Source organism: Lysinibacillus sp. NPDC097868 (genome assembly GCF_044761135.1).
Classification (GTDB): domain Bacteria; phylum Bacillota; class Bacilli; order Bacillales_A; family Planococcaceae; genus Lysinibacillus.
In genome coordinates this window covers 57,672-173,014 of the sequence record NZ_JBIWBS010000001.1, presented here as the reverse complement: position 1 = coordinate 173,014, position 115,343 = coordinate 57,672, and the positions used below count along the sequence as shown (strand labels likewise).

Genomic DNA, 115,343 nt, shown 5'->3' with positions numbered 1-115,343 from the left:
AATTCATCGTCCTCAGAATAGACACTCCATTCTCCCTGTGCTAACGCAACTGAACGTTGCTCATTTGGTGCGAAAATGCCAAGAGATCCTACTGTTTCCGATAATTGTTGTTCCGCACTCCATAAAAATAAAGGGAACGAAGGATATAATGGCCAATCCGTATCTGCAATATCAGCTAGAACGATAATATCCCCTTGTGGTGATCGTTGAATAAACGGTTTATCACCTACTGTGGCAATTGTTTTATAGCCATCAAAAGAAGGATACAGAGCACTTACATAAATATCATTTAACTCACTAAATGCAAATAAAGCATCGCTCGTTGTTTTTACCTCACCATTGATTTCCTTTTTTTCAACATCATCACGTCCAATTAACACTAACGGTCTCTGTATTTTTTGAAGTAATGATGTTTGATTTGTTACGATGGTAGCATTTTGGTTATCCGCTAGTTGTAATGACGGCACAATCTTTACATTATCGTTAATAGATTGAAAGCCCTTTTGAATAAGTTGATGCATGTTTTGATCGACAACGATATTCGATGTAGCAGTTTGAAGTACAACCGATTGTGTATTATCCACTGCATAATCATCTTTCACATCAATCTTCGCTGTTATAGTATCCATTAAAGGTAAATCTTTAAATGTTTTAGTCGTAGCCTCATTCGCTGTTAAAGATATTTGCTCGTCTATTATCACTTCACCTTGATTATTTTGAAGTGTAATTGTCAGTTCATGCTCCTGGTCGGTATCGTTTTGTAGTTGCACTAACGCCATGGTAGATTTTCCATCTGTCGTTGCAGCAAAGCGTGTAATTGCAACATTTGCTAATCCCTTTTCTGAACCATAAACGAGCCATTTCACTGAATCTTTCTCCATTGGTAATTGTTTTTTATCGAGTGAATCTGTAAAGACATAAATCGATGTTTGCGAATCACCAACAAATGCTTGTGCAACGTCAAGTGCCTTATTCATTTGCGCAGTTTCATACGTTACATGTAAATCTTGTATCGCTTTTTCAATATTTTTCACATTCGTTTCCTGCTGTAGTACTGCTTGTGGCGTATTGCCAGATGTTATTAATGTGACAGGTCGTCCGTCAAGTTGGTCCACTAATGATTGCATTTCTTTTTTATGTGCATCAAATGTGGATTGCTCTTTACCGGCTAGCATTGTAGCAGATGTATCAACGATAAAAATCGTCTGCGCACCCGCAATAGTACTTTTTTTCACATACGGATTCATCAGTGCTAGCACTAATAGGAGCAATGCTAGCAATTGCAAATAGAGCAACGCATTTTTTTGTAAATGCTTTAAATATGGAGAAACCCGAGTTTCTTGCATAATTTCAGACCAAAATAGTGTTGAGGACACCGTTTGATCGGTATATTTTTTTCGAAAGAAATAATAAAGCAGGACAATGACCGGGATGATGGCCGTCCAGCTAAAAATAATTTGACTAAAGCCCAAAACGACTCACCTCACCTAATCCAATGTGCTTTTAATAATTGCTGAAAGATTGCATATTGCAAACCGTCCTCCACCTTGAGTTGCAGTTTACGCACGCCAAAGCGACGACAAATGGCTTCAAACTCCTCTTCGTGAAGGCGTCGTCTTGCCTCATACGTATTTAGTACTTTTGATGATATCGTGACATTTACATCACGCCCTGTTTCACGGTCGAGTAAACGCACATCTCCCGAATAATGGGGTGATAGCTCCTCCTCAGTAACGATTTGTAAAATGCGAACATCTCCTGCAAAACGGGGTAATCTTTTCAATAACTGTTCCCATTCCTCAATAGGTTCAAGCCCATCAGTCACGATGAATAGCACTGTGCTATCCTTTGGTAAAGCCTTTAATGCTCCCTGTGCAAAGCCTGCTGTATAAGTTGCTTTTTCAATATCTGTTACAACTTGCAAAAATGCACGACGATACATAGCACCTTTACGACGAAACGGTGGCTTCACGTCATCCTGCACATAAGCAAACGATAAACGGTCATCACGCCCAAGAACCATTAATCCAAGTGAAGCGACGATTTGCCGCGCAAACGTCCATTTTGCTTGATCGCCCATTGATTTTGTTGCATCTAATAAAATATGCACTCTCATTTCTTGCTCATCTAAAAAACGTTTAATAAAATATTTATCGGTTCTTGCATAGACGTTCCAATCTACTTGTCGCACATCATCACCTAAATGATATTCGCGGAAATCAGAGAAATCGAGGGATGCTCCGAAGCGCTGCGAACGGTGCGAGCCTTTATGCTGGCCACGCAATTTGGAGGCAGTCGCCACTTGGAAACGACTTATTTTCGCTAACCAATCTTCGGGCAATATGTTTTTTGTCATCGACTTACGCCTTGCTGTACTTTTTCTAAAATAACGTCTATCACATCATCTGCTGTTTTACCTGAAGCCTCCCCTTCATAATTCAGCAGCATTCGGTGACGTAATACGGGCTTCGCCACTGACTTAATATCTCCAACCGATACATGAAAGCGTCCACTCATTAAAGCTCTAGCTTTCGCTAACTTAATTAAGCTTTGCAAGCCACGAGGACCACTGCCATACAGTACATAGTGCCTTACTTCATCGATAGTATCTACGCTTTCAGGATGTGTTGCCACTACAAGATCTGCTGCAAACTCAAGCATCTCATCAGCAATCATCACTTCCTTAACCATTTGCTGTGCCCTAATCAGTCCATCTGTATCCAAAACTTTTTGTAAGCTTACTTCCTGCGCACCTGTTGTCCGCTTCATAATTTCCATAAGCTCACTTTTCTCTGGATAGGGAACGAGAATTTTACAAAGGAAACGGTCCATTTGCGCCTCAGGCAACGGATATGTACCTTCCATTTCAATTGGGTTTTGTGTAGCTAGGACGAAAAATGGTTTTGCCATTTTCTTCGTATCACCTAAAATCGTAACCGTTTTTTCTCCCATTGCTTCAAGCAAGGCACTTTGCGTTTTTGGTGTTGCACGGTTAATTTCATCTGCCAATACCATTTGACTAAAAATTGGTCCTGGCTGGAATGTAAACTGCTGTCTGCCATCTGCTGTGCGCTCAATCATGCTTGTTCCTGTAATATCAGCAGGCATTAAGTCCGGCGTGAATTGAATACGTGAAAAAGATAAATCGAGCACTTCAGAGATTGTTCGAATGAGCATCGTTTTCCCCAATCCAGGAAGCCCCTCTAACAGCGCATGACCGTCTGCAAGGACTGCATATAATGTGTAATCAATTGCTTCTTCTTGTCCAACAATAAAACGATGAATTTCATCTTTTACTTGTTGTAATTTCATACCCATTTCGACATACTGTTGTTCTGTAAATGCCATGTTTTCTCCTCCTACTGCTGCTCAATAGTCGTGAAATATGATTGCACGACTTGTTGTAAATCCTTCGGTAATTGTAAACGCTCAGAGCTTTCTAAATAGCTATCTTTATATGAGCCAATTACTTCTTCATACGGTTTGATAGTACCCTTCGTAATCGGACCATTTCCTTGTTGCTCAGATACATGCGAACCGTCGCCTAATTGCCCACCATCGACAGTCGTTTCGTTAGATCCACCAATTCTAGGTGTAGTTAATAAATTACGGCTGCCTTGACCGCGCCCCGCACCATTTCCTTGTCCTTGTCCTTGTCCTTGTCCTTGTCCTTGTCCTTGTCCTTGACCTTGGCCTTGACCTTGACCTTGACCCTGTCCTTGACCTTGGCCCTGTCCTTGACCTTGGCCCTGTCCTTGACCTTGCTGATTGCCTTGTGATTGCCCATTGCCTGTTGCTTGCTGGGAACCATTTTGGGAATTATTTTGTCCTTGCTGTCCCGATTGCCCTTTTTGACTGCTCGGCTGTGCGTTTCCTGAAGAATGTTGATTCGAGTTTGAATTGCTCTGCTGGTTATTATTTGTACTATTAGCACTGGCAATAGCATTTTGTAATGTATTGCTTGCTGGTTTCCCTAAATTGCTCATCGCAGTTTGCGTTGTATTTGCACTTTGTGTAAGCTGCTGCTGCGTCTGAGCAAGCTCTTTCAACTGTGCGATTTCCTCTTTTGATAAAGCATCATTGTTATTGTCTGCAGCGCCTTCTTTACTCACAGTTTGCTTATCTTTTAATTGCTGTTCTTTAAGAGCTAATTCCTTCTGTTTTTTCACAACTTCACGTAATGCTTCTTCTGCTGTTTGTGTTTCTTTTAATGTATTTTGTAACTCTTTTAACTGCTCTTTCACTTCTTTTGTCTCTGCTTTTTTCTCTAACTTGGCAACTTCTTTTTTAATGTCCTCAATAACAGCCTTTTCTTTTTCAACTTCAATCGCTTCAATTTGCGTTGCAGCTGGGAACATGTAAAGTACTGCTATTACGACAGCTGTCACAAAAAGGCCGACGAAAGCTTTAGTTCGAAACAAATTTTTCTTTCTAGCTTTAAATTCAGCAAATGCTTTTTCCGATTTCTGGACAGCTTTTGTAAGTAAAGATTGTACGAGTGGATCTTTGTCTTCTTTAAATGACAATGCTGTTACTAATTCATTATGAGGGAAGAAATGATCCAACGCATGCAATGCTTCCTTCTCTTTAACACGTCGCCACCATATTAAAACGACTGTAACAAGTATGCCAATAATAAATGTAGCAAAAGCAATCTGACGATAATATGGCCAAACAAACAATCTTGATACAAGGACGAGCAAAGCACTCGAAAGCAATGCTAAAAACAACCCGTACTGTGCAATTGGTAGACTTCTCTCAAATGTTAAACTGTTTTTTGCACGCTGAATAAATTTTCGTAATTGCTGTCGACGTTCCATGCTGTTTCCTCCTCATCGATTACTCTTCATATTGGCGCGTAATTTTTTAATCGCAATCGATAAACTTAACACGATAATTAAAATATAAATTACTAAATAGGTAATCCATAGTGGGAACTCAACTCCGCTAAGCTCTGTTAACGCGTCTCCCATAGATGGTGAAATAAGTGTAAGCATTAAAGCGCCCGGATTAATAGATGCCCAAAAGTATGTCATAAATGAAGCACTTGTTGCAATCGTATTCCCCATTTGATGGAATGCCATCGATAGGAAGAAGAAAAACGCCGTAATTCCACCTAAAAAAATGATTGAGCCGTACGTAGCTATCATTGCCACAATTGTTTTCTTTGTAATAGTTGAGAACATAACCCCAATGCTGCCAATTGCAACAACTGTTAATAAGTAAAATAAAAAGATTGAAATAAGTTGAGAAGGTGATACGCCACCAAATAAAAATACTAAACTATACAACGGTAGCCCGGCGATTAACATTAATACTAAAAACGCCACTGATGACAATAATTTACCAATGATAATTTGTGTTGAACTTTGTGTAGTTGTTAGTAAAATATTTAACGTTTGCTTTTCTCGTTCACTACTAATTGCCCCTGCAGTTAAACTCGGTGTAATGAAAAGAACGAGTGCCATTTGTAAAATTGTCAGTACAGCAAACATCATAAAGCTCGTATCCGGCCTAAAGAAACCTTTTCCAGTAAATCCAGTCGTTAGCAGTAAAAAGCCCGCGATAAAAATACAAATCACCGCTAGATAAAACATTAAACCTGAAAAGCTTTTAAAAGAACGGAAGCGTAACTTCAATTCTTTTACAAGTACAGGGTTATAAAACCTTTCCATCATTGATTGTCCGCTCCCTTCGTAATCGCCATAAAGACATCCTCTAAATCTTTTTCTTCTTCACTCAATGCATAAATTGGTAGATCCGCAAGCATCGCTTTTTTCAGCAACATAATTTGTTCACGGTCCGTTCCACGGTAATTAAAGGCTATTTCCAAACGATTGTCGATCACATCTATTGAAGAAACAAGTGGATCTTCCTCCAAAAATGCACGTACTTCGTTTAAATTATCCGAAACCTTTATAACAATGCGCTTTTCCCCTTGTAACTGAGCTTGTATAGTAGCAACATTGCCATGGGCAATCAGTTTACCATTATCAATAACGCCTATTTCATCGCACATTTCAGCTAGCTCTGGCAAAATATGCGATGAAATTAAAATGGTTTTCCCCATGGATTTTAAATTTCGTAAAATATCACGCATTTCTACTCGTGCACGTGGATCTAATCCTGAAGCAGGTTCATCCAAGATTAATACCTTTGGATCATGGATAAGGGCTCTTGCTAAACATAGACGCTGCTTCATTCCTCGTGATAGTAAATCGACATATTCAAAACGTTTATTTGTTAAATTAACAAGCTCTAATAACTGCGGTATCAGTACTTTACGGTCCTGCATTCCAATGCCATAGCTCGCACCATAAAAATCTAAATATTCATCTACCTTTAGTTGGTCGTATACACCGAAGAAATCTGGCATATAGCCAATTTGTTTACGAACTTCTTTTGGTTCCTTAATGACACTTTTTCCGTTGATCAATGCATCGCCTGAAGTTGGGGAAAGCAATGTTGCTAAAATCGAAAATGTTGTCGATTTCCCAGCACCATTGGCACCTACAAAACCAAATACTACCCCTTCCTCCAATGATAGATTTAAATGATCTAGTGCTATGAAGGAGCCATACTTTTTTGTTAAATCACGAATCTCAATCATTACTTCGCCACTCCTTTCAGCTCTATTTCAGGTAATTTTGTCTGCTCTCCAGTTTGATCTGGTCCAAATTTAATTTCCAAAAGCAGTTCACCCTTTTCATTGAAATACTGGGTAATATCATTGGTAAATACCTGCTTTGTATCAACTAATGGCTCATAGGCTTTCGTTGTATTATTCCAAATCGATAGCTGCATCCGCTTAACATCTTTATTAGAAATTGTGACCTCACTTAAAGATTGAACGAAGCTCATAAAATTGTCTGGCATCTCTATCGATAATTCGTATAAGCCGTCTGACAAGTACCAAGTATTTAACTGTTCATCTATCTTATCAAAGAAGGCATTTGATGATTGTGGGCTCAAATTATATGAAAAATTGTTGCGTTTCATCGTAAATGGACCTGACATTTCAACTTTTCCATCGAATGGCTGTACAAAATAAGAAATAGGTGACATCTTGACGCTTGTTTCAAGTTCTACGCCAACAATCGCTTGCTCTGCCCAAGCTGTAATGACTGGTTGTTTTTCATTTTCTACTAATAGAAGTGCTTGAGATTTCATACGCTCAATACGTAGTGGGTCAACCTCTTCCTTCGTCTTTGGAGTATCATAATTATAATTATTAAAGTTTGAAGGCTTTTGAAGAATCGTTGTTTTCATTTCTTTATCCACCGTTAGTGTGGCATTTGGTTCAATATCACCAAGCTTCACTTCTTTCGTGCCTGATATTACAGTGACATCCTTTAGAGCAAACGGGAAGTTATTTTTAACTGTTCCTGAAAGCTTTTCGTCTTTTAATGTAATATCAACATCCATTTTGCCAATATTTTGAGCTGCCGTTTTTCCTCCAAAAGATTGTACAGACCAATAGCTTAAATCACGTAATGTTAATGTCGAACCATTTGCGTGCTCCTTAATATACGATGATTCATGTAATGAACCCGTTGCACCGGAGAGATTATAGTTATTACGGAATGCTAGTGCAGTCGTAGTCTTATCTGCATTCACAACAAAATTACCACTTCGATTTGTTAAAATCGATTCAACATAATAGCCATTTACGCTACTATCTTCATTTACTTTAAAAAATGCCGATTGTTGTACTTGTGGCTGTACAATACGATCTTTTGCACCAAAAATAAATAGCGCAATCGATAGGACCACAGAAATAGCAGGAACCACCCACCAAGCATGCTCTCGTTTATCCATTTTCTTTAGAACGAAGTAAAGGAGTGGACCAATTACTAAAATATAAAGAATAATGACGATGAGCATATAACTAACAGACACTTCAAATGATGGGAATAACTCATTAATATTACCTAGCTCATAAGAAAGCTGATCCATCGTAGATTGACCTTGCATCGTTGTTTGTTGAGACATTGTTTGAATATCTAGCATTTTCGCCGTTAATGCCGCATAGCCATCCATAGATGCTAAAGGCTGATCTCCTAATGAAAACGTTGTTTGCACAATCTCTCCACTACCAACCTGTTTCTTTGCTGCTAGAATAATATTATTGTCCTTTAATACTGGGATACTTCCTTCGTTTTCTGTAGCTGTATATACAGGTATTGCTTGTGTGAAAATACCGCCTCCAGATAATTTTGTTAAGCTATCTGCTGAGACACTTATCATTTGTTGGGATAATGAAAGTGGTAAATAGTCTTTAAAAACGCCCGCTGTTGCATTGATTTGCTCAGCGCCTCCAAGTAATAATGTACCGCCATCTTGTACCCATTTTAATAATGCTTCCTGTTGTTTTGGTGATAAATCAGCAATGGCTACCTCATCTACTGCAATGATATTTGCCATCTCAAAGCCTTGCGCAACCTCAGGTAATGTAAAATCCTTAAGTTGATTTAAATTAAAAATTTCAACACTATTTGATGGTACAAATTGTGATAATCGTAAATATGCTGATAAACGGTCACTTTTATCTGTTAGCGTATAAATAAATGTTGAATTTGCTTCTAAAAAATTAGCCTGTAAACGTTTTGTTCCTTTATACGCAACCTTTTTCCCTTTTTCAATATCGCCCTCATAAAAGGCAAATAAATCGGCATCGGAATATCCGTAGTCAGCTACGCTGTCTAAATATAATGTAAATGTTTTTTCTTCACCAGCTGCAATATCTATTGGAACGACTAGTGCTGATGCAGCCTGATAAGAATTAAAGGCATTGATGGCCATATCTCCGGAAAAGTCAGCACCATTGTTTTTGACCGTTACTTGCAATGGTGTAACTGATTGATATTTAGCCTTTCCTGAAATCCCTGCTTTAGCTTGTACCTCTAAAGTAGGTGCCGCGCTCGCCTCGGAGACAGGCAGAGCATAACCTACAACAAGCATTAAGAGTAGTATTAGTACTGTAATATTTATTTTTTTCAAAAGCTCAACCCCTTTTTCTTACTTTTAGATGATTACATAATTATACGTTTTATCGGGCATTTTGTTCCATTTCTTATGATATCTTCATGAAAATTCATAAACTCTTAAGATTTAGGGAGAGATTTAAATAGAGGCTGGGTCTATTTTTTGCTACCCGTTGATGTCCGCTACGGCGGTTGCTTTCCGCGGGCACACCGTAAGCCGCAACTTTTATCTATGCCAAAAGAAAGAATATGAATGTTCTCCTTCATAGTAAGCACAGCAAAAAAAGTGTTAGATTGACTGCAATCAATCTAACACTTTTTGTCCTAGACCCTTTAAGCATTGGGTTCTTTACTTTGTATAGTCAAACAGACATCGCGCATGATCTTGCACGACTTCTACAAATGCCTCAACTTGTCGTAATTCGAAAGAAGACTCATAGCCAATTAACCATGTATCTCGCGTTAAACCGAATTCTTTTTCATCGTTTGTTAGTGCGATTTTATTGATATTATCATGCTCATTTAATGTGATTGACGGCAAAATAGCATAACCTATGCCATTTAACGCCATCTGCTTACAAATTTCAATTTGATCCACTAAAATTTGTCTTCTTGGATTTGAAGCAAAATGCTGTTGCCACCATTGCTGTATTTCCTGATAATAATTCGAATCACTTTTGAATTGTATAAATGGGCGATCAGTCGTTAACACATCTTCAATCGTTTTTAATTCTTGGTCGACTAAGTACAGTGTATCTCGGAAAAGATGAATCTTTTCTCCTTTCCAATCGACCTGACCACGCACAATTCCGACATGGGCCTCTCCTTCATATAAAGCTTTTACAATTTCTGAACTCCAGCCAGTCATAAGTGATATTTTAGCTTCTGGATATTTTGTCACAAAGTCCTTTAATATGTGGGGCAACCAGTTTTGCCCTACAATAGAAGCACAAGCAATTTTTAGTGTCCCATTAACTTTTGTCGTTAAGGATTGAATCATTTCAAAGATTTCTTCTTTTTTAGCGAGCATGTCTGTTGCATAGGCAATGACGTGCTCCCCAGCAGGTGTTGCTGTTAGTCCTTTTTGTGAGCGAATAAAAAGCTGTGCACCCCAATCTTTTTCAATCGATTGCAACCGTTGTGAAAGTGCAGGCTGCGATAAAAACAACCGCTCCGCTGCCTTACGCATATTGCGTTCCTCAGCTAAAACTTTCAAAATTTCCGCTTCTGTTGCCATCAATTACCTAAACCTCCAATACAAGTAAAGGGGGACCTCATGATTTTCATCTGAGCTCCCTCTTACACTACTTTTCTTTTTGATAGATATATTTTTTCAACTGCTTTAAAATAACGCGTCTTGTTAAAATCCCTGTAAATGTACCATCTTCATCTATAACACATAAAAATGCATGGTTAATAACCAAATCTAAAGCGCGTTGGAATGTATCCGTCATCTTTAATACGGCTATATTTTGCTCCATTATTGTATCAACTTTAATATCTGGTAATTTTTCATATTCAATATGTTCGAGACCTAGAATGGATTCGGTAATCATTTTCATGCTCAGTAAACCTTGAAGTCGATATTTCATATCTAATACAGGTATTGATGAGTACCCCGTACGTGTTAGAACAAGGAGTGCATGCTCTGCACTATTACCAATTTGTACATGCGCGACCTTTTCGGATGAAATAATAAAATCACTAATTGGCATTGCTAATAAGTCTTTGCTGTTAGTTGAAATCATGAAATTCTTCTCCTTTTCTGTCCTTGCTTTGCAGAACAGGATCCTTCTCTTTTATCATATCACAATGTTTCCGAATATGACCACGACAAGGTCAAGAAGAGTTTTTTATAAACAACGCATATTATGGGCATTTCCCATTAACACCTTCTTCTGTTCTAAGCATATTAGGAGGAATATTTTTATATTCTCCTCAATTAAATAGATAATGCATCTTCAATGTAATATCTATTTATGTATGTAATGCTAAAATATCTTTATGTAGTATGTAGTTTTTATATTAAAGTTCCTATTTACTCATCATTAAGTTTTTTTCTAAGTATAGAAAGGAGCACAAATCGTCCCTTGATTGGTTTTAGTACTCTTTCCATATACAAATTTCATCATCAGCTTTATACAATGTATTCGCATATGGAAAGGACATTTTAAACCCGTTATTTTAAATTATCAGAATTGTTTATGTGCCTGGCACTAAAAATAATAAAAAATATGATACCTGTTAGTATTTCAAGGGCACCACTTATGATTGGGACAAATCTGATACCTAAGCCCTCTATAATGATTCCTGTAAATAACGCACCAATTTGTATTGCAGCCAATGTAACGGTATTCCACAAGCCAAAGACTCTCCCCTGTAAATCTTCAGGAACCTGTGTCTGCATAATATATCTTTCAAATGGTGCTAATATAGCTGCGCCGATTGAAAATATAATTAGCGCAAGTATGCCTTGATATATACCATTAGTAAAACCGAATAGTATCCACCCTAATCCAATCAATCCATAAATAAAGCTATATTTAATTTTATTGCTGAGCATAAATTTTTTCTGAGCTATTTTATACCCAACAATAATTGCAATTAAACCTTCAGCGCAATACAAAATACTAATTCCATAATTTTGCATTTCATATATATTCGTTACATATTGCTGAAGCATTAAATTGAAGGTCCCAATAATTATTCCCATTGTTAACGCAGAAATTAATACAATCCCCACTAATTTATTTTGCTGAACAACTTTTAAACCCGTTATAAATTCTTCTTTAAAATTCTTTTCTGATTTTATTTTCTCACTATGCTTCCAGTTACATAAATAAATATTAACTGCTGATATTAAATATAGTAATGAGGCGATAATCCATGCTATCTCTAGAGGAAAAAACGAAATCACTAGTCCCCCGATTGAGGCACCTGTAAGTCTTATAACACTTGTAATGGTATAGCTTAAAGAGTTAGCAACAACTAAATCTTCTCCATTGACGATATTTTTCACTACTTTTTGAGAGGCAATAGAAGAGAATGAATTTGATATTCCGATTATGAATCGAATAACAAAAAATAAAATCCAAGATATTTTCATATCGAATTGTGGAATAAATATATAAACTAAAAATAACATTGCATTTAAAAAATCAGCAAATACTATTAACTTCCTAATATTCACCCTATCTACAAAAACCCCAGTAAATAAGCTAAATAAAATCGGTGCAAGTCCACTTATTGACCATAACAATCCTAACTGTATCCCATTTTGTGTTATTTTATCTAATAGCACAAGCATCCCTATAAACGAAATCCATGATCCTAATCCAGTAAAAATTGAGGACATTTGTAATCTTTTAAAATCCGGATACTTTCTCCATATATAAGAAATAGTATTCATTTTAATGTTAATCACCTATCTATACTAGTAGAGTTATAATAAATTTGATAAGGATTAAGTCGTATTAAATGTTCGAATTGTGTTTGTGGTTCTTTTTTCATAAAGTTATTAACAATGTAGTATCCCATCGAATAACCTAACCACAATGGGTATTCCAACGTATTACCGTACATAAATTTTTGAATCTCTTCCGCTTTTGTTAAAGAAAGCTTATGCTTAAAACGTTCTATATACTGATTTATTTCATTGTTACTTAAAGATGTTGCCCATTCCCCAACAAAGTCTTTACCAAGAGCATATTCTACAAATAATTCAGAACAGCCTTCATCTATCATGACATCTAGTAAAGTTTTAGGATCTTTCTTTTTGACGATTGTATTGCGAACAACATGCTGGTATTCATGGAAGGAAATACTTTGAATAAATTTTGAATCCACCCTTTTATCAACATTTAAATAGATAAAAATATTTGATGTCCCATCTGTATGTGCTAAAATTCCGTTCATTTTTTCTAAATAAAATACATCCGTCGTAATTAAAGGCAGAAGAAACACATTCGTAGGCACTTCCATTAATTTAATACTAGCTGATTTTATATAAGTCGCCACTTCATGTTCGATATCATGGTATAGGTTTTCCTTTTTTTCATGCATCATTTGACTAAAACCAGTTTGTATTAATTGATCGATATCTAAAGCTGAGCTAAATATAACAAGTTTTTCTTTTACCTGATTAATAGGTTTATCAATTAAATTAATTACATTAACTATAACTAATCACCTCATCTTGCTTTTATAATGTTGGTCCAATAAATGAATATAATCGTCCCCATCTACATTAAAATTACTGACAAGTATGTTTTTTAATTCAACTGTATTTGTATAGTCATATTGGACATCTTTAATTTTTTCGCCTTTATAAAACTCTTTATAGCTATTGTTAACTAGAAATAAAAAAGTATCTTTATCTTTCCATTTATTAATATATAAATTTTGAAGAAAGGTATTATTTTCATTCATAGAATTTTCCCATTCACGCCAAAAATCAGTAACACTTAGAAAACTTCCGCTCCACCTTTTTGCGGGTTCTCCGCCACACAGAAGGGTGCCGCTTTCATTTTCAGGCATATACCTCCATTCAACAGAATGCACATGATTTGTTACTATCCAATTTTCTCTTAATGGGAAAGGCTTAAATAATGGCGCCCAAAAACCAACATCAACGTAAAACTCTTCCGCATCGTAGCTGACCACTAAAGCAAAATGTAGTTCCTCTAATTTAATTATTTTCACTTCATAATTAAGTGAATGTAACAGATTATAAAGACCCCATGTGAGATGAAAGCAGGTCCCTCCATAACCATTTTGAGAAACAGATTGGATATATTGATTAACATCTGCATAATTCTCTTTTAAATTTTTTTTAGCGTTATAATCTTGAAATTTTCTAACTGTATCGAATGGTATGGCTAACTGATGATTTAAGATAATTCGTGAAAGTAAGTCAAAACGTGATAATTGTGAGAGCATAGATTCATCAATGCTTAATAATCTTAAATATTCTCTATATGCTATCATGTAAACTCCCCCTTTTGACCAATACAATATAAATATAGTGGTACTTCATCTAATGGTAGATTAAGTGCACTATGTAATTTGTCATCATAAAAGCCACCAATAGCACAACAACCTAAATCTGGATTATCCATAATAGCCCTAGAAATATTTTGACCTATGTGACCTGCTTCTAGAAGGGCGTATCTATACCCTCTTGCTCCGTATTTATTAATTATTTCTTCCATTCTTGCCGTCATTACTATGACGAATGGAGCGCTATAAACAAAGCTATTATTAATTGGTAGAAATGAATCAAACTCTATTGCATCTCGTATATAATTAAGTTTTGCTTCTGATCTCAGATAATGATATGTTCCTTTTAAATAATGGCTAGTAGATGTTAGCACATACATTTCAATTGGATACAATCCACCTGCTGAAGGGGTTAAAGATTTAATTTCTTCTCCCTTTTTCTCTAAAAAATAACTCTTTTTTAATATTTGTAAAAGTACATCCATTTTTAAATCCACTTTTTCATAACTTCGAAAGGAACTTGTTATCGTGCCGTTAACATTCGACACATCACAATAATTTTTATTACTAAGAGGATATTGTTTGCCGTCACTATCTATGTTAAAACTTTTCCCCGGAGCATTTAAAATTTGCGAAAGATAGTTTTTTGAATTATTATGATAAAACTCGTATACATATGAATCTTTCAAATAAAGCCCTCCTTATGGAAATGGGTGTGGTTCTGGATTTATTTTTCTCCCTAATTTAGAAGCCGTTTCTTGTAATCTTGGGCAATTGAGTAGTGGATCATTAATTGAAAGAAAACACAAAGTGGGTATTATCACTCTTACAACAGATAATCCCATTTGTTTAACATCTTCAGTTGTAATGTCACTATAATATATTTTATGACCTAGACGATTCATCCTTTCAACTGCGTCATTGAATTGCACACGACGGTCTTCTACAGCAATTTTAGGTAGAGAACTTGGAAGTAGCTGTAATAGAATTTCATCATTATTACCAGCTAAATAATATAGTGGATGATCATCTAAAGTAGATGTATGATCAAGCTTTTTAGGAATAGGCTCTTTATAGTGATTTATCAACTCATAATAAATCGAAAATCCTCCTAACCCTTCTTCAATTGACTTTCTAATAGCATGCAAGTATTCGAGTGAACTAGCACATCCTAAGTAAAACCCTGCACTGCCTTTAACTTTTACAACAGTTAAAATAGTAGGAACTTCTAAATCAGTGCTAATATCATACACCCTCAATTGTAGATTACTATTTTCTGCCAGCTCCAATAGTCTTTTTACATATTCGCTGTGAACCGTATTTATATCAATTTCTCCTCGCACGCAACCAAGTAACCAAAATTTCACAAATGCATCTCTTTCAATACATTCATTAAAACCACTTAAAATTGCTTTCTCTAAATTTTGGCCGCATGCTAATCCAGTAGAAATTAAATCTCGTAATGGCAAATTATTAGGAGGTGTAGTTAAAAAAATCAGTTCAAATGGGACTAATATTTTTTTATTATCTACTATATCCTTAGCCTCCACCCATGCTCTCGGTTCATTAACGTCGACTTCTTTGTACATTGTATTATCCTGATATTGGTCTTCTGTATATCGAGTAATGAGTGTAGGATTAAGTGCCTGATGACTAATATCTGCATATTTTCCGATATAAATATCTTCCATATTAAACTGATTAGCACAATACCTCTCAACACTCTCTCCAATTGCAGCAGACTTAGCATGCTCCCTACTTATTGAAAAGCCAGAGCCACTACTTAAATGATGATTATCACCATTAATTACTGCTAAATAGCGAAATAACCTAGGTGACCCTGGCAAAGGGTAAATTTCGTTTAATGTTGAAATAAAGCTTGCTCTTAAAGTATCCTCTATTATTATTTGATTACTCATAAACTAACCTCACCCCTACAAAACTCACAGTCAGGCATTTGGTATACAGGATATTTTTTAATTTCAAGTTCCTCAGCGTCAAAAACGATTTCAGTATTAAAGCATTGTGTTGGCGTTTTAGCTCTACAATACTTTAATAATTCCTTTTCAATAAAAGGCGCTAAAAAAGCATCTAAATTGCCTAAACTTTTATTTTTTATAGGCTCTTCCTCGGCTCTACTAAGACGCTTTTGGAAGCAATTGTAACAAGGGCCTCCATCAGGAAAGAAAATCGGTCCCATAAAAAGTTTAGAATAGCTAAAGGAATATTTTAACCATGGGACTTCAATAGCTCTTAAACGTTTATGTACCTGTGAAAAAAAACTACTACCATCATTATCAAGTGCTATTACAATGTCTGTGTTTTCTAATGAGATATTTTCTAAATTAGTAAAAGTTATAATTTGATTTAAAGTAGGAATGTCAAAAATTCGTTGTAACTTATCACTATTTAAACTTCCAGAAACTATGCTCACTTTCAACAATGGAGCATCATTAATCGAAACAATTCCAACTTTCTCTAAATCACTTATATTATTTAATAATTCATGTTCTTCCATATGGATTAATTCGCTTATTTTTGTCAAAGGAATTGTACCTGTTAAATAAGGAAATAGCTGATTAAAATTTGTTACACCTTCTCCATCTATCTCATAACCTACTCGATCATTAATAAATATTAGCTTTTCAGATAAACGTTGTAGTTCCCCGTTTGATTGAATATACATATTTATCACCTCAAAGTTACAAAAAAGTAGCAAATTAAAAATTCGCTACTTTTTTCAAATTTTTATATCTAGATGGTACAAAAAAATTGGCTCTTATTTTTTTAATGGACGAGCTTCACTTCCACCTCCACAACAGCAACCAGCTTGTAGTAATTGTTGTGAATCTTTTTTAGTTTTTGTGTTTAATGATTGAACATCTACACTTTTAATTGTTAATTTCATATTTAACACCTCCTTGTAAATAATTATACTAATTTTTAATATTTTTACAATAAGTTTATTTATTAAATTATAAAATTATTTATTTTAAATAAAGTTTTATAAATAAACTTATTAAAACGGTGTTATAATTAAATAAAAACAACTGGAGGCACCCTATGTGGACACAATATATGATTGAAACCCCTCGAGGAAACTTTGAGTATTTTAAAACGGGAAATGGTGAACCAATTTGTATAACGCATCAATATACAGAGTTTAATAGTAAGGGCAATATATTCGCAGCTCCATTTACTAAACACTATACTGTCTATTTAATTAATTTAAGGGGCTGTGGAAACTCTAGCGATACAACATCTACTGACGACTATAGTTTTATGAATAGTGTTAAAGATTTGGAGGCAATTAGAATTTCACTAGGCTTGTCACAGTGGAGCTTTGCTGGTCATTCTGCTGGAGGCATGTTGGGTTTAATTTACGCGATAGCAAATCCTAATTCTTTACAAAAAATTATAGTAGGTGGTTTGTCCGCATCTTCAAAATATATGTCTCATCCAGATAGCATCTATTGTAAAAATAATCCTAATAATTCAAGGTTATTAGAAATTTTAAACCTTCTTAAAGATCCTTCTAAAACTTTAGAAGAAAGAAGAGCGTTAAATAAAGAATGGAATCAAATGTCTATTTATAAAAAAGAAGATTACGATAACATAATGTCTCGACCTAATAGTGGAAAGGCAGTAAACAAAAGATTAGATTATTTTATATCTACTGAACTAAAAAACTATGATATTACTGATAGCTTAAAAGAAATAGAAATACCTTCTTTTATCTATTGCGGAAGGTTTGATACACAATGTCCTTTAGTTTTTTCTGAAGAAATCGCTATGGCAATTAACAATTCTAGCTTAACGATATTTGACAAAAGTAGTCATAATCCTTTTGTCGAAGAAGAAGAGGTATTTAATAATTTTGTTAAGTCGACTAAATAAAGAAAGAAGCTATTCCCCACATAGGAGGAATAGCTTCTTTTTCATCATAGGATTAGTGTTGACTTGGTAAATCAGGTATATCCAGAACTTCTATAATATTGACTACTTCAATATTTTTAGGACTGTCCACCATTGTTGTTGGTTTTGTTGTGGGTCCACTAATAAAAGTTACGAAAAGAGTAGATACTACTAAAAATTGCGTTATTATTTTCTTCATATATTACCCTCCTTTTGAAATATTATACATAAATATTTTGATTTTTTCAATAAGTATTTTTATAAAAATATTTACTTTATTAAAAAATTCCCGACAGCGGCCATGCAATCAGGAATCCCTTATTGTTATCGTTTTTCAGTAAAATAATCCAATTTTACTTTATCTATTACATCAAGGAATTCATAATTTCCCTCAATTTCGAAAATATGTTGCGCTTTCTCAAAATATTGTTCTGATTCCTTTACCCTATCTAAAATAACTAAATTCCTACCTATTTGGAAATAAAGCTCTCCCAATAAATACAGTGACTCTTCTGTAACGCATATTTTAATTGCCTTCTTACATTCTAAAATAGCTTCTTCTTCTCTTTTTAACGCAACTAAAGTTTTAGATAGACCATATAAAATTCTAATCTTCAGAACACCCTCTTTTAAATTACTTAAATCGTATTCTGATTTACATTTTTGGAAGACCTCTAAAGAATTTTCAAACTGCTGTACTTCAAAATAAATAATCGCAATACTATTATTAATACTAATAGTCTGCTCTGTATAATTTTCTTTACCGATTAATTTTAAAGCCGTATTTAATATATTTATAGCGTTAACACTATCTTTATTTAAATAAAAATCACATATGCCCTCATGCCATAGTAAAAACTGTTTATCTTCATTACTGCTAAAATTCGCCTTTTCTTTTTCCGTTTTTACTATATAATTAATAGCTTGATAATCTCGATTTCTAATTAGTTTTCTTATTAATTTTTTTGTTTCCTCATTATCATCATGATGTGTTTTCAATGAATTTTGTCCGAAGAAGTAGTTAATATCTAACTTTAATTTTTGAGCAATTTTAAATAACACTACACTAGATGGTACACTTTCACCTTTTTCAAAATTACTTATCATCGCTTGCGTACAAATTCCATCTGCTAACTCCGCTTGTGTAATTCCTTTATCCTTACGTGCTTCTTTTAATTTACTTGAAATAAGTTCTAACATAATTCTCCTTTTCTTCTACAGTATATAGTTCTTTTTTCTATGAGAGCCCACATGGTGCATATTTTTAAAGAAGTTTTATTGTTTATTACTATAAACTCCTTATCATTATAACTATTCTAATAATAAAAAAGTAATATGTCCATAACTCAATTAATGCTACTAAAATTATTAGGAGCAGAATCAAGGAGCGTTATTTAAAGTAAATGTAGATCCTTTCCAAATTTACTGTTGAAAAGAAAAAAGTGCTGTCACTCAAAAGGTTTGAGCTAAGCACCAATTAGAAGCTAAACTTCATAAATTAAAGTTAATAAAAAAACACCTTATAAATTCGTAATTTTACGGAAAAATAATATTTAACGCCTTAGCTTTAGACGAAATTTTTTAAAAAAAGAAGTATCACATTGACCAATGCAATTGTGATACTTCGTTTAAACCCGTTTAATATCCTATTTTACTCCAGTAGTAAAAAATCATAATCCCTAAAAAAAGTAAAAAAACAATATACACCCAAACGATTGGATTCAGCATTGTTGCAAATTCTTCGACTGTCCCAGAAATCGGCGTATCTTTTTCCGATTTCCGCTCTGAAGTCATCTTGGCAATTCGCATTGTCGACACAAAGGATATAACCGCAATGATTGTAATCGCAATAAGAGCTGGTATTAACCACATACCCATAGACAAAACTCCTTTCTTTGCCCTTAGTATGCATCAATACAGCTCATCATTATGCAATAATTTTTTCCGAGACTGCTCAAAAGCCTCACTGAAAAGCTGTGACATTGACAAGTTTATTTAACTGGATTCAACCGCATTCATTCTTTTACTGAAGCAAGTTAAAAAGGGGATTGATTGAGCCACTGTCCTCCATCCAATGTGACACATTCACCATTCATATAACTCGCTTTATCAGACATCATAAATGTTGCAAGATCAGCTATTTCCTCTGGTGTACCAATTCGTCCAAGTGGTACAGAATCAATTGTCATAGCAGCAGCTGCCTCTGATTCCCATAGTTTAGCCGCACCACCAGTACGTTCAATTGGGCCTGGTGCAATAGCATTTACACGAATTCCATAACGTTTCCCCCACTCGACCGCTAAAGTTCTTGTCATTGATAATACGCCTGCTTTTGCAGCAGATGAATGTATTACACCAGCGCCTGCATTCCAAGCATAGGTCGCCACCATATTGATAATCGACCCATTTATGTTGTTTTTAATCCAGTATTTCCCTACAGCCGACGAGCAATAGAACGTACCATTTAAGACAATATCAACAACTGACTTCCAACCATTTGGCGTCAAATCCTCTGCACGAACGATAAAATTACCAGCTGCATTATTCACTAGTCCATCAACTTGGCCAAATTTTTCAACAGCAAACGTAACCATTGCCTCTGCCTGCTCTGGTATCCGAACATCCATTTGGAATGTTTCAATTGTTTTTCCTGCTTCTAATATAAACTTTTTAGCATCTGCTAATCGCTCTTCATTACGGCCAACTATAACAACATTCGCGCCTTCTGAAACGAATTGCTTTGCCATATAAAGCCCCATACCACTTGAACCACCTGTAATAATAATTGTTTTCCCCTGCAACATTCTGCTTCCCCCTTCGTTTTCCGAAAATGAATACTCATTCATTTTATTTTACTATATTTTCTGGAAAATGTCATACAAATTCTACAAAATACTCTTTTTATAGAAGTGTATTCACTATCTTTTCATACTGTCGACCAAAGGCCTCAAGAAGTTTCCTCTTGAAGCCTTTGGTCATTACAGTTTATTCTTTTTTATGAATTTAAAATTAAAAATACTGAAGTCAAACTTGATTTTTTCTATGTTTGTTTGAGTGATTATTTAAGTACAATTATTATTTCTATTATTTTACAAAAGAAACCACTACTTTCAATATAATATGATTTTGAAAGTAATGGTTCCTTTTTAATTATTTATTCAGTGTAAGCCCATGAATTAGTTACTTCTTTAGTATTTGCTGTAAATCCTGTACGTACTACTCCTATACGAGCAATTCCCCATGAACCAACACCTAAGTCATAACTGAAAGTAACTTGTCCAGTAAATTGTGTATCTGTAACACTCTTAGTAGGTGTTCCAATTTTCTTAGTTATTACTTGGGGTAACCATTTACGAATTACAACTCCATCCATGCGATCAGCGCTTATAAATCTAGTTTTTGTGCTATTTACTGTAAATTCACCTGTTAATTCATATTTTATGAGATCTATCCCTAAAGCTGTTACTCTAAAATTTCTTCATAATCAACAATTCCATTCGTTTCTATTGGTTTATCTGATGAATTCCCTATAAATACAATAATTGCTACAAATATAGAAAAAATGTTTATACTTATTAAAACAATTACTGCTATCCATAATTTCCTGCTACTCTTTTGTTTAATAGGTTGCCTATTTTCAGCAGAAGGTGCACTATACAAGTGTTGAAACTCAGCTATAATTTCTTTCGCTAATTCATTTGCAGGGAGAAAATTTTCTAATACTTGATCTTCGGATTTACCATCCATTACTGATTGTAATAAATGATCTTTTACTTCCATTATATGATTATTTATATCTTTTTTTTGGTAATGCTTCCAACTCCATTTCTAGTTGACGTATATATTCATTTATCTTCTGATTATCCACGTCTAACCCAACCCCTTAATTTCTTCCAAATATTTTACTATTGATTCTAACTCCTTTAGTCTATTTTCCACTAATGCATTTCCTAAATCTGTAATATGGTAATACTTTCGAATTCTTCCCTCGTATTCTTCTGAAAATACATCAACATAATCATTCGCCGTCAAACGTTTTAGTATTGGATAAATGGAACCATCCGAAATAGAAAAACACTTGCTCTCCTTCAATTCTTTCGTCAATTCATAGCCGTACATCGTTTTTTTCTGTAGCAATATTAAAATGGCAATTTCAAATAAACCTTTAAGATATTGCGTATTATTATTGTTGTTGTCCATAAGATAATTTTATTTTACAAATTATATATGTGTCAATCACACATATTCTCGATTAATATATATAATTTTAGCTGATATTTAATTTTATGAAATATCAACTCATTTTTTTATCAACAACAATTTTTCAAATGAAAAGTGCCTTCCTCTATGGCTTAAAGGAAGGCACGTTGAGTCAATCTATTTAAAACTCATAATGATAAGCAACCTTGTACAGCTCCATTAACTCGTCCTGTGTTGGCACTTTCGGGTTATTTCCTGGGCTACCACTTGCAATTGCATCGGTTGCCATTTTTGGAATCGCCGCATAAAATGCATCCTCTTCAATACCCCATTGCTGTAAATTGCCGATATTCATCTTTTTACACAGTTCTTTAATTGAGTCAATTGCTAAATTAGCTCGCTCTTCTTGTGTTACATATTTCCCATCTTTATTAAAAAATTGTCCTATGTCTGCTAATCGTTCCACACATGCATCCTTTGTAAATTCTAATACCGCTGGTAGCAGCATCGCATTTGAAATACCATGAGGCACATGGAAAAGTGCACCTATAGGACGTGACATACCATGCACTAAAGCAACTGACGCATTGGAAAACGACAGTCCTGCTTGCATGGACCCTAGAGACATCGCCTCTCGCGCATCGATATCATCACCCTGCTCATAAACTTTTAACATATTATTAATAATTAAATCCATCGCCGATAACGCTAATACATTTGAATATGGATGTGCTAAACGTGATAAATAGCTTTCAATAGCGTGGCTTAACGCATCAATGCCAGTCGCCGCTGTGATGGCTGGTGGAGAAGTTATCGTTAACATTGGGTCAACAATTGCAACTGGTGGCATAAAAGCTGGTTGTTTTATCATCATTTTTACATCATTAGTCGTGTTGGTAATAACGGTAGCATCTGTTGCTTCTGAGCCTGTGCCTGCTGTAGTTGGGACTGCTATATGTGGAATGGGCGCTTGCTCAGCGATTTTCGCCATTTTCATGTAGTCACCAATGTATCCACCGTTTGTTGCTACAACAGCAATAGCTTTAGCTGTATCAATGCAACTTCCGCCACCTATAGAAATGATGACATCACATTGCTCTGACAGCAAAATTTCAAGACCTTCTGCTACATACGTATCCACTGGCTCCGTTGTTACCCCTAAATACGAAACCGCTGCCAAACCATTGACTGTCAATAATGACTTACACTGATTGACAAACCCTAAGCCCTCCATTATTGGATCGCTAACGATGAGAGCCTTCGTACCTAGTTTTTTAGCATATAGACCAACCTCTTCGAAAGCATCTCTTCCATATATAATCGTTCCTGGAGAATTTACAGTGAAGGTTGTTTTTGTTTGAATCATAACGCATCTCTCCTCCATTATTGAGCAGTATAACCGCCATCTAATACAATCGCCTGACCTGTTAAGCCTTTTGCTACATCACTAGCTAAATAGAGTGCAAGTCCTGTAATCTCCGAAACGTCTAGCAAGCGCTTTTGAGGGACAAGAGGATATAACACTTGCTCTAGTACTTCTTCTACTTGGATACCTCGTGTCTTCGCTAAATCTGTAAACTGATTACGGACTAATTCTGTATCCACATATCCTGGACAAATGGCATTTACAGTAATACCATCATTGGCCATTTCAAGTGCCGCGACTTTTGTTAACCCTATTAGCCCATGTTTCGCCGCATTGTATCCTGCTTTACCGGCAAAACCAATAACGCCGTTTATCGATGCCATATTAATAATGCGTCCAAATTTATTTTTCTTCATATGTGGTATTGCATATTTCATTGTGACAAATGGTGCAACAAGCATTACTTTTTGCATTTGTTCAAATATTTCAGTTGGAAAATCCTCGATGTAAGAAACATGTTGGAATCCTGCATTATTTATTAAAATATCAATTGTGTTAAATTTCTCAACTGTAAAAGCAATCGCTTCGCTAATTGCTTGTTCATCCGTAACATCACATGTATAAGCCGTTAATAGTGGATTTTGTTCTACCGCTTCAGCTAAACGTTGCTCATTCATATCCGAAATAACAACATTCGCCCCTTGCTCAGCAAAAGCTTGAGCAATTGACAGACCAATCCCACGCGCAGCTCCAGTAATAAATACTGTTTTGCCATCTATCACTTCGTTTCCCTCCTACATTCCAATTGAGAATAATATAATCGCAATAATTGTACCGATAATTGGGATAATTACTGTCAATGCACCGAAAGGCAAATAGGCATCCTTATGTTTCTCATTACATACAGAATTTATCGTCGTCACAACATAGCCGCCATGTGGCAATGAATCAAGTGAACCAGATGCAATCGCGATTGTTCGGTGTAATGCTTCCGTATTTACTCCCATGTCAATATAGTGAGGAGCTAGTAATGGCATCGCAATCGTTTGCCCGCCTGATGCTGACCCTGTTAAACCTGCAATAACAGCGATAGCAAGAGCACCGCCAATCAATGGATTTCCAGGAATATTGGTCATTAAATCTACAGTTGCAACGAATGATGGTGTAGCTTTTACAACACCCCCAAAGCCTACTACTGCAGCCGTATTTGCAATAGCGACAACAGCACCCATAGCCCCTGCTGCAAGTGTCGCACTAACAGATTTTGAATACTTATAACTTACTAAATATGCCATAATACAACCGCTCGTTAACGCAACGATTAAAGCCGATGTGCCGAGTGAGTCATGGAAAATAAACGAAATCAGTAAAACTACTAATAATGGCACCAAGCTTAAAATAGGGCTAGGAAGCTTACGCGTCTCGTCAACTACTGGATCCGTTGAACGTTCAATAAACACTTCACCCTTTTTCAATGCACGTTTAATCATCCAATTCAACCATAGCGCTCCACCCAGCGCCATAAATACTGCGACAACAATACTAACTTCCCATCCTGCATATGGTGTCGTATGTAAGTATTCAATCGGAATCCAGTTCTGAATCTCTGGTGACCCTGCTGATGTCATTGTAAAGGTCACAGATCCCAAACCAAGTGCCGCAGGAATAAAACGACGCGGGAAATTTGCTTGCTTAAATAAACTAATAGCCATTGGATAAACAGAGAAAGCAACAATAAATACCGAGACACCACCGTACGTTAAAACTGCTGCTGCAGCAACCACAGCGAACGTGGCATATTTCACGCCAATTTTTTCAACAATCCATTTGGAAACACTATCAGCTGCACCTGTATCTTCCATTACCTTTCCAAAGATTGCACCTGCCATGAACATTAAATACCAAGAACCAACGAAGCCAGTAAATCCATTCATATAACTCGTTAAGAAATTAGCTTGATTGTCATTTGCAGTTTGTGGGAAAAAAGCTAGACCATTCGTTACTGCCGCTATTAAAGCAGTTAATGGTGCTGAAATAAGTAAATTGACACCTCTCATTGTTAAATAGACTAAAAGTGCTAAACTCCCAAAAAGTCCAATATACGCTAACATCCACATCCCACCTATCTTTTTATAGAAAGTGCTATGTTACATCACATATTAATCGTACTTTTACGTTACAGATGAAGCTTTCCGCGGGCAAGCACTGAACCGATTCCCTCTCTATGCCTTTGTCTTGAGTTTTTCGTTGGCTTGTTCTTCCCGCTGGAGGCGCCACCTTCTGTTTATTGAAATGTTCGTTATTTTCTCTAAAAAAATATTTCTGAAATTAACCCAAGTGATACGACTCTTTCTAATCCATTAATCGTTATTACTTGGGAATGCAAATGTAGATGCCGATGAAGCATTACTTGTTATCCAGCGCTCAGAAATTGTTTTAGTCTTTGTAAAGAAACGTGCTTGATCCGGTCCAAACATATGCCCCTCACCAAAACGTGAGCCTTTAAATCCAGCAAAGTTATGGTAACCAACAGGAATTGGAATTGGTACATTCACACCTACCATTCCTACATCAATCTCTGTTGTAAATTTCCGAGCTGCAAGCCCATCATTTGTAAAGATCGTGACTCCATTTCCAAGCTCATGCTCGTTAATAAGCTCGATTGCCTCTTCTAACGAATCCACACGTACGACATTGCGTGCAGGTCCAAATACTTCTTGCTCATAAATTTCCATACCTGGTTTTACATGATCTAATAATGTAGGACCTACAAAGAATCCTTTTGATTCGTTTACAATAGCTAGCTCACGACCATCACAAACAATAGTTGCCCCTTCTGATTCTCCTTTATCAATTGCAGCAAGAATTGCTTCTTTTGATTGCTGTGAAATAACGGGACCAAAGTCTGTATCCTTATCTGTATAAGCGCCTACTTTTAATGCCATAATTTTTTCTTTTAATATCGCTACTAAACGATCTGCTGTTTCTTTACCAACAGGCATTATTGTAGAAATTGCCATACAACGCTGTGATGCTGCTCCATATGCTGCACCGATAAATGCATTTGCAACTTGCTCAAGGTCTGCATCCGGCATTACGACCATATTATTTTTACCTCCACCTAAAGCAGTGACACGTTTACCATATTTTGAACCCGTTTCATAAATGTATTTAGCAACCGGTGTTGAACCTACAAATGAAATCGCTTGCACAATTGGGTTTTCTAAAAGTTCATTTACTGCATCTTTATCGCCATTCACTACTGTCCAAACACCATCTGGCAACCCAGCCTTTTTCCATAGCTCACTCACATATAACGCTGTCATTGGTACTCTCTCCGATGCTTTTAATACAACGGCGTTCCCTACAGCAATAGCCATACTTGTTTGCGCTAACGGCACCATAATTGGAAAATTAAATGGAGAGATTGCCGCTACAACCCCTAAAGGATACTTTGCCGAATAGGCATTAATTTGTCCGCCAACATTTACAGAGTACTCTCCTTTTACTAGATGGGGAGCACCAATTGCTAAATCAACGGACTCTAGCCCTCGTGTAATTTCACCTCTTGCATCTTCAATCGTTTTACCACTTTCCGTACAAATAATTTGTAATAATTCTTCCATATTATCTGTCACTAAATTACGGAATTTTAATACGACTTCCGCACGTTTGGATACTGATGTATCACGCCATTTAGGAAATGCTGCCTGTGCTTTATTAATTGCCTCACGTGTCTCTTCTACTGTTGCTAGTGGAACTTTTGCGATAATTTCACCTGTTGTAGGATTATAAACCGAACCGTACCGACCACTTTGTCCCCTAATCATTTCTCCACCGATAAAATGCGTTAATGTTTTCACTTCTTGTGCTGTTGTCATAACTGTTTTCCTCCTTTAATGTTGTTTAATAATACATTTTTCCTTCAGACTTAAATAAGCTGCCGACATATCGTTTTCACCATAGCCCTCTGCTGAAATATCATTGTAAAGATTCACTAGCTGTTCGCCTATCCGAAGAGGGACACCTGCTTCATCAGCCATATTTTTAGCTAGCCTTAAATCTTTTAGTAATAGATTCGTAGAAAAACCAGGCTCATAATTTTCATTTTTCATATATTCTAAGTAATTACGTTCGTAAATACGACTTTGACCATAGCTATTACTTAATACTTCGTAAAGTGTATTAGCTGATATCCCCATATTTTCTCCAAGGACAATCGTTTCAGCTACCGCCTGCGTATAAAAACCAATCATTAAATTGTTGAGTAATTTAATACGTGTACCGATACTAGGTGATGTACCAAGATGATAGATATTTTTTCCAACTATTCCGAAAATTCCAGCTCCACTTTGATAATCTTTTTCTTCTCCACCTACCATAATTGTTAGAGTCGCATTTATTGCACCAATAACTCCACCACTTACCGGAGCCCCTAAATAACGTAAACCCAATGATTGCGCCTTCTTATGTAGCACATCATTTAGTTCAGGATTTACTGTACTAAAATCTATTAGCAGGCTTCCTTGCTTAGCATTTTGTAAAATCCCCTCTTCTGATGTAAAGATATGTTCAACTATTTGCGGGGTTGGTAAGCTTGTCATAATGACATCACTTTGCTTTACAAGTTCTAGTGCCGTTTTTACACCAATACCACCTTCTGCAATAAATTGCTCCATTGCTTTTGTATTCGTGTCAAAACCGAACACTTCATAACCTGCGCGAAGTAAGTTAATTGACATTGGTAAACCCATATTGCCTAGGCCAATAAAACCTAATTTCTCTTTCATTTGAGTCCCCCCATTTCCTGTGAATTGCGTTAATAAGCGCTGATACACTAGCAAACTTTACGTTTTTATCGTAACATTAATAACGAGATACTCTTAATGACCGCAGTCACTGACTTCGGTCACTTAAATCATAAACAAACTTAATATAGCGCGTCAATCAAAAAATTTTATATTTTCTGAATAAATTTCTTGGTTATTATTATAGGATATTTTAATTACGGAGGCAGAAGGGCATGAATTCGTTAACTACTCGCCAAAAAAAGGCATTAGAAACTCGAGAAAAACTACTCAAAACATCATTAGAATTATTTAATAAACATGGATATGAGCATGTGTCTGTTGAACAAATTACGAAAGCATGTAACGTATCAAAAGGGACATTCTATACACATTTCCCATCTAAATATGATGTTATTTTGGAAAAATTCGAGGAGCTTGATAGTTTTTATAGTACAGTCGAAAAAAATATAGATCAAACATTAGCGGCAAGTGACAAAATTCTTGCCCTTTATAAGGAGCAAATGTTGTATTTAACTAATGTTGTTGGAAAAGATTTATTGCGAACAGTATATTCTGCCGCAATGACCAATCAAGTTGAACAAAATCACTACTTAATCAGCCCTCAACGCAAAATCTTCCAAATTATCAATACTTATATTGACGAGGGAGTTCAGCAAGGAGAGTTTGTTAACGATTTACAACCAATACAAATGCAACAAATTATCCAGCGTTGCATGCGAGCGAATGTTTATGATTGGTTAATTCATAACGAAGAATTTGATTTAGTTTCAGAAATGGCACACTTCACAGCAGTTGTTCTAAATGGCATGAAGGCACATCCTACAAAATAACAAAAATTATAAAAAGAGCACCTCGATATTCTCGAGGTGCTCAGTGTATTGACAGAAGGCATCTAGTTCATGCTCACTATTTTTTAATTAGTTGATTGGAGCGGAGAGTGGGCGACTCCTGCGGGAACAGCACAAAACGTAAGACGCAACAAAACGCGCGTTAGCGAGGGTTGCGGCTTACGTTGTGCCCGCGGAAAGCACCCGCCCGTAGCGGAAATCAACGGCAATATGATATCAATTATCCGACAAAATATTGTGCAACAATCGTTTCTACAGGCAAAGGTTTATTGTATAAATAGCCCTGCCCTTTTTGGCAACGATGACGTTTCAAAAATGCTACTTGTGATGGCTCTTCAATGCCTTCAGCAATTACTTCGAGTCCTAAATTATGGGACATCGAAATAATTGCTTTAATAATCGCCTCATTTTTATCATCTTTTTCAATATCGGCGATAAATGATTGGTCAATTTTTATAATATCGATTGGATAGCGTTTCAAATAGCTAAGTGATGAATACCCAGTGCCAAAATCATCTACCGAAACATAAACCCCTAGCTGCTTCAGTTCTGTTAAAATTGAATATGTTTCATGGACATTGGTCATTGAGCTTTCAGTAATTTCTACTTCAATTAATTGCGGGGCGACATTATATTTTTTCAATGTTGCTTTAATCTTCCGCGCGAAGTTTTCTTTTCTAAATTGTTTTGGAGATATATTGATAGCGATTCTGACGGGTCGATAGCCCTTCAAATTCCATTCCTTTTGATAGCGACAAACCTCATTAATAATCCAATCACCAATTTCAACAATTAAGCCTGTCGCCTCGGCAATAGGTATAAATTGCGCTGGGGATACAAAACCAAATTTACGATTATTCCATCGCAATAACGCTTCAAAGCTATTAATGCTATTATCATTTAAATTCATTTGTGGCTGTAGATGTATACTTAGCTCATTAAACTCAATGGCACGCCGTAAATGGGCCTCCATCAATGCCTCATTTGGAAAGACATTAGTCATATCATCGCGATAATAGCGGTAATGTGAACGTCCGTGCTCCTTAGCTGAAAATAGAGCTTGATCGGCCTTTCTCACAAGTGTTTCTATATCCTTACCGTCAGCGGGACTTAAGGAAATACCAATTGAAACACTGATAAAATACTCCTGCTCATCAATCATAAAGGGCTGTTTCAACGAGTCTAATATTGAATTAGCTAATTGCTCTATTTTATCGATTGTTGCATCCTTTAAAAGAAAAATAAATTCGTCGCTATTATAACGATAAATTGAGCATGTTGAGTAACAAAGTTCACGAAGTCTATGACTAAACATCCGCATTAGTTCATCCCCCTTGCTCTCACCAAGGGACTCATTAAATTTTTTAAAGCGATCTATGTCTACTAAAATAATTGTTGCCTGCTGATTTTCACTTTGTTTATCGCTCAAATGCTGTTGCCAATGCTCTTTAAACGCTCTACGATTCCAAATACCTGTCAATTCATCTTTTAAGGCTAAATAATAAAAGGCACTGTGATCACTCTTAAACGATTTCGGGTCTTTTACAAAAAAATGTACCCCTATTATTTCTCCATTAAAATAAGTTGGATGTATACGCAAATAAAATGGCTCGCTACTTAGTAAATTGCGCTTAAATAAACATTTAGGAATATCCAATGTAGCGCCTTCAATCGTTTTAGCAAATAATAATTGTACCTCGTTTACATAGTTGCACTCCAATAATGAAAAAATATCAAGCCCTATTAGACTGTGATGTTCCCTCGACAATACAGACGTAGCAGCAACGTTTTGATGAATAATACGACCTTGTAAATCAGTCGTTAGCACAGGACACACATGTTGTTCAACGAATTGCAAATAAGGCTTCGTATCATTCTGTTCCTCACGCAAAATAACAGCTATAAGTGATGCTTCCAATTGCTGTACACTTACAGCAAACGATTTTTGCATTTGCTCAGTCTCTGAATAAAGCTCGATCTTACGTGCAATGTTAAATTCTTGTTGTACAATTTTCAATAATTGCTGCCAACATTGCTTGGTAAAGAATCGGTCTGCTTTAGTTGCTTTCACATCTTGCAACACTATAGATAATGGGAGTTTATCGTTATAGTAAACAATTTCAAATTCCCCATTATCGGCTTTTTTCAAGCATATAACTGCATCAAACGGATTAAGCAGTGCCATCTGTCGATAGTTTGCGAATTGCGCTACATTTTCTCTATATTTTTTCATTATATCCCTCTCTAGGTAGCGTGTTTACTCTAAGTCGTCTAGTACGCTCGTTATTTATTCTTCATCTAGCGTAGGCTTTAGAGCATCCTTTAAGAAAATTTCCTGACTATTAATAGGGTCTTCGCTTCGATCAAATTCTTTATAATGATATTTTCCATTGGAATCTTGAATACGAGCCTTTGCTGTATCCTCAAGTTGTTTGTTCATAATATCCATAATACGGGCTTTTGCTTCAATTGAATAGACAGGGAAAAGAATTTCAACTCGTTTTATCATATTTCTTGTCATCATATCGGCGGAGGATAAGTAAACTTTGTTTTCACCATTATGATGGAACCAATAAATACGTGAATGTTCAAGGAATCGACCAACGATACTTGTGACGGTGATATTGTCACTAATACCCGGTATACCTGGACGTATGCAGCAAATTCCGCGAATAATAAGCTCTACTTTTACACCAGCAATAGAGGCTTCGTAAAGTTTCATCATTAAGTCCTTATCCGTTAATGAATTCATTTTAGCTCGAATAAACCCATTACCGTATTTCTTATGACAGCTAATTTCTTCATCCATTAAGCGGATAAATTCGTCACGAATATCAAATGGTGCAACGACCAAATGATTAAAAGTAGGTTTTTCCGTATAGCCACTTAAATAATTAAAGAAGTTTGTTGCATCAATACCAAATTCCTTATCAGATGTTATGATGCCCATGTCCGTATAAATTTTGGCAGTTGCATCATTATAATTTCCTGTTCCGAGATGTACAAAACGTTCAATTTTCCCATTTCGGCGACTCACGACTAACGTTATTTTAGAGTGTGTTTTTAAATTATTCATACCGTATATAACAAGACAACCTGCTTGTTCCAGTTGCTTCGCCCAATGTACATTATTTTCTTCATCAAAACGGGCTTTTAGCTCTACTAAAACAGTCACTTGCTTGCCATTTTCAGCCGCTAGTTTTAATGCTTGTATGATTGGGGAATTGCCACTAACTCGATACAATGTTTGCTTTATTGCTAATACATTTGGATTTACAGCAGCCTCTGAAATAAAGTCTACAATCGGTGCAAATGACTCATAAGGATGATGGAAAAAAATGTCTTGTAGTAACGCTTTTTCAAAAATATTTTCATCCGATTGTAAATCTAAAGGTGGCTGTGGGATAAAGCTTTCATACTCTAAATGTTCTCGTCCTACAGAAATACCTTTCACAAACGAGAACATAAATGTTAAATCTAATGGGCCATCAATATGAAAAACATCGGTCTCCTCGATTTCAAATTCTTCTAGTAAATAAGCAAGGACTTCTTCATTCATTTCTCCGACACGTACTTCTAGACGACTACCGACTCCCCATTTGCGTTTTTTTAGTTCTTTTTCAATTTCAACGAGTAAATCGCGTGCGCCTTCTTCGTGAATCGTTAAATCCGCATTACGTGTTAGACGGAATGCCTGTGCAGATTTAACACTGTACCCATAGAAAAGCTTTTCAATATGAGCAACAATAACATCCTCCAGTAGTACGATTACAGTTTCACCTTCAGCACAAGGTACTTTAATATAGCGATCCAAAACAGATGGCACTTGTACTATCGCAACCCTTTCACGGCTTTCAAAATCTGTTTCATCTTGTTCTAATAGTACAAGTAAATTTAAAGTTTTCCCTAGCAATGTTGGAAATGGTCGATAAGCATCTACTGCTACAGGTGTTAGTACAGGGAAGATTGTCTCAGCAAACATTTCATTTATAAATGCTTTTTGCTTACTATTTAAATCCTTCATGTCCGCAATATGTACATTATGCTGTGGCAATAAATCATAAATTAAATGTCTATATACTTCCGTTTGTCGACGTACTAAAGCTTGCGTACGCTCTGCAATTTTTGCTAATTGCTCTTTCGGTGTTAAGCCTGATTTATTTTCAGCTTTATGAAAACCAGCACGTACTTGATCCTGAAGTCCTGCTACGCGCACCATAAAAAATTCATCTAAATTGGAGCTAAATATCGCTAAAAACTTCAAACGTTCTAGCAGAGGATTATTGACATCCTCTGCTTCTTCTAAAACACGCTCATTAAATGCCAACCAGCTTAATTCGCGATTATTATAATATTGAGGCTTTGCAATTTCTTCGAGTAAACGGCTATGTGCTTCTGAAAAATCTTCTTCATGTAAGCGATTATTCGTTACTTCCGTTGTCATCTTGGTTCCACCCTTCTTCAATAAAATTTACTTTAATTGGTGTTTTTAGAGCACGTTCTAGATGCTTTTTATGCCGATTAGCTTGATATTTTTCGGCAGCCGCATTTTTTTTAACGTAGATGTTTAGCTGGACAAAATTGTCCTTAGGTTGCATTTCAATAGCATGTACAATATTTCTTTTCGATACATTTAACGCATAGACGAATTTTAATAATGCACCAAAATCACGCATTTTACGATGTTCTTCACGACTCATCCATTCTATAAAAGGAGCAGCAAATCGGTGAAAATAGTCTTTATTTTTATATGATGCTAAAAGTGCAAGTTTTAGTCTTTCCTTATGGTTTAAGCCATCAATTGATTGATTGGCAACTAAATAAAAGGTATGTTGGCTAGCGGAGCTTAACTCAATATATTCCCCGATATTAAATATCTTTGCTGCCTTCCTCAATAATTGCAAATCGATCTCGTCAAATTGTAAAAATTTCAAATGGCAACACTCACGGTATAATTGATCTGCTAGATGCATTAAATAATCAACTTCTGCCTCTGAGCGTCCGTACTGCCTAGCTAACCTTCTAGCGTTTCCCTCAAAAACATTATATTTATCAAAGGCATTTGCATCTTTTTGCAAAATACGATGGATAATAAGCCCTTCTCGTAAGCCTTTTTTCGTTAGCTGGAACACTTCACTACCGACAATGTCCATAAGCACTCGAAACACCTCTAAAGCAGGTACAATAATATCAGCACGGTCTGTCGATAAACCATCTAAGTGTTTTAATTCTTGGAAGCTTAAATTACCTAAAAATAAGCTGAGCTGATCCAAATCCCCTTTAGATATTTCGTAGCCATGCACACTGGCAATAGGATATTGATGCCGTTGCTGATGAACTTGCGCAATATTTCTTGCACTGCCTCCAATCGCAATAATCGGTAATCCCACTTGTTGAATCCAAGGAAGTGATTTAAACTGCTCTTTCACAAATGCAATCAATTCTTTCTTCTCACTACTATTCATAATGTCACCTTTTACGAAACGTTGCTTTAACGACACCGTTCCAAAAGGAAAGCTATAGGATTCAATCAGTTCTTTATTTTTAAATAATGTTATTTCCGTACTTCCTCCACCTATATCGATGGTCACGGCAGAAAGTGTACCAATCGAATGTGCTACAGCGACATAACCGAAATACGCCTCTTCCTCCTCAGACAAAAGCTCTATCTGTATGCCCGTTCTCTCTTTCATTAAAGCTATAATTTGTTCTCGATTCGTTGCTTGACGAATTGCAGCTGTTGCAGCAGCTTTCACATCTACAATTTCAAAATCATCAAGCATTGCTTTAAATGTTAATAATGTTTCTGTTAGTACCTGAATACCTTCTTCTGACATGTCACCTGAGGGTTGCAAATATGTACGTAAACGTGCAACCGTTTTAATATTACCTAGCTCTCTAAGCCCCTCTTCATTATCATACTGATACAGCACTAAACGAATCGTATTCGAGCCAATATCAATGATAGCTGTTTTCAATTCATCCAAATAATCACTTCCTTTATAGAACAATCGGTAGTCTAATTATTTTGTGTTAATAGCACCGTCATTTATACAAAAAAAGTCGGAACCTAAAAGGTATCCGACTTTCATTTTTTATTAACATTTCAGGATACCAATTATTAGTATTGTGAAGTTCCTTTTCGCTAGCTTTATAAAATAAGTTGATCGACGCGTAAAATAAGCTCTGCAATTTCGGGTTTACTAATTTGGTCCTCTGCCCCTACTTGATCGCCTTTATGGCGAAGATCATCTGTAATTAAACTAGAGAAAATAATGACCGGTAGCTTTTGTAAATCAGGATGCTCCTTAATTTTGCGTGTAAGATGGTGACCATCCATTTGTGGCATCTCAATATCAGTAACTACTAATTGAATATGCTCTGTTACATTACTTCCACTTTTCGCCAATGTTTCTAAGTATTCATAAGCATCACGGCCATTTTCAAAGAACTCAACATTCTCATAACCGGCTTCCTTCATCGTATCAAATAATAACTTACGTAATAATGGTGAATCCTCAGCAATTAAAATGCGTTTTTCAGAGCGTTCACGTTTACCAAGTTTTTTTACTGACTCTACACTAATACCCGAATCAGGGTTAATATCAACCATAATTTTCTCAAAGTCTAGTAATAAAATCATTTGTTCATTTTGCTTAATAACACCGATAACTTGCGAAGTCCCCCCCTGATACATATCTGAAGGTTTTTCGATTTGATTCCATGAAATACGGTGGATTTGTGTTACGTTATCTACATGAAAAACAACTCGTTGTTTATTAAACTCAGCAACAATATATTTTTGTTGTGGATTACGTTCTGCACTTTGTATCCCTAGTACTCGTAGCATATCTACTACTGGTAGTACCTCGCCTCTTAATTGAATAATTCCCTCAACATGCGGGTGCGCGTGTGGAATAAACGTTACTGGAATCGGTTGAATAATTTCTTTTACTTTAATAACATTAATACCGAATTTATTGTTAGCTACTTCAAATTCAACGATTTCTAGCTCATTTGTGCCACTTTCTAATAATATGCCTTTATGTTCCAAAGCAACCCCGCTCCTTTCTATTTCAACATCAAATAATAATTCAATTGTATCATAGGCGATACAATTCTCCTATCTGGTATTTCCATTTTTATCATTAACTTTTAGATGAACCAATAGACCAATAACCGTCATCAAAATTAATGTTGATAATGCTACGCGACTTGCTAATGTACCGTAATCTTTCATCCATAATGTAACCGTTCCATATACAGCTGGTCCGATTATCGATGAGACCTTACCAGAAAAAGCAAATAGTCCGAAAAACTGCCCTCGCTTATCATCTGGTGATAGCTCAATAATATATGTTCTTGATGTAACCCACATAGAGCCTAGTGAAATACCAAACATACTGCCAGCAATCCAAAACATCCATTGTTCTGTCGCAAAAACAGCAAAGGTTAATGCGATAATCATTAACAGCGCTACAATGGTAATAGCCCGCTTAGCACCAATTGCTTTCGTAATATAGCCAAATGCGAGTGAGCCAATAATTGTCGATACGGTGGAAACTAAATATAGAATGATAAATTGACCTGAAGAAAATCCTACAATAGTAGTTGCGTAAACAGCCATCATTGCAATTGTTGTGGCAATTGCATCATTTAAAAAGAAATACGCAATCATAAAAGTAAAGATCGCTTTATATTGCTTCATATCCTTAAATGTACTAATAATTTCCTTGTAACCTTCAAAAAACTTAGTCGTTTTCCGCTGTTCTTTTGGTATTGGAGTATCTTTATTAATAAAAAATAATGGCAATGAAAATAATAAATACAAAATCGCTGTTGGTATAAATGCACGATGGAAATCACTGTTTCCTACATATAAATAAACAAGAAGCCCAAAAATAGTACCTAAGTAACCAATCGCTACACCATAACCTGAAATAAGGGGCATTTCTTCTTTTGTCCCAAGGTCACTCATCATCGAATCATAGAATACGAGACTCGAATTAAAGAAAAATTTCGCAATAACAAAGCTTGCAACGACTAAAAATAAACTGAGCGGTACACCTGAATAATTTGTTGTTGTCTCTAAATTTGCAAAAACACCCATCATAAAGGTAAATATAATAGAAATCGATGCAAACCAGACAATGAATCGTTTTTTATAGCCTGTTTGATCTATCCATACCCCAAAAAGCGGTGAAAAAACTACTAGAAAAAAGCTTGCTAATGCATTGGCATACGAAATAAATGTACTAGCTACTTGTTGCATTACTTCATTCGTACCTAAAACTTCGTCCATATAAAATGGGAAAAAAACTGTATTAATATTTGAAGAAAATATCGTATTAGCAAAATCGTAAAACGCCCAAGATAGTATTGGCAATGATAAATAGAGTGCTAGCTGACTGCGATGCTGTGTTTCCCCTGCTTGCCTCTGATTCATTAAATCCCTCCTTTTCCTTCTTATAATATTAAATTAATTCCTATCTGTATTAAAAAATACCTTTTGTTTAATAAAAATTAATATTATTTACAATATAACAAACCCAACTGCTAAATGGCCATAAATTGGTTAATCTATATCCAACCATTTTCTAAAGAAATAAAAAAGATATTCAAGCCCCTCGCTTGAATATCTTTTTATTATTCTTCAGTAATAGTTACCCATTTATTAGACCATTGTTCAATTGCTTTTAGCACGGGTGTGATTGCATATCCTTTTTCTGTAAGCTCATATTCAATAACGACTGGTGTAGAAGGAATCACGGTACGTAAAACGATTTCTTCGGTCTCTAACTCCTTTAATCGCTCTGTTAACACACGACTACTAATATTCAACTGATTTTTAATGGTTGAAAATCGTTGTGGGCCGTCAAGTAGCTGGTATATAAGCAAAGTATTCCAACGATGATTCAATAGCATAAGTGCCTTTTCAAATCGTGGACAAATATTTTTTTGATTCAATTTACTCCCTCCTTTATTACTAGTTCTTAATAAAGATTATATCACTTTTTTAAAATCAGTTCTTAAAATCCACTTAGTTACTTGACAAAATCTGTTTTTAAAAATAAACTAAGTTACGAAATGTAAGTTAAAGAAAAGGAGTAATTACATTATGCAAAATATTGGTTCAACTATTTTACGTGTCGTTCTCGGCATTATTTTTGCGGTGCACGGTTTCCAAAAATTCCAAGGCGGAATCAGCTACACGGCTGACTTCTTTGATAGTCTAGGTATACCAGGCTTTATGGCGTATATCGTTGCAGTTATTGAATTAGTTGGCGGAGTTGCTCTTATTTTAGGCTTAGCAACAAGAATTTTTGGTGCTTTACTGACAATTACAATGATTGTTGCTATCTTTACAGCAAAGCTTAGCATTGGTTTTATCGGAGCAGATGGATTGGCTGGTTATGAGCTTGATTTAGCATTAGGTGCTATAGCACTCTACTTTGCTCTTGCAGGGGCATCTAGCTTCTCCTTAGATTCTCAACTTTTTAGTAAAGAGTAGCGAATCATCTGCGATGGAGGATGCTTTTCAAACGTTTACGGGCGATTCTCGGATCTTTTGTGGCGATTTCTCCTGCCTTGCGGGCGATTCTCGGATCTTTTGTGGCGATTTCTCCTGCCTTGCGGGCGATTCTCGGACCTTTACTGGCGATTTCACTAGGTTTATCGTCGGAGGGTAGTGCCAGGCACTCAACGGCATGCAAAAAAGTGTTAGATTGATGGCAGTCAATCTAACACTTTTCTCCATTTGCTTCTATGAATTCAATGTTGCTGTCTATTGATAGTACTTTAGAAGAGCCTGTGTACCATTGTCACCGTAGCCTTCTGCGATTAGCTTTTCATACATTTCATAAGCTAATGCTAGCCCTGGTAAAGTAATACCCATTTTCTTTGATTCATCTAATGCAATTTTCATATCCTTTACAAAATGTTTAATATAAAAACCTGGGGCAAAATCTTCCTTCATCATTCGCGGAGCTAAATTACTTAAAGACCACGAACCAGCAGCACCTGAAGAAATAGATTTTAAAACAGTAGCTAAATCTAGCCCCGCCTTTAAGCCATATGCAAGCGACTCACATACACCAATCATCCCAGATGCAATAACGATTTGATTACACATTTTTGCATGCTGTCCTGCACCTGCTTCACCTTGGTAAACTATATTTGCTCCAAATTGTTGTAATACTGGTACAACTTGATTAAAGGCATGTTCGTTTCCACCAACCATAATCGACAATGTGCCATTCTGAGCACCAACATCTCCACCAGAAACAGGGGCATCCAATGCTTCTACACCTAGTGTTTGAGCATGTGTATAAATCTTCTTCGCTAAAGTAGGCTCAGATGTAGTCATATCGATCACAATATTGCCAGCCTGGGCAGTTTTAAATAGACCCTGTTCACCAAAATAAACTTCCTCAACATCAGCTGGATAACCAACCATCGTTAACGCTATATCCATATCTTTAAAAGCTTCAGCTGGCGAACTAGCCCAACTAGCCCCTAATGCCATTAACGGCTCTGCTTTTTCTTGTGTGCGAGTATAAACTGTCACCTCATGGCCATTTTGCAATAAGTGTTTGATAATGCTAGCACCCATAACACCTGTACCGATAAATGCAATACGCTCTTTTCCCATATGTAATAACTCCTTTACTTGAATTAATTTTATTCCCATCATTACGCTATAGACCGACGCTTTTCAGTCAAGTAGCGAGCCGCTTCCTTCGCTAAGCTTTTCTTCCCTAGAGTAGCCGCCTTTCGCACAATTGAATGAAATTAACTCTCTTAGTAAAACTAATCAATTATTCCTTTCACTCATTTTAGATTAGTTGAGGTTTAAGGAATTTTTGCTTAGCTTAATGTGTTTTTAGTGTAGTTGAATCAGTTCAATAATTCAAATTCTTCTTAAAACTTGTACTAACTTTATTATGTATGGCATATATACCGAATAAGCAAAAAAAAGAGAGCAGGTGATGGGAATCACTGCTCTAAAGGGGGAAATGAGAATGTTGCTGTGTTCATATTAACTATTCCCCAGTAAATGCATTTTTAAACATCTAATCTAAAAAGTTTTACTCTGAATACTGAAACAAATCATCCTGATCTTCTTCTTCTAATGTTGTCTGTCTATAATAAGTATTCATTAACTGATCTAATCTGCGACTCAGTTGAATGGTTTTTGCATTCTGTAACCCGTTTTCAACACCAGAGCGAATCATCATCTCACGAGTTTGTTCCATTTGTTTCAAGAGTAGATTGACCATTCATACAACCCTCCAACATACAAATAATCATACCATTATTATACATTTATATTTCATTTCTTACAGCATTAAGTTACGACAATGTTCGACAAAATTAACTTCTAGGAATTTCCAAATAAGTGTATATTATAATCCCATTTTGCTTTGCTTCACCTCTAAAATGTTTAAATAAGGGGTGTTTCACTAATACTTCACGAAACTCATAAAATTGGTCTTTAGTAATTTCGATACTTTGTATTTCTCCTTCCTGTAATTGTTTAAGCATATTTTCATATTGTTCCATTTTTTCTATTCCCTTCTCTTTCCTTATTTTGTGTATTAAATTATGAATTATTCAAAAAAAGCTTTACGTTTTCCTTTTTTTCATGCAAACTGTATATTATTAGTCGATGAAGGAGCTGACTGTCTGTGAAAATAGCTGAAGTTGGAAATATTATCGAGTTTAAAAATGGTTTGCAAGGTATTGTTGAAAAAGTAAATGAAAATTCGGTGATCGTTGATCTAACATATATGGAGAATTTTGATTCCCTTGAAATTGAAGAGAAAACGGTCGTCAACCATAAACGTTACAAAATCCTATATGCAAGTGAAGCTTAATATTCTGAATAGTCCCTTTTTGTCTTAATAGATGATAAGGGACTATTTTTTTGGTAAAATTAAAGTATGGAGGTCGAATTATGCAAACAAATTCGAAACAAACAATAATACTTCTCCTTTCTTTATTATTCGTTTATGGCATGCTTGCTTTCACATTTGCTAATCCAGCTGTATTTTGGTACCTTTATGCATTTACGCTGCTCGTATGTATAGCTATTGCTATTCTTTCAGGTACGATTGAAGATCAATTACCTACTTGGAAATTTCTAATTTTCGGCATAGGATACGGTACAATCACATATGGCATTATACGTTTTGGTTATTGGCTTGCTCCATATATAAATGATCGGCTAGTAGTAACAGTGAAAAAGTTTTTAACTGTTTACGGTCCACAAAATATTTGGCACTATATTTTACTTGTGTTCATTGTCGCCATTGGCGAAGAGTTATTTTGGCGTGGCTACGTACAACAGCAATTGAAGCGTTTTATGCGCCCTGTTTTAGCAGTTGTTGTAACAGCAATTTTATGTGCCATCTCGATTGCATTTAGTGGTTTTAAGCTAGGTATAATCGCCGCTCTTGTAACAAGCCTAATTTGGGGCTTTATTTATGAATGGCGCAAGAGTATGCCTTTAGTTATTGTGGCCCATGTTGTTTTTGTTCTACTATTGTTTTTAGTGTTACCATTAACATCATAACAAAAAAAATTGGAAACATTTTATCTTTTATTAGCGTTTAATATAGAAAAGGAGGGCTTTTCATGCAAAAAAAATTATTTTCAATGCTTGCATTATTACTAACAGCTGTTGTTATCGTGGGGTGTAATACCTCTGATAAGACAGAACAATCAGATGCTGAACAAAATGAACCAGCGAACTCACAACAACCATCTGAAAATGAAACTGCAGGCGATGACAAGCAAGAAACGCCTACATCAAATGATGCAAATACAGACACACAGGCTAAACCAGAACAAGAAGTGAAATACGTTCAAAAAGGCGTCGACAAAAAGGAAACAGCAACTGAATCTGATAGTGTTGATCAGGGCTATAAATTCCAACAACTACCTGGATTCACTCTTTCTCAAGAAGAACCAGGAAAAGACATGTTAGTATCAAATGCTGATGATGAAGTATTTATGCGTATTGAAACAACAAATGCTTCTGAAACAAGCTATGATGCAGTAAAAACATCTATGCAAGACTACATGAATGCAGTCGGAGGACCAGTAGCATTATCTGCTGAAGAACTTTCTGCATTTAAGGATATTAAAAATATTGAGGGCTATGTTGTAGACTTTGATACCGAAAAAGTAGTTGGCGTAGTATTTGAAAAAGATGGACTCATTACAAAATTAACAATTCATGATAATGATGAACAAGATTTAACTGCTGCAATGCTTGCAATGGCAGCTACTATTTCTAAAAAATAATAACTATTTTGAAAGGCCTTAGAATTCATTCTAAGGCCTTTCTTTTATTCATCAACAAAAAACATAGGGTAGCATTGTTAATCCCTTAAACGGACTTCCAAACAGGCAAAAATAGCTATTACATTCGATTCCTTACAAAAAACAACGTTAAGTTCCTTTTTAAAATACTATATTTGGGCATAGAAAAAAGAATCGCCTCAAAATCCATTTGAGACAACTCTTTTTAATAAGACAAATCTTTAATTGATAGCCCTAATTTTTTTAATAAGCCTATCGTTTGATCTTTTTCCTCGACTGATAATGCACTCATCAATTCATGTAAATGTTGCTCATGCTTTGGAAATAATTCGCCCATAAACGCTTCACCTTCCGCGGTAATTTCTGCATAGGTAACGCGACGGTCTGATGGACAGGAAACCCGTAAAAGATAGCCTCTTTTTTCAAGCTTATCAATTACATACGTAATAGACCCACTGGCAAGTAATATTTTATTGCCGATTTGCTGTAATGGTTGTCTCCCTTTATGATACAGGAGTTCTAAAACTGCAAATTCAGTAGGATTGACACCATTTTCTTGAAAAAAATGGCTTGTCATCTCATTTATTGCTTTATGGGCACGGGATAATACTATATATAATTTTAAAGTTTGTTTTAAATCTTCTTCTGACGTCATAGCCTAGTCCTCTCAATTCGCTCTTTATACATGTCATTATAGCGACTTTTGAAAAGCATTGTCAAAAGCATTCAATGATAGCGCACTATTGAAATAATTTTTACTGTATTTAGGTTACTAAATAAGCAGAATCCTTCGCCGAAACATCTAACGGGTCCAATTGATTGAATGTGTAAACTGGGAACTGCATATGGAAGCATGTCCCCTTCTGCACTTCACTTTGAACACCAATTACACCTTCATGCTCTTCGATTACCTTTTTCACGAAAGCAAGGCCTAGTCCTGTCCCTGTTGATTTCGTCGTGTAAAAAGGTTGGAATAGGTTTTGGATTGTTTTACTATCCATTCCACTTCCTTCATCTTTAATCATTAACTCTACAATCGTACAGTCAATAACATTCATCTCAACCGTAATTGTGCCACCATTATGCATAGCTTCCATCGCATTTTTAATAAGGTTCATAAATACTTGCTTTAGACGATTTTCATTGCCACCAATATACACTTCAGTAGCTGAAGGTATATATTGAATCATAATTTTTTTCATCAAAGCGTCAGGTAACATAAATTCAATCACTTGTTTTACAATATGATCTAATTCGATTAATTCTACCTTCATACTTGTTGGCTTGGACAATACTAATAATTCGGACAAAATTTGCTCCATCCGTTGTAACTCACTATCGATAACAGATAAATACATGCGTGATTCCTCATCCGCATTCAGCTTTAATAATTCTGTAAAGCCTTTTAAAGAAGTTAATGGATTACGAATCTCGTGTGCAATACTTGCCGCCATTTGACCAACTACATTCAACGCTTCCTGATGCTCCACTTTATGCTGCAACTGCTTTTTCTCAGTTTCATCATTAATAACAGTGACGATAATATTGTTATACTCATCGAAAACACTTGAAATTTCGTAGTAGCACGTTCTACTTACTTGTGTTTCATCAACGACATGAATAATGGCATGTTTTTCGCCCATCAATTTGGATAAATATGTTGTAATTTGTCCATTCTTCATTGTAAATGAATCAAATATATGTTGATGCGCTTTATGAAGAAGCTGCGATTTTTCTATTTTCAAATACATTTCTGCATATTTATTTAAACCAAGAATAATCCCACTCGCATCACTCACAATAACAGCATAGGGTAAATGATCATATGCACTGAAGGATTGTGATCGTTCTTGTTCCTTACTCACATACAATTCAATTGCTCTGTCATTATTGATAGTGGATAGCTGTGCGACTATTTCTTCTGTGTTTGGATCATAGAAACATTTAAAGGACATCATTTCTAGATCATTGTTATTTTTACGAATATTAAATATTTCTTCTGATCTTAACTCACATTGTAGTTCCTTAACGAACTTAGCCCACTTAATATTGGATGGCTCGTCCATTGTTATATAACCTTTAAATGATGAATTAAGATTAAAAAGTTTAATAGCTGCCTCATTACAATTCAAAATTTTCCCTGATTTATTAAGAATAAGTGTTGGTGACGAAGTACTTTTCATAAGATTTCCAAAACATTGATTTATATCATTTTGCTTCAACTTTCTCACCGAACCTTTCAAAAGAGTAAAAAACCTCTCATTCGAATTTTGAGCCTTTACTATACTTTATGACTGTACGATTCTATTATTACAAAATTTAGTAAATTTAAGTATTTAAAATTATTTCACGAACCGTTCACAAAATAAATAGGTCTAAAGGATTATATTGTTTGTCAGCTACTTGACTGTTACAATTAGAAGTTGAAAGGAAGATTAATGCATGAATACTATTTTAACTACTTTAAACGCAAAGTATATCCACACAAATTTAGCACTGCGTTATTTAAAATGTGCTGCTTTACCTGAATACAATCCAGTAATTGCAGAATACACAATTAAAGACCCTGCATTTAATATTGTATCAGATTTATTTCAAAAAAACCCCGATATCGTAGGATTCAGTTGCTATATTTGGAATATTGAAGAAACAATACACGTTATTAAAATGTTAAAAACGGTTTGTCCAAATGTTAAAATTTTGCTGGGGGGACCTGAAGTATCATACGATGTCCATCATTGGTTACGTCGAATTGAAGAAGTTGATTTCATTGTCATGGGCGAAGGGGAAACTTCATTTAAGCAGTTACTACGCCATTTGCATGGAGAAATACCTTTAGAAGATGTTCCAGGCATTTGTTACTTAGAGGACGGTAAAGTTCGAATTCACGCGCAAGCACCTAAAATTGACTTACGTGAATTACCGAGTCCATTCCGTTTTGAAGAAGACCTTCCACATCTAAGCAAACGAATTCAATATATTGAGACGAGCCGAGGTTGTCCTTTTAGCTGTCAATTTTGCTTATCTTCTATTGAAGTAGGCGTACGCTATTTCAATAGAGAAAGTATAAAAGAAGATATTCGTTATCTAATGAATAATGGTGCGCGCACTATTAAATTTGTCGATCGTACATTTAATATTAGCCGTAGCTATGCGATGGAAATGTTCCAATTTTTAATAGACGAGCATAAGCCAGGCGTAGTATTCCAGTTTGAAATTACTGCTGATATAATGCGCCCCGAAGTCATTCAATTTTTAAATGATAATGCCCCAAAAGGACTTTTCCGTTTTGAAATTGGTGTTCAATCTACAAACGATCTAACAAACACGCTTGTACAACGTCGTCAAAACTTTGAAAAATTAACGCGTACAGTAACAATGGTCAAAAATGGTGGAAAAATAGATCAACATTTAGATTTAATTGCTGGACTGCCAGAAGAGGATTATAGTAGCTTCCGACAAACATTTAATGATGTTTTTGCTATGCGTCCTGAGGAATTACAGCTAGGCTTTTTAAAGCTATTGCGTGGTACAGGTCTTCGTATGGAGGCTAAAAAGTTTGGCTATACCTATGTGGATTTATCTCCTTATGAAATCTTTTCGAATAATGTATTAACCTTCGATGATATTGTCCGTATTAAACATGCAGAAGATGTACTTGAAAAATATTGGAATGCTCACCGTATGGACCATACAATCGAATATTTAGTAACAGAAGTATTTGATACACCATTTGATTTCTTCCAAAACTTTGGAACTTACTGGGAGACAAAGGGCTGGTCACGTATTGGTCATCAGCTAGAAGATTTGTTCCGCCGTTTACTTGAGTTTTTAGAAACTGTGGAAAGTGCTAATTTACAAATTATCCAAAGCTTAATGCAGCTTGATTATTTAAAGGCACAGCAATTCCAACCACGTAAATTATGGTGGAACGATCGCCCAACTGAAGTTCAACAAAAAGCACTTTACACAGCTCTACGTGAAAATCCTAACATTGCAGGTGAAGAATTTGCCAACTTGAATTTGACTGAAAAAGAATTGTTCAAGCATACACTTATCATCCCACATAACTTGGATTATCAAAATTTCTCAAATGGCAAAATTGTACAAAAAAACGGCTATCTTTTAACCTACTTCCGACACGGCCAAGAACCGTATTTTGCAACAATCCATTCAGTTTAATAAAAAAACGCTATTCACTTGAAATTATTCGAGGAATAGCGTTTTTTTATTTTTGAAACTAAATTAATTCGATTTTTTAACTAATCCCCTATCCTTCGCATTACGAATCAATTACAAATTCCACCGACTGCCACTAACTTTTGATGCTAGTAATGGATTCACAATCACATTAAAATCATTAGTACAAATTACTTAAAATATAGTTATTGACAACAAGTTCTTATTGCCTATCAAACAGCATTTTTAATCAGGAAATATTTTGTTAAATTTTCTAAATTTTTAGATATATATTCAACAAATTTGCTGTCTGACTAATAAATGCTTATTCAGAACGATTTCTAAACCTATATTTATTCTTTAAAATTGCACAAAAAAACAGTCAGACATCCTAAAATAGCCTATCAATTCTTAGCTACTAAATCGAATTATAGTTTCGTATTCTTTATATTTTTCGTTTAGCAAATCAACATACTTCAATGGTCTTCTACCTAAAAAATTGCCAGCATCTTCTTATATATTAAATATTAAATACAATATAATAGAAGAAAGTCATAAAATAGATTCTCTTTTATTGCAGTGAAAGTACTCGATTTTCTCATTTTAGAAGATGACAATTTGAATACTATGAACGAGGAAACCAAGGTGGCATGGAGCGCTATTTTGCTCTGTTTAATATTACAAAGTACGTTTTACTACCGAAATTAGCAAACCTAATGCCTCACTATCTGTCATACTGCTTACTCGATCACTATGATCTATTTTCATAATACCTCGTTTGTGTGTCTCTTTTAATAAGTCCTTTAATTCTTGTTTAGCTGTGCTTGTAAGTGTCATAGTTAAGTTCTCCTTTTGTTCCTTTTTCGTAACTGGGTTCACCGCTGCTTTTATCCTTTTCAAAAAGCTGTATTAGATGTCCCTCAGTTCTAGTACAAGGTGGTAATTTCTCTTTCTCCACGCTTAATATGATGTACCCACACACTTACCCAACTAAACTTTTTTTTTAGTAATATTGCTACTGAATTTTCATCCAATAGCGTAGAAAAATTTTAATGGTTTACCCCAGACTGTCGACCAGCTCATAGCATTAGATCACTGCTGTAGACTACCACTACGGGCGGTGCTTTCCGCTCCAATCTAGACTTAAGCTACCGCACGACCCGTAACGGAAGTCTACATGTATTTGGAATATCAAGGAAAGACTCACCATGCCTAAACAAATAAATTTTTTGACTACAATATCAAAGGGGGCAAATTAATAATTTGCCCCCTTAAAAACCTCTATAACAATGTTTGTAAATGTTTATCCAATAATAACTCGTTCTTTCGGATAATGGAATTTGGATTTTTTACCTCTTCCGCCTCCACCAAGTGAATACAGGAAGGAAATTAAACCAACTCGTCCTATGAACATTAATATGATAATGATGATTTTACCTACAACCGATAAATCTGAGGTAATCCCTAAAGACATTCCACATGTTCCGAACGCAGATGTAATTTCAAAAATAATTTGTATTAGTGTCGCATGTGGCTCTGTAATAAGTAAAATGATTGTAGCCATTAGCACCATAAAACAAGCTACTAAAATAACGACAAACGCACGGAAGACATCAATTAAATGGATTTCACGTCCGAAGATTTGAATATCTTCTCTACCCCTTGCAAACGTAATTAAAAATAATATTGCAATGGCGAAGGTCGTCGTCCGTATCCCGCCCCCAACTGAGCTTGGAGAAGAACCGATGAACATTAAAAAGCTCATAAAAATATCTGTCGCCTCACTGAAGGATGTTACATCATAAGTTGTAAGTCCCGCTGAGCGTGTAGATATAGAATGGAACATTGCGGAAAAGATAGCTTCATGCCAAGGCATCCCTTTAAATGAATGGAAAGACTCAAGCAGTAAAATAACGAGTGCCCCTACAACAAATAAAATTGCATAAGTAGTTGTCGTTATTTTTGTAAATAAGCTAAAACGGAAATTAGCATGCCGATTAAGTAAAAATGTTTTTATCTCGACTAGCACCGGGAAGCCAATTGCTCCTAGCACAATCAACACCATTGTTATTAATTGAACAAAATAATCATTATGAAATGGCAATAAACTCATTCCAGTAATATCAAAGCCCCCGTTAGTAGTAGCTGATATAGAAGCAAAGACACCATGAATAAGAGCTTGTTCAAATGTATCGAAATAATTCGTAAAATGCGCAGTTAAAATAATAGCTCCTGCTAATTCTATGCCGATTAAGATTTTCAATATTTCTCGAATTAATTGGACAACGCCAGATAAATTATACTGATTATGATCGATCATAATTAGCTGACGTTCTCGCATCCCAATTTTTTTCCCTACAAGCAACCAAACAAAAGTACCCAGTGACATAATACCAATCGCGCCGAGCTGTAAAATAACAAGTACCATGACGAGTCCAAATGTTGTATAGGTCTCAGAAATATTAAACGTTGTTAAGCCAGTTACACTTACAGCACTTACCGCAGTAAATAAGCTATCTAATAAAGACACTTTCACACCCGCTTGATGAACGCCGGGAAGTCGTAACAATAGGAAGGAAATTGCTATTGCTATGAAATAATAAGACACTAGTGCCTGAAACGGTGTGATTAATTTATTAGATGATTTTTTCCAAGGCACCTCATCAACTCCTTCCACTCATGATGCCAAGATAGATATTAGTATAGAAAAAATCTATAAAAAAAGAAAGAGGCTGTTTTAAACAGGATAAAACTATCCACCTTGAGCTATTTAATCGATATAAAGCAAAAATCCGCATACACTTTCGCAGGAAAAAGCAAGCGCACATGACTCAGTTAGTGTTGCGAGCGATACGCTCGTGCCTTGCCCGCAGAAAGCAATGCGGATTTAAAAATAGTTTCTTTATGCTTATAAAAAGTTACAGGCTGTTATTTTGTTTGTTTTTTATTACGTACTCCTACTAAATAACCGACAAATGCAATACCAATTAACACAATCCAGAATGTTAATTCCCAGCCTGTTGAATGAGGGAATTCTTTAGGTAATATACCCACTTTTTCATGAGCTAATGTTAGAACAACAAGTTTTACCCCAACCCAGCCAACAATTAAAAATGCAGCAGTTTCAAGTGAAGGATAGTCGTTTAAAACTTTCACAAACCATTGCGCGGCAAAACGCATCATTATAACACCGATAAAGCCACCTAATAGCATAATAATAAATTGTCCACCATTAATGCCACCAATATCAAAATTACCTAAGTGTGGAAGCGTCACAGCAATAGCAACTGCAGCAAGCATTGAATCAATCGCAAATGCTATATCGGCAACCTCCACTTTTAAGACAGTCATCCAAAAGCCAGATCCCTTTTTCACAGCTGTCTCATCATTTTCGTCTTCCTCATCTTTACCTTTTCTCAAGTCATAAATATTTTTAGCTGACATAAACAATAGGTAGGCTGCTCCAACCGCCTGAATTTGCCAGTAATTAACTAATACTGTAATAACAAAGAGCGCAGAGAATCGGAATATTAATGCTCCAAATAATCCGTAAAATAGTGCCTTTTTTTGTAGATCAGGCGGTAAGTGTTTAACCATAACAGCCATTACAACTGCGTTGTCTGCTGCTAGTAATCCTTCTAATACAACTAGTACAATCAGTACCCAGCCATATTGTAATAATATTGCTTCCATCCTCTGTTCCTCCTTTAAACTCTGTATACCCAAAATTGCGATCATTTACTAGTCAAATGCAAAAGAAAAGACCCCTGCCTGAAAGAAGGCAAAGGTCTTGCTAAGCAAATTGTATTTGTCACTTCTCTCATTACAGGTATCGGCATTGCACCTTTTTCAAAGTAACAACATTTGCTATCACACCCGATGGTAAATACCATGTCTTGACGAATGTGAAATCAGATGCATCGCTCGCATCTGCTAGCTACTCCCCTTTAACAAAATGTCCAAGGATATTTCTTTTGTTCGTTTATTATAGCACTATCATTTAAAGCTGACAAAGAAATCCATCATTATTTAATTTGAATATGATAGTTTTTATCGTCTTTATGTGCTAGATAAAAATCCACCATCTTCGGCATTGTTTGTATAAAATCAGGACATGTAATATTTCCTTTTTGTAAAATAGCAACCGCTTCTGCTGTATCAAAGACAGCATTCCAAGTTAAATAATCTAAAGATTCTTGTTCAACACCTAGCAACTTTCGAATGAAAGGTACTTTTAATGATTTTTTTGCTAACGACAAAGGAAAACGTCCTTTAGGATAATGACCCGTTAATAATTTTACCATTGTGCGATATACCTCTTGTACAGGATGTGGGTTCGGATCTGTTAAATGTAGCGTTTTGCCTTCCGCACTCTTCTCATCCACTATATAAGTTGTTGCATTTATAATATAATCAACCGGCACAACATTAATAGCTGAGCTCGACAGCCCTATATAAGGTATAACCGGTAAACGTTTTAATTTATTCACCATATTTAAAAAGAAATATGGTCCATCAAATTTAATCGTTTCCCCAGTCTCTGAATGTCCTCGTACAATTCCTGGTCTAATAATCGTAATAGGAATCTCAGACTTTAAATCTTCTACACGATGCTCTGCCTCATATTTTGTTTCCTCATAATAGTTTTTAAAAGCAGGAGGTCGAATTAATTCATTTTCACGTAAAACTCCTTCACGTAGCCCAGCAACATATGCTGTACTAAAATACATATACCGCTTTAAATTTGGAAGTGTACGTACAAAATCATTTACCATCGCTGTCCCATGTACGTTGACCTTCCAAGCGATATCTCTAGGAACCGCTAAATCATAAATAGCTGCTAAATGCCAAAACACTTCAATTTGAGGCAGTAATTCCTGTACTACTTGATTTGGCATCCCTATATTAGGTAGTGTAATGTCCCCTTCGACAATCTGTATCGTACAATGAGGATAGTCCAATTCTATTTTGCCTTTTTCAACAGTTGCTTTTGGTAACTCCCCTGCTAGCACAATTGCAATAACCTTTTGCGTTTTATTTTTTTGAAATAGCTCTCGAATTAATTGACTTGAAATGAATCCAGGAAAACCCGTAAAAAAATGAACACCCATATCTCATTTCCCCCTTATACTTAAGGCAATTTTCTAGTTTCTTTATCCATTAAGCTATAAACAGCTGGCACTATATATAATGTCAGCAAAGTCGAAGTAATAAGCCCACCAATTACAACAATGCCCATAGGCTGGTTCATCTCGGTACCTTCACCAATACCCAGTGCAAGTGGTAGCAAACCTAATATTGTTGTTAATGCTGTCATTAAGATTGGACGTAGTCGATCCTGTGTAGCAAGTAAAATCGCATCATATGACTTCATGCCAAGCATCTTTTGCTGATTAATATAATCGACAAGCACAATTCCGTTATTCACAACAATGCCAACGAGTACCAAAATACCAATAACAGATGTCACACCAAGTAGTGTTTTTGTAGCAAACATTGCAATCGTAACACCAATAATCATAAGTGGTACCGTAAACATAATAACGAAAGGATATTTAAATGACTCAAACTGCGCTGCCATTACAATATAAACAAGCACTACAGCCAAAGCAACGGCTAAAAGCATGTCATCAATTGCACTATCATAAAGCTCTCGATCGCCACTAAAAACAACTTGCGTTTCAGAAGGTAAATTAGCTTTTTCAAGAGCCTTATCGACCTCCTTTGAAATACCACCTAGTGACTCCTTCGCTGTATAATCAATGAAAAATGCAACTGCAGCAGCTTGATCAGAACGTCTAATGGATACTGGCCCTTCTTGTATAGATACGTTAGCGATTTCATCAAGCTTAACAAATAGACCTGCAGGAGAACGAATCTCCATTGCCTTTAAGGACTCAACACTTTCATTAAATGCCTGTCCAAAGCCTGTATACACCGATAACACAGCTCCATCATCAACAATCATTTGCGTTGTCAGCTGTCCCTTTGTCATTTGATTAACCGTTTGGGCTATTTGTGCCGGTAAAAAGCCGTAATCCTTAGCTTTTTCTCGATCTACTTCAATTTGAATTTCTTGAACTGTATTATCTAAATCTGTCATTACATTTGTGACAACGTTAATGCGCTTTAGCTCTTGCTGAACTTTTCCAACTGACTCTTGTAACCGTCGTTCATTTGAATCGGTTAATCGGAATGTTAATGTATTTGGAGATGAACCTGACGATGTAGAAACATTAAATGTAATTTCAGCTTGCTCTCCTAGCTCATTGTTTAAATCCTTTTCTACCTCTTCAACAAATTCAAAAATTGAGCGTTTACGATCTGCAAGTGGGACTAGCTTCACATAGATTTCCGCTCGATTTGCAGTTGTTTGTCCACGAGATTGCGACTGCTGCGTACCGCCAATTAGGCTAACATAGACGTCAATATCTTGCTCTTCTTTTAAACGCCCCTCTATTGCTGCGACAACTTCTTCCGTTTTTGTTACTGCAGCTCCTCTGTCAAGATCGACACTAATAGACGCAAAACCTTCATCGGTTGCAGGTAAAAATTCCGTACCAATTCTCGATAAACCAAACACCGATAAACTAAAGAGGATAACAGCCGACAAAATGACCAATAAACGATGCTTTAATACCCAAACAACGGATGCATTATAGTGCTTATAAAAGGATGATGCTTTTCGAATTTCATTTATATTTTGGTCTTTCATTTTTAACAGACGACTTGCCAACATTGGTACAACGGTTAATGCTACTAATAGTGAGGCAATTAAACTGAAGGAAATCGTAAGTGCAAATTCAGTAAAGATTTGCCCGATTAAACCTTCTATAAACATTACTGGAATGAACACAGCAATTGTTGTCAATGTAGATGCTGTTATTGCTAGCGCTACTTCCTTAGTGCCTTGCATTGCTGCTTCTATTGGTTTCTTACCAAGCCCTAAATGTCGTTCCACATTTTCAATTACTACGATTGCATTATCAACGAGCATCCCAATGCCTAATGCTAGCGCACCTAATGTCATAATATTGAGAGTGAAATGAGCAAAATACATTAAGACAAATGTGACGATGACAGAATAAGGTATAGCAATACCAATGATAATTGGGCTTTTCACACCTCGTAAAAAGACAAATAGCACAAGCATTGCAAATAAGCCACCTAATAGTAATGAAGTCCCAATGTTACTTATCGCTAAATTCACATAATTACCTTGATCTACTAATATGTCTGCTACTACACCTTTATATTGTTCCTGTGCTAGTAAGTCATGTAAGGATTGTTGGAACGCTTTTGAGACTTCAGCAGTATTTGCCCCAGACTCTTGCAAAACGGACATTAATACGGCTGGATGGTCATTAGCACGCGTTTCTGTTAAAGATTTTTGCTCCGCACGCTCGACGGTCGCTACATCTCCTACCGTTAATGTTTGACCATCTATCGGATTGACGGAGACAATTAAATCCGCAATATCTTCTGGTTTTGTTAACGTACTAATAATACGTGTCGTCAACATTTTGCCATCAGCAGTTAATACAGGTTCTCCAGGCAATGACACATTATTCGTTTGAATGATTTGGATAATATCAGCTTGGGTTAAGCCTTTTGCAATTAATTTCGATTCATCCAATGTTACTTGTACTTCTTCTACAAGCTTGCCGGATACATTTACACTTGCAACTCCTTCAGTACGACGAAGCTCTTTTTCCAACGATTCCGCCAATATACGCACGTCCACCTGATCATTTTCTGCACGTAAAGAGAGCTGAATGATTGGAAACTGTGACGGGTCAAATTTTAAAAAACTTGGCTTTTGTGCATCATTTGGTAGCGGTGTCATATCGATTCGCTGTAAAATATCGAGTTGAACCTCGTCAATATCCGTTGTCCAATTAAACTCTAGTACAATTAAATTTGAACCTTCCTGAGAGGTGGATTGAAGTTTTTTTATGCCTGGCAAGGTGGCCAATGTCGCCTCTAAAGGTTTCGTTACCTTTTCATTTACTTCCGTAGAGCTCGCACCCGGGTAGGAGGTAACAACGACACCAATGGGTGGATTTAATTCGGGAATTAAAGTGATTGGTATTTTTAACAATGATACGCCACCTAAAATAATTATTAGTAGCATCGAAACAAGTGTAAAAACAGGCCTTTTTATCGAAAAGTTGCTAATGTTCATTGTATATACTCCTTTTCTTTCTCTTCTTTCCTATGATAGCCGAAAAGGAGGATTTTTTATAAATTAATACATTTTATTGAAACAATTTCATCCTAAAAAATAAAATTATTCGCATCATTACGCTACAGGCGGACACTTTCCGTGGGCAAGCACCGAGCCGCTTCCCTCGCTACGCTCAGTCCAGGGTCTCGGTTCGCTTGCTTTTCCCGCTGGAGTCGCCGCCCTTCTGCTTCATTGAAATATTCATTATTTCCCAAGAAAAACTATAACCATTTCCTTATATTGTATATATTCTACATCAAACTCTTATTTTCCTTGTAAAAAAACACGAATCGATGAAATGTCGATTCGTGTTTCTTTTTATAGAAGGCTATATAATTTGATGTTTTCGTTTTTATCTGAGAACCAACGCATAGCAAATTCATTTTCAAATAGGAAAACAAGATTGTCAAAGCGGTCTTTTACAAGCATTGAACGACTTGAAGACATCGATTCTTTTACATCTTCTTCATTTTCAATCCAACGTGCCATTTTTGAACCAATTGGTTCCATTCTTACTTCAACATTGTATTCATTTTTCATGCGGTGCTCAAATACTTCAAATTGTAATTGACCAACTGCACCTAAAATAACTTCTTCTGTGTGAAGCGTTTTGTAATATTGAATGGCACCCTCTTGCACTAATTGTAAAATCCCTTTATGGAATTGCTTCGATTTCATTACGTTTTTCGCTGTCACGCGAACAAATAGCTCTGGTGTGAACTGCGGTAATTTTTCAAATTGGAACGTTTTCTTGCCACCTACGACAGTGTCACCAATTTGATATGTGCCTGTATCATATAATCCAATAATATCTCCAGCCACCGCTACATCAACCGTTTCACGGTCGTCAGCTAGAAACTGTGTAGACTGTGTCACTTTAAAAGATTTACCTGTACGAGATAGCGTCATATTCATACCGCGCTCGAATTTACCAGATACGATACGTACAAAGGCAATACGGTCACGGTGTGCTGGGTTCATATTGGCTTGAATTTTGAAAATAAAGCCCGAAAACTCTGGATGCTCAACAGGGTCAATGAACTGCTCATCTTCTGTAATACGAGGTTGAGGTGTTGGAGCAAATTTTAAATAAGTTTCAAGGAATGTTTGTACCCCAAAGTTTGTTAAAGCCGAACCGAAGAACACAGGTGTTAATTCACCGCGGCGGATTTTTTCTTCTGAATAGGCATTACCTGCCTCATTAAGTAGCATAATGTCATCCATCGCTTGTGAGTAATATGAAGTGACTTTCATCGGATTGTCAACTGCTAACTCACCATTCTCATCGATTGGTAGGAAACGTTCTCCCTCTTCAGTACGGAATTGCTCAATACGTTTGTTATAACGGTCATAAATACCAAGGAATTCTTTCCCCATACCGATTGGCCAGTTCATTGGGTAGGCTTGAATACCAAGCACTTCTTCAAGCTCTTCGATTAGCTCAAGTGGCTCTTTCCCTTGACGGTCTAATTTATTGATAAATGTAAAAATTGGAATACCGCGCATTTTACAAACTTTAAATAGTTTTAATGTTTGTGCCTCAATCCCTTTAGCAGCATCTACAACCATGACAGCACTATCTACAGCCATTAATGTACGATACGTATCCTCAGAGAAATCTTGGTGTCCTGGTGTATCCAAAATATTAACGCGAGAACCACTATAATCAAACTGCATAACAGAAGATGTTACCGAAATACCACGTTGTTTTTCAATTTCCATCCAGTCCGATGTTGCAAATTTCCCTGTTTTCTTACCTTTTACTGTACCTGCGTCACGAATCGCTCCGCCAAAAAGTAAAAGCTTTTCCGTAATCGTCGTTTTCCCAGCATCTGGGTGGCTGATAATAGCGAACGTACGGCGTGCTAATATATCTTTTTCTAAATTTGAAGTCATCTCTTCATTCTCCTTTTTTCATACCTACTAATAATAAAAGAAGTCTAGCCCTTCGTACAACCTTTTTACATGAATTCACCAAAAAGAAAACCCTTTAGTCACTACTAAAAGGGTTCAGACTGTCGATAAAAAATATTTTATTCATTAAATCATATACAATACGTTTAAATTTTGTGCGAGTGTAGAAGCCTCCACTACGCGGACTTGCAAGGATGTGCTTGTCAGAAGAAATATCTTCTTGCACAAGCTGTTCCCCTTAATCCCTTAAAATGTTGTTACACAAATTAATTTAGACAAATTTTAAGTGTCCAGCCTCTATAGCAATTTCTGCATCACTATGTGGATATTTCGTATTTTCAATAATTTGATAATCTTCATGTCCTTTACCAGCAAAAATAATCATATCCCCTGGTTCAGCTACTTCTATTGCATGACGGACTGCTTCTGCGCGGTCTCCAATACATGCATAATTTTTATGCATCATACCTTTAGCAAGATCGCCTGTTATACTATCGTAATCCTCATAACGTGGGTCATCTGTCGTTAAAATTACATAATCTGCTGCAGATGCTTTTTCAGCCATTGCAGGGCGCTTAGATTTATCACGATTACCACCTGTGCCAACTAAGAAAATAAGCTTACCTTTTTTATATGGCGTAGCTGCAGCAATTGCCTTTTCAATAGCATCCGGTGTATGCGCGTAATCGACAAAAATTTGCACCGGCAAATCGGAGCATACTTTTTCCATACGTCCTTTTACTGGTGGTAATTGCTCTATCTGTTCAATAATTGCTTCCATTGAATAGCCTCTGCCATAAAATGCAACCATTGCAGCAAGAACATTATAAATATTGAACTCACCAAGTAAATGCATTTTTACAGGAAATATTCCTTCAGGCATAACTACATCAAATGAAGTCATGTAATCATGGTACTCGCAGTTAATAGCACGGAAATCAGCTGTCTCATTGTTTAATCCATAAGTCCATACTGGGAACGGTGTCATTGCTGCATAGCGTTCTGACCAAGCATCATCTGCATTGAGCACAACTAGTTTATTTTTTTCTAAGTCTTGTCCAAGTTGAGAGAATAATAAGCCTTTTGCATTCCCATATTCCTCCATCGTACCATGGAAATCAAGATGATCATGAGTAAGATTCGTAAAAATTGCAACATCATAATCAACACCAGCTAAACGACCCAGTGCTAATCCATGAGAAGAAACCTCCATTGTCATTAAACGACAGCCTTCCATTTTTGCACGGAAAATCATTTGTTGCGTCGATAATGCATCACTTGTGGTATTTGCAGATTCATATAAAATACCATTTAAATTAAAACCAATTGTTCCTGATAATGCAGATTTCTCGCCCATACCGTGCATGATATTTTGAATAATACCTGTTACAGATGTTTTACCATTCGTCCCTGTTACACCAATCATTGTCATATCTTTTGAAGGGTAATCAAAAAACTTAGCAGCTAACAAACCAACTGCACGATCTGTATCCTTCACAACAACTTGTGCAATCGCATCAGCTAATGGTAGTTCTCGTTCTGTGACAACAATAGTTGCACCACCCTCAACAGCTCTTTGCGCATAATCATGGCCATCCACTGTGTAACCTTTAATACATACAAACATGCTATTCGGTTGCACACTTCGAGAATCAATAACAATATCCGTCACTTGGTTCGGTAACACGCCAATTATTTTTTTCAAAGGTAATGCACTTAACAATTCCTCTGCATACATTTCATAGTCCTCCAATCAATCTCAACATTCATTTCATCATTCCTTGTTTTTCGACAAAAAAAGACAATCTGAATACCCCCACTTACCTAATGAATTTATTTTACTACTTATTCGCCTAGAAATGAAATGCCTCACGAAACGTTTTTTAAATGAAAACGCTACCATTTTAAAATTTAAGTTGGATTTTTCCTATCTTATCAAAAATCGGCATTTATCGACAACAATGAATCATGTATGATTGGAATATCGATTAAAAATTGAGGTGCTAAATATGCAACAATTGGAATTATTACGTATGCGCAATGAGATTATCTTGCTATTTTATGTGACAGCTATTTTTGCCTATGGAGTGCTCATTATGTTAGATCTCTATAGTAGCCTCGAAGTACTGATCGGTGTGTTGTTAATAATCTCTCTACCTTTACTAGCTGGTAAAATTTTAAAAATTAAACCAATTGCAATGCAATGGGTAATAATTATTTCAGGCAATATAGCTATCGTTTATCTTAATATTTCTAGCATTTCCTTAACTAGTTTTATTTGCTTTATTTTCTATATATTATTAATAACTATTTACCAATCAATAAAATTGAATACTATTATTAGTATTGTTTCTTTGTTGGAAATTATAGCTCTTTCTTATTATCACCGAATTTCCAGTGAATTCATTGTACATCCACGGTATTTCGAAACATTTATTTTTGTTGTACTGTTACTCACTATTGTAGGTTGGATTCAATCTCGCCATTTACAACATTTCTGGTATCGACTAAATGAGATGAACTTACAGAAAAAACAAGAGTTGCTTTCGCAAGAAGCCTATTTGCATTTGTTTTTCCAACATGCGAATGATTGTATTGCGGTTTTTAGTTTAGATAATCGCGTCATTGATGTAAACCCTGCTTTTGAGGAAGTATATGGTTGGACAAGTGCAGAAATTGTTGGCAAGAGCATCCCTCTCGTCCCTCCAGAAAACGTTTTGGAAGCAGAACAACGCTATGCAAGTTTATTAGAAGGAAAAAGTTTTAAACTGTTAGAAACACAAGATATGCGAAAAAATGGTACAGTTTTCGATGTCGAAATTTCACTCTCGCCTATCTATGACCGCACAAACAAAATGGTAGCTATTTCTGCTATTTCACGCGATATTTCTTATAAAAAGGAAAATGAACAACTTTTACTACAATCAGAAAAGCTAAAAATGGCAGGCGAAATAGCAGCTGGGGTAGCACATGAAATCCGTAATCCTATGGCGGTTATATCAGGTTTTGTTCAAATGATGAGTACGGAAAAAGATTCAACCTGTTACGCATATACCGAAATAATTCAATCGGAAATCGAGCGTATTAATTTAATTATTGGTGAATTTTTAGTACTTTCCAAGCCTCATGTTGAACAATTAAAAATCGTATCGATTGACGACGTGATTAACAGTATTAGTCAACTATTCCATCTCGAATTTCAAAAACACAACATTATCTTTTCACTACATATCGTCAGCGAAAATAACAAAATTTTAGCTAATGAAAATCAGTTAAAACAAGTATTCATTAATATTATTAAAAATGCTATTGAAGCAATTGAAGCACATACAACGGAAGGAGAAATCATTATTTTCATTGCTAAGGATTCGGAAGGATTAATTATGGTGACGATTACAGATAATGGTATTGGAATGTCTGAGGCACTGATTAAACGTATTTTTGAACCTTTTTATACGACCAAGTCAACAGGAACGGGTCTTGGCATGCTCATAACAAATAAGATTATTCAGGAACATGGCGGCACTATTGCTATTGATAGCAAGTTAAACTATGGTTCAACAATAAAAATAAAACTACCGCCAGCAGAAAACAATGAGGTTGGAGGTGTCTAAAAGGATAAACAAGACACCTCCCTCAGCATTACTTCATAATAGTACGAATAAGCTTAACTTTTTGTTTATATGGCGGGAAAAGTATATTTGTTTCGAGCTTTGAAGATTTTTTTAATATCGATTTTGGATGGGTAAAATTATCAAAGCTTGCCTTTCCATGATAGGCATTAATCCCTGAAGGGCCAACCCCACCGAATGGCAAATGCTGATTTCCTACATGTGTGACCGTATCATTTATACAGCCACCGCCAAACGGTAGCTCCTCTAAAAAGTATTGAATGGCTTTTTCATGTTCAGAGAAAAAATATGCAGCTAAAGGTTTAGGCAATTGACGAATTTGATGTATGGCGATTCGTAAATCATCATATACCATAACTGGTAAAATCGGTCCAAAAAGCTCGTCTTGCATTGAAGGACTTGACCACTTCACATATTCAATAATGGTTGGCTCAATATATAAATCATCACGATCTGTTCGCCCCCCATATGTAATTGTGTCCCGCTCCTCCACTAAAATTTTTTGCAGACGATCAAACTGTCTTACATTCACAATACGACCGTAATCCGGGCTTTTTATTGCATTTTTCCCATAGAAAGAACGGACAGTGTCCTTTAACAATTTCATAAATGAATCATAAACGTCTTTATGGACAAGCAAATAGTCTGGAGCTACACACGTTTGACCAGTATTTGTGAATTTTCCCCAAGCGATTCGTTTGGCAGCAACTTCTAAATTTGCTGTTTGGTCGACTATTGCTGGGCTTTTACCACCAAGTTCGAGTGCTATCGGAGTTAACCGTTCAGCTGCCGCTTTCGCCACTATTTTACCGACCGCTACACTTCCAGTAAAAAATATATAATCAAACGAAGCATGAATAAGTGCAGTTACTTCTTCCTTTTCACCTTCTACAACACGGATATAGGAAGGATCGAATGTCTCTTCAATAATTTTTTTCACAATATTTGCTGTATGCACAGACGTTTCAGATGGCTTTACAATAGCTGTATTCCCACCAATAATTGCACCAATTAAAGGCTCCATAACAAGCTGAAATGGGTAATTAAATGGCCCAATAATTAACGTCACACCATATGGCTCTCGAACAATAAAGCTTTTCCCCATTTGAAGGTGAATTGGAGTTTTAACTGTTTCAGGCTTCACCCATTCCTCTAAATTTTTCACCATATAAGAAATACTATCAAGGACAATGCCAATTTCTGTTGCATATGCCTCGAACTCACTTTTTCTTAAGTCTAAAAACAATGCATTTAAAATATCCTTTTCATACTTTAAAATACTTTTCTTTAAGTTCGTTAATTGATTTTTTCGAAACTTTACATCTTTTGTAGCGCGAGAAAAATAAAATTGTCGCTGCTCTGTAATCATATTTTCAACATCTTGTGGCGTAAAATTCATAAATAAACACCCCTTTTTTAAAATTGCGATACATAGTTTTGTCTTTTTTGAAACAAACTATCTTTGTCTATACGATACAACATTGAAGGATAAAAATCCTCCTTCTGAAATAGGTGATGATGTAAAAAAACAGAAATAACAACTAATGATGCCATGTTTTTTTTTGTGAATCTCGGGAATTATACAATTACATATCGAATCGAAACGGGGGCGTAGATAAATGACAACAACAACAGGAACTTGGTGGGAATCCATTTTTTCAGGAGCATTATCGCACGGGATATGTGAAGAGAAATTATCGTTATTGCAAGATGAGGCTTTTTTATATCTTTCTACAATACCATCGGAGCAAGATACTTTAATGGATGAACCTGAAGTAAATTAATAAAAGCGCATCATAGGTGGATATTTCCTATGATGCGCTTTTATACGTTAATTCACAGCTACAATGTGCTGTATTTTTTCAAGTTCTACATCAAGACGATTAATAGCTTCCTCCTCAATAGCAAAGCTGCCGTCCTCTAAACGTATAATTTGCTTGTCGATAATATAAACGGAATGGGCAATATCTGTAGCCCCTAAAACAGCCAATACCGGTTTTAGAGCATATTCTAACGCAAGTAAATGCCCAATAGAGCCACCCACTGCAATCGGTAAAATCTTTTTACCTACTAACGCTTTTTGTGGCAATAAATCTAAATAGGTTTTTAATATTCCTGTGTAAGATGCTTTATATATAGGTGTTAAAATGACAACAATATCAGCTTCCTCCACCTTTTGATTTTCTGCTTTTATGGCTTCACTTGCAAAGTTTGCAGTTATTAACGCATCAGCAGGCAGTTCATGTATATGAATTGTGTGTATTGTTGTACTTTGAGCTGAGAAAAAACGCTCGACCTTCTCTTGAATCGCCGTCACACGTGAATACCTTGTATTACTACCATTAATGATCACTACTTTCGTCATCTTGCTCACTCCCTTTATTTTATTAAATAATTTACTAGCCCATCTCAAAGTAGTAGGCCTTCCCGACAAATGAAGAAATATTTATTTTGTCATCATTACCAAAGTGGTCATTTATTGACGCTTCTACGCAAAATCAGTTTCTCAACATTTCACATTGTACATTGGCGTTCATTTCTCCCTTTGACAAAAAAGAGGTTTCTATATTTACAGTCAACAATTAAGCCGTTGTGTAAAATAGTAGCCTCTAGATGTCTAGCCAGCTTATATTGTCTAATACCAAGTAATCTTATAAATTTAATTTAACATAATATTTGATAAAGTCAATAAACTTTAATGGGATTTATATATGAATACAAAAAGGTTGCCACAACAATAGGTGAACAACCTTCTCTCCATTTATTTTATTGATGAATCGCTTTACCGAATACCGCTTTTGCAGCATCTCCAATATGCTCTGATACTGTAGGATGAGGAAAAATCATATTTGCTAATTCATTTACTGTACCACCCGCATTTTTCGTAGCTAAAATAGCATTGAGTATTTCTGTAGCACCATCAGCAACAACACATGCCCCTAAAATATGCCCTTCCTCTTTCGTTACAACAAGCTTTATAAAACCTTCCACATTTCCTTCCATCAACGCCTTTGGATTTGTGTTAATCGGCATTTTTGTCACCGTATACGCTTGATGAACTTGATCTTCTAACAAGCCAAACGTCGCAATTTCAGGATGAGTATAAACACAACGGGGAATAAGTGCTTGTTCAACCAATGCTCGTGTAGCCCCCAAAATATAATCCACAACATAAATACCTTCCGCACTAGCAGCATGTGCTAACTGATAGCCTCCAACTAAGTCACCTATTGCGTAAATATGTGGATGACTCGTTTCATAATGCTTATTTACCGCTATTAAACGACCATCAAAATCGAGCTCTAGCTGTTGCGCAATTTCCGTATTTGGACGACGCCCTGTTGCAAATAATAAGTTTTCGTATGTATAGATTCCTTTAGATGTATGAATTTCATTGCCGTTAAATTGCTCAAATTGAAAGTTTGTCACAAGTTCGATACCGATATTTTTCATTTTCTCCCGAATAATCGGTCGTGCATCTGGTTCTTCCGTTTGTAAAATATCTTCACTATGATTCAACATCGTTACTTTCGTTCCAAGTGGTGCTAAGCTAAATGCCATTTCTACGGCAATTACTCCTCCACCAATAATCGTTAGCTGTTGCGGAAGTTCTTCCATATTAAAAAATGTATCCGTTGTATAATATGATGAGCTTTCTAGTCCTTTAAATGGCGGCACAAATGGCTTACTACCAGTTGCTAAAATGATATCTTTCGCTTCAAAAGTTTCTTGACCGACCGTTACTGTTAAATCGGCAGCTACCGATGCCTCTCCACGGTAAAATGTAATATGATTGCTCGCAATGTACTGTTCAATATTTTCTAAAAGTTCTTGAACGACTGTATTTTTTCGTTGCATTAAACGAGGGAAGTTTACATTAACGACTGGCGTTTCAATCCCCCAATCATTGCCACGTTGTATTTCTTGCACTAATTTACTGTGCTCTAACAAAATTTTTGATGGAATACAGCCAACATTATAGCAAGCTCCCCCTACTTTATCACGTTCTACTAAAGCTACTTTCATACCACTTTTAGCGGCATGAATTGCTGACACATATCCACCTGGACCTGCACCAATAATAGCGATATCAAATTGTTCCACGTCTATTCACCTCAATAATCACCTTAACATTTACAAAATTTCAATGCAATTGAGCGGGATATCCGCGATGTATAACATTTTTTATAGTCAGTTACTTATTGAAGTTAATCCAGAAAACGTCTTTATTTCCGTCTTGTTTAATAATAATCGTTTTAACGGAATAGCCTCCTGCTTCGTAATTTGCTATATTTTCTTCTGTTGACATCACTCTTGCATTGGAACTTGCTGCCACTCGGTAACCGCCAAATTCACGCTGTAGCTGACGCTCACCATTCACCATTTTATAAAGCTCAAACCGCGTCTCTTTAGCTTGCAGTGGTCCTTTATTCATATCACTTTTCAACGAAGCTTTTACTGTCACTTTATTTGATGTAACTTGTGCTTCTACTTGAATATCTCGTTGTCGATATTGTTGCTCCGCATGTGTATAATTTTTTTCTAAAATCTTTTTTAATTCATGGGCTGACACTCGATTGCTAGAGTCAATTCGTTTAATGTGAACGGTTCCTTGTCCAAATAAATTATAGCCACCCTGTGTAGAGTAATCGATCGTATAGCCCGCCTTTTTAATAGCCTGCTCGGCAATTTGATCATAAACACCATATGGATACGCAAAGGATTTAGGTGCTATCCCTGTATATTTTTCAATTAGTTGATGTGCTTTTGTAATATCCTCTTGAATATATTGAAGTCGCTCCTCATTTGTAAGTGGCTCTCCATTTTTCTTCTGATTAAGTATCATTGCTTCGTGTTTTGACTTATCATTGTTCCCTCGCCAATGTAAATCATATGTATGGTTGCCGATATGCATAATACCAGATTCGGACATTTCCTTTATTTGTTGCCAGTTCAACATTGGTACATTTTTTCTATGGCCTGTCTCCACATCATTTACGATAACAAACAGTGTCGCCTGCATACCCATTTCTTTTAATATAGGGTATGCAATTTTATATACACTTTCATAGCCATCATCTATCGTTAAAAATACAGATTTTTCAGGAATGCGACCGTGCCCTTGTAAATATGCGATCAGCTGCTCCTCCGTAATTATTGAATAGCCATTGTCCTTTAGCATCTTCAACTGCTCCCGAAATAGCTTTTCTGTAATATTTATATTAGCTATTTCCTTATAATCGCCAAATGAATGATAGTTAATGACCGTCACACCTTTGGCATTACTATATTCATAAAATTTTGTTGTCTTTGCTGCCATTGCCTGATCTGACAATGCTATAAAGAAGCAAACAAGGACAACAAATAATAGTATTTTCCTTATATATTTCATAATATTGGTCCCTTTCCCAAACTATAGTCCACGTACAAGTATATACGAAATAATGACAGACTGAAAGAGACTGTTCATATTGAACAGTCCCTTTACTAATAGAACATATTATAAATAAAGCTATAAGTATTGTTTGAAACTTACTGAAATCGCTTGTTTGATCCTCTCTATCGCCGATAGGATACTCTCTAACGTCGCTAAACCCAACGATATCGCAGCTTGCAAAGAAATTATCAATAAATATTGCGCTGCCAAAAGCGTTGCTGGGCAATGGCATCTACAAATTTTTTGGCAAATCCAGCATTTCCAGTTGCTAAAATAATTCCTGGCCCTACATTGGCATTGGACATATTAAAAAATGTTGTTCCTGTTGAAGCAATACCTATTGGTTTAAAATGTCTGTACGCTTCATTAATATAATTGACAATATAGGTGTTAAACTTTGCTTGATTATCAGCTCGAACTCCGACAACATATAAGGAATCAAATAGCACCGCATCGGTCGTAATAAACGTATCACTCGCTGTTAACTGTATACCATTAGCGCCCTTCACAACACCGAGTCTATCAGAAATGATGGTATATCGAACTCCATTCCTTGTTAAATACTTCAGTACTTCGCCAACCTCATTGGCGTCAAATCCATCACCTATTAATACCCCCACTTTAAGGGTCTGTGGCAATTTCACAGTATTTGCCTGACTTAGTGCAGGTGATGATATAGTAACGTTTGATTGCTCACCTGTAGGTCGATTAACGCCAATATTATCAGCAACTATTGTAGCCATCTCTTTATCGACACGGACAAACATATCAACAACTTGCTGGCGAACGTATTTACTTTTCACCTTTCCTACCTCGAAGCTAAAGGCGTCAATGATATGCTGCTTTTCAGGTGGCGACATACTATTCCAAAATAATCGAGCTTGTGAGAAATGGTCATTAAAGGACTTACTTCGAGCCCTTGTAATACGTCCTTCGACCTTTTCTTCATAATGCACAAATCCCCCTTCTTTTGCAGTTGATGTTGAGGGAGTATTGCCTGCAAGCGAATTTTTATGATAGCTCACCTTTCCCGTATTAATCGTTTGTCGACTGAATCCATTTCGTTGGTTATTATGAATCGGGCAAACTGGCCTATTAATAGGAATCTCAGCAAAGTTTGGTCCGCCTAGACGAAGAAGTTGTGTATCGATATATGAAAATAAGCGACCTTGTAGCAGCGGATCATTTGTAAAATCAATGCCCGGCACAACATTTCCAGGGTGAAAAGCGACTTGCTCGGTTTCAGCAAAAACATTATCCACATTGCGATTCAATGTCATTTTCCCGATTCTTTTGACAGGTACTAGCTCTTCTGGCCATAGTTTTGTTGCATCTAAAATATCAAAATCAAATCTAAATTCTTCCTCCGGCTCGATCATCTGAACACCAAGCTCATACTCTGGATAATCCCCAATTTCAATTGATTCCCATAAATCTCGCCGTTGAAAATCAGAATCCTTGCCCCCAATTATTTGCGCTTCATCCCAAACTAGTGAGTGCACACCTAACACTGGCTTCCAATGGAATTTCACAAATCTGGATCTACCTTTGTCATTTACAAAACGGAACGTATGCACACCGAAGCCTTCCATCATCCGAAAACTTCTCGGAATCGTTCGATCAGACATATGCCACATAATCATATGTGCTATTTCCTGATTATTTGCAACAAAATCCCAAAACGTATCGTGTGCAGAAGCCGCTTGTGGCATATCGTTATGAGGCTCAGGCTTTACAGCATGAATTAAATCTGGAAACTTAATAGCATCCTGAATAAAAAACACTGGGATATTGTTGCCGACCAAATCATAATTGCCCTCTTCAGTGTAAAATTTCGTTGCAAACCCACGTACATCACGAGCCGTATCCATTGAGCCTAAGCTCCCTACTACTGTTGAAAATCTAACAAATACAGGTGTCTTTTTCCCAGGCTCCTGTAAAAAATCTGCTCTCGTATACTCTTTCATCGATTCATATAGTTCAAACTCTCCATGCGCGGCAAATCCTCTAGCATGTACCACTCGTTCAGGAATCCGCTCATGGTCAAAATGCGTCATTTTTTCCCGAAAATGAAAATCCTCCATAATGGTTGGTCCACGAACGCCAGCCTTCAATGAATCTTCATCATTGGAAACCTTCAGCCCCTGATTGGTCGTCATCTTTTTCCCATCATTATTGACGCGAAATGCCTCTAGTTGTTGATCCTTCGCATTATCAGTCAAATCCTTGCCCTGATTTGATTTAGACTTATCCACGCGATCCCCTTCCCTTTTGTCCTAATTACGCTCTATATACACTGTATGTTTTTCTGAAATAAACATGAATGGAAGAGTCCATCAATAAAAAAGAACCTTGACTCAACCCTGTCAAGGTTTCTTCATTCGCTATTTAGCTTTCGCTGTTGTCGTCATCTTCTCAAGCTGTCTAACTGTCGGAGTTAAATTAGCAAAGAAGTAGGCCTCGCGTAGCTTACGTGATGGTGTACTTCCAGCAATATAACCAGCTGAGCCATTATGTAGCATATTGGCCTGCACTGCAGCCAATGTATTATAAACGACTTGTAAACGAAGCTGACAAATTGCTTGTAAATTTACTTCACCAGATTGAATTAGTATTTGAAGTGTTTCTTGTAAAGATTGTAGATTTTCTGTTAGTTCATCCGCTTGTACTTGCAAATATTCATTACAACCATTTTGCTTAGCCTTAACTTTTTCTATCCCTTCAATCGCTGAGTCTACTACACCAAAACCTAGCGGGATTTGATACAGTACAAATGTCGGGCGAATAGTATCTACAAATGTGCTTGCATCTTGTGCAATGACGTAGTCATCAGCAACAAACACGTTGTCAAACTTACATGTATAGGTCGCACTGCCGTTGACACCCAAAAAGTGGATTTTTTCCTTTAGTGTAATACTTTCATTGTCTGTATTAACGAAAACCATCACTTCCTGCTCACCGTTATGGGCAATCGCCCCGAACCAGTGATTCGCTGCTAAGTTTGAAACAGCGGGTAACACGCCATTTACGACATAGCCACCGTCCACACGCTCCGCTGATAAATGAAGCTTCTCTAGTCCAGCATAAAACTTCATCGGATTCGATAAACCTGTCGCGCCAAGTACTTCTCCACGTTCTAGTAATGGTAAAATATTTTCGCGTAATTGCTTATTATTCGTTTTACGTAAGTAAGTTAAAGCGGCAAGGTGGCACCATAGGCAAAATGCAGTTGTCATACAAACTTTCGCTGTCTCTTGTACAATCGTTAGCTCATCTAGTAGCGTTGTTTGTTCATCTTTTTGTGTAGAAGCAAAAAATCCTGCCTTGCCGAGCTCCAATAAAAAATCCTCCGCATAATAAGCTTCCTCATCAATCTTTTTTACGAACGGTTTTAATTTTTCTTCAATTAACGTTTGTAAAGCTACTGCATCTACTGCCATGGTTTCCACTCCTATCCTTTACTTATCAGCTAACTCAGTTAAAGACGTAATTGGTGTTTGCACTGCCTCACGAGCACGTTTTACAGCTGCTTCATCTGGTGCATCATAGAAACACAGGCACTTTGTCATATCTTCACATACATATGTGCGAGAAAAATGTACTTCTGGTACTTCTTCATAGTGAACTGAGTTTTTCTTTTTACGTGCTAAATATTGATCCATTGTAATTTCTGCTGGAATTTCCCACTCTACTAAATAGTTCACAACTTCTTGATTTGTTTTAACTTCATCCAGCTCTTTCCCAACTAGGCGAACTTCTTTTACTAAATCTGTTTGAATGTTTTGAGCTGCTAGTGCAGTTGTTGCTTGACGTTCTTCATTTGCCTCCACGATAAAGTAAGCACGACTAAAATCCTTTGCTACTTGTACTTCGATAACAGTTACATCCTGCTCTTGTCCTACACGCTCTACTAATGCTGCAAATTGCTCTTTGTTCGTTACTTCACTAACTGTTGATTCTACTAAAAATAAACTCATAGTAAATACCTCCGAATAGTTTGTTTTTTTCTTTATGTGAGTTATTTTATTACACTTACTTAATAAAAACAACTGAATTTACTAAAAATTATGATTTGTGCTACACTACTGCATGGAGGGAACACTATGAAAACACGTTATGACTTACCATGCAATATTGCACAAACATTGAACATTATCGGTGATCGTTGGACATTGCTCATCTTACATGAACTATTAATCGGTCAATCGAACTTTAATGACATTAAATTAAATTTGCCAGGTCTTTCAGCAAATTTATTGTCTGCACGTTTAAAATCTTTAGAAGAAGCAGGTTTAGTTACTTCCACACTTTATTCTGCACATCCGCCGCGTTACGCCTATTCTTTAACTGAATCAGGAAAGGCATTAGAATCTGTATTTAATGCAATGATTTTATGGGGCAGCGAATATTTGGACCCTTGCTATAAAGAAATTGTTGATGCGCAGTCAGGTGACCGAGTAGAAATTGGTTACTATTCAAAAAACACCGGCGAGCGTAGCGATACGATTCAAATACGTGCCATTCAAAACGGAGCTAACCAATAATTCATTGGGCTAGCTCTTTTTTGCCCACTCTAAGCTCCTTGTCCGCCCCAAATTTTCGCAACCCAGCCTTCAAAATAACGAATGACCTTGTCGAGCAGCAAACCGAGTACGCCAATCACAATAATGGCCGCCATAACTAAATCTAGACTTAGTGAATTTCTAGCATCGACTATTAAAAAGCCTAATCCTGATTGCGCCCCCACCATTTCTCCAGCAACTAAGAATATCCACGCACTTCCTATTGCCATATGCAACCCGTTTGCAATCATAGGAAATGCAGCTGGAAAAACAATTTTACGCAATAGGTTAAACTGCGACATTTCAAAATTGGCTGCAATTCGTAAATAAGTAGCATCGACTTTTTTCACAGCAGCTACTGTGGATAATAACACTGGGAAAAATGCTGCAATAAATATAATGACGATGGCTGGCATATTGCCAATGCCAAACCATAGTACGATAAAAGGTGACCAGGCAATCGGTGATACAGGACGTAGAATTTGTACAATCGGATCTAGCACAGCCCAAACTTTCACCAATCTCCCGACAACTAATCCGACAGTTACAGCGACAACAACCGCTAACAAATAACCACTAAAAAAGCGAACTAAACTAATTTGTATATGCTCGAATATTGATCCATCTTTGATGATATCCAGTAATGCCATCAAAACAGCTAATGGTGGAGGAAATAATGCTGCATCATGATCACCAATAATCGTTGCTACTTGCCAAACTCCTATTAATAACACGAATCCAAGTAAAATTGGTCCTATTTTTTTCATACGTATGCACCCTACTATTCTTCCAATAATGTCGTATCAACAAATTCCTCATATGTTGGTGGGTTCTCTGACAAGCCCATCTCTATTAATGAATCTCTTAAAATGGCATACGCATCCGCTTCAATTTTCAAGTTGTGATATGAGATCCAATTTAACGATAAATCTAAAACATCCTTATCAACCTTAATATATTTAGCAACAACATCATGTGCATGGTCTCCCTCTGCATTCATGAGCTCACCAGCAGCGGCATAATCTTTGACGAATTGGTTTGCAATATTTTTATTTTTTTCGATAAAATCATGACGAAGTACTAGTCCACAGTCAATTGAATCCGGCCAAATTTCCTCTGATTGAAATAACACTTTGCCCTTTTCAAGTGCAACAGAAATAGCACCAAATGGTTCAGCTACTACATATCCTGCAATACGGCCTTCTGCAAGCGCAGCTGGCATTTCTGCTGGTGGTAGCTCTACGACATTTACGTCCTCATAATTTAAGCCCGCGTTCTGTAACATGCGATATAACAAAATATTATGTGTAGAATATTTATTTGGAATCGCAAAGCTTTTCCCTTTTAAATCATCTACTTTTTTTATCGTTGGAGCAGCAACTAAAACATTGCCATCTCGATGTCCTAACGCTACTGCCTTTAAGTCAATTCCTTGTTCTTTTGCCTTCATCGCTAATTGAATAAGCACTGAAGCACCATCAATTTTCCCTGTATTTAAAGCATCCATTAGCTCGGGCCATGAACCAAATTTCACAAGCTCAATGGCATAATCTTCGTATTCTTTATCTGTTTGCATGTAAAGTGGTGCAGCATGCGTAATTGGTAAATACCCAATTTTCACTACCTTTTTATTGCCCTCTGTTTGCGATACTGCCCCTTCTTCATTCGTTCCACATGCCGCAAGTATCAGCAAAAGTATCAACGCTAGTAAAAATATGCCTAACTTCTTGTTCATCGTTTTACCCCCATTTTAAATGTTGTATTCAATCGTATCTTGCGGATGCGTAAACTGAAATTCATTGAAAATAATCTCACGAAAATGCTGGAATTCCGTATCTGAACGATCGCGTGGTTTCGTACTACGAATATGTAATTCACGATGGACGCGTCCGGGATTTGGACTCATAATAAAAATGCGATCAGCTAAATAAATAGCCTCGTCTATATCATGCGTCACCAATAAAATAGTTGTATGCTCCTTTTTTTGAATAGCAAGTAGCTCATCCTGTAAGTAATAACGTGTAAAGGTATCAAGTGCTGCAAATGGTTCGTCCATTAAAAAAACCTCTGGACGAATCGCTAATGCGCGTGCAATGGCAACACGCTGTTGCATACCGCCCGATAATTCACTAGGTAATGCGCTTAATCGATTTTCTAAGCCAACAAGATTCAAATAATACTGCGCACGTTGCTGTCGTTCACTCTTCGTTAAAGTCTCTCCCTCTAATGCGAGCTCTACATTTTTTTGCACAGAACGCCAAGGAAGTAATCCATAATTTTGCATGAGCATTATACAGCGTTTACTTGCTCTAGTAACAACTTGGTTTTCTAACAATACCTGTCCACTAGATGGCTGCTCAAAACCCCCAACTAAATTTAGCAATGTACTTTTGCCACAACCACTCTTTCCTAATATGGCAATAACCTCTCCCTTTTGTATATCCAATGAAATTTCATGGAGTACTGTCTGCTCAGCAAATGTTTTACTAACTTGTTGTATGGAAATTAACGGTGCTGTCATCATGCAATTGTCACCTCACACTTTATTCTTATAATTTTACTAGGTTTAATATGTTTTAAGTTATTTTATTATACTCAGTTTAAAATTACAACCTAATTTCAAGAAATATATTTGTATTCCGACAATTCGCATAAAAAAACAGGTTTTCTATTTTTAAATAAAAAACCTGCAAACTATTCATCGCCTGTACTTAAATCATGCTTTACCTTTCTCATTACGTTAGCTGAACAAGACATTATATTTAGAATATGTATTGGATCATGTCATGTATATTGCAATAAGGATTATCACGATTTTCTGCAGTTCGTAGGGACATCATTTCCGCGCAATTTTTAATGGCTACCTCATGTAGTAGTGCAATCGGAGCAATAATAGACTCATCTGCCTTATGCCGGAAATATCGTGTTACCCCTAAATGCTCCTCCATCTTGTTGTTTAAAACAGCACGTGGATATTTTTCAGAGACATTCACTTCTTCAAAATGTAATAATAGCCACAATTCAAATGCCTCATTCGAATAAGCGATGTGAATATTTTTTTCCTCACAGAACACATTTACTTCGTCTAGCTGTTTATCTGTTAAATCATCCTTATCAAATACAATCCATACTTCATCAAAATATTGATAGCTGGAATCACGGAAGGCGTGTTGTGCTAGCTTGATTGCAGAGCGCTTTACGTTTTTTATTTTCACGCTCACTGTTTTCGAGCGTTTTAAAATACGCAATTGCTCAAAGTAAATGCGCTCCGTTTCTCCCTCACAATAAATTAATATTGTTTTACGTATTGTCCGATTGCCATGTTGATGTACGCTCACTGGTCAAATACCTCCACTTCACGTAAATATTGATTGGATAAGTATTCATTCATAACTGGTGTTGCAATGAGTTCACTAGAAAAAGATCGCCTTTCCTTTATTGTATGCATCTACTATGACTCATGCCAAATGCAACATTTGTACGTGCCTTTAAAATCCATTTGATGAAAATGAAAATGAACATAAACAAACACCCCAAGAATAACTCCTTGGGGTGTTTGTTATTTTTACAAATTATGCTTTTAGAGGTTCTCCACTAAATACTTTAAGGTCCATTGGTGCAGCCATAAAAGTTAGTGCTTTTTGAGTAAAAGCAGTGAAATGCTCACTCGTATTATGGTTTGCAGTAGCTTCTACGTCTTTCCAAACTTCAACCATTGTATAATGGCATGCATGTTCAGTAGACTTCATTAAATCGTAGCTAATGTTACCCTCTTCAGCTCTTGTTGCTGAAAGAAGGATCTTTGCTTCTTCCAAGAATGCTTGCTCTTGTTCCGGTTTTACTTGTAGGTGTGCGTGAATAATAATCATAGTTACCCATCCTTTTAATTAGATTCATTTATTGAACTAAATGCAAATATTTAATAATTATCAGATCAGTTTATTGGTCAAAAAATTCAATAATCGATGATGTTGTTTTGCATGCGATTTAGCATGACAGATAAGGATTCTAATTCTTCTTTGTTAAAATCGTGAAGCATTTGGTTAACGAAACGAACCTTTTCTTTTTTGTAACCGACAATTTGTTTACGACCTTCATCGGTCAGGCGAACAAATATTACACGATTATCGGTGGGGTTTCGTCGTCTTGTCACCATACCGCTTGCCTCAAGTTGTTTTAAATGACGAGTAATGGCACCACTGTCTATATTAACTGCTTTTTGAAGGGAAGATTGATTAATTTCTTCTGTTTTATAAAGCTGGTGTAGCAATTCATAGCGTGATGCGCTAATGCCTGTACATCGTTCAAATTTAGGGCTAATTTGATTATTTAGCCCTTTAAGAAGCTGTAAGATTTTTTCTTGATTTGAAAGTGAACATTGCATCAATAACCCTCCTAATAATTTGTGAGGTCACCTTTATAGATGTGTCAAACATTCATTGAGTGCTCAATCATTGACCCGTCAATTAATATAATACAAAATTATCGATCATGCAACCAATTGACAACTTACCTAAATTTATTTATAAATGCATGCTTGAAATCAAAAGGTCTGTGCTCGAAAAAATCGAACGCAGACCCAATAAACCGCTTAGTAGACATAATCTTCAGAACAAATTTTCTTTGTTTATCATCATTGAATTTCTACAATCTTCTCTTTTTGTAGTGCTTGAATAGTCCGCTCGATGCCCTCTGCAAATGAATTCTTCGGCTTCCATCCAATCGCATTAGCAAGCTTTTCATTATTTAAAAATGAATGCTCAATATCCCCTTCTCTTGCAGGGGCATATTGAATCTCGAGTGGATGATTTAAATGTTGTAATAATAATATAACTTGATGCAGTGACCACGCTTCGTTTGTTGAAACATTGTATATGCCTTGAAGTCTAGCTTCTACTCCAGCATAAATGGCATCTGCAATGTCATCTACGTAGATGAAATCACGCGTCTGTTCACCGTCGCCATAAATAGTAAAAGGTCTACCTTCAAGACTACTTTTCAACATACTAGGGATGACAGCGGCCTCCCCTTGCATACGTTGTCTCGGACCAAATACATTCGCAAAACGGTAAATTAGCGTCGGCAAACGATAATCACGTTGCCACTTTTCACAATATGTTTCACCAATGCTTTTATTTAGCCCATACATCGAAACAGGCTCACTAATATCCGTTTCCTCAAGCGGTGGATAGTGGCTATTACCATACACCGCAGCAGAAGAAGCGAAAACAAAATGTTTCACCTTGTATTTTGATGAATAAAAGAGCATTTGGCTTAGCCCTACAATATTTGTCATAATATCCTTCATTGGCTCTTGTATCGAAAGTTGAACACTCGTTTGCGCCGCACAATGAATGACTACATCAAAAGCTACTTCTTTAAAGAAATGCTCACAAACCTCATCTTCAACGTTTAATAAGTAAGATTTATGCTCAAAATCAATATTTCGTAGATGTCCTGTACTTAAATTATCAATTATATAAATATTGGCGCCTTCCTCGAAAAACCGCCTCGCCACTGCACTGCCAATAAACCCATAGCCACCTGTCACTAATACATTCATCCCATCGCCCCCAAAAACAATATGATGTTTTATATGCATGAATTGCTAAAAATATGCAAGGAACTTACTACTGGATTATTTTAACAGACTATCAACAATAGGTAAAAGTAAAGTGAGCATTCTATTTTTAATTAAATAATAAAAAAATCCACACAAACTTCCAAGCAAGCGGACGAGTGAATCGCAAGCGTTAACTAGCGATTCAACTCAGACATTGCCTCGAAAGCCGAGCGGATTTTAACAAAAATATTATTTATTATTTTACAACAAAGGATAGCAATATTAAGCAGGGTTTACTTCTAGTTCAACTGAAATTTTAATATCTTTACCTACAAGTACTCCACCAGTTTCTAAAGCTGCATTCCAAGTTAAACCGAAGTCTTCACGGTTAATTGTCGTTTCTGCCTCGAAGCCATATACTTCCTGACCCCATGGGTTAGTACCTTTACCGTTAAATTCAGTATTAAATGTAACTGATTTCGTAACATCTTTAATTGTTAAATCACCAGTTAATGCATATTCATCACCTGATTTTTTTGTAATGCTAGTTGATTTAAAAGTAATATTTGGGTATTTTTCTGTATCAAAGAAATCACCTGCTTTTAAGTGATTATCGCGGTCTTCGCTACGTGTATTAATGCTTGCTGCATCAATTGTAATGCTAATGTTTGCTGTTGTTAAATCTGCAAGATCTGTTGCTTCAATATCAGCTGAATAAGAATCAAATACACCTTTTACTTTTGATACCATCATATGTTTTACTTGAAAGTTAATTGCTGAGTGTCCTAAATCGATATTCCATTTTGCCATTTTAAATTCCTCCAATTTGAATTGTTTTATATCTCGAATTCGAGATATATGTTAAAATATGAAGTAACTACACTAATTATGTTACCCAAAATTAATTGGACTAAACATATGTAGTTACTTCGAGAACTTCTTTTTTAATTTTCCGTTACTAAAAGTAATCAATTACTTTATGTAACTTACTATATATTAATAATTAATTTACGTCAAGTAATTTATTTCAAATTATTTCTCGACGTAACTCCTCTAATTCTATGAATATTTAACATATGAGCAAGGGACAAAAAGAACAAGTGTCGTTGATGTCTGCTACGGCAGACGATTTCCTATGTCTTACCGGCGATTCACGAGCTTCTATCTGTTATCGCTTTACTAATTTCCCTTGAACAACAAATCGATGATCATCACTCATTACAGAATCTTTGCACGTAGAAAGTGTAATGATTTTATCATCTGGTCCTACATCTACATTCATATCAATTGTAGAACGCTTTTGAACTTCTCCAATAAACTGAATAAAATCCTCATCCGTTTTAAATTCTGTTTCAATATAATAAAAATCAATAGTTGTTTCATAAGCTGCGAATACTTCAACATCGTAACCTTCATATAATGTATCCAAATAAATTGTACGATGTGCATTGGCATAATCCTGATTCAAGTAATTTTTCAAACTACCAAACATCGTCCCATCTTTCATAGCATGACCGTACAAAATGGTATTACGACTTATATCGAGCGCGTCATTACGATAATCCATAAAAACACTGCCTGCACGACTTTCGCGATCTTTATAATTATGGTTCAAATAAAATTCATTATTATCCGCATGTAAAATTGGATTGTTGAGCTTTGTATTATCCACAGAAATCCAGCCAACAATGTGATCATTTACAGCTAGTAAATCATGAAATTGCGGTCTTATCGTATATTTTGATTTTATTTCAGCGTTCGAAACTGCATCATCAACTACTACTTCTTCTTGAATCGCTGCCAATGTTTCAGCATAAATCGTTTGTACTTCTTTTAATGATTTTGATGACTCATAATACGTGTAGACGTACTTTACAAGCGCAAAGCCAGAATATAAAAATATAGCCAAATATAAAACTGTTAAAAGCTTAGTTTTCCATTTTTTCATCGTTTCACCAACTTAAATACCAAGAGGCACCATATAAAGACCGAGCTGTTCATCTTCATTGAAGATTGCTTCAACACCATATACTTCTTTAATAACTTCCTTTGTGATGACGTCACGCGGCGCGCCCTCAGCTATTATTTGTCCTGCTTTCATCAAAATAATATGATCACTATAACGAATTGCTTGGTTAATATCATGGAGTACCATAACAATTGTTAAGCCATGTTCTTCATTCAAAGATTTTACAAGCTCCAATAACTCCATTTGATAATAAATATCTAAATACGTAGTCGGCTCGTCTAAGCATAAAATTTCAGATTGCTGTGCTAATGCCATCGCTATCCATACTCGTTGTCGTTCACCGCCTGATAGTGCTTCTAAATCCTTTTTTCGCTTTTCTAATAAGTTTGTACATGCTAATGCCCAATCAATCGCTTTTTCATCTTCCTCATGATTACGTTTTAACATTGTATTATGCGGAAGACGACCAAAACTTACTAGCTTTTCAATTGTTAAATCTTTTGGAACATCATTTTGTTGATAAACAATTGCTAGCTTTTTAGCAAACTCTTTTTGCTTGTAATGAACTAAGTCTTTGTTTTCCAAAGAAACATTACCGGATTGCGGCATATTATTTCGAGACATCACACTTAGTAATGTCGATTTTCCACAGCCATTCGGACCAATTATCGTTGTGATTTTGCCCTTTCGTATTCTCGTTGAGACACCATCTAAATGATTACGTGTATTATCATGAGAGACGATAATGTCGTGCATTTCCATTTTCTTCACTCTTTTCGTAAAAGGAATATTAAGAACGGACCACCGATGATTGCCATAATAGTAGAAGCAGGTATTTCAATTGGTGCAACGACCGTTCGACCAATTGTATCTGCCACTAAAATTAATAAGGCTCCTGCTAATGCTGTAAACGGTATTAGTATTCGATGATCGTGTCCAACTAAACGTCGGGCAATATGTGGGACTAATAAGCCGACAAATGAAATAACGCCAGCAACAACAACTGACACGGCTGATAATAATACAGCAACAGCTGCAATAATTAAACGAGCACGTGCTACGTTAAAGCCGAGACTTTTTGCCGTTTTATCTTGTAGAACAAGAAGATTACACCAACTATATAACGCAAATGCTGCAACCAAGCCTATCGTTCCATACGTTGCAATGGTCGAAACATCTTTCCATGTCCGCATCGTTAAATTTGATCCGACGACACTAGCAGCAGATGTATTTAATGAGCCACCTAAACTTAAAAATGCTTCCGTTAGACCAGTAAACATCGCATTGATTGCAATCCCTACTAAAATTAATTTTAGGGGACTCAATCCCGATTTCCATGACAAGGCAAACACTAGCGTACAAGCAAATGCCCCACCTATAAACGCCAATATCGGCGTCATGAAAAATAAAGCTGGAAAAAATGAAATAATAAATAATTGTACAAATGCTGCACCTGATGAAATACCAATAACACCCGCGTCTGCTAGCGGATTACGCATTACTGATTGCAATAATACGCCTGAAACAGAAAGTGCAGCCCCAGCAAATAAAGCGACAAGAATACGAGGAAATCGCAAATCACGTATTGCCTCCATCTGGCTATTCCCTTCTTCAAACAATGCCCCTATAAATTCAAAAAAGCCCATTTTAATACTACCTGTCGTTGCTGAGTAAACCATCGAAACAAGCAACAACAATATTACCATTGCAAAACTTATTATTTTTTTAGTCATATCGGATTCCTTTTTCTAATCAAATTCCGCACAATATTTTTGCACAAAGTATGCGCATCCATTGTTGCGATTGCTTCGATTTTACTTCATTAAAAGATTCGCTCACTACGGTTACAATGGAACGAAAAGTAATATGTAATATCCTGTATGCTACAAGCAATATAAGAAAAGCGCTCTATGGCAAGGCTTATCCTGCAATACGAGCGACAATTTCAACTTACTTATTAGCGATAAAAAATTTCCATCAACTGTCCTAATGCCTGTGGCGCCTGTAAGGAAGCTGTAGTTCCAAATAATTCTTCTTCCAAATCATACACTTTACCATTGTTCACTGCGTCAAAGTGCTTCCAAATATCATTCGTTTTAAATTCTTCATCAAACATTTTGACAACCTCATCGGGCATACCGTGTGATAGACGTAAAATAATATCAGGATTGCTATTATGCAAGTACTCTGTATTTGACGATAAGTACTCTGCTTTTTGCCCTTCCATCACATTTATTCCTCCAGCACGTTTGACAAGGTCCCCGGCGTAAGAATTTTCAGTTGCTACTAAGTAACTGCCTGGAATACCAAGTAAAATTAAAACACGAGGTCCTTCTTTATTAGCAGCGACAGTTTGTATGGCATCAATGTTTTTCTGTAGCCCCGTCAATAAATCTTCTGCTTGTGCTTTACGATCATAACGCTCACCTAACGTTTTAATTTCAGCCATCATCGCATCAACACTTTGGAAATTCAAAAAATTCACAGGTATTTTTAGTTGTTCGAATTTATCTTCTAAATCATATTGTAATGTTGACACTGATAATACATCCGTAGGAGTTAATGACTTAACAATTTCCATATCAGGCTCCATTGCATTCCCTATTGTAGGTAAACCTTCAAAGCGTTTCGCTAACTCTTTTTCAGTTTCCGGTACTGCAATAGCGTCAAGCTCGAGCTTATCTAAAATATCAGCTATCACAACTGTACCTGCAATAATACGATTTTCACTTGGTGTATTTGCTTCTACTGATACCTCCGCTTTATTAGTAGATGTTTCATTCTTTGCTTGATCGCCTCCACCGCTACAACCAGCAATTAAAAATACTGTCATAAGCGCTATCAATGCCAGCCAGTTTTTTTGTTTTTTGCACATATAGTCATCTCCTACTTATTTCAGTTATTTTTAGAATTTCTCAAGCGACGAACGAGTAACCAGCCCGATAAAACACAAATTAGCACTAACAAAACAATTTTTACTTTATCTAACTGGGCAAGTTGCTGATCTATATTCGTTTTGTTTTCTGCCTGCTCAATGTTTGGTTGCTTTTCCTCTTCAGTTACAGAAGGTTCTTCTTCTACTACTTCATCAGCATTTGCATCAAGTGTACGGTCAAAAGCTAACTGTTCTTCCACTAATGTTGTGAAAGGAGGCTGAACTGTTGGCAATGAAAGCAAGTTAGATTTTGTTACAGGTTCCTCTGTTTTTTTCTCTAATGGCTTCTCTATTTTGTCGCTTGTGACAATAGGAGGCTTCACGTTTATGTCTTGCTTAGGAGGCTCCTTTTCTATAGGCTTTTCTAAAATATTTGCCACTTGTTGTTCATCAAACTGTAAATCAACAAAATATTGATGATGATAAGCAATCTCCGGAATATCTACCTGTACCCACATGCGCAGTGGTCTTTCTAAATCAACTACTTCAAATTCAACAATTCTCTCATTTCCCACAATGGATACAAGTGTTGGTTCTACCTGTTGCCCTCGTTGATCTACTGTTAACCCCGTTACCCAAGCAGATTTTAAAATGGTCATCTGAGCATAGTATTTGCCATCTTTTTCTATCATCTTTGCCACTGGATTAACATATGTATTCATAATTGATTGTTCTTTTTTTCCATCAACGTACAATATGTAATCAATCGACCATTCTTTTTCAGGTGTAGTTTCTTCTATTATAGTACCTTGTTCATTTTCTTCGATGGGTGCTTTTAATATGATGCGAAGTTCCTGTGCAAATTGAAAACTATCCTCTTCTGACTCAGAAGCCAAAAGACCTTTTATCATAATAGGCCCTTTTAAATCTTTTACATCAAACTGAACTAAATTTTCAGTCCACTTAGAAGATAACGTTTTTTCCGTCTGTTCAATATGTATCTCTTGTAAAATATATGGATGATTAATTGTCATAGACAATGTATATTTGCCATTCTTTACGTTGAGTGTTGCTTCTTCATTGAAAAATCGGTTTTGTTCTATTCCATCAAGGGATGAAAAACTTAGTTCAACTTGATAGCTCCCATTTCCTAATGAACTATCTACTTCAGCTTGTGCATGTAACGGCAATTGAGGGATAAACACCAAGATAATAAAGCTAATAAGGGCTAATAAAAAGACTCCTTTTCTATTGTATGTTTTCATCAAATACCCCCAATTTCTAATAGAAGCAACAGTAACTTCCTTCCTCATCAAAGTGAGAAAGGAAGTTGCTGTTTACTAATTATTATTATTCTTCAAATTCATAGAAAAATTGTAAAGAGTTATTTAAAATTTTCGCCATTTGACCACGTGTTAATGGTTTGTTTGCATTGATGTATGTTTTACCGTCTTTAGCAACAGAACCTGTCATAATGCCTTCTTTGTTAAGTAATGAGAATGCTTCTTTCGCTTCATCATTCGCAATTGTTGCTACGTCAGCATAAGGTAATGAAATTTCAACATTTAAGTCGCCTTCAGTGACAGCTTGGATTGCACGGTAAATCATTAATGCACCTTGTTGACGTGTTAAAATGCCATTTGGATTGAATTTTTCACGTGATTCTACGATTCCGTATTCAGCAAGAGCGTTAATTGCTTTTTCTGCTTCGATGCCTTTAATATCTTGGAACCCAGCAACTTCAGTAGGTTCTAACTCTAAAGTACGTGCAATCATTAATGCAAATTGAGCACGTGTTAAATTGTTATTTGGATTAAATTTATCTTGCGCAACAATAATATCATAAGCAAGTAAGTTTAAGATTGCTTCTTTATTTTCGTTGTTATCAATATCTTTAAACGGGTTAACAATTGGTGTTTCTTCAGTATCTGTTACTGGTTTGTCTAAGTCTACATTAAAGCTAAATTGTACAGTATGAACTGAATCATATTTAACTCCTGCTGCAGGCTCATCTACGATAATATGAATCTGTGCATTTGTTAGTGCTTTTAAATCTTTCACTTCAAATGTATAAATACGTTCATTTGTTTCTTTATCTTCTTCTTCTAATACAGCGTCTTTACCGTCTACTTTAAATGATTGAACATACTGACCTTTAGGGAATACCATACCTACAACATATGTGCCATCTGCTTCACCAACAACTACAGTAGAACTAATATAATTTTTCATGATGGATTCTTCTTTAGTTCCATCTTTATAAACAGTTACAGTACCTTCATATAGCGCTACATCTTCTTCATCAGTAACAACTGTTTCCTCTTTTTCAGGTTGCTCTTCTTTTACTTCCTCAGTTGGTTCTGTTACTTCCTCTGAAGCAACTGGTTGGAAATCAAAGTCATACCATGTATCCATGTTAGCTTGAGAAACAACTACATGTACCTTTGCCGCAGTTTTCACCTTTGGATCTACTGGGAATGACACGATGCTTGAACCATCTTGTTGCTTTTCAATTGTCGCATCAACATATTTATCGCCTTGTTTTACTTGGAAACCAGGAATCATTGCAGCAAATTGAGCAGGGATCGTTAGTTTCACTGTGTATGTACCATCTTTTTCAACAAGTAAGCCTGTTCCAGCAAAATATTTATCCATATATCCTGCTTGTTCCGTACCAGGTTTAAACGTTTGGAACTTTACAACTGTCCCTTCTTTTGTTTCAGCCGTAGCTTCCACTTTTACGTCTGTAGATATAGTTGTCGTTGTTGTATCAGCCACCTTTGCTGATGCAAATGTTGGAACTGAAAGTGATGCTGCTAATAATGAAGCGAGTACGATTTTTGTTGCGCGAGATTGACGTTTGTTAGCCATTATTGACCCTCCATTTTTGTTTTGTATTTAGTTCTATAAAGTAAAAATGCTGATCCTGCAAATGCAACTAATAACAAATAAGGCATCGCATCGCTTGTTTGTGGATTAGACACTTGACTTTCACTTTCAGATGCTGTTGACGTTTTCGTATTATTTGTTGCTGTTGTTGCTGCTGAACTTCCTGATACCGCTGCATCAAATACTAGTGAAACGCTATATTCATGGTGGTAATTAATATCATCGATATCAATTTTCATAGATGTTACAACTGGTTTTGATAAATCTTTTACTGTGAATTGTACAACACGTGTATCAGCTGCTTTATCTTCGCTAACAACTGCTGCTCCCCCTGGTGGTTGAAATTTAGTAATCCAAGCACTGTTCTTTAATGTAATTTGCACAGTAGCTATACCATCTTTTACTGTCACCTTAGCTGGCTTTACGAAATAATCATTCGCAATAGACGCAGAGCTGCTATCCGGTTTATTGACCTGATATTTTACAGAATATGTGCCGTCAGCCATTTGGGCAGATGCATGTGGTAACGCTAAATTAAAAATAACCATACTGACTAGCATGACCAACATCATTATTTTCTTCATGTGTTGCACGCCTCCTCTAATAATTATGGAAAAATTTTATTTATTTTCCATTAAACATTATAATTGATACGAATAATATTCTCAATATTTCCATGAAAGCAATATTATGAAAATGAAAACGAAAATAATTCTCAATTACACTATCTATCCAAAGAATAATATTGGTGCCTTAGTATGTCAACTAGCAATCCAAAAACGCCCTCAATATGTCAAAATTTCCTCAATTAAAAAGAATATCACTGTTAAACATCAGTAATATCCCTCAATTTTATTATTTAGCAAAAACTTCAAACACCCCAATTAGAATTAGTAACCATCCTGAAATTGCTGTGGAGTACACGCCAATATATGTTTTTGAAAGAAGGGCACCAAAATGAATTCCCACTCCCACAGTTATAAAGGAAAAGGTTCCAATCGAGATAACCGTCCATATAGCTGAAATACCGTTCGCTCCAATAGCGATTCCGCCTGCTAAACAGTTTGCCGATAAAACAAATCCAAGTGTCATTGCCTCTCTGATAGAAATAATGTAATTTTTATCTTCATCAAACACTTCAGGATTTTTCGCGATGCCATTTTTGGAAAGGCGATTAGAGAATAACGTATATACTCCAATAGCACACAGCAAAAGACTTCCTAAAAGATTGGCCGTGTGCGGAGAAATATACTCTACTACTGTACTACCAGCCGTAACTGCCACGTAAGTGACAATCATTGAAATAATAGCAATAACTGCGTTCGATATAATAGGTATCTTTACTCGTTTAACCCCATAGGCAAGGCCAATCCCTAGATTATCTAAATTGGCAGCTATACCAATCAAAATAATGGTTATCCAATGCATGATTTCCCTCCTGTCAATAATGCCCTGGCATAATTGCGTCCAGATTTTTATCGAACCCGCTTGAAAAGCTCCTCTGAAGCAAGTTAATACGTTTACCCATTTTCTATCATATGAAGAGTAAATTTTGTTTTAATGGGCGTTCATCTGCGAGTGCGGTTTAATCCGAGGGGGCTGGTTGGGGGGCTTTTTTCCGCGATAGCACGCGGTTTTTCCGCGATTCAAGCACTTTTTTCCGCGGTTGCACGCGGTTTTTCCGCGATTCAAGCACTTTTTTCCGCGGTTGCACGCGGTTTTTCCGCGATTCAAGCTCATTATTCCGCGTTAGCACTCGTTTTTTCCGCGAAGCAAAAAACCACCTACTGTATGAAATGATTTTCTACAGTAGATGGTTCTTCAATAATCTTATTTAACAAAATACTCTTTAACTTGGTCTAACATAATATTAGCAGCTAGAATGCCTCCTGCAGTATTCCAAATGACATCATCCACTTTATGTGCGTTGCCTTTTTGGACAGCAGTTAGGTTTTTCCAAAGTGGATCTTGTGTCCACTCTTGTTCAGTTGCTAACGCAGAATCATCACCGGTTGGCATGTATGTGAAGTAGAAAATAACATCGCCATCCATTTGAGGAATTGCTTCTTTTCCTAAATCAATAGCCAACTTCCCTAATTTTGCATCGCCTTTAAATAAGTCTGCTTGAGCTGGAACACGTTTAAATCCTAATTCATCAAAGATGACACCTGAGAATGAATCAGTGTAATAGATGCGAGATTTATCTGCCATAAAACGTACGAACGAAATTTCCTTATTCGTTTGATCACCAAGTTCTTCTTTAAGTGCTTGTAATTTATCTTCGTAGGCTGTTAATACTTCTTCACCTTTTGTTTCTTGATTCACTGCTTTTGCATATAACTTAAAATTCTCTTTCCAGTCACCGCGTAATGTTTCTGAAAAAATTGTTGGAGCAATTTTGCTAAGTTTCGCATAATCTTTTTCTTGTCTTAGTTTATTACCAATGATTAAATCGGGCTTTAACGAAGCGATTTTTTCAATATTAATTTCATGTTCAACACCAACTACTTCTACACCGTCCATTTGATCTTTGATATGATCATACCATGGATCACCTGACCAAGATTGAACAGCACCTACTGGCTTAATTCCTAAAGCTAAAAGTGCTTCAGTACCTTCATTTGTTAATACAACTATACGTTTTGGTGTGTCTTTTACCTCAGTAGTCCCCATTGCATGTTCGACACTGTAAGCATTGCTTTCTTTTGAACTTTCTTCCTTCTCGTTATCTTTAGAATTGCCACACGCTGCAAGAACAAAAATAGCCATAACAGCTAGCAATACTAATAACTTTTGAAATGCTTTTTGCATCTTTTTTTCCCCCATTGTATATGATAGAATTGTTTGGTGATAATGATTATCATTTTTATTAAGAACGAAATCAATATTATTGTAAGAATTTATTACTGTCAATATATTTTTAATAAAATGCAAGTACATTCTATATAAAAGAAAGAGTATGAAATTATGATTTTAAAAAATAATTCTTCAAAATCTTTAGCGTTAATAGTAGGAACGCTTCTCTTACTTATTTGCATGGGAATAAGTATTGTATATGGCTATGCAAATACCTCCATTCAAACGACGATTGAATCTTTTACCCAGTTTAATAATTCTAATGAGCATATTATTATTCAAAATGTTCGTATTCCTAGAGCTTTAATTGCTACATGTGTGGGTGCTTCCTTAGCTATTACAGGGGTACTTATGCAGACATTAACAAAAAATCCACTAGCATCACCCGGAATTTTAGGAATCAATACGGGAGCTGGCTTTGCAGTTGTATTTGCAATGATTTTCTTCCATATTTCAGCTTTACAATCTTTAGCATGGGTGGCATTTTTAGGTGCCGCAATTGCTGCTCTATCAGTTTATGGCATTAGTTCATCTGGACGAGATGCCGTAACACCAGTCAAAATAACGTTAGCTGGAGCCGCAATTAGTGCACTTTTCGCTTCTTTTACACAAGGTTTACTTGCAACAAACGAAGCAGAACTTGAGCAAGTACTGTTTTGGTTAGCTGGATCTGTACAAGGGAGAAAGCTAGAGATTCTAATGTCCGTGTTACCATATTTAGTTATTGGGTGGATTGCAGCTTTACTTATCTCTTCTAAAATGAATGTTCTTGCTCTCGGGGATGATATAGCAAAAGGCCTCGGCTTACCACTAGGAATGATGAAATTAGCAGTTGGCATTATTGTTATTTTTTTAGCAGGTAGTTCAGTTGCAATAGCTGGTCCTATAGGATTTGTTGGAATTGTAGTACCCCATTTTGCGCGAAAGTTTGTTGGTACTGATCATCGTTGGCTTATTCCGATGGCTGCTATATTAGGTGGGATTCTTTTACTGTTAGCAGATGTGACAGCACGCTATATTATTATGCCTCAAGAAGTGCCAGTTGGCGTAATGACAGCCATGATTGGCACACCATTCTTTATTTACCTTGCGCGAAAAGGTGGAAAAAAATAATGAAACAATTAAAAACAGTACGTTTACTACAAAATAAAATATCCTTTTTACTAGACGTAAATGCTTCTAAAAAGCTAACTTTTATTAGCATCATCGCACTATTTGTTTTTTTCTTCAGTGCATCATTTGGTGATTCATTTATAAATCCGTTAAAAGTAATGCAAACGATAATCGGACAAGGTTCTGATTTCGATCAATTAATTATTATTGACTTTCGACTGCCAAGAATTTTTATTGCAGCGTTTGCAGGTATGGCTTTAGCTGTGGCAGGTGCTATTTTACAAGGTCTTATTAAAAACCCACTTGCTTCACCAGATATAATCGGTATTTCTGCTGGTGGTGGAGCTGCGGTAGTTGGTTTTTTAGCTATTTTCAGTGACTCCAATCATTCATTAACAGTTAGTATTGAATGGCTGCCTCTTGCCGGTTTTATTGGAGCTACTGTCGTTGCATTTATTGTTTATATATTTGCTTGGAAAGATGGTGTGACCGCAACCCGTCTTGTATTAATTGGTATCGGGGTTTCAGCTTTTATGCAGGCTATTACGACAATGTTGATGGTTATCGGTCCTATTTATCAAGCTAGTGAAGCCAATAAGTGGATTACAGGTAGCGTCAAAAGTGCAGATTGGAATCAAGTTCAAATTATAGTCCCAATCATTATAATCCTTCTGCTTCTAACAGTCTTTATTACTCGACAGTTAAATGTGCAAGAATTGGGTGATGACACAGCTGCAAGTTTAGGTCAAACTGTACAAAAAACTCGTTTTTTCTTATTACTACTGAGTTCAAGTCTCGTTGCTAGTGCCATTTCATTTGCAGGAGCTATTGGCTTCGTCGGCTTAATGGCACCACATATTGCAAGACGGATTGTAGGTCCAGCATTCGGTGTATTAATTCCAACATCCGCTGCTATTGGTGCTTTATTAGTAATGGTTGCAGATATTATTGGACGCACTGCATTTAGTCCTTTAGAAGTGCCAGCAGGAGTGTTTACAGCTGCTATTGGTGCCCCTTATTTCATCTATTTATTATTGAGAAATCCTAGAAAATAAAGGAGTCAAACTCATGACTAAAACTTTAGAAACTAAATCACTTACACTAAATTATGGTGATTCCAATATTATTGAAAATCTAAATTTATCTATCCCTATGAATGAAATTACTGTTCTGATTGGTGCCAACGGGTGTGGGAAATCTACGCTTTTACGCTCAATTGCTCGTTTATTAAAGCCTAAACAAGGCACGGTATTATTAGATGGACAAGACCTTTTTAAATTATCCACGAAACAAGTAGCTAAAAAGCTTTCTATTCTTCCTCAATCACCAGTAGCACCAGAAGGGTTAACAGTTTTACAACTTGTAAAACAAGGTCGTTACCCTCATCAAAGCTGGCGAAAACAATGGACAGAAAAAGATGAAGAAATCGTGTTCAACGCCTTAAAAGCGACGGGCGTGGATCATTTACAGGATAAACCAGTGGATGAGCTTTCAGGTGGTCAACGTCAGCGCGCTTGGATTGCTATGACGCTAGCTCAGGATACAGATATTATTTTGTTAGATGAACCTACCACTTACTTAGATTTAACACATCAAATTGAAATTTTAGATTTACTCTTTGAATTAAATAAACAAAATAGAACAATCGTTATGGTTCTACACGATATTAATTTGGCATGTCGATATGCTGATCACATTATTACGGTGCGTGATCGAGGCGTTTATCAAGAGGGAAAGCCTGAAGATATTATGACAACTTCATTAGTAAAACATGTTTTCGATTTAGAATGTCAGATGACAAATGACCCTATATACGGTACGCCTTTATGTATACCCTTCGGTAAAGGAAGGATTATCTCTTAATTAAAATAGCGGTTATTAATCAATATGCTCTTACTTCTAGTAAAAGGTCCATTCCCAAATAAAGTGTATTCGTCATCAAAAAATGAACCGTCCTTATCCTTCTCATAGTTAAAGAGACGATTCATTTCTTGATTGCTATGCTTGACACGCATTATCTTTATTTCTTTTTAATAGACGGGAAAATACTACTAATAATGGCGCCTATAACAATGAAAAATATGACGATAATGAAAATTGGAAAAATAGCATCCCCATTCAACATATGTACACTCCCTTTGTGCTGTGCCACTCTTTTCTTACATCTTCTATTCTAGTATAAGGATGCACCTATTAATTGCTACCTTTCTGCCTTTCATAAACCGTTAAAAGAGCATCTGGAAATAAAACTCCATTTCCAGATGCTCTTATTTAAAGTAAAGGAGGTTGCAATCGTCTTTTCACAATTGAGAAGAAAGAAGCACTGTCCTTTAATTACAAGATAATGTCACACTGCCAAGCACATCGAAATCTGCTACAACTGTATCCCCTGGCTGAAAAGAAATCGCCTCAGACATCGCACCACTTAAAATAATATCGCCTTTTTTAAAGCCTTTTCCTACCTTGGCTAATTCTTTCACTGCCCACACAATGGCAGTAGCAGGATGCCCTAATACAGCAGCGCTTGAGCCTGTTTGCTCCACAGCGCTGTTTTTACTTAGTACCATGCCGATTTGCCCCAAATCAAGCATGTGAGGAGAAACCCACTTACTACCAACAATAAATTTCGCCGAGGAACAATTATCTGCGATAACATCTGCTAATGTAAAGCGAAAATCTTTATAACGGCTATCTATTACTTCAAGGGCAGGTGCGACGTACTTCGTTGCCTTTACAACATCCGCCTCTGTAACCGCCTCCCCCGCCAAATCCTCACCTAAAAAAAAGGCAATCTCAGGCTCAACTTTCGGATGAATGAGCTGTGAAAATTCAATCGCTTCCCATTCTAGTGCGAGCATATCACTATGTAAATAGCCATATATCGCTTCATTGACTCCCATCATCTGCTGCTTTGCTTTACTCGTTAAACCTAGCTTCACGCCCACTTGCTTCGTGCCATTCTCCTCTAGCTTGCGCGCTAATAAAGCATCCTGTATACGATAAGCCTCCTGTATCGTCAACTGTGGGTAGTCGTCTGTCAGCTTAATGACTTCCTTTACATCACGCTCTGCCTCATATAAATAATCAACCATTTTTTGCTGATTTATTTGTACCGTCATTTTCACACCTCAATTTGCCTTTTTTTTGTGAGCTCAGCAGCGACATCGATAATCATATCCTCCTGACCACCTACTACTTTTTGTTTACCTAATTCGATAAGTATATCGCGTGGATCAAGACCAAATTTCTTCCCCGCACGCTCTGCATGAAGCAGGAAGCTTGAGTACACCCCTGCATACCCTAACACTAAGCTCCCCTTTCGAATTTCCTGCGAGCCTGGCAAGAGAGGGCCTACAATATTTTCTGCGACATCCATCATTTTATATAAATCAATACTTACATCTATTCCCATGCGGTCTAGCACAGCTAATAACACTTCTGTCTGAGTATTCCCTGCACCTGCTCCTAAACAGCGCACACTCCCGTCAATACGTGTCGCTCCTTCCTCTATAGCAACGACCGTGTTCGCCACTGCCATAGATAAATTGTTATGAGCGTGGAATCCTACCTCTATTTGCAACGATTGTCGTAAAGCGCGCACACGCTCACGCACCTCATGCGGCAGCAATGCGCCCGCAGAATCTGTTATATAGACAGCTTCAGCACCGTAGCTTTCCATTTTCTTCGCTTGCTCCACTAACTTTTCCACAGGTGCAGAATGAGCCATCATTAAAAAACCTACTGTCTCCATCCCTAGCTCGCGTGCCTTGCTCATATGTTGAGCTGACACATCCGCCTCTGTTACATGTGTAGCAACACGCACTAAGCGAGCACCTAAGTCATTTGCCTGCTTCAATTCGTGTACAGTACCAATCCCTGGTATTAACAGCACAGCAACTTTTGACTTGGTACATGCAGCAACAGCTGCTTCAATGAGCTTCATCTCATTAACGAGCGATTTGCCATACTGAAAAGTGGAGCCTCCAAGGCCATCTCCGTGACTTACTTCTATATAATGCATGCCTGCATCATCTAACCCTCTCACAACATCTCGTACTTGCTGCTCTGTAAATTGATGTGCCACGACATGACTCCCATCTCGGAGGCACACTTCTGTTAATCGAATTGGTTTATTAACTTGCGAATTCATGTATTCTGCCCCCTTTCTTAATGTGTCTCTAATGTCGTTCTCTCTAACATGGCCCGCGCAAAATCTTCCGCAACACGTGTCGCAGCAGCTGTCATAATATCTAAATTCCCTGCATATGAAGGGAAATAATCTCCTGCACCTTCTACTTCTATAAAGATTGTTACACAGTTGCCATCAAATAATGGCTCCTGTCTTAGACGATAGCCTGGCACATATGCCTTCACTTTCTCTACCATTGTATAAATAGAGTCGCGAATTTCCTCTTCTTTCATATTTTTCACTTCACAATAAATAGTGTCTCGCATAAGGATAGGTGGGTCTGCCGGATTTAAAATAATGAGCGCTTTTCCAGTATTTGCTCCACCTACTTCTTCGATTCCACGGCGCGTTGTAATCGTAAACTCGTCAATATTTTCCCTCGTCCCTGGACCTGCACTTAAGCTTGAAATAGTCGCCACAATTTCTCCATATATAACATCTGCAACTTGGTTGACCGCATAGACGATTGGAATCGTAGCCTGGCCACCACACGTAATCATATTGACATTGTGTAAATCGAGTAAGTTTTCCGTAGTCCCCACTGCCGGACAAAAGAACGGTCCTCTTGCTGCTGGTGTTAAATCGATCGCTAAAATCCCTAGCTCCTTCAATACTTTCGCATGGCGTACGTGAGCTTTCGCTGATGTGGCGTCAAATACTATAGCCGCCATGTTAGGATTGGCAACGATAGCTTCGATGCCATTTGAATATGTCGCATACCCTTTCTCTGCTGCACGCTTCAAACCTTCTGATTGTGAATCTATCCCAATCATCGCCACAACTTCAATCACTTCACTGCGTTCTAATTTATAAAGCAAATCAGTGCCTATGTTTCCTGTGCCTAGTATAGCTGCTTTGATTTTGCCCATATCCTTCTCTCCTTTCACATTATTCAAAGTGAACCGTTACTGTACCGATGCCCCCAAATTTTGCTTCAATACTATCTCCAGCATTTACTGCAAGTGCCGCAGATAAAGCGCCAGGTAATATAAGCTCGCCCTTTTTAAGTGTGATGCCAAACTCATGTAATTTATTTGCCAACCAAGCAATAGCGTGTGCCGGGTGTCCCAGTGCAGCAGCCCCTGCCCCTGTCGCGAGTAGCTCCCCATTTTTGTAAAGTGCCATACTTGCTGTCCGTAAATCAACTTCATTTACCTTCGTCTTTTCATGCCCGACGATGACCTTTGCAGATGAGCCATTATCAGCTACTGTATCAATTAATTTAATGCGCCAATCCTCAACTCTGCTATCAATTACTTCAATTGTCGGCACGATATAGTCAGTAGCCATCATGACATCGAGAAAAGTTACATTCGGTCCTACTAAATCCTCTCCTAGTACGAAACCAATTTCCGCCTCAATTTTTGGGGAGAGCATGCTAGTAACTTTTACAATAGCTTCATTTCCAAACACCATATCATCTAATAAATGACCATAATCTGGCTCGTCTACATGGAGCATTTTTTGCATAGCTACGCTTGTTAAACCAACCTTTTTACCAACTACGTGTCGACCTTCGTCCAGCTTCATTTTTACTGTTTCAAGCTGTATTTCATAAGCATCCTTTATGCTTAAGCTTGCATCCGACTCTGTTAAAGGAACGATGCTTTGCATTGTTTTTTCAGCTATCAATAATTGTGTGGCGTATTGCTTAATTTTCTCTGACACCACCATTCACTCTCCTTAGTAAAACAAACAAAAGGCGGTTGCTATACCAGCTTTTGTTTGTTTATTCATTCCTTATTTTTTTACGGTAATTGTTTTTGTTTCACTATAGAACTCAAAGCTATGACGACCGCCTTCGCGCCCAATACCACTAGCTTTAGCTCCACCAAACGGGGTTCTTAAATCCCGCACATACCAGCAATTCACCCATAATAAGCCCGCATGAATTTGGGCTGTCACACGCTGTCCTCTCCGTAAATCATTCGTCCATACTACCCCTGCTAATCCATAAATAGAATCGTTCGCTATCTGAATAGCATCTTCTTCTGTTTTAAATGGAATAATGACAGGGACAGGACCAAATATTTCCTCTTGAGCAACGCGCATACGATTATTGACATCGTACAAAACAGTCGGCTCATAGAAGTTCCCTTCAGGTAGTGAAGCGACAGCCTTACCGCCGTAAGCTAGTTTCGCCCCTTCAGCTAGACCAATTTTCACATACTCATCTACGAGCTTTAAATGCCCCTTAGAAACTAAAGCACCCATATCTGTTGTCATATCGAGGGGGTTTCCGACTTTAATTTGTTTCACAGCTGCCACGAATTTATCTAAAAACTGATCATAAATACTTTCCTGCACTAAAATCCGGGAGCCTGCTAAGCAAATTTCTCCTTGATTGCGATAAATGGCTTCGATTGATCCTGCTACTGCTTCTTCTAAATCAGCATCTTCAAACACAATATTAGCTGATTTCCCACCAAGCTCTAACGAAACTGGGATTAAATTTTGAGCAGCATTACGCATAACCGTTTTTCCTGTATTTGATTCACCCACGAAGGAGATTCTCCTCACAGCAGAGTTTGTCGCCATTTCTGTTCCTACAATACCACCTGGACCTGTCAAAATATTTAGCACACCTGGAGGTAATCCCGCCTCATTCGCTATTTCTCCAAGCATGATGGCACTTAGCGGTGTATAAGAGGCAGGCTTGATTACAACGGTATTACCTACAGCAAGAGCAGCAGATGCCTTCCACGTCATTTGCATAAACGGCAAGTTCCACGGAATAATTAAGCTTGTCACACCGACTGGGGCATATTGCACATATGAAAAATGCTTGCTTTGATCATAATGCTCGTGCGTCATATATTTCGCCATCTCAGCGAAGAAACGGAAGTTAGCAGCCGCTCGCGGAATATCAAATTCAAGACTCTCCCGTATTGGCTTACCTACGTCTAACGTTTCGACATAGGCAAGTTTTTCAACATTCTTCATTATTAAATCAGCCATTTTGCATAAAATCCGCGAGCGTTCCTCAACAGGCATCTTGCTCCATACACCACTAGCAAAAGTTTTATGTGCAACTTCTATTGCGCGCTTTGCATCCTCTTGTCCGCCATTTGCTACTGATGCTAATATTTCATTTGTAGCGGGATTAATCGTATCGAAAGTTTCACCTGATAAGGCGTCTACATAATGGCCACCAATGAATAGCTTGGCATCTTTTAAATATTTTTCTTCGATTACTTTTTCATTAATCAATGCCACTCCTCCTATTCTTCGATTTCAATAATCATCTCTATTTCGATTGCTGTATTATTAGGTAATTGAGCCATTCCAACAGCAGAGCGCCCGTGCTTACCCTTCTCTCCAAATACCTTCCCAATTAAATCTGAGGCTCCGTTCATTACTTTAGGCTGCTCAATGAAATCCTCCGTGCAATTTACCATCCCTAATACTTTGACAAATTGCTTCACTTTACTTAATTCGCCTATTTCATGTTTTACTACACTGAGTAGGTTTAGCATCGATTGCTGTGCTGCTAAATAGCCTTCTTCTGTCGTCAAATCTCTCCCTAGCTTACCGTGGTACTGATCCACACCCTGTCCTGCTGTAAATAAGAGATTGCCTGTCCTTACACAACCTACATAGTCTCCCCAAGCTGGACGTAAAGGTGGTAATTCAAGTCCTAACTGTGTAAGTCTTTCTTCTGGTGTCATGATTTGATCTCTTCCTTTATCTCGATATTTAAAAAGGCTAAGGCATTTCTCCCTAAAATATCCCTTCTTTGATCTTCTGAAAGATGAAGTGTCTCATCCACTATCTTCCCCGGTGGTATTTCTCTTAATAAGAAGGGATAGTCTGAGCCCATCACAATTTTGTCTGCTCCAAATCGGTCGATTAAATATTGAAGATTTAGCGGGTCATAATTTAAAGAATCGAAATAGAAATTTTTCGCATAATAGCTCGGTGGTTTACTCGTTAAGCGTAGATGCGGCCATACTTTCCACCCTTGATCTAAGCGAGGTAAAATATAAGGAAAAGAGCCGCCACCGTGTGCAAAACACACTTTAAGTTTTGGGAATTTTTCGATAACTCCGCCGTTAATAAGACTAGCAGCAGCAAGCGCAGTTTCACTTGGCATCCCTACCGTGTACATAAAATTATGGCGCGGCATTCGGTCCTTCCCGAGCGTTTCCCACGGATGAATAAATAAAGGCACTTCCCATTTCTCCGCCATTTCGAAAAATGCTGTAAAAGCTGGGTCGTCTAAATTTTTGCCGTTTACATTCGTCCCGATTTCGATGCCTTTAAGCCCTAGCTCATGTATGCAACGATCCATTTCACGAATAGCTACCTCTACATTTTGGAGTGGCACTGTGCCAAGACCGATGAATCGCTTCGGATATTGCTTCACCGTATTCGCAATAAAGTCGTTTTGAATACGAGCCATTTCCTCTGCCGCATGTGGTTCCGCCCAATAGGAAAACGTCACAGGAATCGGGGACAATACTTGTATATCCACCCCTTCAGCATCCATATCCTGTATGCGTTTTTCCGGGCTCCATACTTGGTCTGTCACTTCTCTAAACACTTTACCTGCTACCATAATATTCGCACCACATGTACATGTTTTTTCTAATGTTGGCCAGCGCTCTCCGCCAAACTTCTCCACAAAGTTAGGAATATCCTCTGGAATAATATGAGTATGGAAATCTACTCGCATTGCCATAAACTCACTTCTTCGGACATTACATGACCGCAATTTTTACATGTGCGCAGCTCTAAACTACCATTGAATTCTTCGATTGCACCTTTTACTTGTGTTTCGATATCTGTTAATTGCACCGTTTTTTTGTGCATTTGTTGATCGCAGTTTTCACAGAACCATACGAAGTCCTCTAGCTCTCCCTCTGCCCGCTTCCTTTCTACGACAAGTCCAAATGTGTCGGCAATTCGATGAGGAGAGTGCGGCACATTCGCTGGTAGCATGAACACTTCCCCTTCTTTTATTGTAATCACTTCACGCTTTCCTTCATTAATTATCTCAACGAAGCAATCGCCTTTAATTTGATAAAAGAACTCATCAGATGGATCGACATGGAAATCTCGACGGCGATTAGGTCCGCCTAAAATCATACAAATAAACTCCGAATCCTCCCATAGCACTTTATTGTTAACAGGTGGCTTTAAAGAGTCCTTATTTTCTTCGATCCATTTTAATAGATTAAATGCTTGTAATTTTGCCATACGAAATCCACTCCTCTAAAATTTTATATTTATGTTTTTTTATGGATTTTAATACTGTACTGAAATTGCTTACCGACTTCAATTACCATGTGCCTACAGCTAAATAATCCCGCTTCCTGAGCTCTCTGTGGTATCTTCTACAATAACTGAAGATTTCGTGTTTTTCGTGTTCGCCTTCTTCCAGAAGAAGTAACAAGCTGTAATAAAGATTAACCAAGGGAATCCGAGTGTTAATGTGGCTTTAAAGTCTGGTGAGAACCATGTTGATAGTACAACAGACGTTAACAGGACTGCACCGAAAATTGTTAAGTACGGATAACCAATCATTCTTACCGGTAATTTGCGCCCGTTCGTTTCATTCCATTTTTTACGGAAGAACAGGTGTGTAATAAAAATCATAAACCAAGCAAACATCGCACCAAAGCTAGAAAGCGAAATCATCGTTGCAAAAGCCGCATCCGGTCTGACAACTGTAAAAATTGTCGCGATGGCGATACCGATAACAGAAGCAAATAATGCAACAGAAGGTACGTTTTTACTATTTAATTTCCCTAATACTTTCGGCGCGTAGCCACCTCTTGATAAAGAAAACATCATACGTGTAGAAATATATAATTGACTATTCATCGCAGAAAGCGCTGCTACAAGTACGACGAAATTCATAATAGCTGCTGCTCCTGGGATATTCATAATTTCCATTACTTTTACGAATGGACTTTTATCGATTCCTGCCATCCCCCATGGCACAATCATCAGCATTAAAGATAGCGTTAATAAGTAAAACAGTACCAGTCGAACAACGGCTGAACGAAGCGCGATCGGCACTGCTTTTTCCGGATCCTTTGCTTCACCAGCACTAACAGCAATCATTTCAATACTTAAATAACTGAACAACGATACAAATATAGCAATCCACATTCCCCATACCCCATTAGGGAAAAAACCACCGTCATTTGTATAATTTTGAGTACCAATAGCTGCGCCACTATCCGCGCCAACAATGATATATACTGCTAGAATAATAAATCCAACAATCGCAGCTACTTTAATGACTGAAAACCAATATTCAACAGCACCAAATAATTTGACCGTTGTTGCATTCACATACATAAGCACTGCTGCAAACAAGATTATCCAAACGATGGCAGGCACGGTCGGAAACCAATACTTCATATAAACGGCTACAGCTGTAACCTCCGTCCCGATTGCACATACTAAACTAAACCAATACGAATAGCGTACCGAAAAGCCAGCCCATGGATTAATATACTTCTCTGCATAGGCACCAAACGACCCTGTCACTGGATGAGCTACAGTCATTTCTGCTAAGCAGCCCATGAGTAATAATGCAATTAATGCACCGATTGTATAGCTAATAATGACACTCGGTCCTGCCAGGCCTATCGCCAAGCCACTCCCTAAAAATAACCCGGTCCCGATTGCTCCCCCAATGGCAATCATCGTCAGCTGGCGTGTTGTTAAGCTCTGACTTAATCCCTTTTCTCTTTCAACGATATCTTGCAAACGATTGTCTTGTGACATACATTTTCCCCCTTTGATATTGTCGTTTAAGATACTACATTTCTTTCCTCCCCATACTTTTCATATTGCTTTTCTGTCACGATTGCCTTTAATATTTCGACGGTTTCCCACACCTCCTCGAATGACGTATAAAAGGCGATTGGTGCGAGACGAATAATGTTAGGCGGTCTAAAGTCTGGAATGACGCCCTTATCAACTAAAGCTTTGCAAATTCGAATCGCCTCTTCATGCTCTAAGCAAACATGCCCCCCTCGTCTATCATCTTCATTTGGATTGCCAATTGAAAAGCCAAGCTCAGTTAGCTCTTGCTCGATTAAGTCCATCATATAACGTGTAAGCTTTAATGATTTTTGACGAATATTTTCGATACCAGCCTCCGCAAACATTTCTAATGAGCCGATAATAGGGGCTAAGCTCAGCACGTGCGGTGTACCCATTTGAAATGCCCCTGCAGTTTCTTCCACATCTAATGTATGTGCCATATCAAACTGTTTATCTTTTTTGGAGCTGTACCAGCCAGCTAAGCCAGGATGAATGCCGAAATGTTTTTTATTCACATACAAGCCAGCGACTGAACCAGGACCACCGTTGAGATACTTATAGTTACACCATATAGCAAAATCAACATTCCACTCACTGAAGTAATGCGGAATTGCCCCAATGGAATGACAAGCATCAAAGCCAATGCAAATACCTCTCGCGTGTGCTTCGGCAGTTAAGCGTTTTATATCTAGTAGCTGACCACTTCTGTAAAGGACAGTTGGCAGCAATATGAGCGCTATCTCATCTGTCATCGCTGCGATAATATCCTCTTCTAAAATTAGCTTGCCATCACGACTTTTCACACGTACTAAATGCTCATCTGGATTATAGCCTTTTAACTTTATTTGACTCTGTAGCGCATAAATATCTGATGGGAATGTTAATTCATCAGCTAAAATTTTTGTTCGTTGCCCTTCTGGTTTATAAAATGTTGCGACAGCTTGATGAATATTGGAAGTCGTTGAACCGGCAATAATGACTTCGTTTTTCTCAGCTCCGATTAGCGGTGCACACATTTCACCGAGCTTCTCTGAAATGAAAAACCATGGATACTTACCAGTTGTCCACCCTTTAATTCCGTATGCTTTCCACGATTCCATTAATTCACTGACATTTCGCTCGGCTCTTTTGGACATTAAACCTAAGGAATTGCCATCCATGTAAATAACACCTGATTGTAAATAAAATTCATCGCGGTATGATCGAAATGAATCATTCGCATCATATTGTTTTGCATGTTCTTTGTTGTAAACGCTTTCTCTAGTCCCCAAAATTCTTTCCCCCATTTTTTAAATTTTCTGAATATGTTCATAGTCTAAAATAAAGTTGACATAGTGTCAATATTATTTTTACCAAATTTTTTCAACGTCATTTGTAAAAATATTTCTAATGGGCTATGATTAATTGAAATAAATCATTGGATTATCAAGCAATAGCACGCTTATTATAAATAAAACAAGTCATAACTTGGAGGTCATTTAATGAGTGAAGAAACGAAGCAAATCGACGGAAGAAATATGCGCTCTATCGCAACGAAACAAAAATTATTGGATGCCGCGCGTGACTTATTCTACGAATTTGGCTTTAAAAAAACTACTATTACTCAAATTATTAAGAGAGCAGAAACTGGTTATGGGACGGCTTATGTACACTTCAAAGGAAAAGATGAGATTTTAATCGCACTCATGGAAACAGTCATGCAAGAATTTCTTGATATGGCCCACACACCTTTCTTACCTACTAGCAAAGAAGAAGCAAAAGAGCTTGTCCTGAATCAAGTCACTGCTTTTCTAACGATGGCAAAATCCAATAAAGATATCATGAAAGTATTCGCAGAAGCGATTAGCCTTTCCCCTGCCGTGAATGAAAAGTGGGATGACATCCGAAAAACGAACATTCATTTTATTATCCGCGATATTACATATGCACAAAGTCAAGGCTTAGTACGGTCAGATTTAAAAATCGATATCGTCGCACGCTCATGGTTTTTAATCAATGAAAACCACCAATGGGACCTCGTCCGTGATGATACGTCCGAGTCTATTGAGGATATTGCTTGGACGATTACAACGATGTATATCGATGGGTTATACAAATAAAAAAACCAGATTAAGAACTGACCTAGTCATTTGAGATACATAGAAAACAACCTCATTAGGCTGCTTGCTTCCCAAATTCTAGGGGAGTTAAGTAGCCTAATTTTTCTTGTATTCGTTCCTCCTTCTATTTTTTTAACTTTTTGAAGACTTTCGCCATAGAAAAACACCTCCCAAATGATTTACATATAGCAAGCCCATTTTAGAGGTGTTTTATATTGTCTTATGATTAGGTTAGTCCATCGGAGATTCATCTTAATCTGGTTTTATATTTTGTTTTAGATCTAATTTTAGCGAGCGTAGTAGGATAGAAGACTCAAATTTATGAAAGTCTAAATATTCAGAAAATAAAAAGTTGACACTGTGTCATATATAATTGTAGTATTTATTTAGTTCCGGAACAACTAAATTTCACAATTTTTCAGCTTCAAAATTTGTCACCTATACAATCTACATGTCTTTAGTAAAATGCTTTAAAAAATTCATAGATTTCTAGGGGGATTGCGTTGATGAAAAAATTTAAGTTACATCCTTTTCTGAGTAATTTAGCTTTTACCTTTCTTATGATGGGCATTATTTTCTTCTTGTCTTTAGGCACTGTCTTAGCGAACGATGAAGCTAAAAAAGAAGAAAAGCAGGAAGCACCGCGGACAGGTCTGAACAAATTTGCACCTGATGCACCGCTGCCAAAGGAAAAGGAAGGCACGACAAAGCTTTTACCAGGTGAACCAGAAGAGCCCACGCCTGACAGCTGGGGCTATGATGCGAAGACAGGGATTTTCACTCACCCAGCCGCAACACCGGATAATGAAGGTCCACAACCATTTGAAGGGAGTTTGCCTTATCTAGATCAAAATCAATATACGAAAAATATGAATGTAGAAGCATTCTATCCATACGTTATTGGTTGGGGACATAGCTGGCAAGCTACATTCGATCTAGACGGTCGTCGCTATTTATACGATCTTGAAACAGATATGTACAATGTATTCGATATTACAGATCCTAAAAATGCCAAGCGTATCGCCAATAAATTAATTGACACAGATAAGGGAGACAAACGCTTCGGTCCAATGACAGTAAAATACAATAAAAAGTTGGACAAAACAATTGCCGTTCAATGTTACGAAGTACCGCGTTATGGTGTTCTATCGAATAAGTATGAATACCCTGAGCAAGTAAAGGCTATTAAAGAAAAAGAAATGCTGCGTGGATTCCGCATTTTCGAAGTCACAAGCCCATTATTTTCAGAATGGAATCTGCTATCTGAAACACCTTTAGATGCGAAAGCAAATGCAAGTGACCTTGTACAAGAAGGCTCTGGCTGTCAAGACGTACCTGTCTATGATGGTGGAGATTATTTATTTGTTGCAGGTGCACCTGATGATTCCTTCATCAATACAGAGTATAAAAGCTATTTATACTCAGGCGCACAAATGGCCTTTGATATTTCAGACCCATCTAATCCGAAACGTCTTTCAACTTGGTGGGTGCCAGGTCAACGTGTAGGCGAAGAAGAAGCCTATAACAAAAACCCCCGCGCTGGCAACAAAACAACATGGATGGGCGCTCGCATGCCGCTATTCATTCCGACACCTGTAGAAAAGGGTGGCAAGTACGGCTATGCAGCAATGGGTGGCTTTGGATTTTATATTGTCGACATATCCGACCCGGCAAATATGAAAACGGTTTCACATATTGAGATGCCAATGAGTGTTAGCGGTACTGAAGGGGATAATATTGACGTTTCCAAAGTCGAAAGCACAGGCATTGTTTACTATAGCGGCTATCCACTTAGCGAAGATTGCCATGAGCCTTATAAGGAAATTTACGCAATCGACGTCAACGATCCGCTTCAGCCTAAAATCATTAGTACGTTAAAACGCCCGACACCGCCAGAATCAGCACCATTCACAGACTTTTGCCAACGTCGCGGCAGCTTTGGACCGAAGCGTAGTGGCTATGCAACCATTAACCCAGGTGTTCCGAGCGACCAATATATCCCTTATGCCTTCTACAATGCAGGTGTCCAAATTTTTGACGTAACCAACCCAACGGAATCAACAATCGAAGCATACTTTGTACCGAAGATGTCTGGAGAAATTCCAAATGAAGATGGCACAACTACGACAAGCGATCATTCTAATCCGGTACACGGCATTTTCGTCGAATGGGACCGAAATTTAATTTGGGCATTTTCAAACCATGGCATGTATGTCCTATCTACACCTTTACTCGGTGACCCGGTCATCGGTTTACCGAAGCCTGTAGAGGAGAAAATACAAACGCAAAAAAGTAAAAAGTAAATTTTAAAAACCGAACGACTATTGTAAAGTCGTTCGGTTTCTTTAGTATTTGGTGCTTACCCATAGATTACATAAACGTTTATTCCTTTATTTGTCGATGCTTCAAATCTAAAAATATAAAACTTCAAATATTTTATTGCTTTGCTGGAACAAACCCATTTTCCACTGCTTCTTCCTCAGTACAAAACATTTCTTCTGCTACTGTATTGTCATAATCACGTTGACCAGGCATGTGGTATATTTTATTACCTTTTGAATTAATATTCCCTTTAATTTTACAGCTCTCATTACTGCTAGTAATATTTGAATCATCTTCATCTGCTTTAGATTGTTTTTCTTTTTTCACAGCATCATCATACGCTTCTTTATCATAACCGCGATTTGTTACATAGTCTTCAACTGACCAAATACCAATGGCAGATTGTTGCGCAGTTTTTTGAATAGACTTAAACCAATCTACATGCTTTGTATTTGGTTCGTAAATATATGCCACGCGTGCTAATCCATTTTTCAATAGTTGCTCTTGAACACTAATACCATCTTTCGTATAAATATATGCTAGTAATCTTTTATATTTATCTCGATAGGACACATCGAATTCTAAATAAACCGTATCTTGACCAGCTAATAATTGCTTGGTAAATTCTTTCGCTTCAGGTCCGAACGGTTGGACACCTAACGTTTCATGATTCGTTTCAGGCGTATCTACAAGTAGAAAACGTACTTTTTCAGAGCTACCATTATATTTTATTCTTATTGTGTCGCCGTCAATTACATCCTGTAGCTCATATTCTTCAAATTTACTTATATCATGCTTTTCAGCAGTTTCCTTTGTTGAAGCTACAATTCCTTGTATATCTTCAGTTTTAACACTATCGGTGCTTGATTCTTCTGTACATCCACTAATAAGCAATGTTGAAAAAAACAACACGAATAATAATTTTTTCAATTCAATATCCTACTTCCTTAAAATTAAACTATATTTTTAAATTCCATACTCCTATTTCTCAACAATCAAAAATCCCCAGTTAATTTAAACTGAAGATTTAAAAATTTATCTGAATATTAAATACAAAACAACAGCAAAAATAATTGTTCCGCTAGTGATTAACGTTTTAATATCTTTGTCACTCATTTTCAGTACCTCTCTTCTTACATCATTATTACAAAACTTTATTTAATTATATTATCAATAAAGTCGACTAATATCACAATGAATTTGATTTGTCTTCTGAAGAATTTTTCAAGTATACTCCGAGTATCACTCTACCAATAAAAAATCTTCCGTCTCAAATAAAATATCAAGTTATGTTATTCAAGTTATGTAGAGGGTGGAAAATTGCTAATAGGTCATAAAAATCATTCAACACTATAACGTCCAAGGGTATTACTGCCGTTGATTTCCGTTACGGGCGGCGCTTTCCGCGGGCACAACGTAAGCCGCAACCCTCGCTTACGCGCGGTTTGTTGCGTCTTACGTTTTGTGCTGTTCCCGCAGGAGTCGACGCCCTTCACTTCAATCAACTTAATAAGCAATGTAAACAGGCTACTTTCAATAAAAAATTTGTGGTCATGGGATAAAAAGGTTTAGTCGAAATAAATATTAAAGACTTCTGTCGTTGATTTCCGCTACGGGCGGCGCTTTCCGCGGGCACATACGTTAGCCGCAACCCTAGCTTACGCGCGGTTTGTTGCGTCTTACGTTTTGTGCTGTTCCCGCAGGAGTCGACGCCCTTCACTTCAATCAACTTAATATGCAATGTAAACAGGCTACTTTCAATAAAAAATTTGTGGTTATGGGATAAAAAGGTTTAGTCCAATTAAATATAAAAGACTTCTGCCGTTGATTTCCGTTACGGGCGGCGCTTTCCGCGGGCACATCGTAAGCCGCAACCCTCGCTTACGCGCGGTTTGTTGCGTCTTACGTTTTGTGCTGTTCCCACAGGAGTCGACGCCCTTCACTTCAATCAACTGAACATTGGTGGAGAAATTCTACTTTATGACTACCAACATGAAAAAACAACAAAGGGCATCAAGATTGAAACTTCTTGATGCCTTTGTCGACATTTTATGCTCCCCCAAAACTTTTTGAGGAGTTCTTTATTTAAACAACATTTTAAATTTCATTATGTGGTTTTGGTTTTGGACCAAGCTCTTCTGGCTCAATATCTGCAAATGTTTCGCCTTCTTCTTCCAAGTCACGCATACGGTGAGCAATACGTGAGGCTGCGGAAGCTGCAATACTGCCAACTAAATCATCTAAAAATGTATTAACATGATGTCCTGGCTCTGTGTCGAGTTTTTTTATGATACCGATTTTTTGTTTATCTAAATGTCCAAATGTTGTTACAGCTATACTTCCATATGTAAACACAGACCCCAGCGCAATTGTTTCATCTACTCCGAATAATCCTTCATCGGATTCGATAATTTGTTGAAGAGGTGATGATAATAGCCCTTTTTCAGCTAATTCATCTAGCTCTATTCCAACTAATAGTGCATGCTGGACTTCACGTTTACGCAATACACGTTCAACCGAATGAATACAATGCTCTAATGTTAACCCTACATTGTAGGATTTTTGCATTTCATAAACAATTTCAGCAATGTCCTCTAACTCTACACCACGACGAATTAGTGCAGCTTGAGCTGCTTTCGCCACTTCTTCTGAATGTACGCGAATACTTTTATCATGCATAACTAACCCTCATTTCAGATTTTTTGCTAGTATAACGCTAGCCCAACCTATTATACCTTTACTTACGTAATATGGTACAATTTTGTCACAAACACATGAAGGAGTGTCATCATTGGATAAGGGAACTGTACAAGATTTAAAATTCTATAGTGAAGCATTGCAGGAGGAATTAGAGCTATATATTTATGTCCCTGCTAATTATTCTCCACTATACAAATATAATATTTTAATCGCATCAGACGGTAAGGACTATTTCCAACTAGGAGGTATTACAAAACTAGCCGATGAACTTATCGATGACTATGAAATCGAGAATTTAATCATTGCATTTGTTCCATATAAAGATATTAAAGATCGCCGTCATAAATATATTCCGAGTGGTGAACAACACGAAGCTTATTTGCGCTTTTTAGCACATGAACTTGTTCCTTATTTAGATGCTGAATATGCAACGTACCAGATGGGTATGAGTCGCGCTGTCATTGGTGATTCTATGGCTGCAACCGCTTCCTTAATGGCTGCTTTAAAGTATCCAAGCATTTTTGGAAAAGTTATTTTGCAATCACCTTATGTTGACGAAGATGTACTGAAAGCTGTTGAACACTTCAAAGATCCGGGGGCAATTTCTATTTATCATATCGTTGGAAAAAACGAAGATAAAGTCGTGACAATGGATAAAACTGTAAAAGATTTCTTAACACCAAATCGTCAGTTGCATAATCTTATGTTAAGCAAAGGCTTTTCTACATTTTATGAAGAGTTCGATGGAAATCATACATGGAAATATTGGAAACCTGATTTAAGACGTGCATTAATTGAAAATTTCAATTAATGTTGGGCGATTCAAATTACGTATTTTTAATTTTCTGTTATACTTAGATAGAAAAATTGTTTATTTACGGGAGGTAATGGACTATGAAGTACGGAATTGTGGCTTTTCCATCAAAAAAATTGCAAGATTTAGCGAACACGTATCGCAAACGTTACGATCCGCATTATGCAAAGATTACACCGCATATGACATTAAAGGACAGCTTTGATGCAACGGAAGAGGATATTCAATCCATCGTGAAGCAATTAGATGACATTGCTGCCAATCATGCACCTTTAAGCATTCACGCATCACGCATTAGTTCGTTTTTCCCAACAACAAATGCGATTTATTTCCGCATCGAACCAACTGAACAATTACAAGCATTCCATCGTGTGATTGAAGAAAAAATTCCTTTTGGGGATTCTAAACATGTTTTTGTCCCACACATTACAATTGCACAAAAAATGACTGATTCAGAGCATGATGATATTTTTGGCCAACTCCGCATGACAGGGGTTGATGAAAAAGATACTATTGATCGTATTCATCTTTTATATCAATTGGAAGATGGGTCATGGACAACATATGAAACATTCCGATTGACTGGAGCTGAATAATTTTTGTATAACGTTAAGATTGTTGAAACAGAGAAAGAACATGGCGATGCATTTGCTGTTCGAAAAAAGGTTTTTGTAGAGGAACAAGGTGTTCCACTTCATTTAGAATGTGATGCGCAAGATGACACAGCAACACATTTCATTATGTATGAGGGCGATGAACCTGTTGGTGCTGCTCGTCTCCGTAGCATTGAAGAACATACTGCAAAAATTGAACGCGTATGTATTTTGCAAAGTCAGCGCGGCAAAAAACTGGGCGCCTTAATAATGAAGGAGATGGAAAACTACGCGACTTCCATTGACCAGAAGAAATTAAAACTTCATGCGCAAAGCTACGCTGTTCCTTTTTACGAAAAGCTTGGCTATACGGTAACATCTCCAGAATTTATGGATGCCGGTATACCACATCGAGCAATGGAAAAAATGATTTAATTAATAGGTGTTACGATATGCCAAAGCATAATCGTAACACCTTTTTTTATTTCTTAGAAAATAGTTTTCTATTTTAAGTAGCCATTTAAGCTCTTTTATATATTAAATAATGCTAGCTTTCAGCATTACTTCATCATTTTAGCAAGCTTGTCGAAGTCTAGTGAAGCACCATCTTGAATAATAGACTTTACTATTTTATCTTCAAGCTCTTGTGTGATTTGTCTATTAGACACTTTGCCAACACGACGTACAATTTTTCTTACTTGTTTTTCATTGGTAAAATCAGCATGTTGAATTGCATTTGCTAATGCAAAGATTTCATCCATTGAAACGCCTGTCTTTTGCTCAATCGAATTAAAAAACGAGCGATGCATGTTCCCCCTCCTATCAATTCCACCTCAACATCATTGTCGCTAATGATTTGTAGCGCATAGCTTTTGCACAAAACAAATATGACAACGGTTGGGGGCTTTAACCTAATTTAGTAAGCTATTTATATACTCACAGAATTAAAGTTAAAGCCTAAATAATATAAAACATTTTATAAATCACTAATTGCTAGAAAATTAGTTAACGAAAGTAGCACCAACAATAATTAGAAGAATGAATAGGACAACTATTAAGACAAACGTTGAGCCATAGCCACTATTGTTATTACCTCCACAATAATTATTGTTCCAGCTATTCATCCCTGCATAAGGTTGTGCACACCAGCCCTGATATCCCATAAAAGCACCCCTCCCTTCTACAACCTATAATATGTAAAGTTGCAGATTAGAGAGGGGTATTCGTCTAGTCAATATTCCCTTTTGGTTTAAAAATTAATGCTCCTATAAAACCAAAAACAATAGCAGCGCTGATTCCTGAGCTTGTTACTTCAAACATTCCAGTTAACACGCCTACTAATCCATGTTTTTCTGCTTCCGCCATTGCACCATGTGTTAAGGAGTTACCGAATGATGTAATAGGTACTGTAGCACCTGCACCCGCCAAATGAATTAGCGGCTCGTATAAACCCATTCCATCTAAAATGGCACCAACGACAACTAACGTACTTAATGTATGTGCTGGTGTCAATTTACCAACATCCATTAATAATTGACCAATAACACAGAAAATGCCTCCTACAATAAATGCAAAAATAAATGTCGTAACCATGCTGTTGCCTCATTTCATTGTAATTTCTATCGCATGTGCCGTACATGGAATTGTTTCTTTTTGTTGGAATGAAAGTGGAGATAGTAGCGCACCTGTCGCAACAAGAAGCACACGTTTATATGTGCCTGCTCGGAGTTCTTGAATAACATAACTAAAAAAAACAGCCGCTGAACAGCCTGCTCCACTTGCCCCAGATTGAAATGCTTCATCTTGACCGTAAAATTCTGCTCCAGCATCGCGTAAAAGTGTTAGTTCTTCATTTTTTATGCCACTCTCAACAAGCATCCCTTTAAGAAGTTTTAAGCCAAGCTGTCCTAAATCACCCGTTAAAATTAAATCATAATGATAAATTTCTTGTTTACGCTCCTCAAGATGAGACTTAATTGTTTGAAAGGCTGCAGGTGCCATGGCAGCGCCCATATGAAATGGATCATCCATCCCATAATCAATAACCTTTCCAACTGTCGCCGCTTCAATACATGGAGCGTCTTCTCGATGTTTACCAATAAGTGCATACCCAGCAGCCGTTACTGTCCACTGCGCCGTTTGAGGTTTTTGTGCCCCATAATTGATAGGATAGCGAAATTGGCGTTCAATCGCATTATGCTGACTTGAAGCACCGGCAATTGATAAATTCGCTGCTCCAAGCTCTGTTAAAAGGCTAGCTACAATAACAGCAGAAACAGAGGTAGCACATGCTGAAAATAGTCCGATAAAAGGGATGGCTAATTCCCTTGCAGCAAAATTAGTAGGTGTCATTTGATTAACTAAATCGCCACCTAATAAAAAATCGACTTCTCCAGTTGTGATCTCACCTTTTTTCAGCACAATTTCACATGCTTCTTCAATCATTTTTCGATGGCCTTGTTCATTTGTTTCCATTTGCCAGCGCTCATCGTCGTAAATTGTATCAAAATATTGTTTAAACGTACTACGATCTTCTAACGGTCCTGCCACCACGCCACCAGCTAACAACGATGGTTTTGATGGAAATATGATTACCATGAAACCACCCCTATCGTCACAAGAATATATTTAATAAGTGCTACAAAAAATGCAGATACTACTCCAAATAACACAACAGATCCAGCTAATTTGAATAAGTTGCCGCCAACACCAAGTACGAGACCTTCAGATTTATGTTCAATTGCAGCCGATATAACGGCGTTACCAAACCCTGTAACTGGCACTGCCGAACCAGCTCCAGCGAATTGACCAATTTTTTTGTATAAACCTAAGCCAGTCAGGATCATTGCGAAAAACACCATTGTTGCTACCGTTGGATTCCCCGCAGTTGCTTCCGTGAAATTAAAGAAAACCATATAAAAAAGAGAAACTGCTTGTCCGATTGTACAAATTAGACCTCCTACTATGAATGCTTTTACAGCATTTTTTAAGTAGGGTGGAGTCGGTGTTATATTTTGCTCAAGTTTTTGATATTGCTCTTTTTCCATTATGTTTCCTCCTTTGCAAGCTTCTCTAGCTCAGTAATTTTTTCGCTTAGTTTATTATCTTCAAGTTGATCCTTTTTTATTTTATTTGCTTCATAAAATATTTTATAATCGGCTGAAACGGAAATTTCTTTGTTAGGATATTTTTCATCAAACTTCTTTTGTAGTTTTTTCTCTAATTTAGTCTTATTCCATTTTTTTATTGGTTTAATTTGCACTGCTACAAGCATTTTATCGTCATATTGAATAACAGTTGATTTTTCAACAAATTTTTCTTCTTTTAATAAGGACTCAAGCTCTTCTTCGTTTTGCGGAGAACCATAGACAATAAATTTTTCTTTTTCCGTGCATCCAATAAGCAATGTCATACAGACTAATAGAGGCAACATCATTCTTAATAACCTCAAGTATTTACCCTCCTTTTCTTCACAGTTTCTCCACACAGAAAAAAACTATTCATTTGAATAAGTAAACGAAAGCCCGATTCCTTATTTTAAAAGTACATATTGTAGAAGTAGTTAGAAAGAAAGGAGGTGACGATATGGGTTGTGGTAAACCAACAAATCCTATTGGACCTATCCATTCAGCAGGCTGCGTTTGTGACGTAGTTCGTGCAATTTTAGATATTCAAAATCAAGCGGTGCGAGATGAGTGTTCCCCATGTACAGCAAATTGTTTCTTAGAACCACTAGGCGGGATTGTAAGTCCTGCACGTTCAGCAGCAGATACACGCGTATTCATGTTAATTACAAAAGACGGTACTCCATTTAAAGCATTCTTTAGCTCACCATCAGCAGATCCATGTAAATGTACATCAGTATTTTTCCGTGTCGAAGATATGTTTGATGAATGCTGTGCTACTTTACGTGTTTTAGAACCTTTATGTACTTATGATTCTACTGAAAGCACAGTTGACTTATTAAGTCGTGATGGCTGCTGCGTCAATATGAAGAAAATTTGTAAAGTAGATGATTGGAACTCAACTGATAGCTGTATTACTGTGGATCTATCTTGTTTCTGCGCTGTACAATGTATCGCTGATGTTGACTTAGGGATTTGTGATTAAGTCTTTCTCCTTTGACACACTACACATAAAAAAAAAGTGTACAGCATCCTCTGCTGTACACTTTTTTTATAATGTTGGCAATTGTTTTCCTCGCCATAATATTTGTTCAATATCTTCAAAGTAAATAATTTCTTGCGTATTGAATTCCCTCGACGTCAACATAAGTGAATCAACTTGCATATCAGAGGCAGTTCCACTCAACTTTCTGCCATCTTTTAAACTAATTAATAATGGCTGATAGGCCTTTTGACGAAATGGTTTTTCCAAAAAATGTAACTGTTTAATTATATATTCATCAATTTGTTCTTGTACTTGTATTTCTACTTTATCTTCACTTTGTTTTGGCAACGTTTCTTCTTCACTCGACTCGTTTTCATATTGATCCCTTACATACACAGACGTACTTTCATCCAAATCAAGTTCATGTAGCATTTTGGAAATGTTTAAGAAATAAGTTGGTGATTTTATATATAAGCGTGGCTCTCGCTCCACAATTATCACTTCCCTTTTTTCCCTACAATATGCAAAAATGAAGAAATTGGTTCTTAGCCTATTTGACTTAAAAACATTGTCGCTAGTCCTAAATAAATTAAAATACTTGTAATATCATTTAACGTTGTAATAAACGGACCTGATGCAACAGCTGGATCAATTTTCATACGATGCATCAATAATGGGATAAATGATCCAGCAAGAGTTGCCACTAAAATAGAACCACAAATAGCTGCACCTACAAGCATGCCTAATATTAATTCGTTTTTCCATATATATACAATACCGATTACAATGATACCACAAACAATACCAGTCAAAATTCCAGTACCAGCCTCTCGAAGTAACAGTTTCATTTTGCTATGTTCTTCAACGTCACCTGTAGCAATACCTCGAATGGCAACAGCCAATGCTTGTGTCCCACTATTCCCTGATGTACCCGAGATAAGTGGAATAAAGACAGCCAGTAGCGCAACCTTATCTAATGTATCTTCAAACTGCCCCATTAAATTCGCTGTTAGCATGCCTAAAAACAATAATACGACAAGCCATGGCAATCGTTTTTTCGCCGCTTGCCAAGGACTTGTATCAAATTTATCCATATCTGAAATACCCGCTAATTTAGAGTAATCCTCAGATGCTTCTTCATCAATAACATCGATAATATCATCGACTGTAATAATCCCCAAAAGCTCACCTTTATCATCAATAACCGGTGTCGCCAAGAAATTATAATCTTTCATAATTTGTGCTACTTCCTCTTGGTCATCTCCAACATGTACCATTACAACTCGTTCATTCATAATTGAGCGAATAAGTGTATCTTCGTCTGCAATAATTAAATCACGTAGAGAAATAACACCTGTAAGTCGATGTGCCTCATCCACTACGAAAATATAATAAATCGTTTCGGCATTCGGTGCCTCTTTACGTAATATCGCCATGGCCGAACGAACTGTAGAATTTTCAGGAATGGCAACGTATTCAGTTGTCATAATAGAACCAGCTGTATATTCATCGTAGCTCAAAAGCTCATTAATCTCTCCAGCTGTTTCTTCATCCATCATGCCTAAGTAGCTTTCTCGTTGTTGCATATCCAGCTCATTTAAGACATCTGCGGCATCATCTGCATACATATGGGACAGCATTTCTGCACCATATGCGGGGTCCATCTCTGCTAAATATGCTTTATATTCATCATCATCTAATTCGATTGCCTCAAAAATATCAGCCATTTCCGTCGGAGACAAGTACGAATAGATGATCTTTCGTATATCAGGCTCCACCTTTTCATAAAACGTTGCCTGATCATATGGATGAAGTTCTAAAAACTCATCACGGAATGCGGTAATATTATTGGTCTCGAGCATACCTCGTAAATGTGCCTCGTCGAATTGCACATCATCCTTTTCATTTCTTTCCTCTATCATGCTTGTCCCCTCCTTCCGAGCGTTGAATTCATTTTACACACGTTGATGTAAATCTACCTTTTATATAATAGTGTGCATGTACGGTTTGTGCAAACTCTTTTTTTAGATAACATCAACTTTCTACTATACTATACCCTACAATTGCTTATTTTTCTGTTAACATGCTATTAAGATAATTATTTTTAGTAAAAATGATAAGGAGATGCCCGTTTATGCGAACACCTCCTCAATTATTTAATATTTGTTGCATATCATCCTTTATCGGACTAGTGAAATAATGCTTCTCTTTTGTTAGAGGGTGCTGCAAACATAACGATACGCAATGTAATGCTTGCCGATCTATCAGTTCGCGACTCCCTCCATATAAATCATCACCAACGAGCGGATGACCCAAATAACTCATATGCACACGAATTTGGTGTGTTCGACCTGTATGCAACTTTAAGCGAATATGAGTCATCGGCTCTCCTTGAACAGAAAAACGCTGTAACACTGTTACATCCGTGTGAGCATATTGGCCATCCTGTCGTACCTCACGCTCAATAATACTTGTTTCTTTTCGTCCAATGGGCGCCACGATAGACTGCCAATCTTCTGCTAAATGTCCATGTACAATTGCTTCATATTCACGTGACACTTCACCAAGGCGTTGGGCTAGACCCATCAGATGATGAATATGCGCATGTTTCGCAATGCATAACAAGCCGGATGTATCCCGGTCAAGTCTTGTTACAACATGAATGGTAGAAGCTAAACTCTGTTGTTCGAAATAGCCGCAAACATCATTTGCAATACTTTTAGTTGGATGCTCACGAGATGGAATGGTACTTTGATGTGCTGGTTTATCGAGCACTAACAGAGCCTCATCCTCGTAAATAACAGCAAGCTTGCCATATTCAATAGCAAGCCCATCACTTTTCTCTTCTGGTGGGAATTTTACTTCTACCTGATCGCCTATATGAAGAGGGTAACGTACATTATGTTCGGTACCATTGATCGTCAATAAACCCCCTTCAAATTTAATAGCTGTTAAGGCTCGTTTGGATATTTGCCACTCAGCTAAAGCTTCACGTAATAATTGGCCATCCTTTTCCGCTAGAAAACGGAGCGTAAAACGTGTATCGCTATTATTCATTGGCAACAAATGATTCATGCACACGTTCCCAGAATGGAAAAGGTCTAAAGCGTGCAAAGCGAACTTTTTCATTGGCTACATTAAAAGCAATGGATTTCACATCGCCTTGTGTAACTTGAATATGATCAACTGTCATATTAAAGTTTTGCTCATTAACTGGACGTAAAACACAGTGATGATGTGCTGGTAAAATCAATGGTGAGCCAACTGTACGGAAAACACGATTATTTATAGATGCTATTTCAGTAATTTGAAGCGCCGCTAATGTTGGATGAATAATAGCTCCTCCAAGGGCTTTGTTATAGGCTGTACTACCTGAAGGTGTCGAAACACAAAGACCGTCGCCACGGAATCGCTCAAACTGATTCCCGTTTAACTCTACATCCATTACGAGCGTAACATCCGGTGATTTCACCGTCGCTTCGTTTAATGCCAAATAAGTATTGGAATCTGTATTATGATGCTCTACTTTTACTTCCAGTAATGGATACTCGACAACATTAAAATCCTTCTTGGCAATGGATAACACCAATTTCTCTAATTCCGAAGGCTTCCAATCCGCATAAAATCCTAAATGACCTGTATGAATACCGACAAACGCAACCTGATCTAGCAAATGTGAGTAACGATGGAAGGCATGTAATAACGTTCCGTCCCCACCTATTGATACAACAATTTCAGGCGTCTCTTCATCATATGTTAATCCAAAATCTTGCAAATATGTTTTTGCTAGCTCCATTAATTCATTTGATTGTGCATCTCTACGTGATTGAATGGAAAATTTCATTGTGAGTCACGCTCCTTCTCTGATAGTAAACTAGGATTCGATGCCTCTTTATATTCACTAAAATAGGCCTGCGCTTCTTGAATTTCACTACGGATCGATGACATTTCTTCATCCAACCGGAATGCAGCCTCTGCGGCACTTTGCAGACGATTCTTTATTTCCTCTGGAAACATGCCTTTATATTTGTAATTTAGTGAATGTTCTATTGATGCCCAAAAATTCATA

At 36.8% G+C, this 115,343-nt stretch carries 112 protein-coding genes (2 of these 112 cut by a window edge); 19 read left to right on the top strand and 93 right to left on the bottom strand.

Annotation, left to right across the window (positions count from 1 at the left end; genetic code table 11):
• From ACIQXJ_RS00795 to ACIQXJ_RS00720, 16 genes are all read right to left on the bottom strand, one after another.
• Positions 1-1,472: the 5' portion of a vWA domain-containing protein gene (locus tag ACIQXJ_RS00795; RefSeq protein ID WP_403048590.1), read on the bottom strand. Its footprint begins 274 nt before the window's first position; only the first 1,472 of its 1,746 coding nucleotides appear in the window; its start codon is at positions 1,470-1,472; its stop codon lies off the left edge, out of view.
• An 11-nt stretch (positions 1,473-1,483) separates the two neighbouring features.
• The gene (locus ACIQXJ_RS00790; protein WP_403048587.1) at positions 1,484-2,356 is read right to left on the bottom strand and encodes a DUF58 domain-containing protein; all 873 of its coding nucleotides are present in this window, start codon (positions 2,354-2,356) and stop codon (positions 1,484-1,486) included.
• A complete protein-coding gene (locus ACIQXJ_RS00785; protein WP_403048584.1) occupies positions 2,353-3,348 on the bottom strand; it encodes an AAA family ATPase in 996 nt (331 codons plus the stop codon). The genes ACIQXJ_RS00790 and ACIQXJ_RS00785 overlap by 4 nt, the downstream gene beginning before the upstream one ends.
• An 11-nt stretch (positions 3,349-3,359) precedes the next feature.
• Positions 3,360-4,820: a hypothetical protein gene (locus tag ACIQXJ_RS00780; RefSeq protein ID WP_403048581.1), complete on the bottom strand. Its 1,461-nt coding sequence runs from the start codon at positions 4,818-4,820 to the stop codon at positions 3,360-3,362.
• A 12-nt stretch (positions 4,821-4,832) separates the two neighbouring features.
• A complete protein-coding gene (locus ACIQXJ_RS00775) occupies positions 4,833-5,678 on the bottom strand; it encodes an ABC transporter permease (protein WP_403048579.1) in 846 nt (281 codons plus the stop codon).
• Positions 5,675-6,610: an ABC transporter ATP-binding protein gene (locus ACIQXJ_RS00770; RefSeq protein WP_403048576.1), complete on the bottom strand. Its 936-nt coding sequence runs from the start codon at positions 6,608-6,610 to the stop codon at positions 5,675-5,677. Before ACIQXJ_RS00770 ends, ACIQXJ_RS00775 begins: the two co-directional genes overlap by 4 nt.
• On the bottom strand, positions 6,610-9,000 hold the full coding sequence (locus ACIQXJ_RS00765; protein ID WP_403048573.1) for a hypothetical protein: 2,391 nt from the start codon (positions 8,998-9,000) through the stop codon (positions 6,610-6,612). Before ACIQXJ_RS00765 ends, ACIQXJ_RS00770 begins: the two co-directional genes overlap by 1 nt.
• A gap of 333 nt (positions 9,001-9,333) precedes the next feature.
• Entirely contained in the window at positions 9,334-10,221 is an 888-nt protein-coding gene (locus ACIQXJ_RS00760; protein ID WP_403054793.1) for a transcriptional regulator CcpC, read from the bottom strand.
• A gap of 67 nt (positions 10,222-10,288) precedes the next feature.
• Positions 10,289-10,732 (bottom strand): cyclic-di-AMP-binding protein CbpB, encoded by a 444-nt coding sequence (gene cbpB / locus ACIQXJ_RS00755; RefSeq protein ID WP_403048570.1) that lies wholly within the window; start codon positions 10,730-10,732, stop codon positions 10,289-10,291.
• Positions 10,733-11,163: 431 nt separating this feature from the next.
• Positions 11,164-12,393 (bottom strand): MFS transporter, encoded by a 1,230-nt coding sequence (locus tag ACIQXJ_RS00750; RefSeq protein ID WP_403048569.1) that lies wholly within the window; start codon positions 12,391-12,393, stop codon positions 11,164-11,166.
• A gap of 11 nt (positions 12,394-12,404) precedes the next feature.
• Positions 12,405-13,049, bottom strand: coding sequence for a DUF2268 domain-containing putative Zn-dependent protease (locus tag ACIQXJ_RS00745; RefSeq protein ID WP_403048567.1), 645 nt, complete (start codon positions 13,047-13,049; stop codon positions 12,405-12,407).
• A gap of 120 nt (positions 13,050-13,169) precedes the next feature.
• Positions 13,170-13,970, bottom strand: coding sequence for an arylamine N-acetyltransferase (locus tag ACIQXJ_RS00740; RefSeq protein WP_403048565.1), 801 nt, complete (start codon positions 13,968-13,970; stop codon positions 13,170-13,172).
• A complete protein-coding gene (locus tag ACIQXJ_RS00735) occupies positions 13,967-14,671 on the bottom strand; it encodes a SagB/ThcOx family dehydrogenase (protein WP_403048563.1) in 705 nt (234 codons plus the stop codon). Before ACIQXJ_RS00735 ends, ACIQXJ_RS00740 begins: the two co-directional genes overlap by 4 nt.
• A 12-nt stretch (positions 14,672-14,683) precedes the next feature.
• Positions 14,684-15,901 carry a YcaO-like family protein gene (locus ACIQXJ_RS00730; protein WP_403048562.1) on the bottom strand — a complete coding sequence of 406 codons (1,218 nt, stop codon included), beginning with the start codon at positions 15,899-15,901 and terminating at the stop codon, positions 14,684-14,686.
• Positions 15,898-16,668 (bottom strand): hypothetical protein, encoded by a 771-nt coding sequence (locus tag ACIQXJ_RS00725; RefSeq protein WP_403048560.1) that lies wholly within the window; start codon positions 16,666-16,668, stop codon positions 15,898-15,900. The genes ACIQXJ_RS00730 and ACIQXJ_RS00725 overlap by 4 nt, the downstream gene beginning before the upstream one ends.
• A 93-nt stretch (positions 16,669-16,761) precedes the next feature.
• Positions 16,762-16,890 (bottom strand): hypothetical protein, encoded by a 129-nt coding sequence (locus ACIQXJ_RS00720; protein ID WP_340826140.1) that lies wholly within the window; start codon positions 16,888-16,890, stop codon positions 16,762-16,764.
• Positions 16,891-17,045: 155 nt separating this feature from the next.
• Between ACIQXJ_RS00720 and ACIQXJ_RS00715 the strand changes: the two genes are divergently transcribed.
• A complete protein-coding gene (locus ACIQXJ_RS00715) occupies positions 17,046-17,879 on the top strand; it encodes an alpha/beta fold hydrolase (protein ID WP_403048558.1) in 834 nt (277 codons plus the stop codon).
• A 52-nt stretch (positions 17,880-17,931) separates the two neighbouring features.
• Here the strand turns inward: ACIQXJ_RS00715 and ACIQXJ_RS00710 are convergent, their stop codons facing one another.
• From ACIQXJ_RS00710 to ACIQXJ_RS00655, 12 genes are all read right to left on the bottom strand, one after another.
• A complete protein-coding gene (locus tag ACIQXJ_RS00710; RefSeq protein WP_403048556.1) occupies positions 17,932-18,096 on the bottom strand; it encodes a hypothetical protein in 165 nt (54 codons plus the stop codon).
• Positions 18,097-18,221: 125 nt separating this feature from the next.
• Complete coding sequence (locus tag ACIQXJ_RS00705) at positions 18,222-19,097, bottom strand: helix-turn-helix domain-containing protein (protein WP_403048554.1); 876 nt, start codon at positions 19,095-19,097, stop codon at positions 18,222-18,224.
• Positions 19,098-19,535: 438 nt separating this feature from the next.
• On the bottom strand, positions 19,536-19,775 hold the full coding sequence (locus ACIQXJ_RS00700) for a short-chain dehydrogenase (RefSeq protein ID WP_401009650.1): 240 nt from the start codon (positions 19,773-19,775) through the stop codon (positions 19,536-19,538).
• Between the two features lie 158 nt (positions 19,776-19,933).
• Positions 19,934-20,701 carry a 2,4-dienoyl-CoA reductase gene (fadH, locus tag ACIQXJ_RS00695; RefSeq protein WP_403048552.1) on the bottom strand — a complete coding sequence of 256 codons (768 nt, stop codon included), beginning with the start codon at positions 20,699-20,701 and terminating at the stop codon, positions 19,934-19,936.
• Between the two features lie 350 nt (positions 20,702-21,051).
• A complete protein-coding gene (locus ACIQXJ_RS00690; protein ID WP_403048550.1) occupies positions 21,052-21,270 on the bottom strand; it encodes a hypothetical protein in 219 nt (72 codons plus the stop codon).
• Positions 21,271-21,359: 89 nt separating this feature from the next.
• Positions 21,360-21,677, bottom strand: a complete 318-nt coding sequence (locus tag ACIQXJ_RS00685; protein ID WP_403048548.1) for a DUF1700 domain-containing protein — start codon at positions 21,675-21,677, stop codon at positions 21,360-21,362.
• 90 nt (positions 21,678-21,767) lie between these two features.
• Positions 21,768-22,097, bottom strand: coding sequence for a PadR family transcriptional regulator (locus ACIQXJ_RS00680; RefSeq protein WP_403048546.1), 330 nt, complete (start codon positions 22,095-22,097; stop codon positions 21,768-21,770).
• A 181-nt stretch (positions 22,098-22,278) separates the two neighbouring features.
• Entirely contained in the window at positions 22,279-23,463 is a 1,185-nt protein-coding gene (locus ACIQXJ_RS00675; RefSeq protein ID WP_403048544.1) for an iron-containing alcohol dehydrogenase, read from the bottom strand.
• A 17-nt stretch (positions 23,464-23,480) separates the two neighbouring features.
• Positions 23,481-24,242, bottom strand: coding sequence for a 3-hydroxybutyrate dehydrogenase (locus ACIQXJ_RS00670; protein ID WP_403054791.1), 762 nt, complete (start codon positions 24,240-24,242; stop codon positions 23,481-23,483).
• 15 nt (positions 24,243-24,257) lie between these two features.
• The gene (locus ACIQXJ_RS00665) at positions 24,258-25,574 is read right to left on the bottom strand and encodes a GntP family permease (protein ID WP_403048542.1); all 1,317 of its coding nucleotides are present in this window, start codon (positions 25,572-25,574) and stop codon (positions 24,258-24,260) included.
• A 249-nt stretch (positions 25,575-25,823) separates the two neighbouring features.
• Entirely contained in the window at positions 25,824-27,344 is a 1,521-nt protein-coding gene (locus ACIQXJ_RS00660) for a CoA-acylating methylmalonate-semialdehyde dehydrogenase (RefSeq protein ID WP_403048540.1), read from the bottom strand.
• Between the two features lie 15 nt (positions 27,345-27,359).
• Positions 27,360-28,253, bottom strand: coding sequence for an NAD(P)-dependent oxidoreductase (locus ACIQXJ_RS00655; RefSeq protein ID WP_403048538.1), 894 nt, complete (start codon positions 28,251-28,253; stop codon positions 27,360-27,362).
• Positions 28,254-28,486: 233 nt separating this feature from the next.
• Between ACIQXJ_RS00655 and ACIQXJ_RS00650 the strand changes: the two genes are divergently transcribed.
• Positions 28,487-29,104, top strand: a complete 618-nt coding sequence (locus ACIQXJ_RS00650; RefSeq protein WP_403048536.1) for a TetR/AcrR family transcriptional regulator — start codon at positions 28,487-28,489, stop codon at positions 29,102-29,104.
• Positions 29,105-29,342: 238 nt separating this feature from the next.
• Here ACIQXJ_RS00650 and ACIQXJ_RS00645 read toward each other — a convergent pair whose 3' ends face one another.
• From ACIQXJ_RS00645 to ACIQXJ_RS00620, 6 genes are all read right to left on the bottom strand, one after another.
• A complete protein-coding gene (locus ACIQXJ_RS00645; RefSeq protein WP_403048534.1) occupies positions 29,343-31,355 on the bottom strand; it encodes an EAL domain-containing protein in 2,013 nt (670 codons plus the stop codon).
• 54 nt (positions 31,356-31,409) lie between these two features.
• Positions 31,410-33,566, bottom strand: coding sequence for an RNA degradosome polyphosphate kinase (locus tag ACIQXJ_RS00640; protein WP_403048532.1), 2,157 nt, complete (start codon positions 33,564-33,566; stop codon positions 31,410-31,412).
• Entirely contained in the window at positions 33,544-35,109 is a 1,566-nt protein-coding gene (locus tag ACIQXJ_RS00635) for a Ppx/GppA phosphatase family protein (protein ID WP_403048530.1), read from the bottom strand. Before ACIQXJ_RS00635 ends, ACIQXJ_RS00640 begins: the two co-directional genes overlap by 23 nt.
• 164 nt (positions 35,110-35,273) lie before the next feature.
• Positions 35,274-36,176: a chemotaxis protein gene (locus ACIQXJ_RS00630; protein ID WP_173477967.1), complete on the bottom strand. Its 903-nt coding sequence runs from the start codon at positions 36,174-36,176 to the stop codon at positions 35,274-35,276.
• Positions 36,177-36,245: 69 nt separating this feature from the next.
• The gene (locus tag ACIQXJ_RS00625; protein ID WP_403048528.1) at positions 36,246-37,568 is read right to left on the bottom strand and encodes an MFS transporter; all 1,323 of its coding nucleotides are present in this window, start codon (positions 37,566-37,568) and stop codon (positions 36,246-36,248) included.
• Between the two features lie 200 nt (positions 37,569-37,768).
• On the bottom strand, positions 37,769-38,089 hold the full coding sequence (locus ACIQXJ_RS00620; RefSeq protein ID WP_401009670.1) for a winged helix-turn-helix transcriptional regulator: 321 nt from the start codon (positions 38,087-38,089) through the stop codon (positions 37,769-37,771).
• Positions 38,090-38,240: 151 nt separating this feature from the next.
• Here ACIQXJ_RS00620 and ACIQXJ_RS00615 point away from each other — a divergent pair, with 151 nt between their 5' ends.
• The gene (locus ACIQXJ_RS00615; protein ID WP_403048526.1) at positions 38,241-38,633 is read left to right on the top strand and encodes a DoxX family protein; all 393 of its coding nucleotides are present in this window, start codon (positions 38,241-38,243) and stop codon (positions 38,631-38,633) included.
• A gap of 273 nt (positions 38,634-38,906) precedes the next feature.
• Here the strand turns inward: ACIQXJ_RS00615 and ACIQXJ_RS00610 are convergent, their stop codons facing one another.
• From ACIQXJ_RS00610 to ACIQXJ_RS00600, 3 genes are all read right to left on the bottom strand, one after another.
• Positions 38,907-39,773, bottom strand: coding sequence for an NAD(P)-dependent oxidoreductase (locus ACIQXJ_RS00610; RefSeq protein ID WP_403048524.1), 867 nt, complete (start codon positions 39,771-39,773; stop codon positions 38,907-38,909).
• A 436-nt stretch (positions 39,774-40,209) separates the two neighbouring features.
• Positions 40,210-40,401, bottom strand: coding sequence for an aspartyl-phosphate phosphatase Spo0E family protein (locus ACIQXJ_RS00605; protein ID WP_024362260.1), 192 nt, complete (start codon positions 40,399-40,401; stop codon positions 40,210-40,212).
• Between the two features lie 94 nt (positions 40,402-40,495).
• Positions 40,496-40,684, bottom strand: a complete 189-nt coding sequence (locus ACIQXJ_RS00600) for a hypothetical protein (protein ID WP_401009676.1) — start codon at positions 40,682-40,684, stop codon at positions 40,496-40,498.
• Between the two features lie 125 nt (positions 40,685-40,809).
• Here ACIQXJ_RS00600 and ACIQXJ_RS00595 point away from each other — a divergent pair, with 125 nt between their 5' ends.
• From ACIQXJ_RS00595 to ACIQXJ_RS00585, 3 genes are all read left to right on the top strand, one after another.
• The gene (locus ACIQXJ_RS00595) at positions 40,810-40,998 is read left to right on the top strand and encodes a YkvS family protein (protein WP_024362262.1); all 189 of its coding nucleotides are present in this window, start codon (positions 40,810-40,812) and stop codon (positions 40,996-40,998) included.
• Between the two features lie 80 nt (positions 40,999-41,078).
• Positions 41,079-41,696: a CPBP family intramembrane glutamic endopeptidase gene (locus ACIQXJ_RS00590; protein ID WP_401021332.1), complete on the top strand. Its 618-nt coding sequence runs from the start codon at positions 41,079-41,081 to the stop codon at positions 41,694-41,696.
• Between the two features lie 62 nt (positions 41,697-41,758).
• The gene (locus ACIQXJ_RS00585) at positions 41,759-42,430 is read left to right on the top strand and encodes a hypothetical protein (RefSeq protein WP_403048522.1); all 672 of its coding nucleotides are present in this window, start codon (positions 41,759-41,761) and stop codon (positions 42,428-42,430) included.
• 223 nt (positions 42,431-42,653) lie between these two features.
• On the opposite strand, the gene ACIQXJ_RS00580 is transcribed toward ACIQXJ_RS00585, so the two are convergent.
• Together ACIQXJ_RS00580 and ACIQXJ_RS00575 are read right to left on the bottom strand one after the other, a co-directional pair.
• Entirely contained in the window at positions 42,654-43,103 is a 450-nt protein-coding gene (locus ACIQXJ_RS00580) for a MarR family winged helix-turn-helix transcriptional regulator (RefSeq protein WP_403048520.1), read from the bottom strand.
• 109 nt (positions 43,104-43,212) lie between these two features.
• Positions 43,213-44,631, bottom strand: coding sequence for a PAS domain-containing sensor histidine kinase (locus ACIQXJ_RS00575; RefSeq protein ID WP_403048519.1), 1,419 nt, complete (start codon positions 44,629-44,631; stop codon positions 43,213-43,215).
• Between the two features lie 259 nt (positions 44,632-44,890).
• Here ACIQXJ_RS00575 and ACIQXJ_RS00570 point away from each other — a divergent pair, with 259 nt between their 5' ends.
• A complete protein-coding gene (locus tag ACIQXJ_RS00570; RefSeq protein ID WP_403048518.1) occupies positions 44,891-46,630 on the top strand; it encodes a B12-binding domain-containing radical SAM protein in 1,740 nt (579 codons plus the stop codon).
• Between the two features lie 675 nt (positions 46,631-47,305).
• On the opposite strand, the gene ACIQXJ_RS00565 is transcribed toward ACIQXJ_RS00570, so the two are convergent.
• The 7 genes from ACIQXJ_RS00565 to ACIQXJ_RS00535 all read right to left on the bottom strand — a co-directional run bounded on the left by ACIQXJ_RS00565 (position 47,306) and on the right by ACIQXJ_RS00535 (position 58,506).
• A complete protein-coding gene (locus tag ACIQXJ_RS00565) occupies positions 47,306-47,464 on the bottom strand; it encodes a hypothetical protein (RefSeq protein WP_401009685.1) in 159 nt (52 codons plus the stop codon).
• A gap of 466 nt (positions 47,465-47,930) precedes the next feature.
• Positions 47,931-49,286 carry a TrkH family potassium uptake protein gene (locus ACIQXJ_RS00560; RefSeq protein WP_340826180.1) on the bottom strand — a complete coding sequence of 452 codons (1,356 nt, stop codon included), beginning with the start codon at positions 49,284-49,286 and terminating at the stop codon, positions 47,931-47,933.
• 269 nt (positions 49,287-49,555) lie between these two features.
• Positions 49,556-50,320 carry a TerC family protein gene (locus ACIQXJ_RS00555; RefSeq protein WP_401009688.1) on the bottom strand — a complete coding sequence of 255 codons (765 nt, stop codon included), beginning with the start codon at positions 50,318-50,320 and terminating at the stop codon, positions 49,556-49,558.
• 332 nt (positions 50,321-50,652) lie between these two features.
• Entirely contained in the window at positions 50,653-51,738 is a 1,086-nt protein-coding gene (locus tag ACIQXJ_RS00550; protein ID WP_403048516.1) for an SDR family oxidoreductase, read from the bottom strand.
• Between the two features lie 20 nt (positions 51,739-51,758).
• The gene (locus ACIQXJ_RS00545) at positions 51,759-54,812 is read right to left on the bottom strand and encodes an efflux RND transporter permease subunit (RefSeq protein ID WP_403048514.1); all 3,054 of its coding nucleotides are present in this window, start codon (positions 54,810-54,812) and stop codon (positions 51,759-51,761) included.
• Between the two features lie 360 nt (positions 54,813-55,172).
• Complete coding sequence (locus ACIQXJ_RS00540) at positions 55,173-56,750, bottom strand: peptide chain release factor 3 (protein WP_403048512.1); 1,578 nt, start codon at positions 56,748-56,750, stop codon at positions 55,173-55,175.
• A 289-nt stretch (positions 56,751-57,039) separates the two neighbouring features.
• Positions 57,040-58,506, bottom strand: coding sequence for a UDP-N-acetylmuramoyl-L-alanyl-D-glutamate--2,6-diaminopimelate ligase (locus tag ACIQXJ_RS00535; RefSeq protein ID WP_403048510.1), 1,467 nt, complete (start codon positions 58,504-58,506; stop codon positions 57,040-57,042).
• Positions 58,507-58,777: 271 nt separating this feature from the next.
• Between ACIQXJ_RS00535 and ACIQXJ_RS00530 the strand changes: the two genes are divergently transcribed.
• Complete coding sequence (locus ACIQXJ_RS00530) at positions 58,778-60,382, top strand: two-component system sensor histidine kinase NtrB (protein ID WP_403048508.1); 1,605 nt, start codon at positions 58,778-58,780, stop codon at positions 60,380-60,382.
• A 28-nt stretch (positions 60,383-60,410) separates the two neighbouring features.
• On the opposite strand, the gene ACIQXJ_RS00525 is transcribed toward ACIQXJ_RS00530, so the two are convergent.
• Positions 60,411-61,799: an aldehyde dehydrogenase gene (locus ACIQXJ_RS00525; RefSeq protein ID WP_403048506.1), complete on the bottom strand. Its 1,389-nt coding sequence runs from the start codon at positions 61,797-61,799 to the stop codon at positions 60,411-60,413.
• Between the two features lie 220 nt (positions 61,800-62,019).
• Here ACIQXJ_RS00525 and ACIQXJ_RS00520 point away from each other — a divergent pair, with 220 nt between their 5' ends.
• A complete protein-coding gene (locus ACIQXJ_RS00520) occupies positions 62,020-62,184 on the top strand; it encodes a hypothetical protein (protein WP_401009700.1) in 165 nt (54 codons plus the stop codon).
• A gap of 47 nt (positions 62,185-62,231) precedes the next feature.
• Here the strand turns inward: ACIQXJ_RS00520 and ssuE are convergent, their stop codons facing one another.
• From ssuE to ACIQXJ_RS00490, 6 genes are all read right to left on the bottom strand, one after another.
• A complete protein-coding gene (gene ssuE / locus ACIQXJ_RS00515; RefSeq protein ID WP_403048504.1) occupies positions 62,232-62,765 on the bottom strand; it encodes an NADPH-dependent FMN reductase in 534 nt (177 codons plus the stop codon).
• Between the two features lie 401 nt (positions 62,766-63,166).
• A complete protein-coding gene (gene lpdA, locus ACIQXJ_RS00510; RefSeq protein ID WP_403048502.1) occupies positions 63,167-64,504 on the bottom strand; it encodes a dihydrolipoyl dehydrogenase in 1,338 nt (445 codons plus the stop codon).
• A gap of 91 nt (positions 64,505-64,595) precedes the next feature.
• Complete coding sequence (locus ACIQXJ_RS00505) at positions 64,596-65,792, bottom strand: polysaccharide deacetylase family protein (protein ID WP_403048500.1); 1,197 nt, start codon at positions 65,790-65,792, stop codon at positions 64,596-64,598.
• Between the two features lie 233 nt (positions 65,793-66,025).
• Positions 66,026-68,092: a catalase gene (locus ACIQXJ_RS00500; RefSeq protein WP_403048498.1), complete on the bottom strand. Its 2,067-nt coding sequence runs from the start codon at positions 68,090-68,092 to the stop codon at positions 66,026-66,028.
• Between the two features lie 129 nt (positions 68,093-68,221).
• Positions 68,222-69,277 carry an acyl-CoA dehydrogenase family protein gene (locus ACIQXJ_RS00495; RefSeq protein WP_403048496.1) on the bottom strand — a complete coding sequence of 352 codons (1,056 nt, stop codon included), beginning with the start codon at positions 69,275-69,277 and terminating at the stop codon, positions 68,222-68,224.
• A gap of 18 nt (positions 69,278-69,295) precedes the next feature.
• Positions 69,296-69,814, bottom strand: coding sequence for a DUF4242 domain-containing protein (locus ACIQXJ_RS00490; protein WP_403048495.1), 519 nt, complete (start codon positions 69,812-69,814; stop codon positions 69,296-69,298).
• Between the two features lie 126 nt (positions 69,815-69,940).
• On the opposite strand from ACIQXJ_RS00490, the gene ACIQXJ_RS00485 reads away from it, so the two are divergent.
• Entirely contained in the window at positions 69,941-70,381 is a 441-nt protein-coding gene (locus ACIQXJ_RS00485) for a winged helix-turn-helix transcriptional regulator (protein ID WP_403048493.1), read from the top strand.
• Between the two features lie 29 nt (positions 70,382-70,410).
• On the opposite strand, the gene ACIQXJ_RS00480 is transcribed toward ACIQXJ_RS00485, so the two are convergent.
• The 17 genes from ACIQXJ_RS00480 to ACIQXJ_RS00400 form a co-directional block, all read right to left on the bottom strand.
• Positions 70,411-71,166: an ABC transporter permease gene (locus ACIQXJ_RS00480; RefSeq protein WP_403048491.1), complete on the bottom strand. Its 756-nt coding sequence runs from the start codon at positions 71,164-71,166 to the stop codon at positions 70,411-70,413.
• 14 nt (positions 71,167-71,180) lie between these two features.
• On the bottom strand, positions 71,181-72,134 hold the full coding sequence (locus ACIQXJ_RS00475) for an ABC transporter substrate-binding protein (protein ID WP_403048489.1): 954 nt from the start codon (positions 72,132-72,134) through the stop codon (positions 71,181-71,183).
• A 15-nt stretch (positions 72,135-72,149) separates the two neighbouring features.
• A complete protein-coding gene (locus ACIQXJ_RS00470; RefSeq protein ID WP_403054789.1) occupies positions 72,150-72,920 on the bottom strand; it encodes an ABC transporter ATP-binding protein in 771 nt (256 codons plus the stop codon).
• Between the two features lie 241 nt (positions 72,921-73,161).
• The gene (locus ACIQXJ_RS00465; RefSeq protein WP_403048487.1) at positions 73,162-73,737 is read right to left on the bottom strand and encodes an RloB family protein; all 576 of its coding nucleotides are present in this window, start codon (positions 73,735-73,737) and stop codon (positions 73,162-73,164) included.
• Between the two features lie 234 nt (positions 73,738-73,971).
• Complete coding sequence (locus tag ACIQXJ_RS00460) at positions 73,972-74,268, bottom strand: putative quinol monooxygenase (protein WP_403048485.1); 297 nt, start codon at positions 74,266-74,268, stop codon at positions 73,972-73,974.
• A gap of 86 nt (positions 74,269-74,354) precedes the next feature.
• Positions 74,355-74,783: a MarR family winged helix-turn-helix transcriptional regulator gene (locus ACIQXJ_RS00455; protein ID WP_403048483.1), complete on the bottom strand. Its 429-nt coding sequence runs from the start codon at positions 74,781-74,783 to the stop codon at positions 74,355-74,357.
• 249 nt (positions 74,784-75,032) lie between these two features.
• The gene (locus ACIQXJ_RS00450) at positions 75,033-75,962 is read right to left on the bottom strand and encodes an NAD-dependent epimerase/dehydratase family protein (protein WP_403048481.1); all 930 of its coding nucleotides are present in this window, start codon (positions 75,960-75,962) and stop codon (positions 75,033-75,035) included.
• A gap of 282 nt (positions 75,963-76,244) precedes the next feature.
• Positions 76,245-76,772 carry a YceI family protein gene (locus ACIQXJ_RS00445; protein ID WP_403048479.1) on the bottom strand — a complete coding sequence of 176 codons (528 nt, stop codon included), beginning with the start codon at positions 76,770-76,772 and terminating at the stop codon, positions 76,245-76,247.
• A 358-nt stretch (positions 76,773-77,130) separates the two neighbouring features.
• Positions 77,131-77,910 carry a class B sortase gene (srtB, locus tag ACIQXJ_RS00440; RefSeq protein WP_403048477.1) on the bottom strand — a complete coding sequence of 260 codons (780 nt, stop codon included), beginning with the start codon at positions 77,908-77,910 and terminating at the stop codon, positions 77,131-77,133.
• 12 nt (positions 77,911-77,922) lie between these two features.
• Positions 77,923-78,693: an ABC transporter ATP-binding protein gene (locus ACIQXJ_RS00435; RefSeq protein ID WP_403048475.1), complete on the bottom strand. Its 771-nt coding sequence runs from the start codon at positions 78,691-78,693 to the stop codon at positions 77,923-77,925.
• Between the two features lie 5 nt (positions 78,694-78,698).
• Positions 78,699-79,664, bottom strand: a complete 966-nt coding sequence (locus ACIQXJ_RS00430) for a FecCD family ABC transporter permease (RefSeq protein ID WP_403048473.1) — start codon at positions 79,662-79,664, stop codon at positions 78,699-78,701.
• A gap of 224 nt (positions 79,665-79,888) precedes the next feature.
• Entirely contained in the window at positions 79,889-80,806 is a 918-nt protein-coding gene (gene isdE / locus ACIQXJ_RS00425) for a heme ABC transporter substrate-binding protein IsdE (RefSeq protein ID WP_403048471.1), read from the bottom strand.
• A 20-nt stretch (positions 80,807-80,826) separates the two neighbouring features.
• Positions 80,827-82,071, bottom strand: a complete 1,245-nt coding sequence (locus tag ACIQXJ_RS00420) for an NEAT domain-containing protein (protein ID WP_403048469.1) — start codon at positions 82,069-82,071, stop codon at positions 80,827-80,829.
• 85 nt (positions 82,072-82,156) lie between these two features.
• Entirely contained in the window at positions 82,157-83,677 is a 1,521-nt protein-coding gene (locus tag ACIQXJ_RS00415) for an NEAT domain-containing protein (protein ID WP_403048468.1), read from the bottom strand.
• On the bottom strand, positions 83,677-84,279 hold the full coding sequence (gene isdC, locus ACIQXJ_RS00410; protein ID WP_403048466.1) for a heme uptake protein IsdC: 603 nt from the start codon (positions 84,277-84,279) through the stop codon (positions 83,677-83,679). Before isdC ends, ACIQXJ_RS00415 begins: the two co-directional genes overlap by 1 nt.
• Before the next feature lie 271 nt (positions 84,280-84,550).
• Entirely contained in the window at positions 84,551-85,123 is a 573-nt protein-coding gene (locus ACIQXJ_RS00405) for a manganese efflux pump (protein ID WP_403048464.1), read from the bottom strand.
• A 402-nt stretch (positions 85,124-85,525) separates the two neighbouring features.
• On the bottom strand, positions 85,526-86,506 hold the full coding sequence (locus ACIQXJ_RS00400) for an ABC transporter substrate-binding protein (RefSeq protein ID WP_403048462.1): 981 nt from the start codon (positions 86,504-86,506) through the stop codon (positions 85,526-85,528).
• Positions 86,507-86,662: 156 nt separating this feature from the next.
• On the opposite strand from ACIQXJ_RS00400, the gene ACIQXJ_RS00395 reads away from it, so the two are divergent.
• Genes ACIQXJ_RS00395 through ACIQXJ_RS00385 form a run of 3 tightly spaced genes read left to right on the top strand, consistent with a single transcriptional unit; the run spans position 86,663 to position 89,527 of the window.
• A complete protein-coding gene (locus tag ACIQXJ_RS00395; RefSeq protein ID WP_403048460.1) occupies positions 86,663-87,664 on the top strand; it encodes a FecCD family ABC transporter permease in 1,002 nt (333 codons plus the stop codon).
• A complete protein-coding gene (locus ACIQXJ_RS00390) occupies positions 87,664-88,719 on the top strand; it encodes a FecCD family ABC transporter permease (RefSeq protein WP_403048458.1) in 1,056 nt (351 codons plus the stop codon). The genes ACIQXJ_RS00395 and ACIQXJ_RS00390 overlap by 1 nt, the downstream gene beginning before the upstream one ends.
• A gap of 13 nt (positions 88,720-88,732) precedes the next feature.
• Complete coding sequence (locus tag ACIQXJ_RS00385) at positions 88,733-89,527, top strand: ABC transporter ATP-binding protein (RefSeq protein WP_403048456.1); 795 nt, start codon at positions 88,733-88,735, stop codon at positions 89,525-89,527.
• Between the two features lie 467 nt (positions 89,528-89,994).
• Here ACIQXJ_RS00385 and ACIQXJ_RS00380 read toward each other — a convergent pair whose 3' ends face one another.
• The 10 genes from ACIQXJ_RS00380 to kynU form a co-directional block, all read right to left on the bottom strand.
• Positions 89,995-90,783, bottom strand: a complete 789-nt coding sequence (locus ACIQXJ_RS00380) for a 2-keto-4-pentenoate hydratase (RefSeq protein WP_403048454.1) — start codon at positions 90,781-90,783, stop codon at positions 89,995-89,997.
• Positions 90,784-90,785: 2 nt separating this feature from the next.
• Positions 90,786-91,814: a 4-hydroxy-2-oxovalerate aldolase gene (gene dmpG, locus ACIQXJ_RS00375; RefSeq protein ID WP_403048452.1), complete on the bottom strand. Its 1,029-nt coding sequence runs from the start codon at positions 91,812-91,814 to the stop codon at positions 90,786-90,788.
• A gap of 17 nt (positions 91,815-91,831) precedes the next feature.
• Positions 91,832-92,722, bottom strand: coding sequence for an acetaldehyde dehydrogenase (acetylating) (locus ACIQXJ_RS00370; protein WP_403048450.1), 891 nt, complete (start codon positions 92,720-92,722; stop codon positions 91,832-91,834).
• A gap of 19 nt (positions 92,723-92,741) precedes the next feature.
• Positions 92,742-93,527, bottom strand: a complete 786-nt coding sequence (locus ACIQXJ_RS00365; protein ID WP_403048448.1) for a 2-keto-4-pentenoate hydratase — start codon at positions 93,525-93,527, stop codon at positions 92,742-92,744.
• Between the two features lie 66 nt (positions 93,528-93,593).
• Positions 93,594-95,063: an aldehyde dehydrogenase gene (locus tag ACIQXJ_RS00360; RefSeq protein ID WP_403048446.1), complete on the bottom strand. Its 1,470-nt coding sequence runs from the start codon at positions 95,061-95,063 to the stop codon at positions 93,594-93,596.
• A gap of 11 nt (positions 95,064-95,074) precedes the next feature.
• On the bottom strand, positions 95,075-95,521 hold the full coding sequence (locus ACIQXJ_RS00355) for a RidA family protein (protein WP_403048444.1): 447 nt from the start codon (positions 95,519-95,521) through the stop codon (positions 95,075-95,077).
• Positions 95,518-96,528: an amidohydrolase family protein gene (locus tag ACIQXJ_RS00350; protein WP_403054787.1), complete on the bottom strand. Its 1,011-nt coding sequence runs from the start codon at positions 96,526-96,528 to the stop codon at positions 95,518-95,520. Before ACIQXJ_RS00350 ends, ACIQXJ_RS00355 begins: the two co-directional genes overlap by 4 nt.
• A complete protein-coding gene (locus ACIQXJ_RS00345; RefSeq protein ID WP_340826248.1) occupies positions 96,519-97,052 on the bottom strand; it encodes a 3-hydroxyanthranilate 3,4-dioxygenase in 534 nt (177 codons plus the stop codon). The genes ACIQXJ_RS00350 and ACIQXJ_RS00345 overlap by 10 nt, the downstream gene beginning before the upstream one ends.
• A 99-nt stretch (positions 97,053-97,151) precedes the next feature.
• Positions 97,152-98,594 (bottom strand): amino acid permease, encoded by a 1,443-nt coding sequence (locus ACIQXJ_RS00340; RefSeq protein WP_403048442.1) that lies wholly within the window; start codon positions 98,592-98,594, stop codon positions 97,152-97,154.
• Positions 98,595-98,620: 26 nt separating this feature from the next.
• The gene (gene kynU, locus ACIQXJ_RS00335) at positions 98,621-99,907 is read right to left on the bottom strand and encodes a kynureninase (protein WP_403048440.1); all 1,287 of its coding nucleotides are present in this window, start codon (positions 99,905-99,907) and stop codon (positions 98,621-98,623) included.
• 210 nt (positions 99,908-100,117) lie between these two features.
• On the opposite strand from kynU, the gene ACIQXJ_RS00330 reads away from it, so the two are divergent.
• Together ACIQXJ_RS00330 and ACIQXJ_RS00325 are read left to right on the top strand one after the other, a co-directional pair.
• Positions 100,118-100,735, top strand: a complete 618-nt coding sequence (locus tag ACIQXJ_RS00330; protein WP_340826251.1) for a TetR/AcrR family transcriptional regulator — start codon at positions 100,118-100,120, stop codon at positions 100,733-100,735.
• Positions 100,736-101,241: 506 nt separating this feature from the next.
• Positions 101,242-103,038 carry an LVIVD repeat-containing protein gene (locus tag ACIQXJ_RS00325; protein ID WP_403048438.1) on the top strand — a complete coding sequence of 599 codons (1,797 nt, stop codon included), beginning with the start codon at positions 101,242-101,244 and terminating at the stop codon, positions 103,036-103,038.
• A 133-nt stretch (positions 103,039-103,171) separates the two neighbouring features.
• Here ACIQXJ_RS00325 and ACIQXJ_RS00320 read toward each other — a convergent pair whose 3' ends face one another.
• Both ACIQXJ_RS00320 and ACIQXJ_RS00315 read right to left on the bottom strand, forming a co-directional pair.
• On the bottom strand, positions 103,172-103,987 hold the full coding sequence (locus ACIQXJ_RS00320; RefSeq protein WP_403048436.1) for a thermonuclease family protein: 816 nt from the start codon (positions 103,985-103,987) through the stop codon (positions 103,172-103,174).
• Positions 103,988-105,154: 1,167 nt separating this feature from the next.
• Complete coding sequence (locus tag ACIQXJ_RS00315) at positions 105,155-105,736, bottom strand: phosphatidylglycerophosphatase A family protein (RefSeq protein WP_403048434.1); 582 nt, start codon at positions 105,734-105,736, stop codon at positions 105,155-105,157.
• Between the two features lie 112 nt (positions 105,737-105,848).
• Here ACIQXJ_RS00315 and ACIQXJ_RS00310 point away from each other — a divergent pair, with 112 nt between their 5' ends.
• The 3 genes from ACIQXJ_RS00310 (at position 105,849) to ACIQXJ_RS00300 (ending at position 107,599) form a co-directional block, all read left to right on the top strand.
• Positions 105,849-106,568, top strand: a complete 720-nt coding sequence (locus ACIQXJ_RS00310; protein ID WP_403048432.1) for an alpha/beta hydrolase — start codon at positions 105,849-105,851, stop codon at positions 106,566-106,568.
• A gap of 83 nt (positions 106,569-106,651) precedes the next feature.
• Positions 106,652-107,167 carry a YjcG family protein gene (locus ACIQXJ_RS00305; RefSeq protein WP_403048430.1) on the top strand — a complete coding sequence of 172 codons (516 nt, stop codon included), beginning with the start codon at positions 106,652-106,654 and terminating at the stop codon, positions 107,165-107,167.
• A 3-nt stretch (positions 107,168-107,170) separates the two neighbouring features.
• Positions 107,171-107,599 (top strand): GNAT family N-acetyltransferase, encoded by a 429-nt coding sequence (locus tag ACIQXJ_RS00300; protein ID WP_401009776.1) that lies wholly within the window; start codon positions 107,171-107,173, stop codon positions 107,597-107,599.
• A 125-nt stretch (positions 107,600-107,724) separates the two neighbouring features.
• Here the strand turns inward: ACIQXJ_RS00300 and ACIQXJ_RS00295 are convergent, their stop codons facing one another.
• The 6 genes from ACIQXJ_RS00295 to ACIQXJ_RS00270 form a co-directional block, all read right to left on the bottom strand.
• Positions 107,725-107,973, bottom strand: coding sequence for a stage VI sporulation protein F (locus tag ACIQXJ_RS00295; protein WP_340826260.1), 249 nt, complete (start codon positions 107,971-107,973; stop codon positions 107,725-107,727).
• A 192-nt stretch (positions 107,974-108,165) separates the two neighbouring features.
• Entirely contained in the window at positions 108,166-108,327 is a 162-nt protein-coding gene (locus tag ACIQXJ_RS00290; protein WP_401009779.1) for a YjcZ family sporulation protein, read from the bottom strand.
• 64 nt (positions 108,328-108,391) lie between these two features.
• A complete protein-coding gene (gene spoVAE, locus ACIQXJ_RS00285) occupies positions 108,392-108,757 on the bottom strand; it encodes a stage V sporulation protein AE (RefSeq protein WP_403048428.1) in 366 nt (121 codons plus the stop codon).
• A 9-nt stretch (positions 108,758-108,766) separates the two neighbouring features.
• Positions 108,767-109,762 carry a stage V sporulation protein AD gene (locus ACIQXJ_RS00280; RefSeq protein WP_403048427.1) on the bottom strand — a complete coding sequence of 332 codons (996 nt, stop codon included), beginning with the start codon at positions 109,760-109,762 and terminating at the stop codon, positions 108,767-108,769.
• Positions 109,756-110,211 (bottom strand): stage V sporulation protein AC, encoded by a 456-nt coding sequence (gene spoVAC / locus ACIQXJ_RS00275; RefSeq protein ID WP_401009785.1) that lies wholly within the window; start codon positions 110,209-110,211, stop codon positions 109,756-109,758. Before spoVAC ends, ACIQXJ_RS00280 begins: the two co-directional genes overlap by 7 nt.
• Entirely contained in the window at positions 110,211-110,615 is a 405-nt protein-coding gene (locus tag ACIQXJ_RS00270; RefSeq protein ID WP_403048425.1) for a hypothetical protein, read from the bottom strand. Before ACIQXJ_RS00270 ends, spoVAC begins: the two co-directional genes overlap by 1 nt.
• 134 nt (positions 110,616-110,749) lie before the next feature.
• Here ACIQXJ_RS00270 and ACIQXJ_RS00265 point away from each other — a divergent pair, with 134 nt between their 5' ends.
• Positions 110,750-111,274 (top strand): CotY/CotZ family spore coat protein, encoded by a 525-nt coding sequence (locus ACIQXJ_RS00265; RefSeq protein ID WP_340826268.1) that lies wholly within the window; start codon positions 110,750-110,752, stop codon positions 111,272-111,274.
• Between the two features lie 66 nt (positions 111,275-111,340).
• On the opposite strand, the gene ACIQXJ_RS00260 is transcribed toward ACIQXJ_RS00265, so the two are convergent.
• The 5 genes from ACIQXJ_RS00260 to yjbM all read right to left on the bottom strand — a co-directional run.
• Complete coding sequence (locus ACIQXJ_RS00260; protein WP_403048423.1) at positions 111,341-111,766, bottom strand: hypothetical protein; 426 nt, start codon at positions 111,764-111,766, stop codon at positions 111,341-111,343.
• A gap of 53 nt (positions 111,767-111,819) precedes the next feature.
• Complete coding sequence (mgtE, locus tag ACIQXJ_RS00255; protein ID WP_403048421.1) at positions 111,820-113,196, bottom strand: magnesium transporter; 1,377 nt, start codon at positions 113,194-113,196, stop codon at positions 111,820-111,822.
• A gap of 226 nt (positions 113,197-113,422) precedes the next feature.
• Positions 113,423-114,349: an RluA family pseudouridine synthase gene (locus tag ACIQXJ_RS00250; protein WP_403048419.1), complete on the bottom strand. Its 927-nt coding sequence runs from the start codon at positions 114,347-114,349 to the stop codon at positions 113,423-113,425.
• On the bottom strand, positions 114,324-115,118 hold the full coding sequence (locus tag ACIQXJ_RS00245) for an NAD kinase (RefSeq protein WP_340826274.1): 795 nt from the start codon (positions 115,116-115,118) through the stop codon (positions 114,324-114,326). Before ACIQXJ_RS00245 ends, ACIQXJ_RS00250 begins: the two co-directional genes overlap by 26 nt.
• Positions 115,115-115,343: the final stretch of a GTP diphosphokinase gene (gene yjbM / locus ACIQXJ_RS00240; RefSeq protein WP_340826276.1), read on the bottom strand. 443 nt of this gene lie beyond the right edge of the window; 229 of the gene's 672 nt are visible here — the last part of the coding sequence; its start codon lies beyond the right edge, outside the window; the stop codon is at positions 115,115-115,117. The genes ACIQXJ_RS00245 and yjbM overlap by 4 nt, the downstream gene beginning before the upstream one ends.

Coding starts and splice junctions, on each gene's coding strand:
- ACIQXJ_RS00685 (WP_403048548.1), bottom strand. CDS start 21,677: ATGGAAGTAAAAGATCATTTATTACAATCAGTAATGGATGGTAAATCC.
- ACIQXJ_RS00600 (WP_401009676.1), bottom strand. CDS start 40,684: ATGGAACAATATGAAAATATGCTTAAACAATTACAGGAAGGAGAAATA.
- ACIQXJ_RS00775 (WP_403048579.1), bottom strand. CDS start 5,678: ATGATGGAAAGGTTTTATAACCCTGTACTTGTAAAAGAATTGAAGTTA.
- ACIQXJ_RS00385 (WP_403048456.1), top strand. CDS start 88,733: ATGACTAAAACTTTAGAAACTAAATCACTTACACTAAATTATGGTGAT.
- ACIQXJ_RS00540 (WP_403048512.1), bottom strand. CDS start 56,750: ATGACTTCAAATTTAGAAAAAGATATATTAGCACGCCGTACGTTCGCT.
- ACIQXJ_RS00585 (WP_403048522.1), top strand. CDS start 41,759: ATGCAAAAAAAATTATTTTCAATGCTTGCATTATTACTAACAGCTGTT.
- ACIQXJ_RS00445 (WP_403048479.1), bottom strand. CDS start 76,772: ATGGCAAAATGGAATATCGATTTAGGACACTCAGCAATTAACTTTCAA.
- ACIQXJ_RS00480 (WP_403048491.1), bottom strand. CDS start 71,166: ATGAAAAAAATAGGACCAATTTTACTTGGATTCGTGTTATTAATAGGA.
- ACIQXJ_RS00345 (WP_340826248.1), bottom strand. CDS start 97,052: ATGGCAAAATTACAAGCATTTAATCTATTAAAATGGATCGAAGAAAAT.
- ACIQXJ_RS00370 (WP_403048450.1), bottom strand. CDS start 92,722: ATGGGCAAAATCAAAGCAGCTATACTAGGCACAGGAAACATAGGCACT.
- srtB (WP_403048477.1), bottom strand. CDS start 77,910: ATGAAAAAATGGAAAACTAAGCTTTTAACAGTTTTATATTTGGCTATA.
- ACIQXJ_RS00460 (WP_403048485.1), bottom strand. CDS start 74,268: ATGATTATTATTCACGCACACCTACAAGTAAAACCGGAACAAGAGCAA.
- ACIQXJ_RS00295 (WP_340826260.1), bottom strand. CDS start 107,973: ATGCATCGCTCGTTTTTTAATTCGATTGAGCAAAAGACAGGCGTTTCA.
- ACIQXJ_RS00530 (WP_403048508.1), top strand. CDS start 58,778: ATGCAACAATTGGAATTATTACGTATGCGCAATGAGATTATCTTGCTA.
- ACIQXJ_RS00625 (WP_403048528.1), bottom strand. CDS start 37,568: ATGAATCAGAGGCAAGCAGGGGAAACACAGCATCGCAGTCAGCTAGCA.
- cbpB (WP_403048570.1), bottom strand. CDS start 10,732: ATGATTTCAACTAACAGCAAAGACTTATTAGCAATGCCAATTAGTGAT.
- ACIQXJ_RS00570 (WP_403048518.1), top strand. CDS start 44,891: ATGAATACTATTTTAACTACTTTAAACGCAAAGTATATCCACACAAAT.
- ACIQXJ_RS00435 (WP_403048475.1), bottom strand. CDS start 78,693: ATGGAAATGCACGACATTATCGTCTCTCATGATAATACACGTAATCAT.
- ACIQXJ_RS00590 (WP_401021332.1), top strand. CDS start 41,079: ATGCAAACAAATTCGAAACAAACAATAATACTTCTCCTTTCTTTATTA.
- ACIQXJ_RS00355 (WP_403048444.1), bottom strand. CDS start 95,521: ATGACACCAGAAGAAAGACTTACACAGTTAGGACTTGAATTACCACCT.
- ACIQXJ_RS00745 (WP_403048567.1), bottom strand. CDS start 13,049: ATGATGCATGAAAAAAAGGAAAACCTATACCATGATATCGAACATGAA.
- ACIQXJ_RS00305 (WP_403048430.1), top strand. CDS start 106,652: ATGAAGTACGGAATTGTGGCTTTTCCATCAAAAAAATTGCAAGATTTA.
- isdE (WP_403048471.1), bottom strand. CDS start 80,806: ATGTGCAAAAAACAAAAAAACTGGCTGGCATTGATAGCGCTTATGACA.
- ACIQXJ_RS00705 (WP_403048554.1), bottom strand. CDS start 19,097: ATGTTAGAACTTATTTCAAGTAAATTAAAAGAAGCACGTAAGGATAAA.
- ACIQXJ_RS00535 (WP_403048510.1), bottom strand. CDS start 58,506: ATGTATGCAGAGGAATTGTTAAGTGCATTACCTTTGAAAAAAATAATT.
- ACIQXJ_RS00520 (WP_401009700.1), top strand. CDS start 62,020: ATGACAACAACAACAGGAACTTGGTGGGAATCCATTTTTTCAGGAGCA.
- ACIQXJ_RS00380 (WP_403048454.1), bottom strand. CDS start 90,783: ATGACGGTACAAATAAATCAGCAAAAAATGGTTGATTATTTATATGAG.
- ACIQXJ_RS00660 (WP_403048540.1), bottom strand. CDS start 27,344: ATGACAACAGCACAAGAAGTGAAAACATTAACGCATTTTATCGGTGGA.
- ACIQXJ_RS00680 (WP_403048546.1), bottom strand. CDS start 22,097: ATGGACAACAACAATAATAATACGCAATATCTTAAAGGTTTATTTGAA.
- ACIQXJ_RS00785 (WP_403048584.1), bottom strand. CDS start 3,348: ATGGCATTTACAGAACAACAGTATGTCGAAATGGGTATGAAATTACAA.
- ACIQXJ_RS00485 (WP_403048493.1), top strand. CDS start 69,941: ATGAAAACACGTTATGACTTACCATGCAATATTGCACAAACATTGAAC.
- ACIQXJ_RS00340 (WP_403048442.1), bottom strand. CDS start 98,594: ATGTCACAAGACAATCGTTTGCAAGATATCGTTGAAAGAGAAAAGGGA.
- ACIQXJ_RS00605 (WP_024362260.1), bottom strand. CDS start 40,401: ATGGTCAATCTACTCTTGAAACAAATGGAACAAACTCGTGAGATGATG.
- ACIQXJ_RS00610 (WP_403048524.1), bottom strand. CDS start 39,773: ATGGGAAAAGAGCGTATTGCATTTATCGGTACAGGTGTTATGGGTGCT.
- ACIQXJ_RS00525 (WP_403048506.1), bottom strand. CDS start 61,799: ATGAATTTTACGCCACAAGATGTTGAAAATATGATTACAGAGCAGCGA.
- ACIQXJ_RS00505 (WP_403048500.1), bottom strand. CDS start 65,792: ATGAAATATATAAGGAAAATACTATTATTTGTTGTCCTTGTTTGCTTC.
- ACIQXJ_RS00475 (WP_403048489.1), bottom strand. CDS start 72,134: ATGAACAAGAAGTTAGGCATATTTTTACTAGCGTTGATACTTTTGCTG.
- ACIQXJ_RS00545 (WP_403048514.1), bottom strand. CDS start 54,812: ATGAACATTAGCAACTTTTCGATAAAAAGGCCTGTTTTTACACTTGTT.
- ACIQXJ_RS00770 (WP_403048576.1), bottom strand. CDS start 6,610: ATGATTGAGATTCGTGATTTAACAAAAAAGTATGGCTCCTTCATAGCA.
- ACIQXJ_RS00715 (WP_403048558.1), top strand. CDS start 17,046: ATGTGGACACAATATATGATTGAAACCCCTCGAGGAAACTTTGAGTAT.
- ACIQXJ_RS00350 (WP_403054787.1), bottom strand. CDS start 96,528: ATGCGAGTAGATTTCCATACTCATATTATTCCAGAGGATATTCCTAAC.
- ACIQXJ_RS00690 (WP_403048550.1), bottom strand. CDS start 21,270: ATGGATGGAGTTGTAATTCGTAAATGGTTACCCCAAGTAATAACTAAG.
- ACIQXJ_RS00315 (WP_403048434.1), bottom strand. CDS start 105,736: ATGCATGATAAAAGTATTCGCGTACATTCAGAAGAAGTGGCGAAAGCA.
- ACIQXJ_RS00710 (WP_403048556.1), bottom strand. CDS start 18,096: ATGAAGAAAATAATAACGCAATTTTTAGTAGTATCTACTCTTTTCGTA.
- ACIQXJ_RS00580 (WP_403048520.1), bottom strand. CDS start 43,103: ATGACGTCAGAAGAAGATTTAAAACAAACTTTAAAATTATATATAGTA.
- ACIQXJ_RS00665 (WP_403048542.1), bottom strand. CDS start 25,574: ATGTTAGCGTATATTGGACTTTTTGGGAGTTTAGCACTTTTAGTCTAT.
- ACIQXJ_RS00730 (WP_403048562.1), bottom strand. CDS start 15,901: ATGAGTAATCAAATAATAATAGAGGATACTTTAAGAGCAAGCTTTATT.
- ACIQXJ_RS00725 (WP_403048560.1), bottom strand. CDS start 16,668: ATGTATATTCAATCAAACGGGGAACTACAACGTTTATCTGAAAAGCTA.
- ACIQXJ_RS00575 (WP_403048519.1), bottom strand. CDS start 44,631: ATGAAAAGTACTTCGTCACCAACACTTATTCTTAATAAATCAGGGAAA.
- ACIQXJ_RS00265 (WP_340826268.1), top strand. CDS start 110,750: ATGGGTTGTGGTAAACCAACAAATCCTATTGGACCTATCCATTCAGCA.
- ACIQXJ_RS00495 (WP_403048496.1), bottom strand. CDS start 69,277: ATGGCAGTAGATGCAGTAGCTTTACAAACGTTAATTGAAGAAAAATTA.
- ACIQXJ_RS00290 (WP_401009779.1), bottom strand. CDS start 108,327: ATGGGATATCAGGGCTGGTGTGCACAACCTTATGCAGGGATGAATAGC.
- ACIQXJ_RS00565 (WP_401009685.1), bottom strand. CDS start 47,464: ATGACACTTACAAGCACAGCTAAACAAGAATTAAAGGACTTATTAAAA.
- ACIQXJ_RS00740 (WP_403048565.1), bottom strand. CDS start 13,970: ATGATAGCATATAGAGAATATTTAAGATTATTAAGCATTGATGAATCT.
- ACIQXJ_RS00760 (WP_403054793.1), bottom strand. CDS start 10,221: ATGGCAACAGAAGCGGAAATTTTGAAAGTTTTAGCTGAGGAACGCAAT.
- ACIQXJ_RS00550 (WP_403048516.1), bottom strand. CDS start 51,738: ATGGGTGTTCATTTTTTTACGGGTTTTCCTGGATTCATTTCAAGTCAA.
- ACIQXJ_RS00405 (WP_403048464.1), bottom strand. CDS start 85,123: ATGCATTGGATAACCATTATTTTGATTGGTATAGCTGCCAATTTAGAT.
- ACIQXJ_RS00615 (WP_403048526.1), top strand. CDS start 38,241: ATGCAAAATATTGGTTCAACTATTTTACGTGTCGTTCTCGGCATTATT.
- ACIQXJ_RS00645 (WP_403048534.1), bottom strand. CDS start 31,355: ATGAAAAAATATAGAGAAAATGTAGCGCAATTCGCAAACTATCGACAG.
- ACIQXJ_RS00400 (WP_403048462.1), bottom strand. CDS start 86,506: ATGCAAAAAGCATTTCAAAAGTTATTAGTATTGCTAGCTGTTATGGCT.
- ACIQXJ_RS00640 (WP_403048532.1), bottom strand. CDS start 33,566: ATGACAACGGAAGTAACGAATAATCGCTTACATGAAGAAGATTTTTCA.
- ACIQXJ_RS00675 (WP_403048544.1), bottom strand. CDS start 23,463: ATGATTCAAACAAAAACAACCTTCACTGTAAATTCTCCAGGAACGATT.
- ACIQXJ_RS00650 (WP_403048536.1), top strand. CDS start 28,487: ATGAATTCGTTAACTACTCGCCAAAAAAAGGCATTAGAAACTCGAGAA.
- ACIQXJ_RS00250 (WP_403048419.1), bottom strand. CDS start 114,349: ATGAATCATTTGTTGCCAATGAATAATAGCGATACACGTTTTACGCTC.
- dmpG (WP_403048452.1), bottom strand. CDS start 91,814: ATGAATTCGCAAGTTAATAAACCAATTCGATTAACAGAAGTGTGCCTC.
- mgtE (WP_403048421.1), bottom strand. CDS start 113,196: ATGATAGAGGAAAGAAATGAAAAGGATGATGTGCAATTCGACGAGGCA.
- isdC (WP_403048466.1), bottom strand. CDS start 84,279: ATGAAGAAAATAATGATGTTGGTCATGCTAGTCAGTATGGTTATTTTT.
- ACIQXJ_RS00365 (WP_403048448.1), bottom strand. CDS start 93,527: ATGGTGGTGTCAGAGAAAATTAAGCAATACGCCACACAATTATTGATA.
- spoVAE (WP_403048428.1), bottom strand. CDS start 108,757: ATGGTTACGACATTTATTTTTGCATTTATTGTAGGAGGCATTTTCTGT.
- ACIQXJ_RS00790 (WP_403048587.1), bottom strand. CDS start 2,356: ATGACAAAAAACATATTGCCCGAAGATTGGTTAGCGAAAATAAGTCGT.
- ACIQXJ_RS00490 (WP_403048495.1), bottom strand. CDS start 69,814: ATGAGTTTATTTTTAGTAGAATCAACAGTTAGTGAAGTAACGAACAAA.
- ACIQXJ_RS00280 (WP_403048427.1), bottom strand. CDS start 109,762: ATGGTAATCATATTTCCATCAAAACCATCGTTGTTAGCTGGTGGCGTG.
- spoVAC (WP_401009785.1), bottom strand. CDS start 110,211: ATGGAAAAAGAGCAATATCAAAAACTTGAGCAAAATATAACACCGACT.
- ACIQXJ_RS00780 (WP_403048581.1), bottom strand. CDS start 4,820: ATGGAACGTCGACAGCAATTACGAAAATTTATTCAGCGTGCAAAAAAC.
- ssuE (WP_403048504.1), bottom strand. CDS start 62,765: ATGACGAAAGTAGTGATCATTAATGGTAGTAATACAAGGTATTCACGT.
- ACIQXJ_RS00420 (WP_403048469.1), bottom strand. CDS start 82,071: ATGAAAACATACAATAGAAAAGGAGTCTTTTTATTAGCCCTTATTAGC.
- ACIQXJ_RS00700 (WP_401009650.1), bottom strand. CDS start 19,775: ATGGGTATGTGGTTAATACCAGCTCTTATTGCGATTACAATCATTGCG.
- ACIQXJ_RS00395 (WP_403048460.1), top strand. CDS start 86,663: ATGATTTTAAAAAATAATTCTTCAAAATCTTTAGCGTTAATAGTAGGA.
- ACIQXJ_RS00655 (WP_403048538.1), bottom strand. CDS start 28,253: ATGAAAGAGAAATTAGGTTTTATTGGCCTAGGCAATATGGGTTTACCA.
- fadH (WP_403048552.1), bottom strand. CDS start 20,701: ATGTTGCAGGGGAAAACAATTATTATTACAGGTGGTTCAAGTGGTATG.
- ACIQXJ_RS00555 (WP_401009688.1), bottom strand. CDS start 50,320: ATGGAAGCAATATTATTACAATATGGCTGGGTACTGATTGTACTAGTT.
- ACIQXJ_RS00470 (WP_403054789.1), bottom strand. CDS start 72,920: ATGACAGCACCGTTAATTTCCATACAACAAGTTAGTAAAACATTTGCT.
- ACIQXJ_RS00720 (WP_340826140.1), bottom strand. CDS start 16,890: ATGAAATTAACAATTAAAAGTGTAGATGTTCAATCATTAAACACAAAA.
- ACIQXJ_RS00330 (WP_340826251.1), top strand. CDS start 100,118: ATGAGTGAAGAAACGAAGCAAATCGACGGAAGAAATATGCGCTCTATC.
- ACIQXJ_RS00450 (WP_403048481.1), bottom strand. CDS start 75,962: ATGAATGTATTAGTGACAGGTGGCTATGGGTTTATTGGCAGTGCAGTG.
- ACIQXJ_RS00750 (WP_403048569.1), bottom strand. CDS start 12,393: ATGAATACTATTTCTTATATATGGAGAAAGTATCCGGATTTTAAAAGA.
- ACIQXJ_RS00415 (WP_403048468.1), bottom strand. CDS start 83,677: ATGGCTAACAAACGTCAATCTCGCGCAACAAAAATCGTACTCGCTTCA.
- ACIQXJ_RS00455 (WP_403048483.1), bottom strand. CDS start 74,783: ATGCAATGTTCACTTTCAAATCAAGAAAAAATCTTACAGCTTCTTAAA.
- ACIQXJ_RS00245 (WP_340826274.1), bottom strand. CDS start 115,118: ATGAAATTTTCCATTCAATCACGTAGAGATGCACAATCAAATGAATTA.
- ACIQXJ_RS00430 (WP_403048473.1), bottom strand. CDS start 79,664: ATGACTAAAAAAATAATAAGTTTTGCAATGGTAATATTGTTGTTGCTT.
- ACIQXJ_RS00325 (WP_403048438.1), top strand. CDS start 101,242: ATGAAAAAATTTAAGTTACATCCTTTTCTGAGTAATTTAGCTTTTACC.
- ACIQXJ_RS00390 (WP_403048458.1), top strand. CDS start 87,664: ATGAAACAATTAAAAACAGTACGTTTACTACAAAATAAAATATCCTTT.